Raw genomic sequence first — 115,343 nt, 5'->3', positions numbered from 1 at the left:
GTATAGAAAGACCAAACACCAGTGACAGCTTTGATCAGTCCTGAAACCCAATAAATGGGGTGCCAAAGTGTCACTATTTCCATCAGGTGCGTCGTGCCACATAAGGCAAAGATAAAAAAGAAACCCACCAGCAGCATCACCGTGTGGGCAGGCAGATCCTTACGCTCATTTGTAAAGTAAACAATGGCAACCGCCACCGAGTAATAAGCCAGGGTAGTCAAGGCATCTGACGTTAAGTGCAGCCAGACTAACCCCGGTTTCCAGAGGTAACAATGCCCGTGAGGAATGAAATTACTAGAAAAGAAGGTGCTTAAGAGGTCAGGCATATTAGTTTACGGCACTGTCAAGTTAATTTAGGGGGTGTCATCAATTCAACCAGATGACCGCAGCAGCCAGAATAATCGCACGCCGGAAAGTTCACCGCGCTAGGGTGATAGCGCGTCGCGATTGCCTGATACTGCTTGAGCTTGGGGAAAAAGTTCTCAATCAAATGACGGGCTTTGTACAATTGAGCATCGTAAGTTTCCAGGGTCTTGCAATTGTGGCGAGGTGAAATCACGGTGGTCTTCCCCCGGCATTGAGGCGGTCAATCACACGCTGATCTGGATCATAGCCCTTGTTTGGCAGCAGTGTATCCGCCACCACTAACGGCTGCAGTTGGTCGCATCCTGCTCGCATCACCAGCTTGTCCGGGGGCGAGGTGAAACCCCAACGGATTGCCCAACGCATCCACGCGCTCCCATGAATCTTGTTACTCAATCCCCTTTTGCTGCGTCCAATTGCTTCATTCCTAGGCTCCTCAAAAAGCTCAGCAGGAAGATGTTTCTTTCAAATGGGAAAATGCCCGAATTAAAACTAAGTGTACCGCCGGGGTAATAGAGGTTCAGTTGACAGTTGACAGTTGACAGTTGACAGCGACCTCTACCTGGAAGGAAGAGGATGGGAGTAATGAATAGTCTTCTTTTAATTTCTCCCGATACGGCTTGGGGCTTTAAACCAATTCTTTCTGTAAATCTGCTTTAATATATGTAAAAATTCGCTCCTAAAAACGAAAAACAAAAATGTTAGACTTCGATCGCCTGTTCCAAACAATCGAAGAATTAGTAATGCTGCACTCACCCAGCGGTGCGGAGTCGGAAATTAACCAGCGGTTGATGGAAAAATTCGCCGCCCTGGGAGTGAATGCTTGGCTCGATCGGGCGGACAATGCGATCGCCCTAATTAAGGGCCGCAATCCCGAAAAGTCGATCGCCATTACCGCCCACAAAGACGAAATTGGCGCCCTAGTTAAAACAATAGGCGAGAGTGGCCGCGTGGAAGTCCGCAGATTGGGCGGCGCATTTCCTTGGGTTTACGGCGAAGGCGTGGTCGATTTGCTCGGAGACAAGCAAACCATTAGCGGCATTCTCAGCTTCGGTTCCCGCCATGTTTCTCACGAATCTCCTCAGAAAGCTCAGCAGGAAGATGTTTCTTTAAAGTGGGAAAATGCCTGGATTGAAACTAAGTGTACCGCCGAGGAATTAGCCGAGGCCGGAATTCGACCGGGCACGCGGATGGTGGTGGGAAAGCACCGCAAGCGCCCGCTGCGGTTGAAGGACTGGATCGGGAGCTACACTTTGGACAACAAAGCTTCAGTGGCGATTTTGCTGGCTCTGGCGGAATGTTTGAAAGAGCCTGCGGTGAATGTTTATTTGGTAGCGTCGGCGAAGGAGGAGGTTGGGGCGATCGGAGCTTTGTATTTCACGCAGCGCCAGCCGTTGGATGCGCTGATCGCTTTGGAAATTTGCCCTCTGGCACCGGAATACCCGATTCTTGACAGCGAAAACCCAGTTTTGCTGGTTCAGGACGGCTACGGAGTCTACGATGAAGGATTGAACGCCCAATTGCGCGCAGCAGCCACAGCAGCCGATGTAGAGGTGCAGTTGGCGGTAATTAGCGGTTTTGGGAGCGATGCTTCGATCGCCATGAAGTTCGGCCACGTAGCCCGCGCCGCTTGTTTGGCTTTCCCCACCCAGAACACCCACGGCTTTGAAATTGCTCATCTCGGGGCGATCGGCAATTGCGCGGCCATCCTCAAAGCCTACTGTGACAAGCTTTGGGACGAGTAGAAAAAAAAGTTTCGCAAAGTAGTTGACAGATTGGGAAAGATTAGTTAAGGTAATAAAGGTGCGGAACACAAGCAAACGCAACGACGCGCCCCCATCGTCTAGAGGCCTAGGACACATCCCTTTCACGGATGCGACGGGGATTCGAATTCCCCTGGGGGTATTGAAAATTTAACTCTGATATCCAAGTGATATCTAGTATATGGGGTGGGCATTTTGCCCGCCCTTATTGCTATTAGGACTTACGCACGGATAGCCAGAAACCAGGTTTTTACCCAGAAGACCCGTCACAGCCTGCAGCAACCGCAAAAACCGGCCCGGCTTTATTTAGTTTGGTTCCTGGTGCATCGTTGAGCGATTTACCCCGGATTATTGAGCGGATACATAGGCTCAATATAGTTGAACACTTAGACAGCTAATAGCAGCAAAGGGAGTGCGATGTACATACCTGTTACTTTCGACCACAGCGGCATCCAAAGGAACGAAGCAATAGAAATAAAAGTTAGAAACTTTAAAGACTTAAACTTACAGGAAAGACATATTGAAGAGTTCTTACGCAAAAACATTAATTTGCTCTTTGGGGATGACCAAACTCTTCTAGTTGTAGGTCAACAAGTTCGTAATGCAAGTAATGGGATTAGCGACTTAACTGCCATTGATGCAGATGGCAATATTGTTCTAATCGAGATTAAACGCGACGTACAAGACATCAAAGCCAGAAAAGAACCTTTTGAATTTCAAGCTATCAGGTATGCCGCGAGTTACGCCAAAATTTCTACACCTGAATCCCTTGTAGAGTTGGTCTATAGTTCGTATATCGAGATCCACAAATATGAGTATGAATTAGGTGATTTGACTCCTAGTGAAAAAGCGAGACGAGAGTTGAATAAATTCTTGTCCAGCAATGACGCACTCAAAACTTTTAACAAAAAACAACGAATAATACTTATAGCCTCATCCTTTGATGAGCAAACCCTTTCTGCTGTTGCTTGGTTGATTGCAAATGGGGTAGACGCCATCTGTCTTAATATCACTCCTGTTTTTATAGGAGACCAAGGTTTTTTGAGTATTGAGAAAATTTTGCCTCCGGCACAACTGGATGATTTTTACGTGGGTTTAGCCGGAGAATCTTCTACAATCAAGGAAGAAATTATATCCACTGCTTCTGCCTTTAATAGAACTTGGCTACCTCGAATGGATCAGTTGTTTGAGTGGGAATTAATCAAAGCTGGGGATAGCCTTGAAATTAAAAATTTTAAAAGCTCTGAAGCTATCATAATTGATGATACATTTGTCAGATTTAATGGGGAAGAAATCTCCTATAATAATTGGGGAAAGAAAGTTACTGGTTGGTCTTCTATAAATATTTATGAATGGGCAATGCTTAGTTCGATTAAGAAGACATTACATGAACTAAGGATGGAAAAAATGGCAGAGTTGGAAGCAAAAGCCAGGCAAAGTGAAAAAGTTTAAAACGAAGATGTGGGATAGATTACATACAAAATTGTGATACGGGATCTTAGATCGTGTCCGCTCGATCGAAATTTCTGTAGTAGGTTGGGTTGAACTTAGTGAAACCCAACAACAGTTGATGTTGGGTTTCATGATTATATAGCAATCATCAATCTCGCAACTTCAGCAACGGTTCAATCTGCTCCCTTTGAAACTGCAATTCATCCGCCAAAGGCTGATAAATTTCTCGATCGCCCGATTCATTGCAATAATCCCACAAACCATTGTAACAGTGCCTGTCGTCGTCCCAACCCGGATGGTTAACAATCGGATACAAGCAGATTCCCTCTATCGGAACTCCTGCTTTCATCGCCGCTATTACCTCAGTGCAAACATAATTAAACCAGACAGGTCTAAAATCGTCTTCAGTGCCTGTTTCGGCTATGAATAAGGGGCGACGATAGCGCTCAAACACTTCTTGCAGCAATTCACGAAACGGGCGGTACAGCGGATCGGTGTATTTCATTGGGTCTTCATTGTGAATCCACTGATTGCGATCGTAATAATTCACCCCAATAATATCGAGATATTTTTCCTTACCGCCGAGTTCTGGGCGAAAACGTCCAGCCAACATATCCCAAGCTTGATATTGAGATAAGCGATAACCTTCCGCCGCGTCCCGATCCTCCGGTTTGTCAGGATCGGCAATAATGTTAATTGTGGGATCGATTTGAACGATGCGAGTGCGGGGATTGACTTCCCAAACTGATTCTATTGCTGCGATCGCAGCTTTGACTAGCTGGATTTTGAGCTCGTCTCCCCGCCCTTTTGCAAACGGATTGATGTACGCGACATCGCCGCCGGCCCAAGCAATAAATGAAATTTCATTAACAGGTGTTACGAAAGGTGTTTGGTCTGTTTCCTCAGTTAGCACTTCCATAAAAGCGCGCACCATGCTTGCAAACCTGGACACAAATTCGGGACTGAAAATATCAATATCGTCTGGCCAGCCGTAGTGAAACAAATCCCAAATTACCTGCATTTTCATGTCGCGGGCGGCGCGGATGATTGGCAGGGAACTGGAAAAATCGTATTTTCCGGGTGTCTGTTCGATTAAGTGCCAGCGCAGGCCTTCGCGGACTGTGTAAATGCCTTGCTGCTGCAAGCGTTGGTAGTCGGCTGCTGCAAATTTATCGTGACCGGTGGCGGCTGTGACATCGAGGCGTTTTCCAGATTGCACTCTGTGGGTGGAACATTCAAATCCGCCCATGAAAAAACTTTGAAACATCAATCCAATGGGTAATGGGTCATTAAGGTTTGTAGTCAGGACTTGAGTCCTTAAATCTTAATCAGAAAGGATTAAAGCCCTTACTACAAAAGGTGTTTTTGTAAGAACTATATCGATCGGCAAAAAGTCAAAATGAAATGAGAAAAAAATCTCAGATTTTTACTTTTTCCTTGACAAATCACCAATTAGCACTGAGTAATAGCTTGCGGCTGTGAACTTTCTTCGGGAATATCCCAGCCGAGAGTTGCCGCGGCGATCACCTCTACGGGAAACTTGGGAGTGCGATCGGCATACAGCAAACCGTTAGCTTCTTGGTAAGTATCGGTTAACTGCGTGTAACAAAATCCGCTGAACATTTCCACTTGGTTTACCACCTTCAACAGCGCGCTGTAGCGCCTTTGGAGTTCCAACGTGTCCGACGCGCGCACATAGCCCCAAACCCTGTAAAAATCAGGGTTTTCGCGACCGGCGCAGGCAATGCCACCGAATTCTGTCAGCATCATCGGCTGTCCTTGGTGCGGGTGGCCGTCGAGGGTGAGGACTCGCCCGCCGGGACGCCCGCGATCAAACAAATCGGCTAGCTGGACTTCGGGCCCGTAGCGCTTGGCTAGGGTTTGCGGATTGTTGTCGTAGTCGTGAATCGCCAGGATGTCGGTATCGATGCTTTCCCAGCCGTCGTTACCGATGACGGGGCGAGTCGGATCGAGGGTTTTTGTCAAGAAATACAGCGCTTGCACGTAGTTGCGGTGGGCTGCGGCTTCGACTAAATTCGGAACTCCCCAAGATTCGTTGAACGGCACCCAGACTACGATACAGGGGTGGCTGCCGTCGCGCTCGATGACTTCCGTCCACTCCCGCGTCAGCCGTTGTACGGCTTTGGGAGTGAAGCGGTAGGCGCTGGGCATTTCTTCCCAAACTAGGAGCCCCAGCACGTCAGCCCAGTACAAAAATCGGGGGTCTTCGATTTTTTGGTGCTTGCGGACGCCGTTGAAACCCATTGCTTTGACTAATTCGACATCGTGCCGCAAAGCTTCGTCGGAAGGGGCAGTCATCATGGTGTCGGGCCAGTAACCTTGGTCGAGCACCAGTCGCAAATAGTAGGGGCGGCCGTTGAGCATGAAGCGATCGCGCTGGATGCTGACCGTCCTCATGGCGGTATAAGATTTAACCTCGTCGAGTAGTTTGCCGTCCGCCCACAACTGCACTTGAGCGTTGATTAATGTCGGTTTTTCGGGACTCCACAGCAATTCGTTGCGGTAGTCGTCGATACCAGGGTCGGAGAGGGCGATGCGGCGGTGGATTTCGCCGTTGATGACTTCGTAGGTGTCGTTGACCAGAAGCATACAGCCGATCGACAGTTTAACTTTAATCTGGATTCCCGACTGGCGATCGCCCGCGACAAACGCTTCAAAACCAATTTCCCAGCGTTCAAACTGCGGAGTCCAGCGGATGCGCTCGATATAAGTGTGAGGCACCAATTCTACCCACACCGTCTGCCAAATACCGGTCGTGCGCGGATACCAAATACTGTGCGGCTCTATTTGCCAGTCTTGCTTGCCACGGGGTTGTTCCAAATCTTGCGGGTCGTCGTGGGCCCAGACTGTAACCCGCTGCATCCCGTTGAGATTCACAACTGCTGTAATGTCTGCGGTGAAAGGAGTGTGTCCGCCTTCGTGTTCGATGACAAACTGACCGTTCACCCAGACGCGGGCGCGGTAGTCTACGGCCCCAAAGTGGAGGAGAACTCTGCCTTCTGTGTGGGGTATGTCAAATTCGCGTTCATACCAGCAGTTGGCGTGAAAATTCGTGTCGCCGATCCCGCTTTTTGCCGATTCTGGAGCAAACGGCACTTCTATAGTGTGAGTCCACTCAGAAATATCGATCGGCTGCACGCAGTGGCCCGCGTCATCGTAAGCAAACCTCCACTGACCATTGAGACAAATCCAGTTGCTCCGGCGCAGTTGGGGGCGCGGATAACCTGTTTTCCGTCCTTGAACTGTCACCTTACTATCAAGAGTTGCAGACTCTTCTATCTCGCAATTTTCTAGTTCTCTACCTAACCAACTCATCGGCACATCTACCCAAAGTTATATTTATAGGTTAGCTACAATTACCCCGACTTTGACAAGTTTTTTGCTGATTAATTTGCAAAAGTTCTGCACCTTAAAACAGCCTCATCAGAAGGCTCTCTTGTGCTGAAGTCATTAGTCAGAAGAAAGAAGTATAAACCAGGAAGAAAAAATAAGGAAGATTTTTTCTATCCCCCACTCTCCCCCTCTCTCATTCTCCCTCTAGCTAGCCAGACTTTGCAAGCCTCCTAACGGTTCAGTTAGCTCACTTTTGAGAGAAAATTCTTCGGCCAACGGCAAACACTGAAATATTTGCTGTAGTCCCGTGAGTTCAAATAGAATTCTAACTTGTTCGCTCATGGCAGAGATCAAAAGTATACATTCGCTGTCTCTAACTAATTTCACGATCGCCACTACAGCCATTAACTCGGAATTTTTTAGGAAATTTATTTTTGAGAAATCCAGCATAAGAATTTTGCCCCCGCTTTCTATTAGACGCTGTATTTCTTTCTGAAACTGAGCAAATTGAGAATTTTCCAAAACCTCATGAGACAAAACAATTTTAACTAGAACGTTCATTTTTACCTCAATGTTTGTTTGAATTATTAAATAACTTTTGATGAATACCGAGTAAGGTGCTCTGTGAGCACCTTACATTTTTACCCGTAACTCGCAGCTTCCAGCTACTTGCTATTTGCCGTTGCCATTGCCGTTGCTGTTGCCGTGGTTGACAGCAGCGACTTCTAAAGCAGTTGTGGCTGGGCGATTGGCGACTCCATTGGATGAGCTGACATTAGAGGCTGAAGCGTTAACATTTTCTACCAATTCAATCACCGGCTTGGTAGTAATTTGTGTGTAAGTTGTCAGAGCTTGAGCGACCACTTGATCCATGTTGTAATACCTGTAAGTCGCCAGCCTTCCCACGAAAGAAACTCCCGGAGTTGCATCAGCCAAAGCCTTATATTTCTTGTAAATTTCGGCATTTTCTGGACGTGGAACCGGGTAGTAAGGGTCTCCCTCAGCTTGGGGATATTCGTAGACAATGCTAGTTTTTAGATGCTCTTGTCCCGTGAGGTATTTAAACTCCGTGCAGCGAGTATATAAATGCTCGTTCGGGTAATTTACCACCGGTGCTTCTTGGTGTACAGGTACGTTCAGCGTTTCGTGCTTAAATTCCAAGGAACGGTAAGGCAGTTTGCCGTAGCAATAATTGAAATAGGAATCGACTGGCCCGGTGTAAATCATTTCCCCGTAAGGGATAAAGCCCTCAATCTCCCGGTAGTCGGTATTCAGCATCACCTTGATGTTTGGGTGAGAAAGCATCTTTTCAAACATCCGAGTGTAGCCGTGCAGGGGCATTGCTTGATAGGTATCGGTAAAATAGCGATCGTCCCGGTTAATGCGAGTAGGAACGCGGGCAATCACTGATTTGTCTAGTTCCGACGGGTCCATTCCCCACTGTTTGCGGGTGTAGTTGCGGAAGAATTTCTCGTAAAGTTCGCGACCGACTTTGCTGACAACGACATCTTCGGAAGTGCGAATGTAATCTTTTGGTTCGGCTACTTTCGCGAAGAAATCTTCTACTTCAAATGACGTGAGATTCAGCCCGTAAAGTTTGTTTACGGTGTTGAGATTGATTGGAATTGGCAACAGTTGACCGTCAACGCTGGCGAGGACGCGGTGTTCGTAAGGCCGCCACTCGGTGAACCGAGAAAGATACTCGAAAACTTGGCGCGAATTGGTGTGAAAAATGTGGGGACCGTATTTGTGTACGAGGATGCCGTGGTTGTCGTAGTGATCGTATGCGTTGCCGCCGATGTGGTTGCGGGTATCAATTATCAGGACTGTTTTTCCAGCCTCATTTGCTAGTCTTTCGGCAATGACGCTACCTGCAAATCCGGCTCCGACGATTAAATAGTCAAACATTGAAACACCTCTAATTGTGGGTAAGGGTAAGGAATAATTGGTAATTGGACATACAGCGAGGAGTGTTGAGTGTTAGTTTTTGAATCCGTAAAGTGTAACTCTTTAACTTCAACCTCAACATTCCTAACTTAAAACTTTCATCCGGCCTTCTGCTTTCTGCCGTTTGTCGTCCATCGCACTTTCGATCAACCCCAGCATTTCGCCCCAGGTATTGTCCCAAGAATTGTCTGCTAAAAAGGCGTCTACTTCGCTCAGCCACTTCGTGCGAACGTCCGAACTTTCGCTGAGGATTTCTTCGGCACAAGCAACGAATTCTGAAGAATTGCTAGCAATCCGAACCAAGCCGTTTTCTCCGTAGGGTCGCACCACGTCGCGGATAGGAGTAGAAATCACCGGTTTGCCGGCAGCGAGGTATTCTGGAGTTTTTGTGGGACTAATAAACTTAGTCGATTCGTTAATCGCAAAAGGCAGCATGGCTATATCCCATCCGCCAAGATACGCTGGCAGTTCTTGATAAGATTTGCCGCCGAGATAGTGGATATTTGGGTGAGTTGGCAGAGTTTCCGGGTCGATTTTCACCACCGGGCCAATGATGACTAAATGCCAGTCCGGTCTTGCTTGGGCCATGCCCGCTAGCAGTTCGATATCCATGCGTTCGTCTATAACGCCATAAAATCCCAAACGCGGGTGAGGAATGTCTTTTTGATCGGCCGGTTCTTCTGAAAGATTCCTGGCTGTCCCAAAGTGTTCTTTTTCGATGCTGCTGGGGAAGGGGTGAATGTTTGGGTGCTGGTGCTGTTTGGCTTCGTAAAGGTTGTGTCCCCCGGTAAATACTACGCTAGCGCGCTTTAATAATTGGTTTTCATTGGCTTTTAAATCCGGGTGCGCGCCTTGGAATGCTGACAGTTCATCCATGCAATCGTAGACTACAGCTAGTGGCTGTAAGTGGCTTGTGAAACTGACAGCCATTGGTGTGTAATACCAGAGGATGTACTGGCTAATTTCTGCCGCTCGAAACAAATCATCTAGCATAGCTTGCTGAGCAGTTTGTGCTGTTGCTTCGCTGGTTCCTTCGCTCAGGTGCGGTACTATTACCCAGACTCCGCTTTCGTGGATGCTCACATCAAGCCACCAATCTGTAGCCGCGCTAAACACAGGTTCTTCTACAAAGAATACGCGACGAGTTTTGGCACAGCGACTCAAGAGATGTTGCGGACGTTGATAGACAAAATTCCACCGCAAATGGGACAGGCAAACTAAATCTGGTGCATCTACAGCCTCAGTTTTTGATAAGTTGGCGCGCAATGCGGGCGAGGGTGCGAATTGAGATGGAGATTTGGCTGGATCTATAGAGGTAAATCGGATCTCCCATGCTCGCTCTTTATTGCTATAATTATTGTTTACTGAGTTTTCTGGGGGCGACATATTAGCCTCTGGAATTTGTCAATGAAAATTTGTCCGTTAAAAGTTGTCAATAGGATATATTTCTCAGCAGTGTCTTACTGAAAGTCGCAAGCATAAATCTGAGAACTTTTATTGACGAGCAAGCGCCGCATTCAGTGAGCCAAACAAAGAAACTGTTTAGCTGCGGAAAAAACAGGCTTATCTGCTTTTTTCAGAATTGAAACTTGGAGATAAGTTAATATTGTTAGACTTGCTATTGTTGTTAAATGTAACCCAGTTTTTCTGCCCTAACTTCTATCTGAAGGATGACTTTTATCTCAGGAGACACCTAGCTTGTATGCGGGGTTCCAAAGCCGTTAAGATGCCGATCGACCTTGTAAAATGACTTTTAACTGGCAGGTATGGGGTGAAAAAAGAGCGAGTTTTATTGCTTTATTTGAAGATGAGAGAAAATTTGCCATCAAGTTTATGTTGCTTTTTGATTTGACAAACCTTGCTTTTTTTAACTCATCCTAGCGCTAATTGGGTAAATTTGTATCCTAATATACCAAGTAGTCTCCGAGATTTATGACTTCCGATAGATTAACAATTGACAGTTTATGCACTGAGGTTAAACTTACCGAACCGCACCTGTCTCAACAATATCACAGAAACCAGGCAACCGCAACGATAAACCTAAGATTTTGCGCGAGTCTGTGGGAAGAAACCAAGATGATGACATTGGCGCTGTGGGCGTCAGTTTAACCTTGCGCCCACAGCACAAATGTCAATCATCCCTCTAAGGGCGGGTTCGCCGCTATCTGCAATCAAAGGCAAAATAGCCATCTCAATCCGCAACTAGAAAATAGCAGCAACTTTACAATCGGCGTCTGTCAATCTTGGCGATTCCACCTCCAAAGGCAAAATCTTGCACCGTCGAACTCTTTAAGAAATCGTGAGGAAAACCCAATTCAATTGCACTTACTTTGTCTAACTGTTGCATTTGTTCCGGGGTTAATTCAAACTCTAAACAAGCGAGATTTTCCTGAAGTTGCGAGAGTTTGCGCGAACCCACAATCGGAATAACTTCGACTGGCTGTTGTCGCAGCCAATTTAGGGCTACTTGAGAAGCAGGTTTGCCAATTTCGGCTGCTATTTTGCTAACTTCGTCAGCAATTTTGAGGTCTCGTTCGTTAATTTTCCCAGATTCAGGTGAATTCAGCCGTTTAGCTTCGCTGGCTGTTTCTGAAGTGTTGTATTTTCCTGTCAGCAAACCGGCGGCTAGGGGACTCCAAGCTGTGACGCCAATATCAAAGGCTTTTGCCATAGGGATCAAGTCCCGTTCAGGAGTTCGCTCTTTTAAAGAATACTCGATTTGCAAGCCGATAAATGGTGTCCAACCGCGCAGATTAGCGATGGTGTTTGCTTGAGAAATAATCCACGCCGGCGTATCGGAAATGCCTATGTAAAGAACTTTACCGACGCGCACCAAATCGTCAAAAGCGCGCATCACTTCTTCGACTGGTGTGGTAAAATCCCAAGCGTGCAGCCACAGCAAATCTATGTATTCAACTTGCAATCGCTTCAAACTGGCCTCTACTGCTTGTACCATATTTTTGCGGTGGTTGCCGAAACCGTTGATTTCGCCATTCTTCATGTTGAGGCTATACTTAGTGGCAACTACCCATTTTTCGCGATCGCCTGCGATTAACTCACCGACATATTTTTCGCTAGTACCGTTGGTGTAGAGATTCGCGGTATCAATGAAATTGCCGCCCGCTTCTGCAAAGGCGTCGAACATTTTCCGGCTTTCGTCGTAGGAGCTCCCCCAACCCCACTCTTCCCCAAAAGTCATGGTTCCGAGGCAGATTTCGGAAACGCGAAGCCCGCTGTGACCTAGTAGTTTGTATCTCATGTCACCCTTCCCCTAGTTAATGGTTGTTAACAGTGTAGATCGGGATTTCCCCAACTGTTGCCATCAGTCGGGGTGGCGGGCTTTTGTAATGTGTTAACGCTGCGCTGAGGGTTGAATGTTTTGCCAAGTTAATCAAAATGTCGTAGCAGGGGCGATGCAGTCTCCCCCCTGCGTTTAGTTTAAAAAGCGCGCAGGGGCGATCGTCTTACTAATGTATTTAGGATTACATAAATACATTAAAATACAGTAAAACGGCAAAATAAATATCTATCTTTAGATAGTTTTTGTAGAAAAGGAGTTAAATAAAAAATGCAATCTTAAATAATCCGAAAACCAGACAGAACTAGAGAAAAAATTAATGTAGCTAAATTAACTTTTTAGCGTTATATTGATTTATAGATTACAAAAACTAGGTGACTCACTTGGCTGATATCGTTGATACCGCCGTTTCGGCTGGATCTTTTACAACCCTAGTTGCTGCTGTCAAAGCTGCTGGTTTAGTAGAGACTCTCAAAGGCGCTGGCCCCTTCACAGTTTTTGCGCCTACTGACGAAGCTTTTGCTAAGCTTCCCGCAGGTACTGTAGAAGCACTGCTTAAGGACATTCCTAAGCTCACAAAAATCTTGACTTATCATGTCGTTTCTGGCAAAGTTATGGCTGCTGATGTAGTCAACCTGACATCTGCCAAGACAGTTGAAGGTTCAGAAGTTAAAATTGATGCTTCCAATGGCGTAAAAATCAATGATTCTACCGTTACAACAGCCGATGTGGCTGCTGATAATGGTGTCATCCACATTATTGATTCAGTCTTGCTTCCTGCGTAAGCACAGATTTAGATAGCGCAATACTATCTTGAGGGCGGTGGCTAACAACAGCCACCGCCCTGTTTTAATTGATAGTTGAGATTGAAATATTTTACGCAGCTCGATAATTAAAACTATCGCTCTTTTATGTGTCTAGGCGGAAGAAAAGTGGAAATCAGGATCATCTTCAATTACAGGAATGGCTCCCTCGGCGCTATCATAATCAGGGACGAGGTTTCACTCAGCGATTTTCCTTGATTATAGTCTTCCCAGAGTGACCAAAGAGCGATATAGCGCTGCTTTGGTTCCTGAGTAAACGCCATAAGTCGGCAAAATCCAACGTGTAACAGACTAAGAAAAATTGATTACCCGTCCATTATGATGAAGCTGAGTTGCACCCTCTTTTAAATCCAGAAAAACGCCTTTGAGTTGATTTGAAAAAGCGGAACGTTATAGTGGAACGCGAGCGAATTGGTCAAGAGTTAAAAGTTACCACTAGAGTATATTAAATGAGGTTTTTTCGATCCAAAATAGTCATTAATCCCGGTCTTAACCTAACGTTAATTACCTGGAGTTCCAATATTTTAAAGGCTATTTTTATAATTTTAATAAATTACTTTTACACATTCCTCAAGCCAACAATTCACTCACAGCTACGCTAAAACCTGTAAGTACCCTTTGAGTGTTAACAACTTCATCCGAATTCAACAACAGCCAGCGTTGCCCTGCATTCACAAATATTAATCTCGCTTCAGGAAACAGCAACCAAACTTCTAAACATCCCGATTCCAAATATTCTTGAGCTTTCGCAAATAACTCTTCGCCGATATCTTCTGGGGAAGTAACTTCCGCTATCAAAGGAAAACTTTGGGAAAATGCTGTAAAATTGCCTGAGTCGGGCAGCAGTTCTGGAGTGATGTAAGGAATGAAAAATCAATAACTTGCACAATTAAACCCCAGAAGCCTTGATCCAAGGTAAACTATTTATCTATTAGTCACCTTATTTATTTTTCATTCCTAAGCAACATCGGGACGACGACCCTGCTTGCCAGTGCGGCAAAGTATTTCGGTGAGAACTTCTCCTCCCTGTCCGCTGGAGTCTTTGTAATTGCCTCAGTAACGGACTAATTTAGATTGAGCTAGACTGTGCTTGAATGTTATTCCTGTTTTCTCCACTAAGTTGCCGTCAACCCATTGCATTCTATCCGGAGGCTTGACTAAAAACTCATCTAGAAATATGACTTTTTTTTGCTGAGATTCTGGGAAAATTTTGGGTATATTTTCTAATTGTGAAGGTGATTTTGGCTCTAAATTTGGGTCGGCATTTTTGGATATAATTATAGTAGCTGTCATGCTAGAAACCTCTTATTAACGCTTATACTTGTACAAACGAGCGCTCTCGATCGCATTTGATGACATGATTGAAATGGGTAGATTTTGTATTTTCAACTTAGCCCGACAATTTATATATCATAGCAATTCAGAAAGGTGACTTTCATGATTCTCTCAAACCGTTTTTCTGAAGCCCTCACCTATGCTGCCGAATTGCACGCTACCCAAGTTCGCAAAGGTTCCGGGGTTCCCTACATTGCCCATTTGTTGGGCACTGCTAGTATAGCTTTAGAATATGGGGCAAATGAAGATGAGGCGATCGCAGCTTTGCTTCACGATGCGATCGAAGATCAAGGCGGCGCCACCACCCGCGAAGCCATCCGCCGCCGCTTTGGGAATACTGTCACAGCGATTGTAGACTGCTGTACTGACAGTGACGAGACGCCGAAACCCCCTTGGCGACAGCGAAAACAAGCTTATATAGATCGCATTTCTACAGCTTCTGGCTCGGTCAGATTAGTCTCGGCTGCTGATAAACTTTATAATGTTCGATCAATCCTGAAAGATTCCCGTCAATTGGGTGACGTTGTTTGGGAACGCTTCAAAGGTGGCAAAGAGGGTTCTCTCTGGTATTATCGTTCTTTAGTAGAAGCATTCCGCAAAGCTGAGTTAACGCCTATAGTTGAAGAATTAGACCGCACAGTTTTAGAATTAGAACAGTTTTCTGAAGGCTGAAGACTGAAGGTAAAAATCACTAATTATCAATTACCAATTACAGTCACAAAATGGCAAATGTTCGCTTAGAAAATATTACCCGACGCTACCAAAACGTCACCGCGATCGAAAACATCAGCTTCAAAATCCCGGACGGGGAATTTTGGGTATTAGTCGGGCCATCCGGCTGCGGGAAATCCACAATTATGCGGACAATTGCAGGTTTAGAAACTGCAACTTCCGGCAATCTTTACATCGGAGATAATTTAGTGAACAACATTCCGGCGAGACAGCGGGATGTAGCAATGGTGTTTCAAAATTACGCGCTTTATCCGCACATGACTGTCGCCGAAAACTTGGCTTTTGGATTGCGGATGCGGAATGTTGACCCGACTCAAATTCAAGAACGAGTCGAAACAGTAGCCCGATCGCTCTCGATCGACCATCTCCTCAAGCGTAAGCCCAAACAGCTATCAGGCGGACAGCAGCAGCGGGTAGCACTCGGAAGGGCGATCGCCCGCGAACCGAAAGTATTTCTTTTAGATGAACCGCTTTCTAACCTCGATGCTCAACTGCGAGACGACACTAGAGCCGAACTCAAACAACTGCATCAACGGTTGGGAATTACCACAATTTACGTCACCCACGACCAAGTGGAAGCGATGACTTTAGCTGATAAGATTGTCGTCTTAAATGGAGGAAAAATTCAACAAATTGGAGATCCGCAAAGCATTTATGCCAAACCAGCTAACCGCATGGTTGCCACATTTTTAGGCAATCCCGCCATGAACATTTTGCCTGCAATTTATACTAACGAATCCTTTCAAGTGGGAAATCAACATTTAGCCTGTCCGCCCTCGATTCAGAAAAAATTGCAGGCGAGAGAAGGACAAGGATTTGATTTGGGCATCCGTCCAGAAAATATAGAAATCTTTACCCCACAAACAGTAGAAGATGAGGATTTGAAAACCGATGTTTGGGCTTTAGAAAAAGTCCCTCTTGATGTAGAGGTAAAAGTAGTGGAACCTCTGGGGCGAGAAACTTTAATTCGGGCGAGTTTGCCTTTGTTGAGTGCTGAAACTACTGTACAGTTACAAATACCTGCGAGTGTTCGCTTGCGATCGGGCGATCTGCTGAAGGTACAGCTTGACTTCGATCGACTATTTATATTTGACCCCTCCACCGGCGAGGCGCTGTATCCTTAACTTGATTGAACAGGACTTACGCAGGGGTAATTAGCCACCGGTTTTTTAGTCGCAGTGCGTAAGTCCTGTTCAATCTCAAATCTCAAATCTCAAATCTCAAATCTCAAATCTCAAATAGACTGAGCTTTCCAGTGGGAAAGTCTCGATTCGTAGTTACAAAAGTTTACACTTGACATTTATTAATTTAGGAAGTAATGATATGATTACTATTGGCACAACGGCAAAACCTCCTCCCAAAAGCTGATATTTCCTGACTCGGGGCGATCTCGACCCACAACGCCAGCACCTTAGCGCTAAAAAGCGGCTTTGCGCCCCGACTTGGGAGCAACTAGCGAACCAAAAACTCAGAAAAACGTTCTAGCGGCATTTTTAGATGAATCCCGACAACCTGCCTCAAATGCTGCAAACAGGATTTCACCTAACTTTAGGTGCAACTTCCTTTTTAATTGAGACATTGCAAGATCCTCTGAAGCGAGAAGAAAATCTTGACAAACTGAAGTCAGATTTTGGCCAGCTAGCCGATGAGCTGCTGGAAAAGGGAGAAATGACTGAGCGAGAAGCCCGCAATTTTGTAGATACTATTTTCTCTCAACCGGGCGGTCGGGAGAATGCAGACAGCGAATCTGTCTCGCCCAAGCAATCAGATGCAGCGACTGATGCTCCTCCCGAGTCGGTTGTACAGCCTAACGTAAAGCTAGAGATTCAAGAATTAACTGCACACATGGCAGCGCTGAGGGCCGAGTTGGAAAATTTGCGCGCCGAAAATTCCCAGCATTAAAGAATCAAGAGTCTCTAACACAGCCGGAGTTTACTTGCCAACTTAATTTAACAGAACCAAACTTTAGTCATTGTCCCATTTTTCAGAACCGATCAGGTCGGCGATCCGATCGCGCAGCAAGAAGTCGCATTTTTCTAATTCGCACTCTACACAGGCCCATTCCCGAGGCGGAATGAATTGGCAAAGCGTGTAGATAGGCTGTTGGCGGCTCAGCACGCCCTCGTGGACAAGGTGACGCGCTTCATCTTGGATCACATCTAAAGAGTATTGGATTTGGGGAATAGTGGAGTGAATCATAATGCGCCCTCAATGTTTTACTAAAAAATTTTATGGCCCTGGTAATAATATAGTGCAAACTTACGAATATGGAAGTTAAATTTTGTCCGTATCCAGCTATACAATTCACTGCCGTAAATAAAAATAAATTATACGAATCATCAGTAAGTGATGAGATCTGTCTTAGGATATTGATAAAAAGCACATTTTCCTGACTAGCAAGCGGATCTGCTGGAAAGCTCAATTCAGAACTTAGGAACCCGCATCAGATTCCCGGTTTCTGGATGCTTTGCCACCAAAGGCAAGATTTATTGCGAGAAACCGGGTTGATGAATTTAAGTCTTGACGGAAACAGCAAAGGAATGATTTACGAGTCCGGCAACTCAAGCATTAGCAGTTCCCTCAATGCCGAATAGCACTTCTAGAGCTAGAGATTGCGCTGCCGGCATTTGCCCAAAACAAAATACATAAGGAATACTCGGAGGTAAGTGTGGCAAAAATTGCTCTAAAACGTAGGGACTGCCGTAAATTAACACAGCTTGCAGTTCTCCCGTTTTTAATAATTTCTTAAACCAATCTTGAGCTGCTTGGGTCAAACCAGCACTGCCTCGGAAGCAATTGCCGCGAATGAAAATTTGCAGCAGTGTCGGAGAAAAATGCTCTGGACTTGTATTTTCAGCGATCGCAACTGTGCGATCGTCAATTAGTTGCAATTCGTAACCAAACTGTTCGGGAAGGGCGATCGCCGGAGTGTGGTTGCCCAAAAACTCACACCCCAAAACATCATCTACAACAATCAAATTCCGCAAAAGCTGGTTTTCTGCGGGTTTGGCAACCTGCAAAGGTAGATTGCCGCCAAATTTCAAAGAATCTCGCAAAATATCGGCAGCAGTTGCCCTGGCATCAGGAGTTGCCAGCAAACTTAAGTCGATCGACTGGATGGATGTTGAATCTACTGCTTTTTCCTTTTCCTTTACTAATAAACCGACTTTAGCTTTAGCCGACCAAATCCGCTTGACAGATTCCTTGATTTGTGATAGTTGAAGTCGCCCTTGAGTGACAGCTTCGCAGACAGCCAGAATCGCCCCTTCCGGGTCAAGCGGCATCAGCAAAACATCAGCACCAGCCTCAGCCGCTAAAACAGCAGCTTCATTAGCGCCGTACTTATTGGCGATCGCACCCATCACCAAAGCATCCGTCACAATCAAACCTTCAAATCCCAACTCTTCTCGCAGCTTCCCAATCAAAATTTTGCGAGAAAGAGTAGCAGGAAACTCCGCATCCCAAGCCGGAATCAGCAAGTGAGCACTCATCACAGCATCGACCCCAGCAGCCATCGCCTCAACAAAAGGAGGCAACTCAACCTGGGCCAATCTCGCTGGTGAATGCGGTAAAACCGGCAATTCCAAGTGAGAATCAACCGCCGTGTCGCCGTGGCCGGGAAAATGCTTAGCTGTGGTCAAAACCGGGTGCTCACCTGCGCCTCGAATAAAAGCAGCAGCTAATTTCCCGACAATTTCCGGTGTCTCGCCAAAAGCGCGGACGTTAATCACAGGATTGTCGGGATTGTTGTTAACATCAACCACCGGTGCGAGAATCCAATTTAGACCGATCGCCCTAGCTTCGATCGCAGTGACAGCGCCCATTTGTTCAGCATATCGATCGGCTTTACCTGCATCGTGCCGCGCCACTTCAGCAATTGCCATCGGCGGCCCGAACCAAGTCGCCCCCGCGAACCGCTGACCGACACCTTCCTCAATATCGGCCGCCAGCAGTAGCGGAAACTTGGCCCAAGACTGCAATTGGTGCGATCGAAGTGCCAACTCCGCAGCACTTCCCCCGACCAAAATCACCCCACCGACGCCCAAATTTTCCAGATAATAGCGGAGTTTGCTGGCAGTTGGTTCCCATTCGGGATAGCGAATTTGGTGGTCGAACAAGCAGCCAGAAGCGCGCACCACGAACATCTGTGCCACCAGTTCTGGTAAGGAAAGATTGTCAATCATGGGAAATTGTTGACTGTTGACTGTTGACTGTTGACTGTTGACTGGCTTCACAAACTAATTCTCATCTGTTTCGGGACTTTCATCCTCACCGAATTCTTCATCGGGATCTAAAATATCCGGTTTGCGATCGGCAGAAAGCTGATTCAGCAGTATCAACATTTTATCGCCCCGTTCCAAAGAACGGTCTTCCAGAAAAATCACTTCCGGCGTCCGGCGCAGTTGCAATCGTTGGCCCAACTGACTGCGGACGTAGCTAGTAGCAGATTTCAAACCCTCCATAGTCTCCGCCTTCGCCTCATCAGTACCGTAGATGCTGACAAAAATTTTTGTATGCTGAAGGTCTCCCGAAACAATTACATCGGTAACGCTAACCATACCGGCACCTACCCGGTCGTCCTTGATTCCATTCAGCAACATCAGGCTGACTTCCCGTTTAACCATTGAAGCTACACGCTCAATGCGACGATTTGTAGCCATAACACCTACTCCTCTAATTTCCTAATCAGCCATTTTCATCCCGATTGACAATTGTAGCGCGATCGGTCATGGGTGTTACGGGCGATCGTCCGAGTTAGGGGTGAGATACAGCTTAGAGGAAAAAAATGTTTGATTGCCATAGGTGAATATATAGCTAATATAGAGAGGTAGAGTGAGATACAGCTTAGAGGAAAAAAAATGTTTGATTGGATTGTCAAAACCGTAGCCGATGCTTCAGGGGTAACTAACCAGCTAAAGATAGCTGAATGGGCCAGATTGAACATGACTAACCCTTTCGATATGGGAGCCAAAAACTACCAAAGATGTCTTCATGACTTAGGGTTAGGGGGAAAATATAATGAACTTGAAGATAACGAAGATGGAAGCCTAAAATATCAATAATTTTGCCGTAATTCCCTTGATTATGATTCATAATTACCCATTTTATTATCCATCTCTAATCAATCAAACAGAAACATTTTTTGTCAAAATTCCTTTATCGCTGTGTTTTTTTAGGAAATAAAACTCATGGAAAAAGAATTTACAATCGGTCAAAAAGTCCGAGTTGTGGCGATGCCACCTTACGTCAAAACTGCCGAACCGATGCCGATGCTGCGGCCTGCGAATTTAATTGCGATCGGCGCTGAAGGCGTTGTGATCGATCGGCGTCCAGGCAATTATTGGGGAATTCGCTTTGAAAAAGGTGCTTTTCTGTTAGACAGTCAGTACATTGAAGCTATCAGTTGACAGTTGACAGTTGACAGTTGACAGTTTTCATGGGGAATTGGGAATTGGGCAATTCTCCCTCTTCCCTCTTCCCTCTTCCCTCTTCCTTCTTCCTTCTGTCAACTGTCAACTGTCAACTCTTCAACAAGCCAGCTTAGCCTCAAAAGCCAAAGAATTAACAGGAAACTCCCCCAAAACTTCCTCTAAAATCGGAGATGTGAAGTTACAAGGTTGAGGCTTGCCCAAATGATAACCTTGAGCGTAATCTACCCCAAGTTCATGGAGTTTATCCATAATTTTTTGATTTTCAACATACTCGGCAATAGTTTTAATTCCCATGACGTGAGCGATTTTGGTAATAGCTTCCACCATTGCGATATCAATAGGATTATCGACAATATGCTTAATAAAATTGCCGTCTATTTTGAGATAATCCACCGGCAAGCTTTTCAGGTAAGCAAAGGAAGACATCCCGCTGCCGAAGTCGTCTAAGGCAAACTGGCAGCCTAGTTCCTTGAGTTGCCAAATCAAGCTGGCTGCCTTACTGAGATTACCGATCGCCACGGTTTCGGTAATTTCAAAACAAATTATTTGTGGCGGTATTTGATGGATGGAAAACTGTTCCTGAATAAACTCGATAAACTTTTCTTCGTTGAGGCTGTCCCCAGAAAGGTTGATTGAATAAAGGTTGGGATATTTGCCAAAGGAGGATTGCAGATTAGACAAAAGAGAGCAAGCAGGGAAGGTAACTATTTTATCGCTGTCTACCCCGGGGTTTTGGACTAATAAATTTGCCGTGAAAATTTTAGATAAATTGCGAAATAAAGTGCGAATTACCCAGCGGTCGATCGCGTGCATCAAGTTGTAGCGTTCTGCAGCCGGAATAAACGCCATCGGCGACACCAACTCACCAGTTTCCAACTGGAGGCGCAAGAGGATTTCGCAGTGGGTTCCGGTGGTTGGAGAATTAAGCAAAGGTACGATCGGCTGAGAGTACAAGCAAAAGCGATTCTCTTCTAAAGCTTGATGAATTTGCACCACCCACTCGGTTTCGCCGTGCTGTTTGATTAATTCTTGATCGCCTGCTTGATAAACCTGTACCCGGTTGCGACCTTTATTTTTAGCAGCATAGCAGGCCATATCGGCCGCGCTCAAAATCGCAGATGTTGATGCTGTTTTGGGATTGATTGCTACTAAACCGATACTGACGCCGATCGAAAAAGTTTTGTCCTGCCACGCAAAGCGGAATCCCTGAATGCTTCGCAGCAGCGTTTCAGCAACATTCAATCCTCGTTCGACGGGACGATGATACAGGAGTACGGCAAATTCATCGCCGCCCAGACGCGCCAAAATATCGGTTTTGTGGATATTGCTTTTAAATAGCTGGCTGACTTGGCGCAGCAGTTCGTCCCCTGCAGCATGACCGCAGGTGTCGTTAACTATTTTGAAGCGATCAAGATCCAGGTAAAGCATCACGTGTTCTTGCCCGTAACCTTGAGCGCCGTGTAGGGCGTGCTCTAGCTGGTACTCAAATTCCCGGCGGTTGACTAATTGCGTCAGGGGGTCATGAGTTGCCTGCCAGGTGAGTTGCCGCGCTTGAGTTCGCACTTGGGTGACATCTCGGAACACAACGACGGCCCCGACAATTTCGCCGCTGCTAGCGTGGATGGGGGCGACGCAGTGGTCGATCGCAAATTCGGTGTTGTTGTGGGCAATCAGCAAATTGTTGCGCCCTTGGTCAACAATCCGACCTTCGCACAAAGCGATTTCGGCGATATTTTCGATCGGCAGCCTGGTAGTTTCGTCAACTATTCTCAGCACGCTGGCGAGGGGCAAACCTTTAGCTTCCAATCTAGACCAACCCGTGAGTGTTTCGGCAACTGGATTCAGGGTGGAAATGCAGCCGTCGGCGTCAGTAGTGATGACGGCATCGCCGATCGATTGTAGAGTAACCTGAGCGAGTTCTTTTTCTTCAAAAAATGCTTGTTCCATGCGCTTGCGATCGGTAATATCTCGCTGCACCGACACCCAGTGGGTAACGTTCCCGGAGTTGTCGGCAATCGGTACGCTGTTGAGTTCCACCCAATATGTTGAACCGTCTTTGCGGTAGTTAATCAATTCTAGGCGTAGGGGTTCTCGGCGAGAGAAAGTACGGCGAATTTTATCGACTTGGGTGGGGTCGCTTTCTGGGCCGCGCAAGCAACTGGGGGTTTGTCCGATGATTTCTTCGGGTAGGTAGCCCGTCATTTGGGTAAAAGCTTCGTTGGCATAGATGATGGTGGGGTCGGAGATATCGCTGTCTCCCGCATCCATAATCACGATTGCGTCGTTAGCGTTCACTACAGCAGATTCTAAAAGGTGGAGTCTGGCCTCGGCCCTAACGCGGGTAGCAATTTCGCTTTCTAGTCTGGCGTTAGTCAAGCTGAGGGATGCGATCGCTTTTTCCAATTCCCTCGTCCTTTCTGCCACTGAATCGTGCAGAACATCGATCGCCCCGGACATTTCCATCGGGTCAAGTACGCGCAGTATGTTGGTTTGAGTAACTATTCCCAGAAGTTCTCCGCGTTCCCCCGTTACTACCAATCGGCGGACTAAACGCTGGTGCATTTCCTGATGAGCTACCCACAGCGAGTCTTCTTGCTTGAGGCTAAATAAGGGGGTACTCATCACAGTTTCGGCGATCGTTTTCGACAAATCTATATCTAAAGCTTGAAATTCGACAATATCCCGTTCTGTGACGATACCTACTGGAATGGGGAACGGTAAATCCATCGATAATTCTGTTGATTCGGTAATTACTACGCAGCTAACGCGGTGCTGCGCCATCAACTCAGCTAAACTCCTAACTGACGCGGAGCGAGGTGCTTGAATGACTTGTGCGGTCATTACTTCTTTCACGCGGCGCATTTTTAAGATATTTGCCGGTTTCAGCATGGCTTGGCGAATGCTTTCCGGGGTAATTACTCCTAAGAGTTGACCTTCACTATCCAATATTGGCAAATGCTTAATTCTTCGTTGCCCCAGCAGGATTAGGGCGCTGAAAATGTCTTGAGTCTCGGATTTTGTCAGAGTTGCTGCAGGCTGCCTCATTACTTCTGCGATGGTGACACCTTTTAAGTTTTTGCCCGAGGCAATCAAATCGACAAGATCCCTTTCGGTGAAGATTCCTTGCAATTGAGAAGGTTGAGCAGAGTGCGGAGATAATTTTTCTAGGGATTTTTCCACGACAAAGACGCAGATACCTGTCGCGTCTCTGAATGCACTTGAGGTGGGGGGATTTGCTATTTGTGTTAGTGGCTGATAGATATCGGTTGGTGGAATGTCTGGGTTTAGAAAGCAAGTTCCGCGCCGTTGGCCCATCAGGGTAATTACTTCTGCTAGTGGGGTATCGGGCGCAACTGTCAAGGGGTAGCGGTCAATTACTTGAGCTAAGGTTGGCAGATACTTGGAGGAATCGTTTTTGAGCATATTTAATTGAGTTTTGCGATCGCGTGGACTCTGCGACATTCCAAAAAAGTGCTGCTTTCCAAGCACTAGGTGGATTTTTACGGCGCTGCTGAGACCTAATTAAAATTTATTGTTAAAAATGCAGCCGAGCTTGGGCTGGGGATCAGGCCTGTGACTGCTTTTCCTCTACCTATAAAGTTATAAGCTTATCTTTATTTTAAATTAAATTTTCTGTCTCGTGACACTTTTACTAAAAACAAGGTATTTTTTGTAAGCTTTTTGCGATAATATCGCAGCTAAAATCATCCATAGCATTGCGAATCATCTCCATCTTCAGAAAGACACATCTGTTGCCTATCCGGGCTAACCTAGAAAAGGTTACTACAAAAAGGCACTGTATTAAGTTCGGCAGTGTTAAGTTTTGCGAAATTATATTTTGCGAGCTGGTCGAGACCATGTATGGGTTTTTAAGGGGAATCGATATCACACCTAAGCTGTGAATTAGATCGCAACTTGCGAAAACAACCATGGTACGATTGTAGATATCAAGACAAGAACTTGAATACAGAGTCTGTGAGGAAAAGGGATTATGAAACGCAATCTATTAGCCGCTACTTTTTTAATTACTCCCCTAGTGTTGGCAGCCCCGGCTCGCGCTGAAAATCCCGTTCACGTCAAACAGTTATTGTCAACCGGGCAATGTTTTAAGTGCGACTTGTCGGGAGCAGATTTAACGGGAGCACATTTAATTGGTGCTGATTTGAGAGAAGCAAATTTACGAGGAGCAAACCTATATAAGGCCAACCTCGAAGGTGCTGACCTAACGGGTGCTAACTTGACTGGTGCTAACTTAACCGCAGTTTTCCTGACTAATGCCAGTTTAAATGACGCAGACCTCGATCGGGCAAATCTGACTGCAGCTATCATTAACACCGCTGACGTATCCGGCGCATCAATGGAAGATATGACCATCACTGATGCAAAAATCTACAATACCCAAATTGGCGTCGGCGGCAGCTACGACCAGTAAACTCGTTAAAAGAATGGAAAACACCAATTTTGAGGTTAAAAACCCGGTTTCTCCCCAGAAACCGGGTTTTTAGTCTTTTTGTAGACTGCCCCGGGACCTCACATTTTCTCTCGTATTTCAAGCGAACAATCTGACGCACCCTACCATTACCACTAAAAACCCAAATCAACCGCTATTCGGTGCGCGCAAGCAAACCCAGAAAACGCTACCGCATTTAAACCCTGTCCGGGAAACGTACTGTCACCCACACAATACAAACCAGGCATAGAAGTTCGATTAAACGGCATTCCCAGCAAACCCATTAGCTTCTGTCGCGGAATCGGCCCGTAAGTTCCATCTTCGCGCCCCAAAAAGCGGCGGTGAGAACGCGCTGTCCCCACTTCCATATAATCCAAACCGGCATCTAAACCGGGAAAAATATTTTCTAATCTTTCAATAATTCTCCCTGCGGCCTCTTCCTTTTTCTCCTCATATTCCTGCGGTGAAAGTCCTTCCCACTCTTCCATCCAACTCGAAGTAAAAGCGTGAACGATGTGATATCCTGCGGGAGCTAAATCCGGGTCGAGCACGGTTGGAATTGACACCAAAACAGTTCCCTCCGGCGCTTCCATTTGGTTCCAATCTTCTAACAAAATGTGGTGGCAGGCACTACCCGCAGGGATTACGCTTGCTTCAACTCCCAAATGCAAACTCAAGAAACTGGGGGCTTTTTGATAGCGCTGCTGCCATTTCTTCTCGCTAGCGGGCATATCTTCTGGGGGGAGCAATTTTTCAAAAGTATCCCACCGCGTGGCGTTAGAAACTATGCGCTTGGCGCGGTAAACTTCGCCGGTTGCTAGCTCGACTCCGACAGCGCGGCCGTTTTCTGTGATAATTTTTTTCGCTTTAGCTTTGTATTGAATTTTCCCGCCGCATTTTTCTAAACCTTCTACTAATTTTTGGGCAATTTGACCGACTCCGCCTTTGGGATAATTGATGCCACCGTAATGTCTGTCGGAAAATACCATTCCGGCATTAATCATCGGCGTCAAGTCGGCAGGTACTACAGACCAGTAGTAGCATTCCATGTCGATAAATTTCAGCAAAGTAGGGTCTTTTATGTAGCGCCGCGCAATGTCGCCAGTATTTTGAGGCAGATATTTTACTAATCCCAAACAGGCTAAAGGATTCTGAAAAAAGACTCGGACGAGATATCCGGGTTCTTCTAGAGATAGCAATTCCATGCCGTTGAGGCAGTTGAAGACGCTCCAGCATTCGCCGTAAAATTTGTGGATTCCTTCGCGTTCGTGAGGGAACCTGTCAGTTAATTCTTGCAAGTATTTATCATAAGCCTGGGGAACTTCAAGTTCCAAGCCGCTGGGTAAGTGATAGTGAAGCTGTACAGGGTCGGGAATGGTTTCTAAGGTGACGTTGACTGCTTTCAGGGCGCGGGTGAGGAGGTTGGTGGTGCCACGCTGTCCGAAACCAAAAATCATGGAGGCGCCGACATCGAATCTGTAGCCTTCTCGATCGAAATATCCAGCGCTACCCCCCGGAATTGTATAGCTTTCGAGCACTAAAACTTTGGCTTTCTTAGCCGCTAGCTGGGTGGCTGTCACGAGTCCGCCAATGCCGGAACCGATGACAATCACATCAAACTCTTGCTCTGTTGGGCGGGAGTTGGGAGAAAATAACTGGGATTGGGTAGGAGCTGACATTCGGTTAAAAATCTTAATAATTTCCATAATATTACAGTCGATCGCTCTAGAAGAAAGAAGCCACGACACGGATTTTGACACCCATACACGGATTAATTATTGATCGTCAGGCATTGGTCAGATATTGAAGGCAGATGTTGAACGAATATTAATTGCCCTATTCCCTATCTCTCATTCCAACGCCCGATGCCCCAGCTTCAAAAAAAATGCGGGAACAGTCTACCATTGCCGACTGCCCCCGTCTGTCGATCCTTTGAGAGGAGAACACTAAAAATCACTATAGCCTTGTTGCTAATTAATGTCAATACTATTGGAAAAATATTTCAATAAGCTGATGGAGGTCGATCGGCGAATGGGTTCTAACTCAATCTCTGGCTTGTATGCGCCATCAAGGATGTGATAAGTTGCACAGAGCGATCGATCGCCCGTTGGGGAAGCCCTCGAAGAAGATCGATCGCACCGCATAAAATTTCTCCAACCTAGCACTCTCCCCAATTTCCTAATGTCCCTGCAACTGCGCGTTTACGTTCCCCCGCATCCGTTAATTAAACACTGGCTGGCTGTTGCCCGCGACGCCGCCACCCCCTCGGTACTTTTTCGTTCTGCGATGACAGAATTGGGAAGGTGGCTGGCTTACGAGGCGATTCGAGAATGGCTGCCGATAGTGGAAACCACGGTGCAGACCCCTTTGGGCGAATGTCCGGCGACTTTTATCAACCCGGAAGCTCCGTTAGTTGTGGTACCGATTTTGCGGGCCGGTTTGGCACTGCTCGAAGGAATTCAGACGGTTGTACCGCTGGCTTCGGTTTACCACCTCGGCATGGCAAGAAATGAGGAGACGCTGCAACCGACTTGTTATTTGAACAAATTGCCGGCGCAGTTTAACCCGGCAACGCGGGTGATAATTAGCGAACCGATGCTGGCGACTGGCGGGACGATTATAGCGACAATGCAGGAATTGACTGCGCGGGGAATTGACCCGAGCTTGATTCGGATTATCTCTGTGGTGGCTGCTCCTCCGGCTTTGAAGAGGCTGAGTGCAGAGTACCCGAGTTTGATGATTTACACGGCCACGATCGACGAAATAGTCAACGAACAGGGCTTTATTGTACCTGGTTTGGGAGATGCGGGCGATCGAACTTACGGCACATAAACCAGTCAGTCAGTCAATTTTAGATTTTAGATTTTAGATTTTAGATTGACTCGACAGATAAATCTGGGGGCTTGTATCCCTTTTTGGGTGCGGTGAGTGGTTCCAAGAATCAGTTGCTGAAATATTGGGGGAAAAAGATGACCCTGGTTTGGTAAAAGCAGGCACAGAGAGAGTTAGAATCAAAAGTACAAGTCAAAAATAAATAGCTTTTAGCACTCATTGCCCGTGAAACTTGATTCTGTTCCGCCAAGCTTGTCTGCTTCTGACTCAGTAAACCTCAATTATGATTTGCCACAACAGGTACAACTACAAATAAAAGAGGTTACTGAGATTTGTGCTGCTTTAACGCCGGAGCCCGTTGAACTCTCAGTGACTGTAAATCCCGATATTTGTCAGGAACAAAAGAAACTGAAGCCCAAGCACTGGGCAATTTTTGCTTCGACTTTTGCAACTATTTTTTTAGCTGAAATTGGAGACAAAACTCAGCTCGCAATTTTGCTGATGACGGCTGAATCTCGAAATCCTTGGATCGTTTTTGCGGGTGCGGGTTCGGCTTTGATAGCAACCAGTTTGCTGGGGGTGTTGCTGGGAAGGTGGCTGGCTAGTCGGATTGCTCCGAGAACTTTGGAGAGAGCAGCCGGAGTGATTTTGCTGGCAATTTCGGCGGTTCTGCTGTGGGAAGTGCTGGGTTAATTGTGTCCCTGTCGGTAAGTCGTAGATTTCTACAACACCTAACTAAGAAGTGAAAAAAATATGGACTGGCAACTTTTGGGAATCAGTTTCATTACAGTGTTTTTGTCAGAATTGGGAGACAAAAGTCAATTAGCTGCGATCGCCCTTGGCAGTAGTTGTAACTCCCCGCGGGCTGTATTTTTTGGTACGGCGTCGGCGCTGCTGCTGGCGAGTTTAATCGGCGTGGCGATCGGCTTCAGCACCGCAGAGGTGTTGCCAGAAAGACTGGTAAAGGGGCTCGCGGCGATCGGATTTGCGGTGATGGGCTTGCGCTTGCTGTGGCCAAAAGCAGATTTACCGGAAGCATCCGAGTAGGGCGTGCCGTCAGTCGATTTTAGATTTTAGATTTTAGATTTACTCGACAGATGAATCTAGGAGTTTGAACAAGAGTCTAAAATTGTAAGTTCTCAACCACTGGAGTTGGGGGCTTGTATCCGTTTTTGGGCTGGTCAGGAAACTTGAAAATATAGTTATATCCAATCTGTTAGCATTGGAGATTATTCATGTCTCTATTCTCTTCATCTGCGTGAATTAGCGTCAATCCATTGTCATCTGCGGTTAGTGAATATATTACATTCTCTTTTTTTAACCGCAGATGAGGGCAGATAAACACAGATTAACGCCGATGAATACAGAATGGCTGCAATTCAAGCCTCGTTTTCGATCGCTAAAATTTAAAAAATTAGCGGGGGGCGTGAATTCACGCCCCCCGCAACAGGTTGAGCTTTTCTCAACTCAACCTCTGAGTATGGTGTCGATTAAACTTGGTTTTGGTAGCACCACCCCAGCAGCGTACCGGCGACAGCCAACTTCAGCGCTTCCAATGCAAAATAGCCTTGGTGCAGTAGATTCATCCCGGCGGGCACTTCTGCTGCGGCATCGAACAGATTTAGCTGCATCCCCAAGGCGCTCATTTGGGGTGTCAGGGCGTAGGTGTCAATCAGGGCGATCGCCAGAAGTACCAATGATAATAAAATTGCTGTGCGGCTGCGCTTGCCGAAGTCACCGACTAAATTGCTTAAAACCATCAAACCCGTTGCCACCAGCCCCGAACAGATTAACTCAACGCGGTTGAATCCCCAGAACATTAAATTTCCGGCCGTTGCAAACTCGGGAGATGTCGTCATGCCAGATACGTAGAGACTCGGCATAATTACTAGATCCAAAATTAGGCTAACGCTGAGCCAGAAAATTAGAGCCACCATGACAATTGCTTGCCAGCGCGGTTTGATTGATTCTACTCTTGATGTTGTAATAGCTGTCATATAATTAGACCCTCTAAAATTTTCTTCTGCCTTTCCTAGAGTTTAACTAACTTTTTTCTCAAATCGTGTTAAGTATTTTTAAATTAATGGTAACTTTTGTGTAACATACTCTGAAGAATTGTTAAGCTCACGTATGTTTGTCATCACCTCCCTTAACTAATACTAATTCGGAAAAAGTACGGAATAAATTAATAATTACTCACAGGACTTATGCACTGCGACCAAAGACATCTGTTTTTGACTCTGATTAAACACGGTAACGTATTTTTTATAAAAAACCCGGTTTCTGCGTCCTGAAATAACTCCTAATTTAACTGTATATGCCTAAATTTCAATTATCCTCTTGGTTGCCTCGTCTCCCCCCTCAAGTCTGGATTCTTGCCGCCGGCAGATTTCTCTCCCAAAGTGGCACCGGTTTTACTTTATTTTACGCGCCGATATTTTTTGTTGATCGCGTCGGTTTATCTGCTACTGCTGTTGGGATTGGTTTGGGTAGTGGTTCCATTTCGGGAATATTCGGCCGCATTTTGGGCGGTTCTTTTTGTGATTCTAAATTTTGGGGAAGGCGGCGAACTTTATTGCTGGCGGCAATTATTTCGGCTGCCGCTTCTTTTGTACTGGCGGCGACTAATGATTTCCCCGGCTTAATTGCGGGGAATTTACTGATGGGTTTTGGTGTGGGTTTGTATTGGCCTCCAACCGAGACGATGGTGGCGGATTTAACTGAGGGCGAACAGCGACAGGAAGCTTTTGCTTTGACGCGACTTGCTGATAATTTGGGTTTGCAAGTTGGGATTATTTTTGGCGGTTTGTTGATTGAGGTAACGGGGAATTATCGATCGCTCTTTATTATTGATGGTATCTCATTTTTAGTGCTGTTTGCCGTGGTGGCGATCGCGATCGCCGAAACCTACAAACCAGCTAAGTCAGCCGATATAAGCAAAAAAAGTCTAAAAAATGGCTGGATAGTGGCGCTGAGCGATCGAAGTCTTCTAGTTTATGCTTTAGTAAATACCCTGTTCACATTATATATTTCCCAAATCCAAACCACAATGCCGCTTTACTTTAGCAAGTTTGTCGCGGTGGGGACATCGGGAAAAGGCTTTTCAACAGGTACAATTACCGTTTTGTTTGCTTTTAGCACGTTTTTAACTGTGGCTTTGCAACTGCCGGTTGTTAAAGCTTTGAGACCATTTTCCCACTCGAAAGCTTTGATGATTTCTGCGCTGCTATGGGGAATGGGATTTATCGCGATCGGCTTGACGGGAATGGCTGCAACTGGCAATCTATTTTTAGCTGTTTTAGGCTTAAGCTTTTTGTCGGTTGCGACTGTTGCTTATACGCCTTTTGCTTCGGCTTTGGTGGTGGATTTAGCACCAGAGTCTTTGCGTGGCGTGTATTTGGCCGTTAATTCTCAGTGTTGGGCGATCGGCTATTTAATCGGACCGCCCCTGGGCGGTTTGGCTTTGGATGGAGGTAAATGGGCGGCGGATAATTTTTGGTTGGGTTTGGCTCTTAGTGTGATTGCGGCTATTTTTATTTTGCAAAAGCTCGCTCGAATGTTGAAAACGAGAATCTAATATTAGAAATCTCCAGAACAGTCAACAGTCAACCGTCAACAGTCAACCGTCAACAGCTAACCGTCAACTAACTAATTTATTTTCGTCGATCGCCCAATTTGCGGTAAACTTCCCTCAAATCAACTTGATGGTGAGCCAAAGCAACCAAAGCGTGATAAAATAAATCCGCAACTTCCCCAGCAATCCCCTCTTTGTCGTCATCTTTGCAAGCCATCACAACTTCCGCCGACTCTTCGCCAATTTTCTTGAGAATCTTGTTGTCGCCGCCCTCGAACAACTTGCAAGTATAAGAACTTTCGTTAGGATGGTCGCGACGATCGCAAATTACCGCAAATAATTGAGATAACATATCCCCTGGCGGCGGTGAAATTTCTCCATCAACTTGGTGAAAACAACTTCTTTCTCCTGTGTGACAAGCAATATCTCCGACTTGTTCGACAGTGATTAGCAAAGCATCGCTATCGCAGTCGTAACGCAGCCCTTTGACATTTTGAACGTGTCCCGAAGTCGCCCCTTTGTTCCAAAATTCGGCGCGCGATCGACTCCAGAACCAAGTTTGCCCGGTAGAGAGCGTTTTTTGCAGCGACTCCCGATTCATCCAGGCCATCATTAACACTGTACCGTCCAAATAATCTTGGACGATCGCAGGCACTAAACCGCGATCGTCGTAACGAATCTTTTCAATTGGGATCGATCGGCTCAAACTCGATAAATCAGTAGTAGACATAATTTTATTTCAACTTGGTAATCTAGATTAACGCTTTCCTGTCGGAGATTGTTTTTTTATTAACCGCAGAGAACGCAGAGGAGGCAGAGGAAGAGAGAAGATTAACCAAGTGATGGCTAAATTGTCAAGAACTATTTTACAAAAAATTACATTTTAGGGCGATTCCCTATGGGATAGCTTCGCTTCACGGTGCGAGTGCGACAAAGCCTAAAAAACCCAAGCTAGTATTGCTACTCATTGGTTTCTACCCTAAAATTTACTAGAATAGTTTCCTTGAATCGACCTAACCTTTATGTTGAACTGGCTATAAAATTATTCTACCAACAACAGACGTTCACTAAGGAGAAAACATTGGTTTCCACAACCTTGAAAACGACCAAATCAGAAGAAATTTTCGCCGCCGCCCAGAAGTTGATGCCAGGTGGCGTCAGTTCCCCCGTGCGCGCCTTCAAATCCGTAGGCGGACAGCCCATCGTCTTTGACAGGGTAAAAGGAGCCTACATTTGGGATGTTGACGAAAACCAATACATTGACTATGTAGGCACTTGGGGCCCGGCTATCTGCGGCCACGCCCACCCGGAAGTCATCAAAGCCTTGCACGAATCTTTAGAAAAAGGTACGAGTTTTGGCGCACCATCGCTGTTGGAAAACGTACTCGCCGAAATGGTCATCGATGCCGTTCCCAGCATTGAAATGGTGCGATTTGTCAACTCCGGCACCGAAGCCTGTATGGCCGTTTTGCGGCTGATGCGAGCTTTCACCGGACGGGATAAACTGATTAAATTTGAAGGTTGCTATCACGGGCACGCCGATATGTTCTTGGTAAAAGCCGGTTCCGGCGTTGCAACTCTGGGCCTTCCCGACTCTCCGGGCGTCCCGAAATCCACTACTGCCAATACCCTTAACGCTCCCTACAATGACTTAGAAGCAGTCAAAGCTTTATTTGCCGAAAATCCCGGCGAGATAGCAGGCGTAATTCTCGAACCAGTGGTGGGGAATGCCGGTTTTATTACCCCGGATGCAGGTTTTCTCGAAGGTTTGCGGGAAATTACTAAAGATAACGGTGCTTTGTTAGTTTTTGATGAAGTAATGACCGGTTTCCGCATCGCCTACGGCGGAGCTCAGGAAAGATTCGGTGTCACCCCGGATTTGACTACTTTGGGTAAAGTTATCGGTGGCGGTTTGCCAGTGGGAGCTTACGGGGGAAGGCGGGATATTATGGGGATGGTGGCTCCTGCAGGCCCGATGTATCAAGCGGGTACGCTTTCGGGAAATCCTTTGGCGATGACTGCGGGGATTAAGACTTTGGAATTGCTGCAAAAACCCGGCACTTACGAACAGTTAGATAAGATTACCAAAAAACTGTCCGATGGATTGCTAAAAATTGCTAAGGAAGCCGGACACGCGGTTTGGGGCGGGCAAATTAGCGGGATGTTTGGCTTGTTTTTTGCCGCTGGTCCGGTTCACAATTACGAGGATGCGAAAAAGTCGGATTTGACGAAGTTCAGCCGCTTTCACCGGGGAATGTTGGAGCACGGAATTTATCTGGCTCCTTCGCAGTTTGAGGCTGGATTTACTTCTTTGGCTCATACTGAGGAAGATGTCGATCGAACTTTGGCTGCAGCGCGTGAAGTGATGGCAAGTATTTAACGTGTGTAGTAAGGATGTTCGTCCTTAAAACTCAGGAATAAATAATTAAAGTCCTTGCTGTTTGTTAGCAGTAAGGACTTTAATTTTTAACGGCTTTATCAAATAAAGTCCTGAATCATACAGATTCTTCAGGACTACCTTTTAATCTGGCTTACAGGATTTTTTTAGTAACTTTTCACGGGGTAATTCCTGTTTAATGATGTGAGCTAATTACAAATTAGTAATTATAGGAACTCTCTACTTTGCCGTAGCAATCCCTAACTTAGCTCCCTTAATTCGGCGTAATCGATCCATAACTTCCACAACATTTCCGTGATTGACGCTTTTATCCGCATTCAGCACAATTAATGAGTTCGGATTTGACCCCATTACCTGTCGCACTGTACTCTCAATCTGCTCTAAGTTGACTGACTTTCTATCAACCAATAATTTTCCCTGAGCATCAATGGTGACGGTAATTTTAGCAGGCGAGTCCTGAACTTGAGATGTTGATGCTTTCGGTAAATTTACGGGCAGACCTTCGGATTTGGATAAAGACAAAGAGGAAACAATGAAAAAAGTCAATATGGCGAAGGTTACATCAATCAGTGGCACGATGTTAATCTGGGCAATACTCTCAGGTTCATCGGGTAGGCGCATAATTAGATTCTCTGGGTAGTTTTTCGTAGTGGTGACGATACAATAGCTCTAGCTGGCCTGCGGCTTCCTGAATAAAAGCAATCTGCTGTAAGTAAAACCCGCGAAACATATTGGCAAATAAGAGTGTAAAGATTGCCACCACTAACCCCATTGCCGTAGAAACGAGGGCTTCGCTAATCCCCCCGGTAACGCCCGCGGCATTGGTGCCTGCTGCATCTCCCAGTTTGAGGGAGTCAAAGGTGGTAATTAAGCCCAAAACTGTTCCGAGCAACCCAAATAGCGGGGAGAGGGTGATAATGGTGTCAAATATTGTATTGAATCGCTTCAAAACGGGGATTTCTGCCTGAGCTGCACTCTCTAAGACCAAACGAAATTCTTCGATGTTGGGCGAGTCTAATTCTAAAGCTTCTAAAAAAATTCTGGCTAACGGCAAATCAGCGTTTACTTGTAACTTTTTGATGGCGGAATCCGGGTCTTGAGTGTAAAGTCTTAGCACTTCCCGGACGACCCGCCGCTGTCGCTGATTCACTTTAAACCAAAAGAAAAGACGCTCTAAAATCAGTGCGACTGCTGCGATTGACGAGGCAAGCAGCGGCCAAGAAACAATGCCCCCAGCGCGAAAAATGTAAATGAAATTATCCATTAGTTTGTATTCTCGTTAGCTGTGTTGAGTGATCGCAAGCTGCCTAATGGTGCAATTAGCCCGATCGAAGGCTGGTAGAGTTTCTGCGTCAAGTCGGCACAAGTGATTCAGACTGCGAATTGTTGCACTCAAGGGCGATCGCGATCGCACAAACGCATTACCTGTATGTGACTATCTTCGTCTTTACCCAAAATGCTTCTACTGCGATCTCGACCGATTTTTCTCCCAGTGCTTGCTAAAGATTTCCGTTAGGACTTGACAATAATCTTCAATAATTTAAAAGATTCTCAACTAGGTTTCCACAAAATTCTGTGTTTGTCAAGCCATCATCCAAAATTTAAAATAATATTTGCTTATTTAATTTATTTAAACTTATTTAAAATAATTATATAAAATATTCTCTGAAAAGCTTGAGAATATTGAAATTTATTGGTAGATTACGGGCTAAAGTATTGTATTTAAGGCATTGTGGAACCTTGCCCTGCCAGAATCAGAACATTGACAGCACCCACGAAAGCGACGTAGGCGCACCCAAAGGAAATGCTGATTGGTAGTATCTACTCGCTCTATCAAAATAAAATAATGAAAATTAATTGCAAGAGTCTTGAACAGGGTGACAGTCTTCTTATAGGATGGGTAGGTTCATCAGTGATAGCAAGCTCAACCCGCAGTTGGTAGCTTGTTTCGGGTTATGTGGGGGAGCCAGCGAGGACGTTGCCAACCCATCCATCAAGGAGATTCATAAGGCATGAGTTTTTCAAATATTTCGGCGACGCAAAGAGAACAACAAGAAGAATCTCTCAAAAAAGTTCTGGCGATCAGTATGTTAACCTCAACCTTCCTGCACGGTGTCGCGCTGCCGTTGAGCCTCAACTTGGTCAAACCTGCTGAATTTGCAGAGGAACCCATTGAAGTTGTTATGCTTGATGAGCCCAAAGTAGAGGAAACCCAGCCAGAGCCGACTATTCCAGAAAAGGTATCTCCCCCACCAGAGACGTTAAAACCAGAACCGCCAGCAGAGCCAACTCCCCCAGAGGAGTCACCCGTAGCGGTAACGCCACCGCCGATTCCAGAGGAGTCACCCGTAGCCGCAACGCCACCGCCGATTCCAAAGGAGCCACCAGTAGCGGTAACGCCACCGCCGATTCCAGAAGAGCCACCCGTAGCGGTAACGCCACCGCCGATTCCAGAAGAGCCACCCGTAGCGGTAACGCCACCGCCGATTCCAAAGGAGCCACCAGTAGCGGTAACGCCACCGCCAATTCCAGAAGAGCCACCCGTAGCGGTAACGCCACCGCCGATTCCAGAAGAGCCACCCGTAGCGGTAACGCCACCACCAGAGATTAAGCAAGAGCAGCCCTTAACGGAAACTCCGCCACCAACTCCTATCCAGCCTTCCCCCCCACCTCAACAGGATTTCAATTCCCCAGAAACTCCTAAAACCCCGATCGCCAAGGAACCCGAAACCCCTTCGCCCGATCCTCCAAAAAGCGAACCACCCGTTACCGCCTCCCGCCCCAAGAGTGCTGGAAGTTCCACAGACTTTACAAAAGATGCTGGAAATCCCAACTCCTCCGACAGCCCCGAAAAAAATAACCCGCTCTCACCATCTGCTTCGGCGGGTAGCGGGGAACCTTCCTCAGAGCCATTAAATCCTTCTTCCGGGCCCATACAGCGATCGCCCGGGGCTGGGTCGCCAGTCACAGCTACTAGGCCAGGAGGCGGCGGCAATTCTCGAAATGCGATCGGAGGTTTAGGAAACCTTGCCTCTGGTGGCCCCGGAGGCGGAAGCCCTGGAGGTGGAAGCCCTGGAGGAAGTGGGTCGAACTCACCATCTGGCGCCAGCGAAAATGGCGACCTACCTTCCTCAGAGCCATTTGGGGATGGTTCGGGGCGATTGGGAAGATCGACGACGGCTGGCTTACCAGGCTCTGGAGGCGGAGGCTCTGGAAGCGGAGGCCCTGGAGGCGGAGGCCCTGGAGGCGGAGGTTCTGGAGGCGGAGGTCGTGGAGGCGGAGGCTCTGGAAGCGGTTCGGGGTCAGGGCAAAAACCGACAAATCCAGGAAGAGGGGGGAGTCCTTCGCGCGCTCCCGGCACGCCTGGAGGCACTTGCATTAGTGGCTGCGGTAAACCTAACTATCCGAGCGCAGCCAGAGAAGAAGGGCGCCAAGGCCAAGTGGAACTCATTTGTGACATTGACCCCAACGGTAAGACAGTCAACATTAAGATATTGACTCCTAGCAAATACAACGACTTGAATCGCGCAGCGATGAAAACAGTAGAAGAAAGGAAATATGCCCCATCAGAGAGTGGCATTCAAGGAGAAAGAATAACCATTACCTTCCTGCTCACTGACTAGGGATTTTTTTGAGACTCTAGCAATTTGGCTGGAAATTATATAGCACCGTCCCAGGAATAGCAAAGTTAAAAGTTGAATTTTTTGTGAATTATGAATTTGGGAATGTCGTCACCAATATTAAGTAAACTCCAGCGATTTGGACTCGTTCTATTACTTGGTTCCAACTTGGGAATTGCTTTGTTATTTGCCAACCCTCACAGCGCAATGGCAGGAGTAATTACTTTACCCGATGGCGGACGTTGCGAGGGAGAATTGAGTGAGGGAAAACTCAGCGGCCCGGGCATTTGTCAATATGCCAACGGCGATCGCTACGAAGGCCAATTTCTCACTGGCAAACCTCACGGTAAAGGCATCTATACCTTTAAAGAAGAAGGTCGATACCAAGGAGAATTTGCCGATGGTGAATTCAACGGTCAAGGTGTCCGCGAATTTGCTAACGGCAACCGCTACGAAGGAACTTTCAAAAACGGTGAGTTCGACGGTACAGGAACTTTTACCTCAACTAACGGCATTCGTTACGAAGGCTCTTTTACCAATGGTTCTCCCAGCGGTCGCGGGGCTTTTACGTTCAGTAACGGCACTCGTTGCGAAGGAGATATTAAAGAAGGAAAAGTTAACGGAAAAGGCGTCTGTCAATATGCTAATAAGAACCGCTACGAAGGAGAGTTGCTGAATAATGTGCCTCACGGGCAGGGAATTTATACCTTTGCGGAAGGAGGCCGTTATGAGGGACAATTTAGTGAAGGGCAGTTTCACGGTAAAGGGGTTCGCGAATATCCGAACGGCAACCGCTATGAAGGAGAGTTTGTCAAGGGCAACACTCAAGGTCAGGGGTTGTTTAATTTTAAAGAAGGGGGACGTTATCAAGGGCCGTTTGACAATGGAGAATTTAGTGGTGAAGGTGTCCGTGAGTTCGCCAATGGAGATAGTTATAAAGGCACTTTTGTCAAGGGTAAAATGAGCGGGAAAGGAGTTTACATTTTTAAGAATGGCGATCGCTGCGAAGGCGAATTTAGCGATGGTCAGTTCAACGGCAAAGGTACCTGCATTTACGCCAATGGCGATCGCTATCAAGGTGAATTCCTCAACGGCCAGAAACACGGGCAAGGTTCTTATTTATATGTAGATGGAACGAAAGTAGAGGGAACGTGGCAACAGGGGCAGCTTAAAAAATAATCCTATAACCTATATCGCCCTACTTGTTTCCTCCCCTTCTCACCAATGACATTAATGCGCTTTACAGCCGGCACACCGGCTTTTATAGCGCTTTTCAATTTGGTGAGCGTAGGTGAGGCTTTTCAATACCAAATCCGATTTACATAGGGTCTTTTTTCGGATTTTCTGGATTTCTCGAAGAAGTGTTATTTTTTTAACCGCAGATGGACGCAGATAGACGTAGATAGGTTACGTTTTTGGGCATCGGATTTGGTATAAATTTCTCCCTTGTTTTCTATAAAAGGGCTTTAAATTCTCGGCGTTTTGTTGCTGTAGCTTGTTGAAAAGGCTGCAATGTCTCAGTTTAACCCTAGCAAATTAATTTTCAGTGTTTATACAACTAAAAAAGCAAGGGCGGCGGATTGTCTCGTTATTGATGAGTTTTATTTTAGTTTTGCTCCTGAATAATGGGACTCAATCCGCGCCTCAAACCGGCACTCAAATTCTTTGGGATACCTATGGAATTCCACACATTTACGGAGATAATAGTAAAAGCCTTTTCTACGCTTTCGGCTGGGCGCAGATGCAAAGTCACGGTAATCTGATTTTGCGTCTTTACGGGCAAGCTCGCGGGCAAGCTGCCGAGTTTTGGGGCGAAGATTATCTGGAATCCGATCGCTGGGTGCAAACTATGGGAATTCCTAATCGCGCCCATGCGTGGTATGAGGCACAAACTCCCATTTTCCGCAACTATATCGATGCTTTTGTTGGCGGAATGAATGCCTATGCAAAAGAACACCCAGAGGCGCTCACGGAAGAATTAAAGGTAGCATTGCCCCTCAAACCAGTAGATGTATTAGCACACGCGCAACGCGTCATCAATTTTACTTTTGTAGTCGATCCAGAGGACCTTGAAGATATCGCTGAAAATGATACCCCCAAAGGCTCTAATGGTTGGGCGATCGCTCCTTCGCGCTCTGAAAACGGCAATGCCATGCTATTGGCAAATCCTCACCTTCCTTGGTCGGATTTATATTTATGGTACGAAGCGCAACTGATTGCCCCAGAAATTAACGCTTACGGAGCGACTCTCGTCGGGTTTCCTGTATTAACGATCGCCTTTAATGACAACTTGGGATGGACTCATACTGTCAACACTCACGATGGCTGGGATGCCTATGAATTGCCCCTCGCTAACGATGGCTATCGCTTGGATGGCGAAGTCCGAAAATTTGACACAGAAGAGAAGGTTGTAAAAGTCAAAGAAAAGAATGGGAATTTGCGCTCGGAATCTCTAGTAGTGCGGCGTTCTGTTCACGGGCCGATTCTCACAGAAAAACAGGGCAAAGCGATCGCCCTGCGCGTTGTCGGACTCGATAAACCAGCAGCCCTTCAGCAGTGGTGGGATATGGCACGATCCAAGAATTTTTCTGAATTTGAAACCGCTTTAAAGCGCTTGGAAATTCCCATGTTTACCGTCATGTATGCCGATCGTGAGGGGCATATCATGCACTTGTTTAACGGTCAAGTCCCTATACGCAAAAACGGAGATTTTAAATACTGGTCAGGCACGATTCCAGGCAATACGTCAGAGACTTTGTGGAGCAAAAATCATCCCTATGCGGATTTGCCGCGCGTGGTCGATCCGCCCAGCGGTTGGTTGCAAAATACCAACGATCCCCCCTGGACGACGACGTTTCCCAGCCCGATCGCACCGGATAAATATCCTGCATACATGGCACCGCGCGGCCCGATGGACTTGCGATCGCAGCGATCGGCAAAAATGCTCTTAGAAGATGAAAAAATCTCTTTCGATGAATTGATGCAATACAAACATTCCACTCAGGTAGAACTCGCCGATCGCCTCCTCGATGATTTAATTCCCGTCGCACGGCAAGGCAGTGAAAAAGCGCGCCGCGCTGCGGAAGTCCTCGCCGCTTGGGATCGGAAAGTCGATGCTGACAGTCGCGGTGCGGTGCTGTTTGCCTTTTGGAAACAAGCGATGGATGCCGATCGGTTATTCGCCAAACCTTGGAGCGAAGATGCACCGCTAACGACGCCAGACGGATTGGCAAATCCTGCGGAGGCGGTGCGGGTGCTGGAAGCGACAGCAACCAAAGTTGAGGTAACTTATGGCGCGTTAGATGTGGCATGGGGGGAAGTCTTCCGATTGCCTGGGGAGGCGAATCTGCCTGCAAATGGAGCTGACGGTGCTTTGGGTGTATTTCGCTCAGTATGGTCCGCTCCTGGGAAAGACGATCGCTTTCAAGCAGTTGCGGGCGATTCTTTTGTCGCTGCGATTGAGTTCTCGAATCCGGTGAAAGCGATGGCGCTAAACAGTTACGGCAACGCCACTCAACCTGGTTCGCCCCACGCAGGCGATCAGTTGCAGCTCTTTGCTCGCAAGGAATTGCGCCCTGTATGGCGATCGCGATCGGAAATTGAAGCTCACCTGAGTTCGCGCCAGAAACTATAGCAGAAGGAAGTTCGGCAACGGACTCTGTAACGGATGTAACGGATGTAATATCAATTCCGGTTGCACCGTCCGTGATTGTTGACTGTTGACTGTTGATTGTTGACGGGCGGGTCGAAAAACTGAATGGTTGAGTGTTAACTGTTGACTCGATTTTATGATTTCGATGCAACCGGAAACGATATAACGGATGTCAGGAAGAAGGAAGAAGACCTCTTTCCGTTTCGCCTTTAGCCATCGCGCAGCAGCCGGCAAGCATACCCACCGACTGCAACGAGGAATAAGCCTAGCGCGGAGATAGCGTATAACAAAGCCATGCCAGCACCGGCACCTGTCCCCAGAATTCCGCCAAAAATAGCTGCTAAAAAACCTCCCGGTTGCATGGCGGGTTCAAAAACGCGATCGGCAAGCGGCCCTGCGATCAATAAACCGATCGCTGACGCCAATTGCACGATAACTGCTCTGGTAGCAAAAACGCGCCCCTGTACTTCTGGTGCGACTTTCGCCAGCCAGATTGCTTCGTTGGAACTGCCGAGGATGGGGAAATTGAAAGACGAACAAAATTGAGCGGGCATCCAGATGGAAAGCGCCTGACCGAAAGCAAAGACTATTTTACTCAAGCCAGCGCCTGCCATGCCCAGCAAAAAGCCCTGGATTCGGCGTTTGGGACCGCCCCAAATACTGACGATCGATGCTCCTAGAACGCCGCCGGCGCCGGCGGCGGAAAGGATAGTACCTAGGATTCTGGCATTGTTGCCTGTGCGTGCCAGAATCATCGGTGAGTAGAGTGCCGCGCCGATGTCGTGAGCGAACCAGAATAGCGAAACGGACATCAGCAAGGCAAGCAGGCTGGGGCGCTCGACGATGTAGCGGAATCCGAAGCTAAGTTCTTGCAATAGTTGAGAGCGAGTCGGCTGGAGATTGGAGGCGATCGCGGGCTGGGGTATTTTGACAGATACTAGGGTGGCGATCGCGATTGTAAAAGTTGCCAGGTCGATCGTAAAAATTCCGCTCAACCCGATCGCAGAATAGAGAATCCCCGCTAACGTCGGAGCAATAATACTCGCACCGTAACTTGCCAGAAAACTTAAACTGCTAGCACGGCTGTAATGCTTTTCTGGCATCATTGTGGCGATGGCTGCTGAGTAAGCTAACTGCTGAATTTGGTCAAAAATTCCGTTAACCGCAGCCGCTACATATATATGCCATATTTGCAGGTTTTGACTGATATAAAGTAATAGGATAGCCAGCGTTAACAGAGCTGAAACTGCATCACCTATCGCCATTAAAAATTTTCGATTACAGCGATCGACGATAATGCCAGCAACCGGAGCGAGCAAGATGCGCGGCAATTGAATAAAAAACATCAACAAAGCCAAAGCCGTCACTTGACTGGTGGACTCCCAAATCCAAATAGTCAGCGCAAACGCGGACATAGCACTGCCAATCATCGAAGCAGCTTGTCCGAGCCAGAGTTGAATAAATTTTTGCATTAAATAAGCGATTGATAGGATTTAAAATTCAGAGGATGGGGGTTTTTAGGCAGAAGAATGACACCCGCATCAAACCGCACGCCGCTCTCCTTAAAACCAAGGCCATTGCTGGCTCAGTGGAGATAATTCTTCATATTGCTGTCTCGCCTCCTTGCGGTAAAATTTCGCCAAATGCCGCTGCCGCCACATCACTACACCCGTCATAAACAGTACAATTGCTGCTAATCCTGCGATCGCGTGTGCCAGCCGCAAGTAAATTCCGCCATAGCTACCAATATGTAGCGGATAAAGCGAGTTGAGAATTCGATTTGCTACAGAAGCTGAATTTACACTGTCAGCCTGCAATATTTTGCCACTGTATTGGTCGAGATAAATGGTGCTAATCCCGTTTGGGTGTGGCTCATTGGGAAATTTTTTCCGTACTTTAAAAATGGCTTCAGGCGTCAAAGGCAGAGAAATAAAAGTGGTTTTAGCTTCCGGCCAAACGGTATTAACTTGGTGTAAGATTTCGTCAAGGTTTTGCCTCGATCTGCTTGAGTGGGGATGAGAAGTCAATGCTGGCTGTGGCTTTTCATTCGTTAGCCAATACAGCGTCGATTGAACCGGCGCGTAAAAAATTATCGCTGTCCCTGTAGCGGAGATGAGTATGAGAAAAGCGACCGATACAATGCCAGAAACGTTATGCAAATCAAATACGGTCCGCTGCCAGTGAGCTTTCCAATTAATAGAAAATCCGCGAGCCAAATTGCGCCAACCCGTCCACAATACCAAGCCAGTAAAAGTTAGTCCTAGCATTACTAGACCGCAAATACCGACAACAAGATGACCGAATTCTCCTCCCGCTAATTCCGCGTGTAACGTAAAAATAAAACCTGTAAAAGTTTCTTTCCAAAGGCGCCCACCCGTAATTTTTCCACTGTAAGGATTGACATAAACGCTAACTATTTCCTCACTCTTAGACAGCATAGAAACTTGGCAAACATCCTTCGCTTCTCGTGGCAGCAAGATACTAAGAGCTTGATTTTGCGGATAAGCTTTTTCGACAATCTGGAGGACATTTTCCAGCGGTATCCGTTCGGCTTGAGGAATTACTTGCAGGAGTTGGGGATTGAAGAACCGCTCGATTTCGGGTCCGAAAATTAGCAAGCTGCCCGTTAAAGCAATTACTGCTAGAAATATTCCTACCACCAACCCCAAATACAAGTGCAGTTTGAATGCGAGTTTGCGGAACTTCATCTCGAAATTTTTCTCAAAGCCGTTAACTGTTCTCATTATCTAACCCAAGTTGCTAGTTATAATTAGACTCCCCCCCATTCCGCAATTTTCCGGGGATTTTAAAGTATTATTCCCAAATTTGCGGAGGGCTTTTAGAGTTACCCCCGAAGCTTGGGGGGTAGATTTGTAACTAGCAATAAGGGTCTCTAGAGGGAGAGGACCCTTGTTATAACTTCCAGAAAAACATCTGATAGCGAGAGTTAGGCTGGCAGCGCTTACGTCACCAATCTCTACTTTTGCCTCAGCATGAAATCCCCAGCGGATAAATAATTACCAGTTAAGGCGGTAATTAACACTGAGAGTCAAACCTCTGCCTGGATAATTAGAGCTGTCCGAGCCAAATCCAGCTAAGTATTGAGAAACCACGGGAAAATATTGATTATTCAATAAATTCTCGACTTTGACTTGTAGCAGCCCTTTTCCCAGTTGAATTGTGCTGACGTAATCCACTGTGAGATAGCTGCTAATTGGGCCACCATCCGAGCCATCTTTGAAGGCTTTATCGCGATTTCCAGAATACAATAACTGTAACCGATTGTTCCATCCCTGCAAAGTTTCGTTTTCGAGATAAGCTGTTAGCTTGAGCGGTGGAATTCGGACGCTATCGAGGGCGATGGAACTGCCATTTTCCTCATATTCGCCTTGAATATAAGTAGCAGTCCCGCCGATCGACCATGCTGGTGCAGGTTGCCAATCCACAGTCCCTTCTAAGCCGTAAATGCGTTCTGGGGCGCGCTTTAGTTCCAGGCGACCGGTGTTGCCAACTGGTTGAAAATTCACTCCTAGATCGGAGGTATTGTAAAAAGCGGAAAGCGACATTTGCACGGATTCCCACGCTCCTCGAATGCCAATTTCGTAGCTGTTGACTTTTTGCGGTTGAGTTACTTCTAACGAAGATTCAATTCCGACAAAATTGTCTGGGGGTTCGCGGAGGATGCGGCCGAAATCGGGAACTGAGAAACCTTGAGCAAAGTTGCCAAATACGTTGAAGTTGTCATTAATTTTATAGACAGCCCCTGTATTAAATAGGGTGGCGTTAAATTTGCGATCGCCTCCTTGGATCTGGCGATCGTTAAAAGTGGTATAATCATTGACTTCTAAGCCGATGCGTTCGTGACGTATCCCGCCACTTAGAATGACGATATCGTCAATATTCCATTCCAATTGACCGAAAAGGCCAAGGCTGTTGTAAGTGTAAGGAGGAACGAAAGGACGCTCGGAAATTTTCCGGTAAACCCGACGACCACTTGTGTCAAATATCTCCGGGTCGTACAAGTCGAAACGCTGTTTGCTATCTTCAGTAACATAGTCAGAACCCCAAGTTAATCGAAGATTTTCGGCACGGGACAAAGGAGTGGTAATCGCCAGTCTACCTCCTATCTGTTCGCTCTCGGCTCGCGAACGAGTAACGCCGACAAACGGACCATAGAACTCGAACGGGCGGTAATCTAAAGGAACGCCTGAATTGGAATTCGTTCGATAGTAGATTTGACTTTGAAGGCTGCTGCCAAAAAGGTTTTGGTTGGTGTAACTTAGGTTGAGCTGTGTACTTTTATTTCCCGGCTCTTCCCCGTCGATATCAAAATCTCCGGTTCGGATGGCGCGGGCTTTTTGCCGTCCTTCCTGGTCGTCAACGCTAGAGTCTCCGATCACATTGGGATCTTGGGTTTCCCGATAGTGATTGACAGTTAGTTGCAGCCGCTGTTCGCTGGTCAAATCTACCCCGACTTTGCCCATCACGTTGAAGAGGGTGCTGCTATCTCCGCCGAGTTCAAAAAAGGGAATGCGATCGCCTTTGGCATCGTAAAAAGATCCACTTCTAGAGAGCGAGACAGTGCCAGTCAGATCGAAATTGCCCGATCGGCCAGAAATCGTCTGCTGAGCGTTAAAGCCTAGAGCATCTTCTGTGTTTGTTAAAGCGCTACTGACGCCTACTTCAGTAACAGCAGTTAGCCTTTCCTCAGTTGGCCGGCGAGTAATAATATTAACCACGCCACCTGTAGCCTGAGCGCCGTAGATTGCTGTAGACCCCCGCACTACTTCAATGCGTTGGATCGCGCTGGGATCGATGTTTCTATAATCTCTGCCAAAAGATTGAAGATTGGTACCTTGTGGGACGCCGTCAATCAGAACGGAAACGTCGCGACCCCGCAAAGTTTGTCCATAAGTGGCCGTACTTTGAGTCGGGGGCGCGAAACCGGGAACCTGATTTGCCAGAGCTTCCCCGATATTTCTCGATGGCCCTGCCTGCTCCTGAATTTCTTGTGAGTCTACCACCGTTATAGAGCGCGGCACGTTCGTCACTCTTTCTGCGGTTCGCGTTGCAGTGACAACGATTTCAATCGGGTCTCTCCCTGCCTGTGGCGTCCCTGGTGGCTGCGCTGTAGGCGGTAAGGGTTCTCCGGGCGTCCCTGGTGGCTGCGCTGTAGGTGGTAAGGGTTCTCCGGGCGTTCCTGGCGGCTGCGCGGTCGGCGGTAAGGTTTCTCCGGGCGTCCCTGGTGGCTGCGCTGTAGGCGGTAAGGGTTCTCCGGGCGTTCCTGGCGGCTGCGCTGTAGGGGGTAAGGGTTCTGCGGGTATCTCTACCTGCTGCCCGGTCGGTGGCAAGGGTGCTGCGGGTGTCCCCGGCTGCTGTGTTGTAGGAGCCGGTGCAGGCGGGCGAGCAGTCATCTGCGAGGTGGGTTTTAAGCTGAGAATCAGACCCGCAGCGTTAGGAATCACCCGTGCCACTGGTTGACCCCTCTCGCCAATGACTCTGATTCGGATGCTGTGGTTATCTAAAGGAGTAACCGTGACAGAAGCAATTCCGGCAGCCGGTTTGTCTTGACGAAACTCATTTCCCCCCGGTAGTCGCAGTTGAGCGGTGATGGCATCAATTTGTAAAGTTTCGCCAAAGGTGGTGGTGAAGACTTGCAGGGGTCTTCCATCTTCAGTGTCTAGGATGATTTCAATGCCTTCTGACGTGGGGTTGAGGCGAACGCCCGTCACCTGCGCGATGTTGGAAGCGCACGCCGACTGAGCTACTACCGCCGACACGACTCCTGCCAGCCCAAGGCTACTTAATAATTTCTGCGATCTGTTCATTAGTCTTGAATCAACAATTGATAGAACTTCGGATATGTGGTTTGCGTTGTTTGCACAACATGATTTGTGGCAGCGTTGCTGCTCTTGTGGGCAGGAGTGAAACTGACCTGCGGAAGATCCGGCCCAGTTGTCGGGCGCAGTTCGATCCGATTCTCCCGTCGGTATCCGCCTTTGTCTGGCAGGAAGCGCGTGAGGGCGAACGCCTCAGTCCGGTGGCGATTAGGACGATCGCGCACGGTGGACAGCTTCCTCGGTTAAAGGAAGTAGTCGCTGGACGCTTAATGAGAAAGTGCCTTAATTAGATAACACAGCAGTTACATCTGTCAAGAGTTAACTAATGAAAACTAATTGCATTTTAAGATAGGGGGTCAGACCCATCTAGCTAGTTGTGCACCACTTGCCTATTATGGTTGCTGTCAGGGCTAGACAAACGATCTCCTAAAATGCTATGGCAAGAGTTAGAAAAGATTGTCATATAGAAAACCATAGAAGTCAACAAATTTGCTAAACGACTCTTGACAATAAATATCATCTAGCCTACTATGCTTAAAGTCGATAGCCGTAAAGCCCCTGAAGCTGATATCGAAGCTGGCTCGGACTGAAATCGCCCCGGAGCCATTGCCAAACAGCCCGATCGACAAAAAAACGTGAAAACAAGCGCTAATACCCGGATTGAAGACTCAAACGCGCTGATGGGAGACTCGTAACGCCCGACAACTGTTCACAGAAAGTCTATGTGGAAAGAATTTGGCGGAACTGGTTGGCGTACTGCAAACAAGATTTATAGGTAAAAAGAATCGATGAGTGACGCAAACATTAAGGGAAACCAACTCACCGAAAGTTGTACGAATTTAGTAGAACTCCTACAAAACAGAGCGCTACACCAACCAGAGCAGAAATATACATTTCTGTTAGACGGAAAAACTGAAACCGCCAGTTTGACTTATCGAGAGTTAGACGCGATCGCCCGATCGCACGCCGTGCGACTTCAGACATTGGGAGTCACTGGCGAACGAGCCTTACTGCTTTTCCCGCCAGGATTGGACTATCTCGCCGCCTTTTTTGGATGCTTGTACGCCAAAGTTATCGCCGTTCCCCTCTATCCGCCCAAGCTGAAACGGAATTTAGCGAAAATTAGCGCGATCGCCAAAGACGCAGGAGCAACAGTTGCGATCGCTCCCGCGCGACACCTGGAAAATTTAGAGCAGCTATGCGAGCAAGCGCCGGAACTCAAAGCGATGCGCTGGCTGAGTGCAGAGGCGCTTTCCGATGACGCCCAAAAGTGGCAGCAGCCACCCATCGATCCCGACTCCGTGGCTTATCTTCAGTACACTTCCGGCTCAACCTCCACCCCCAAAGGCGTAATGGTGAGCCACGCCAACGTTTTGTACAACATCGAATACATTCACCGAGGCTTTGACCACGATGCCGAAAGCGTTGCGGTAACGTGGCTCCCCCCCTTTCACGACATGGGGTTAATTGACGGATTGCTCAAACCTTTGTATCTGGGAATTCCCTCTTACTTCATGCCGCCAGCGGCGTTTATTCAGAACCCGATGTGCTGGTTGGAAGCGATTTCGCGCTACAAAGCTACCCACAGCGGCGGGCCAAATTTTGCTTACGACTTGTGTGCTAGCAAAATCAGCAAAATCTTGGGCGATGGGCAAAAAATGCTCGACTTGAGTAGTTGGCGCGTGGCCTATAACGGCGCAGAACCGATCCACAAAGAAACCCTAGAGCGATTTATTAAAGCTTTTGAACCCTGCGGTTTTCACGCCGATGCCTTTTGTCCTGCTTACGGAATGGCAGAAACTACGCTAAAAATTGCCACGGTTCGCAGCGGGGAAACACCGACTTTCTTACCTGTTGACGCTGGGGCGCTGGAAAATAATCACATTGTAGAAGTTGTCGAAGGCGATCGCGGCGCGAGAACTTTAGTCGGCTGCGGTTTCCCCGAATTTGGCACTCTAGTTGCGATCGTCAATCCCGAATCTCTGACGCAATGCCAGCCGCAGGAAGTCGGAGAAATTTGGGTAGCTGGCGAAACAGTTGCGCGAGGCTATTGGAATCGCCCCGAAGAGACAGAAAAAACCTTCCAAGCATATCTTTCAGATACCAGCGAAGGACCCTTTTTGCGAACAGGAGATTTAGGCTTTTTACGCGATCGCGAACTGTTTGTTACAGGGCGACTCAAAGATTTGATTATCATCCGAGGTCGCAATCTTTACCCCCAAGATATAGAAAGAACGGCAGAGCGCAGCCATCCCAGTTTGCGGCAAGGGGCGATCGCGGCATTCTCGGTGGAAGTCGCAGGCGAAGAACAGCTCGTTATCGTGCAAGAATTACAATCTCGCAAAGCGCCGGATAATGCCGAGGAAATTATCAGCGCCATCCGATACCGCATTGCTCAAGAATATGAAGTGCAAGTTTATGGAGTAGTGCTGATTAAGCCCGGAAGCATTCCGAAAACTACTAGCGGTAAAATTCAACGTCGCGCCGCCTGTGCTGACTTTCTAGCTGACAAGTTGGAAGTTGTTGCGAGTAGCGTTTTAGAGTTAGCTGATTCGGTGGAAATCGACAATCAACTCACGCGAGAAATTCTGCTGAGAGCAGAGTTAGAAGAACGGCAGTCGCTTCTTGAGGCTTACCTTTGGCAGCAGGTAAACCGCCGGGGAATTCATTCCCCGGCTAATAGCCAAAGTCGGCTAAAGGCGACGGAAGAGGAATCTTCAATCCACTTCAGTGCCAGCGGGAAAACACAAAATATTATCGATATTATTGATCGACCGCTCAGCAGCTTTGGACTAGATTCTTTAAGAATTTTTGAGTTAAAAAATAAAATAGAGAGTGACTTGGGCGTTACTGTATCGATTGCCGATTTGTTTGAGGATAGGAGCATTGCTCAACTGGCAGTGCAAATTCTAGAGCAACTAACAGAAAATACCAAAGCAGCCGTCATTGGATCAGTTTCTCGCTCGCGCCATCTTCCCCTGTCTTTTGCCCAAGAGCGCTTGTGGTTCTTCGACCAATTGGAACCGGGAAACCCCTTCTACAACCTCTGCGGTGCGGTTCGGATGACGGGGCAACTTAATGCAGAAGCACTCAGGCAAAGTATTGAAAAAATTATCGATCGGCACGAGGTTTTGAGAACTGCATTTGCCGCTGTGGAAGGGCAACCGATACAGGTTGTCGCTGCTGCGGGCGATTGGACGCTGCCGCTGATTGATTTGAGCGATCGCTCCCCAGACGATCGCCAGATCCAGGTGCAAAGGCTGTCGGCCCTCCAAGCGCGAGAGCCCTTTGATTTGGGGCAAAGCTCTCTGCTGCGCGCCAAACTGCTGCGCCTCGACGAAAGTGAGCACGTCTTACTTCTAACCGTGCATCATATTGTTTTTGATGGTTGGTCCCTGGGCGTATTTCTCCGGGAGTTGGGAGAATTTTATCAAGCTTTTTCTAGCAATGATTTACCCTTGCTTTCCCCGCTGCCAATTCAATACGCCGATTTTGCCGCATGGCAGCGCCAGCAGTTGCAAGGAGAAATATTAGAGACGCAACTGGCTTACTGGAAGCAGCAGTTAAGCGGCAGCTTGCCGATTCTAAATTTACCAACCGACTTTCCTCGCCCCGCCGTTCAAACGTTTCAGGGTGCGAGACAAACTTGGGAGTTGCCCAAGGATTTGAGCTTGGCCCTGGTCCAATTTCAGCAAGAAAAAGCCACCCTATTTATGACGTTGCTGGCAGCCTTCAAGACGCTGCTTTATCGCTACACGGGGCAGACAGATATTTTAGTTGGCTCTCCGATCGCCAACCGCAATCGCAGCGAGATAGAGTCATTAATTGGATTTTTTGTCAATACTTTAGTCCTGCGGTCTGACCTAAATGGAAATCCGACTTTTCGAGAGTTGCTAAGGAGCGTGCGAGAAGTGGCATTAGCCGCTTACGCGCATCAAGATATACCGATTGAGAAGCTTGTCGAGGAGTTGCAGCCAGAGCGAGATTTGAGCTACTCGCCGCTGTTTCAAGTGGCGTTTGCCTTGCAAAACGGCTTGACGCAGACTCTAGAATTGCCAGGGCTGACATTAAATTCCCATGAAATTGATACCGGAACGGCTAATTTCGACTTGATGCTATTTTTGGAAGAAACTGAGGGGGGGTTGACGGCGACGTGGGAGTACAGCACGAACCTGCTCCAACCCAGCACGATCGCGCGGATGCACGGGCATTTTCAGATTTTGCTGGAAGGAATTATCGCCAATGCCGATCGGCGCCTGGACGAGTTGCCATTGCTGAGCGATCGCGAACGGCATCAACTCCTAATCGAGTGGAATAATACGCAAGTCGATTATCCAAAAGATTCCACCATTCACCAATTATTTGAAGCGCAGGTCGATAGAACTCCCGATGCCATTGCAGTCGTATTTGAAGACCAAAAACTTACCTACGGCGAACTGAATGAACGAGCGAATCAAGTCGCGCACTACCTGCAAAAACTCGGTGTAAAACCTGAAGTCCGCGTCGGAATTTATGTCGATCGCTCCCTAGAAATGGTGGTGGGATTGCTGGGAATTATTAAGGCTGGCGGCGCTTATGTTCCGCTCGACCCGGCGTATTCAAGTGAACGCTTGAGCTTCATGCTGGAGGATGCCAAGGTTCAAGTGCTTCTGGCGCAGTCGCATATATATGAGAAGATTCGCGATCGGGCGCTGAGTGCAGTTTTCCTTGATTCAGACTGGGAAAACATCGCGCGAGAAAGCAAAGAAAATTGTTTGAGCGATGTAAAGGCAGATTGTCTCGCTTATGTAATCTATACGTCAGGTTCGACAGGGAAACCCAAGGGCGTTCAAGTCAACCATCGCAGCGCAGTTCATCTTTTTGCAGCCACTTACCCCCTATTTAATTTTAGCGATCGCGACGCTTGGACTGTTTTTCACTCCTACGCTTTCGACTTCTCCGTATGGGAAATTTGGGGAGCGCTTCTTCACGGCTGCAAGCTGGTTATAGTCCCTCTCGAAGTGACTCAATCGCCCTCAGCTTTTTACCAATTGCTGTGCACAGAGCGAGTTACCATTCTCAATCAAACTCCTTCAGCAATTCGCCAACTGATTGACGCTCAAAAAAATGCAGATCGCGAGCCAAAATGGAGCCTCCGCCTAATTATTTGCGGCGGAGAAGCTTTGCCCGCAGAACTCGCTTCTGAGTTGCTTGAGTGGAACCTCCCCCTTTGGAACTTTTACGGCCCCACAGAAGCCACTGTCTGGACAGCCATCCATCCGATAAAATCCGTTGAATCAAAGCGCGGTTCGATCCCGATCGGTCGCCCTCTTCCCAACACCCAGCTCTACATTCTGGACGAAAATTTGCAGCCGGTTCCTGTAGGAGTTTTGGGCCAACTGTATATCGGCGGCGCTGGCTTATCCAGAGGCTATTTGAACCAACCCGAACTAACTGCCCAAAAGTTTATTCCCAATCCCTTCTCTCAGGAAATCGGGGCGCGGTTGTACAAAACTGGAGATATTGCCCGCTACCTGCCAGATGGAACGATTGAATTTTTAGGCCGCAGCGACAATCAAGTCAAAATTCGCGGTTTCCGAATTGAACTGGGCGAGATTGAAGCGGTACTGAGCCAGCATCCGGCAGTGCGGGAAAGTGTAGTGCTGCTTGGGGAGGATAATTCAGGGGAAAACCGCTTGGTGGCTTATATCGTTTCTAGCTCAGAATTCACCACTGGGCAGCCATCTTTAATTAGCAAACTGCGTGACTTTCTCAAAGAAAAGCTGCCACAATACATGATCCCTTCAGCCTTCGTGCTGCTAGAGGCTCTGCCTTTAACATCTAATGGAAAAATCGATCGGCGATCACTCAGAGCGCTCGATGTAGAAAGATCGGAATTAAACGCAGCTTTTGCACCCCGCACTCGGGAAGAACAGTTACTCGCTGAAATTTGGAGTCAGGTTCTCGGCGTCAAACAAATAGGAATTGGCGACAATTTCTTCGAGTTGGGAGGACATTCCCTGCTGGCCACGCAACTGATTGCTAAAGTTCGAGAAGCGTTTCAGGTAGAGTTGCCGCTGCGCAGTTTGTTTCAATCCCCGACGGTGGAAAGTTTGGCTGTAGCGATCGCCATTGCTAAAGCGCACCAGGCGATCGAAGCCCGCGCCCTTGTGCAACTGCCGGAAATCGTCCCCGAGCCTCAAAATCGCTACAAACCATTTCCCCTCAACGAAATGCAGCAGGCGTACTGGATCGGGAGAAATAGCTTTTTTGAAATGGGGAATGTCGCCATTCACGGCTATGTAGAAATTGAAGGCGACGATATAGATTTAGAGCGGTTTAGCCTCGCGTGGCAGCGAGTGGTGGAACGCCATGATATGCTGCGCGCGATCGTCCATCCAGACGGGCAACAGCAAATTTTAGAAACAGTGCCAGCTTATGCAATTCCAGTATTAGATTTGCGCGGACAAAGCCCAGAGGCGGTGAACTCCCAACTCGAAGCAATTCGCGAATCCCTGTCTCACCAAGTGCTGCCGCTCGATCGCTGGCCGCTTTTCGAGATTCGCGCCTCGCTTCTGAGCGATCGCCGCATCCGCTTGCACGTCAGCATTGACGCCTTGTGCATTGACGGTTGGAGCTATCAAATTCTCTTTGGAGATTTGGTGAGGTTTTACCGCAATCCCAACGCGGCGATCGCGCCTTTGCAACTGTCATTCCGCGACTACGTTATAGCTGCGATCGCGCTCCAAGATGCCCCATTTTTCCAGCAATCTTTAGAGTATTGGAAAAATCGCCTCGCCACTCTGCCGCCAGCGCCCGAACTCCCCTTGGCCAAGCATCCGAGTTCCCTGACACAGCCTCGCTTCAAGCGCTGGAGCGCTCAGCTAGAGCCGGAAACCTGGAAAAAACTCAAAGCCAGAGCCGCGCGATCGGCGCTTTCTCCGACAGGCGTTTTGCTGGCTGCTTATGCCGAAGTTCTGGCCCTGTGGAGCAAAAGCCCCCGGTTTACCCTCAACGTGCCGCGCTTCAATCGCCTTTCGCTGCACCCGCAAGTCAACGACATTATCGGCGAGTTTGCCTCGTTTACTTTGCTGGAGGTAGACAACTCGCGCCGAGAAAGTTTTGAAGTTCGGGCGAAACGCCTGACTCAGCAGCTTTGGCATGATTTAGAGCACCAGTACGTCAGCGGCGTCCGCGTTTTGCGAGAATTGACGCAACTGCTGGGAAGAACATCGGCGGCACCGATGCCAGTGGTATTCACGACTAATCCGCAGAATAACCCCGGACAAAGCGATTCTTCCATACTGGGCGCGATCGCAGAAATCGGAGAGGTTGTTTACGTCGTCGGTCAAACTCCCCAAGTTTGGATAGACAATCAGTACAGCGAAGCTGGCGGCACTCTATTCTTAAACTGGGATGTGGTGGAAGAACTCTTCCCCCAAGGGCTAATCGACGATATGTTTGACGCCTACTGTCACCTGTTGCAGCGCCTCGCAAGCTCGGAGTCAGCTTGGCAAGAAGAGGCACAGTTGCAGCAGCAAGCCGTCGCTAACGGCATCGAAGCACCCATTCCCGATGTATTGCTGCACGAGTTGTTTGCTCAGAAAGTCGCCTCGCGATCGCAGCAAGCAGCCGTGATCGCGCGCGATCGCACCCTCACCTACGAGGAACTATATCTGCGATCGAATCAAGTCGCTCACCGATTGCGGAAGCTGGGAGCTCGCCCTAACCAGTTGGTTGCCGTGGTTATGGAAAAAGGATGGGAGCAAATCGTCGCTGTGCTGGGCATTCTCGCATCCGGGGCAGCTTATTTGCCCGTAGATGCCGCGCTACCAAAAGAACGGCTGCTGTATTTGCTGGAAAATGGCGAAGTTGAGATTGTTTTGACGCAATCTCAGTTAAATCAGCGATGGGAATGGCCGGAAAATGTGCGGCGAATTTGTCTCGATACCGACGAATTGGCGGCCGAAAGCAGCGAAGCTTTGGAGTCGGTGCAGGAACCGGAAGATTTAGCGTATGTGATTTATACTTCCGGCTCAACTGGCTTGCCGAAAGGCGTGGCGATCGCGCACCGAGGTGCAGTCAATGCGATCGCTCAGACCAATCAAGTGTTTAATGTGGCCGAGTGCGATCGCGCGATCGCACTCACCGCCCTGCACCACGATATGTCGGTTTACGATATCTTCGGCATCCTAGCAGCCGGGGGAGCGATCGTCATTCCCGATGCCGCACAACGGCTAGACCCCGCTCACTGGGCTCAATTGATGGTAAAAGAGCGCGTCACGATTTGGAACTCGGTTCCCCCGATGATGGAAATGCTGCTCGATTACGCTGCTGGACGTTCTGAGGTGTTGCCGGAGTGCTTGCGCTGGGCGTTTCTCGGCGGAGATTGGATACCGATAACGCTCCCTGAGAGGTTAAGGGCGATCGTCAAAGAATGTCGCGTTGTCAGCGTCGGCGGACCAACCGAAACTACCCTTTGGAATATTTGGTATCCGGTAGAAACTGTTGACCCTTCTTGGAAAAGCATTCCCTACGGATCGCCGATCGCCAATACACGCTATTACATTTTGAATGAAAGGCTCGAAGACTGTCCCGTCTGGGTTGCCGGCGAGATGTGCTGTGCCGGAGTTGGACTGACAAAAGGATACTGGCGGAATGAAGAAAAAACTCGCGCCAGCTTCCTCACGCACCCCGTCACGGGCGATCGCTTGTACCGAACGGGAGATTTAGGGCGCTTCCTCCCTGACGGCAACATCGAATTTTTAGGCCGAGAAGATTTCCGCCTTAAAATTCGAGGATTCCGCATCGAAGCAGGAGAAATTGAAGCTGCTTTGAACGAGCACCCAGCAGTCAAAGCATCCATTGTCACCGCCTTCGGAGAAAAGCACAGTCAAAAGCGCTTAGTAGCATATATCGTTCCACAACAAAACCCTGCCCCTGCGGTTGAAGAATTGCGCCAATTCCTGAGCGAAAAACTGCCCGATTATATGGTGCCTTCTGCATTTATAATTTTGGACGCGCTGCCGCTTTCGGAGAACGGCAAAGTTAACCGCAAGGCACTGCCTGAAACGGAGGCAGCGATTCAACAAGAAAAGATTTTTGTCGCACCGCGCACCTCTATTGAGGCAATGTTAGCGAGAATTTGCTGTGAGGTTCTCGCAATCGAACAGTTAAGCATTGCCGATAACTTTTTTGAACTAGGAGGAAATTCGCTGCTGGCAATTCAATTAGCAGCAAAGGTACGAGAATCTTGTCAGATAGAATTGCCTTTGTGCGATATTTTTGCAGGACAATCGCTCGCCGTACTTGCAGAAAAGATTTCTGAAGCCAAAAACAAAAACGCGACAGTTGAAGAACCCGCGATCGCGCCCGTTTCGCGATCGGCGTACCGCATGAAACTGTCATCTTTGCGCTAAGCACAAATCAGTGATGAGTCATGGGCGAGCAGCCAATAATATCATGTCCGTTCGATTGACCGTTATTCCTGTAGGGGCGGGTTCGCCAATATCTTTAGTAAAAACGATAAATCTCGTAAACCCGCCCCGCCGAAGATATTACCTCATAACAAATCCCCAAATATCGGCTGCAATCCCAATTACCAATTACCAGTTACTAATCCAATGACGGTGCATATTTCCGAAAAACCTCCCACAGATACTCGCGACTCGGCGAATGCTTCCGAAGAAGAAGTATTTGCATTTCCCACCTCTTTTGCCCAGCAAAGACTGTGGTTTATTGCTCAATTTGAACCGGGAAACCCTTTTTACAACCTGCCGGCGGCTGTGTTACTCAAAGGCAGGCTAAATGTAGTAGTGCTAGAGCTAAGTTTCAAGGAAATTGTGCGCCGTCACGAAGCTTTGCGGACGACATTTGCCACTGTAGACGGTCAACCCGTGCAGGTGGTGGGTCAGAAATTTAATTTCGGGCTGCAAGTTTTAGACCTGCAACAATTGGCGGAAACTGAGCGAGAAAAAAAAGTAAAACAACTGGCTGCCGAAGAAGCTAGCAAACCTTTTGACCTCACCAAAGGGCCGCTGTTGCGAGCTAGTTTGCTACAGTTAAATGCTGAGGAATATGTCTTGCTGCTGACGCTGCATCACATTATTTTTGATGGCTGGTCAATCGGAGTCTTTCTGCAAGAATTAGCAGCACTTTACGAAGCGTTTTTGATCGCCAAACCATCCCCACTTCCCGAACTTTCCATCCAGTACGCCGATTTTGCTATTTGGCAGCGGGAATGGCTTACGGGCGATCGCTTGCAAACTCAACTTAACTACTGGAAAAAGCAGCTAAGTGGCGCTCCCCCCTTGCTGGAATTGCCCGCCGATCGCCCCCGTCCCCCCGCCCAAACCTATCGGGGCGCGAAAGAATCATTTCTCATCCCGAAAACGCTAACAGAAGCCCTCAAAAAGCTCAGCCGCCAGGAAAATGTCACCCTGTTTATGATGCTGCTAGCAGCCTTTAAAACGTTGCTCTATCGCTATACAGGACAGGCTGATATTCCCGTCGGCTCTCCCATCGCCAACCGCAACCGAGCGGAAATTCAAGGGCTAATTGGGTTTTTTGTCAATACTTTGGTATTGCGAACTGATTTGTCAGGTACTCCCACTTTTCGGCAGTTGCTTGCCCGCATTCGGGAGGTGAGTTTAGAAGCTTACGCTCACCAGGATTTGCCGTTTGAGAAACTGGTTGAAGAGTTGCAACCCGATCGAAATTTGAGCTACAATCCGCTGTTCCAAGTTGTTTTTGTTTTGCAAGCTGCACCTGTTGCTGCGGAATCAATAGCCGGACTCAATCTCACTCTTCTAGATGTTGAGAATCAGACAGCAAAAGTAGACTTAACGCTGTATTTAGAAGAAAAGCAGGAAGAAATTAGCTGTCAGTTTGAATACAGCACAGATTTATTTGATGCAGCCACAATCAAGCGGATGGTGGGGCATTTTCTTACGTTGCTGGAGGGCATAGCTGCCAACCCAGAGCAACGCATTGAAGACTTGCCTTTGCTGGGGGAAAAAGAGCGGCATCAGTTGTTGATAGAGTGGAATGACACCCGCGCTGATTATTCGAGCGATAGCTGCATTCATCAATTATTTGAAACGCAGGTCGAGCGAACTCCCGATGCAATTGCAGTCGTATTTGAAGACCAAAAACTCACCTACCGCGAGCTGAATGAACGAGCGAATCAACTCGCGCATTACCTGCAAAGACTCGGCGTCAAGCCAGAAGTTTTGGTGGGAATTTGTGTCGAGCGATCGCTCGAAATGCTGGTAGCCATTTTGGGCATTTTAAAAGTCGGTGCCGCTTACGTTCCTCTCGATCCTGCTTATCCCCAAGAACGCCGATACTTCATGCTGGCGGACGCAAAATTTCCGGTGATTTTGACTCAAAAAAAGCTCCTAGAAACCCTCCCCGAACACAGCGCTAAAGTCGTCTGTATCGACGCCGAATGGAAGGAAATTTCCCGCCAGAGCGATCGCAACCCCGCTGTTAAAGTGGAAGCCGATCGCCTCGCTTACGTCCTCTACACTTCGGGCTCGACAGGTACTCCCAAAGGCGTACTCGGCACCCACCGAGGTACAGTCAATCGCTGTTTTTGGAACCCCTACCCTTTTATCGAAGAAGATATTTGCTGTCAAAAAACGTCCTTAAATTTTGTCGATTCGGTTTGGGAAATTTTTGCTCCTTTGCTGCATGGGTTGCCAACTGTGATTATTCCCGATCGAGCCGTCAAAGATATTAACCAATTCCTTCAAACCTTATCAAAACAAAATGTAACGCGACTGGTGCTGGTGCCTTCTTTGTTGCGCCCTATCTTAGAATCCTTTCCTGATTTAGACAGGCGTTTGCCTCAATTAAAGTATTGGATTTGCAGTGGAGAAACTCTGCCGATGGAACTTTGCCAGCAATTTCGAGAGCAGATGCCCCAACGAGTATTAATCAATCTTTATGGCTCTTCTGAAGTAGCTGCAGACGTGACGTGGTACGATGCAAGTCACTGTGTCGAGAAAGTTCCAATCGGTCGCCCCATAGCCAACACGCAGCTTTACATCTTAGATAGTTATTTGCAACCTGTGCCAATTGGAGTGCCAGGGGAACTGCATATCGGTGGCGCAGGATTAGCCAGAGGCTATCTGAATCGTCCCGAATTAACGGCCCAGAAATTTATTCCAAATCCTTTTAGCAACTCACCCGACGCCCGCCTTTACAAAACTGGCGACAGGGCGCGTTATTTGCCAGATGGAAATATCGAATACCTGGGGCGAATTGATAGCCAAGTGAAAATCCGGGGCTATCGCATCGAATTGGGAGAAATTGAAGAAACCCTGCGACAGCACCCCGCCGTGCGTGATGCAGCAGCGATCGCGCGCGATGACGGTTCGGGCAACAAGCGCTTAGTCGCTTATGTAGTGCCTAACCAAGACAAACTTCCCAGCATCAGCAACCTGCGCGGCTACCTGCAAGAAAAGCTGCCGGAATACATGGTGCCTGCTGCCTTCGTGACGCTGGAATCGCTGCCTCTAACTCCCAACGGCAAAGTCGATCGCAAGGCGCTTCCCGCACCAGATTGCGATCGCCCAGAACTCGAAGAGGCATTCGTCGCGCCTCGCACGGCTATTGAGAAAATTCTAGCGGAAATTTGGGCGCAAGTATTGGGGTTAGAACAAGTGGGAATTGACGACAATTTCTTTGAATTGGGCGGCGATTCTATCCTCAGCATTCAAGTAATTTCTCAAGCCAATCAAGCGGGGTTGCTGCTCACTCCAAAACAACTGTTTCAACACCAAACCATTGCACAGTTAGCAGCCGTAGCCAATACAGCTCAAGCCCAACAATCGGAACAGGGATTAATCGTTGGCGAAGTTCCTCTGACACCGATTCAGCACGGGTTTTTTGAGCAAAATCTCTCCGATCCGCACCACTGGAATCAGGCGGTGCTTTTAGAGTTGCGGCAACCTCTCGAACCTGCATTAATTGAGTCAGTTTTGCAGGAATTGCTGAAACACCACGACGCGCTGCGCCTGCGTTTTGCGCGAGGAGAATCTGGCTGGCTGCAGGAGCTCGCCAATCCCGACGAGGTTGCTCCGTTTACCTGCATTGATTTGTCGTCGCTACCTCCAGAGGAACGAGAAGCCGCTTTCCAAACCGCCGCCACTCAGTTGCAAGCCAGTTTGAATTTGTCAGAGGGGCCATTACTTCGCGCTGCCCTATTTGACTTGGGCAAACATCAGCCAAACCGCTTGTTATTGGCCATTCATCACTTAGCGGTTGATGGGGTTTCGTGGCGAATTTTAATTGAGGATTTCCAGGCAGCTTATGGGCAGATTAGTTGCGGCGAAACAGTCGCGCTCCCGCCCAAAACAACCTCATTTAAGCAGTGGGCAGAACGCTTGTATGAGTGGGCGCGATCGCCCGAATTGCAGGGAGAGTTCGATTACTGGCTCGCCCTTTCTCACCAACCAACTTCTCGCTTGCCAATAGATTTCCCCACAGCAGCCAATTTAGTCGCATCTGAAAAGACAGTCTCCGTTGCTTTGAGTGTTGAAGAAACACAGATGCTCCTGCAAGAAGTACCTGCCGCTTACCGTACTCAAATTAATGATGTATTGCTAACTGCTTTAGGTCAAGCATTTGAACGCTGGACTGGCAATAACTCACTTTTACTTGACTTAGAAGGTTCTGGGCGCGAAGATATATTTGAAGGAGTCGATTTTTCGCGCACAATCGGCTGGTTCACAACAGTTTTTTCCGTTATGTTAAATTTAGAAAAAGCTGGCGATCTAGGGGCAGCCATTAAATCAGTGAAAGAGCAATTACGCGCAGTACCAAAGGGTGGTATTGGCTGCGGTGTACTCGGATATTTAAACCCAGAAATTGCTAAAAAAATGCACAAATTGCCGCAAGCTGAGGTAAGGTTTAACTATCTCGGACAGTTAGACCAAGTGCTGCCGAAATCTTCTTTGTGGATGCTGTCCTCCGAGCCTAGTGGTCCCATTCACAGCCCGCGCGGAAATCGGCGTTACCTGCTGGAAATTAACGGATTTATTGCCAGCAGCAAGCTGCAATTAGATTGGACGTACAGCGAAAACATTCACCGACGAGAAAGCATTGAAAATTTGGCAACGGGCTTTATAGAATCGCTGCGATCGCTAATTCAATACTGTCAGTCCCCCGACACCGGCGGCTGCACTCCTTCTGACTTTGCAGAGTTTAAGTGGAGCCAGTGGAACCAGGACGATTTAGACAACATTACTGCAATTTTGGGAGATATGTAAGATGAGCAAAGGCAATATAGAAGATTTTTATCCCCTCTCCCCAGCGCAGCAGGGCATTCTCTTTCATTCCCTTTACCAGCCTGAATCGGGTCTATATTTCGGGCAATTGCTGTGCGTATTGCGCGGCGATCTCAAGGTTTCTGCGTTTAGAAATAGTTGGCAAAAAGTTGTAGACAGGCATCCCATTTTGCGGACTTGTTTCGTGTGGGAGAACGTAAAAGAACCCGTGCAAGTTGTGCGCAAGCAGGCTCCCTTATCCTGGCAGCAAATGGACTGGCGATCACTCTCCACTTCTGCACAAGCACAGCAGCTAGAAAATTTCCTAAAAGCCGATAGAGAACAGGGCTTTGACTTGACATCAGCTCCCTTGATTCGCATTGCGCTAGGGCAGTTACAGGAAGATGCTTTCCAGTTCATTTTGAGCTATCACCACTTAGTTTTAGATGGGTGGTCGCTGGCGAGCGTCTTTAAGGAAGTTTTGGCCTTTTACCGAGCAGAATGCCAGGGGGCGGAATTGGAACTCAAGCGCCCTCGCTCTTATCGAGATTACATCGCCTGGTTGCAGCAGCAAGATTTAGCTGAGGCAGAGTCATTTTGGCGGCAAACGCTCCAAGGATTTACGGCACCCACGTCGCTTGTTGTCGGTGGAAAATTGAGCTGCAAAAGCGGTGAAGGGAGCCGGGGCGAAGCAGAAATCAAACTTCCCGATCTAGCGCCTCTACAAGAATTAGCGCGACAGTACAAGCTGACTATAAATACTCTCGTACAGGGAGCTTGGGCGCTACTTTTGAGCCGATATAGCGGTGAAGAAGACATAGTTTTTGGCGTAACGGTTTCGGGGCGATCGCCTGAATTAATCGGGGCGGAATCGATGGTTGGGATGCTGATTAATACTCTGCCTGTCAGAGTATCAGTGTCCGCTGAAGACTCAATAATTTCGTGGTTACAGCAATTGCAAAGCCACAGCATGGAAGTGCGCCAGTACGAATACTCGCCTCTGGTAGAAATTCAGCAGCGGTGGAGCCAAATTCCTCTCAATACGCCACTATTTGAAAGTATCGTCGTATTTGAAAATTACCCCGTCGATCCTTCATTGCAGGGCGGAAAAAATGACCTAGAGATTGGCGACGTGCGATCGGTTGACAGCACGAATTACCCCATCGCATTGATGGCGATCGCGCAATCGGAGTTAGCGCTCAAAATTATGTACGATCGCAGCCGCTTTGACGACAGCGCGATCGAGCGGATGCTGGGACACTTGCAGGTCTTGCTAGAAGGGATGGCGGCAAACCCTCACCAGCCTTTGAAAAATTTACCGCTGCTAACGCCAGCCGAAAAGCAGCAAATTCTTTTTGAATGGAACGACACCAAAGCTGACTATCCCCAAGATCGCTGCATTCATCAATTATTTGAACGGCAGGCCCAGCGAACTCCTGATGCGGTTGCCGTAATATTTGAAGACCAAAAACTCACCTACCGCGATTTGAATGAACGAGCCAACAAACTCGCGCATTACCTGCAACAACTCGGCGTCAAGCCAGAAGTTTTGGTGGGAATTTGTGTCGAGCGATCGTTTGAGATGATCGTCGGTATGCTCGGAATTTTAAAAGCCGGGGGCGCTTACGTTCCGCTCGATCCAGCCTACCCGCGCGAGCGCTTAGCTTTCACGTTAGAAGACGCTCAAATTTCGGTGCTGCTAACCCAGCAAAAATTGTTAAAAATTCTGCCAGAATGCAGCGCAAAAGTCATCGGATTCGATCAGTGGGAAGAGGAACAGAATTTTTCGGAAAAGTCAGGTTCGGATTTTAAATTTAATCAGCAAAACCCCTCTAAGTTAGCGTATGTAATTTATACGTCAGGTTCCACGGGCAGGCCCAAAGGGGTTGCAATCGAACACCGCAGCACCGTTGCCTTTTTGCACTGGGCAAAAGAGCTTTTTTCGCCCGAAGAACTGGGAGGAGTTCTCGCCTCGACATCTATTTGCTTTGATTTGTCAGTTTTCGAGCTATTCGCGCCTCTAAGCTGCGGCGGCACAGCCATCCTGGCAGAAAATGCCTTGCACCTGCCCACTTTAAAAACAGCGGAAAAAGTAACGCTGATTAATACCGTTCCCAGCGCGATCGCAGAACTGCTGCGAATCAACGGCATTCCCGAAACAGTCCGCACCGTCAATTTAGCTGGCGAACCGCTGCCGAATACTTTAGCGCAGCAGCTTTACCAGCTTCCTCACATTCAGAAAGTCTTCAATCTTTACGGACCCTCAGAAGATACCACCTATTCAACCTTTGCTTTAATTGAAAAAGGTGCCGAGAGAATGCCACCCATTGGCAGCCCGATTGCGAATACGCAGATTTATTTATTAGATCGAACTCTCAATCCCGTGCCAATTGGAGTGCCAGGGGAACTGCATATCGGTGGCGCAGGATTGGCCAGAGGCTATCTGAATCGTCCCGAATTAACGGCCCAGAAATTTATTCCAAATCCTTTTAGCAACTCACCCGACGCCCGCCTTTACAAAACAGGCGACAGGGCGCGTTATTTACCAGATGGAAATATCGAATACCTGGGGCGAATTGATAGCCAAGTGAAAATCCGGGGCTATCGCATCGAATTGGGAGAAATTGAAGCGCAGCTAAACCGCCATCCAGCCGTGCGGGAGAGCGCAGTTTTGCTGCGGGAAGACACGCCGGGAGACAAGCGATTAATAGCCTATATAGTGGCTGCGTCAGAAACGACTCTCACCACTGGAGAATTGCACGTTTTCTTGAAGGAAAAGTTGCCGGACTATATGGTGCCTGCGGCCTTCGTGCTTTTGGAAGCTTTGCCCCTGACCGTTAACGGTAAGCTAGATCGGCGATCGCTGCCAGAACCCGACACAGCCAGACCCGATTTAGCGGAAGCTTTTGTCGCTCCCGGCACTGCCGAAGAAAAAGCGTTGGCAGAAATTTGGGAGAAAATTCTCGGCGTGGAAAAAGTCGGCATCCGTGACAATTTTTTTGCCTTGGGAGGCGATTCTATCCGCAGCATTCACGTGCAGTCTTTAGCTCAAAAACAAGGCTTGCGCTTCTCCTTGCAACAACTGTTCCAGTCTCCAACGATTGAGGCGATCGTTCGGGAGCTGAAAGCAACAGAATTTAAAGACTTAGAACCTTCAAAAACTCAAGCTTTCAGTTTGATTTTGCCAGCAGATAAACAGCAAATACCTGATAATGTAGAGGATGCCTATCCCTTAACTGCCCTTCAGATGGGCATGATTTTTCACAGCGAGTACAGCCCGGAAAGCGCTATCTATCACTATATCTTTAGCTTTCACCTAAAAGCTCCTCTCGAAGTTCAGGTTTTGCAGGCAGCGATAGAGTATTTGGTAAAGCGTCACGCCGTGCTGCGGACTTCATTTCAGTTAACTGGTTTCAGCCAACCCCTGCAATTGGTTCATCAAAAAGTTGAAGTTCCCTTGCAGGTGGAAGATTGGCGCCACCTCTCCAATTCCCAGCGAGAAGCGGCTTTAAATGCTTGGCTTGAAGCAGAAAGAAATAGGCATTTTGATTGGAAAAATCCTCCTTTGATGCGGTTCCAGCTTCACCGATATACTCAGGAGACTTTTCAGCTAACTTTTGTATTTCATCACGCGATTCTCGATGGATGGAGTATGGGGTTGCTGTTGACAGAGTTGTTTGAGCAATATTTTTTCCTGCTGGAGAAAACAAGCGGTTCTGCCGCTGTGCTACCTCAAAGCGCCTTCCGAGATTTTGTGGCGCTGGAGCAAGCGAGCGTTGCATCTGAGGAACACCAGCGCTTTTGGAGGGAAAAGTTAAGCGACTGCACGATCGCGGTGCTGACGCGCTGGCAAAAATTCCCGCGCGAGGCGAGAATCCGGCAAATTTGCACCCACAATGTGGCGATTCCACCGGAAATTTCCGAAGGGCTCAAACAGTTAGCTAATACCGCCGGAGTTCCTCTTAAAAGCGTTTTGTTAGCTGCTCATTTGCGCGTTTTAAGCCTGCTGTGCGGACAGTCAGACGTGCTGACAGGTTTAGTGGCGAACGGACGCCCTGAAGAGACAGATGGAGAGCGAATTTGCGGACTTTTTCTGAATACTCTACCATTTCGCTTGCAACTATCCGGCGGTACTTGGAGAGATTTGGTGCAGCAGGTTTTTGAGGCGGAGCGAGAATTGCTGCCTTATCGGCGTTATCCGCTGGCAGAAATACAGAGAAATTTGGGCGGTCAGCCTTTGTTCGAGACAGCGTTTAACTACGTTAATTTTCACGTTTATCAGGGCGTGCAAACCATAAAAAATCTTGAACTTTTAGGGGAAAAGTTTTTACTAGAAACGAATTTTCCTTTATTTGTTGAATTCAGCCTAGATGCTTTCTCCGCGAAAGTACAGTTGTCTCTGGAATACGACAGGGCCGAGTTTTGCGGCGAACAGGTTGAGGCAATGGGAGGTTATTACGCCCGAACCCTAGAGGCGATCGCGCGCGAGTCATCCGAGCGTTACGAGTTGCGATCGCTTCTTTCCGAGCCAGAGCAACATCAGTTGTTGATAAAGTGGAATGACACCCGAGCCGATTATCCGGGCGATCGCTGCATTCATCAATTATTTGAAGCGCAGGCCCAGCGAGCTCCGGATGCAGTAGCAGTAGTATTTGAAGACCAACAAATCACCTACCGCGAGCTGAATGAACGAGCCGATCGACTCGCGCATTACCTGCAACAACTCGGCGTCAAGCCAGAAGTTTTGGTGGGAATTTGTGTCGAGCGTTCCCTAGAAATGGTGGTCGGACTTCTTGCCATCCTCAAAGCTGGTGGCGCTTACGTTCCCCTCGACCCGGCATATCCGCCAGATCGCCTCGCCTTCATGCTAAAAGATGCGGCAATTCCAATTCTCTTAACTCAAAAACGGCTGTTAGAAACCCTGCCGGAAAACAGCGCCCGCGTCGCCTGCTTGGATGCCGGCTGGGAAGCCATATCGAGCAGTACCGAGCCAGCCGCTGGCTTACAAAATTCTTCCAATTTAGCCTATGTCATCTATACTTCAGGCTCAACAGGAAAACCCAAAGGGGTGCAAATTTCCCACGCTGCTGTCGTCAACTTTTTGACTTCTATGGGCCAGCAGCTCGCGATTGCAGACCGAGATATTTGGCTGGCAGTCACCTCCTTATCTTTTGACATTGCAGCCCTGGAGTTATTCCTGCCTATTACAACAGGTTCTCGCGTCGTTGTCGCCAGCCGAAAAGTGGCATCTGACGGACAAAAACTGTTAGAAACGTTAAATAATTCTGGCGCAACCATTATGCAAGCTACTCCAGCGAGTTGGAAAATGCTTTTAGCAGCGGGATGGCCCAGAAGCGAGGGATTAAAAATACTGTGCGGGGGAGAAGCTTTACCCCAACACCTCGCCAATCAGTTGCAGTTGCGGGGCGGTTTCGTCTGGAATTTATACGGCCCGACAGAAACCACCATCTGGTCTACTCTCTATCAGCTTGACCGCAAAGATGAATCAGTTTCTATCGGTCGCCCGATTGCTAACACTCAAATTTATATCTTAGACCGCTATTTAATGCCGGTTCCCGTTGGCGTTTTTGGCGAACTGCATATCGGGGGGGCTGGCTTATCTAGAGGCTACCTAAACCGACCGGAACTGACCGCACAGAAGTTTATTCCTAACCCCTTTGCAGAGGGTGGAATATATGCTTCATTCATCCTTCATCCTTCATCCTTCATTCTCTCAGAACGCCTCTATAAAACTGGGGACTTGGCTCGCTATCTCCCAGACGGAAATATTGAATTTATGGGGCGCAGCGACCATCAAGTGAAAGTACGGGGTTATCGAATTGAGTTAGGAGAAATTGAGGAAACTCTCAGACAGCACCCCGCTGTGCAAGATGCTGCGGCGATCGCCCGCGATGACGGTTCCGGCAACAAGCGCTTAGTCGCTTATGTGGTGCCTGACCCAGACAAACTGCCCAGCATCAGCAACCTGCGCGGCTATCTGCAAGAAAAGCTGCCGGAATATATGGTGCCTTCTGGGTTCGTAACACTGGAATCGCTGCCACTAACTCCCAACGGCAAACTCGACCGCCGCGCTTTGCCCCAGAAGTGCGATCGCGTCTCTGAGGAAACAGCTTTCACCGAGCCACAAACGCCTACTGAAAAAGAACTCGCGCAGATTTGGATGGCTGTTTTAGAACTAGAAAAAGTAGGAATTAATGAAAGTTTTTTTGACATCGGCGGTCACTCTTTGATGGCGATGCAATTGGTATCGCGAGTGCGAATGCGGTTTGGAGTGGAGTTACCGCTGTACGATTTTTATGCCGCTCCCACCATTCAGAATTTAGCAGAACTGGTCGAGGAAGAAATTCTGGCAAACGCCGATTCTAACCAGATAGATGAATTGCTCGATCTCTTAGAAAAGAGTGATGGAGAGTCAGCACAAACTGTGATGCTGACTGAGTAAATATCGGGTTGACCAAAAAGCACAAAAAGCCCTTTTCTCCTTAAGCTTTCGGTGGGAAAAGGAGAGAAAAAAGCCCATTTAACAGGATTGATGCGGGATGAATAAACTAACAGTAAAAACCAAAGATTCTCAAGATGTAATGCAGCCCTTAACAGCCTCTGTTACCCCCTTTGAAGAAAAGTTAATGGAGCTATTCAGTGCCTCAGAAAAGTCATTTTTGGCAGAAGAAGCAATGGAGGAGCGAATTTCTGCCCTAGTTCAAGACTTTTTGTACGCAAAAACCGCTAGTACAGATCTTGACTTAGAGTTAATTATTCAGGAGTTTAGGGAAAACAAAATTCCCGCCCTTCCTACAGATGTTGGGGATTATATCGAGGATTTGGCGCAAACCCTCGTTGCCCATTCCATTCACACATCTTCCCCCCGATATATCGGTCACATGACGAGCGCACTTCCCTATTTTGTGCGCCCGATCGCGAAGCTGTTAACCGCGATGAATCAAAATTTAGTCAAGATGGAAACAGCCAAAGTTTTAAGCCCCTGCGAGCGCCAGACTTTGGCAATGATACACCGATTAATTTACGATTTTTCTGAGGATTTTTATAACCAGCACATTCAAAAAAGTGACAGCACGCTCGGTATCATGACAACGGGCGGCACTCTAGCTAATATCACAGCTTTGTGGTGCGCTCGCAACGCTTCTTTAGGACCAAAAAATAACTTTAGTGGCATTGAAAAAGAAGGGTTGTACGCAGCTTTAGAGTTTTACGGCTACAAGGGAATGGTGATAATCGGCTCCAATTTGATGCACTATTCTTTTGAAAAGGCTGCCGGTTTATTAGGCATTGGCGATCGCAGTCTCCTAAAAATCCCCACCGATTGCAATCACCGCATGGATTTGGCAGCGCTGCGCCAAACTGTGGCCGAATCCCGCGATCGCAACCTGCACATTCTGGCAATTATCGGTATTGCAGGCAGCACCGATTCGGGAAGTATCGATCCGCTTCCAGAAATAGCCGCGATCGCGCAAGAAGCAAACGCTCACTTTCACGTCGATGCCGCTTGGGGTGGCCCCGTGCTTTTTTCCGAACGTCACCGGCACAAATTCGCAGGCATTGAACTAGCAGATTCCGTCACCATAGATGGACACAAACAAATGTATTTGCCAATGGGAATCGGTCTGGTTTTATTCCGCAATCCCCAAACCGCCAAAGTTATTGAAAAACACGCGCCCTACACGGTGCGAAAAGACTCCATCGATCTAGGCAAGCGCTCTCTCGAAGGCTCTCGACCAGGTGCGAGTTTGTTCTTGCAAGCCGCGTTGAATATCATCGGTCATCAAGGCTATGAGTTTTTGATAGATGCCGGCATCCATAAAACCCAGCACTTGGCCAATTTAATTCGGGAAAATCCAGAATTTGAATTGCTGCTAGAACCAGAAATTAATATTCTTTTATACCGCTACATTCCAGGAACATTCAGCGAAAAAGCAGCCAAAAAACAACTAACCGAAGCAGACAACCACTTCATTAATCAATTTAACGAGCGCCTTCAGGAGGCCCAGCGACGAGCCGGTCACACCTTCGTATCGCGAACAACCGTGCAAAACACCTGTTATGGCAAAACCATTCCCATTGTTGCTTTTCGAGTCGTCCTTGCCAATCCCCTCACCACTGAAGCAGATATCAACGTTGTTTTAAACGACCAGCTAAAAATAGCAGCAAAGCTTTCCTTAATTATCACAAACAGCGACCACTGCGAGGAGGTGAATCATGATGTCTACTAATCGTTCAGAACGACTAAAAAACCTCTCGCCCCAGAAGCGAGCGCTCCTCCTCAAAGCATTGGGCAAAGAGGCAGTACAGGCTGAGCAATCTAAGCGCATTCCCAGGCGATCGCAGCAAAATTATGCTCCCCTTTCTTTTCCTCAGCAACGGCTGTGGTTTCTCGATCGATTGTCTCCCGAAAACCCTGCCTACAACGTTCCTGCTGCTGTGCGGTTGCAAGGGCAATTGAATTTGTCAGCACTGCAACAAACACTCAATGAAATTGTCCGGCGTCACGAAGTTTTACGGACTGCTTTTGCAGAAGTGGATGGGGAACCTGTTCAACGGATTTCTCCTTCCTTGGATTTCGCTTTGTCGGTGGTAAACTTGCGACATTTACCAGAAACTGAGCAGCAAGCTGAAATAGAGCAGCGTACTATTGAAGAAGCCCAACGCCCCTTTGACTTAACGCGATCGCCCTTAATGCGGGGCACTCTGCTGCAACTTAGTCCAGCAGAATATGTGTTGCTGCTGACGATACACCACATTATTTCTGATGGTTGGTCTATGGGGGTATTGGTGCGAGAAGTAGCCGCACTTTATGAAGCTTTTTCTACTGACAAACCCTCTCCGTTGCCAGAACTTCCCGTACAGTATGCCGACTTCGCCAGTTGGCAGCGGCAGCATTTCCAGGGAGAGAAATTAGAAAAACAGCTCGCTTATTGGAAACAGCAATTGGGAGGCGCTTTAGCTGTGCTGTCAACAGATAGGGAGCGCTCTCCCGTGCAAACTTTCCGAGGGTCGCAGCAATCTTTTGTGATTTCTGCTTCTTTAACTGAAAAGCTAAAAACGCTCGCCCAGCAACAAGATGTCACCCTATTTATGACGTTGCTGGCAGCATTTCAATCCTTGCTGTCCTGCCAAATAAACCAGGATAATCTCGCTATTGGTTCTCCCATTGCCAATCGCAACCGCCTTGAATTAGAGGAAATAATTGGATTTTTTGTCAATACTTTAGTGCTGCGAATTGACACCGCAGGCAATCCAACCTTCCGCGAACTACTCAATCGAACACGCGAGGTAGCTGTAGGAGCTTACGCTCACCCCGATGTCCCTTTTGAAAAGCTCGTGGAGGAATTGCAGCCGGAGCGAAATCTCAGCTATAACCCGCTGTTTCAAGTGTGGTTTGTACTCCAGAATGCGCCCATGCCACCCCTGGAGTTAGGAGGTTTGACCTTGAGCATTCTGGAATTCGATGTCGGTATGTCGAGACACGACTTAAGCCTCACTCTCTGGGAAATTTCAGAAGGAATTCAAGGCTTATTTGACTACAAAACAGACTTATTTGAGGCTGCGACCATTGCCCGAATGGTGAGAGGTTTCCCAACCCTCCTCAACCAGATAGTCATCCAGCCAGATATCAGGCTCGATGACTTGGCAGCAATTCTTGCCGCAGCAGAAAGGCAGCACCAAATAGAGCAGGAAAAACAAATTCAGATTTCGGGAATTCAAAAATTAAAAATGGCTAAACGCAAAGTTATGAAAAGTTGAAAATAATGGCTCAATCTCTCAGGTTTTTTCGGGAAAAAGAGATAAAGTTTTAACGAAACCAAAAACAATGACAAATACAGAAACAAAGAATCTCAATTCCCAAAAGTTAGGATCGGTTAGGCGCAAAGCCGTCAGCCTGTCCTCAGAGGAATTAGTCAAAACCGCCTACCTCCAGCCCGAAAACCTTCTACCTCTAGTTGTTCAGCCAACAGTAGAAAAATTAAATCTCGCAGGTTGGGCACAGAACAATCGCTCATCAATTGAAACGCAGTTATGGAAGCATGGAGGAATACTTTTTCGAGGCTTTGAAGTCGGCGGGGTAAATGGTTTCGAGCAGTTTATTCAAACTGTTGCTGGCGACTTGTTGGAATATTCTTTTCGCTCGACTCCGCGCAGTCAGGTGAGCGGAAATATCTACACTTCCACCGAGTATCCTGCTGAGCAATTCATCCCCCTGCACAATGAAATGGCTTATTCTCGCAATTGGCCGCTAAAAATCGCTTTTTTCTGCGTCAAGAAAGCCGAACAGGGAGGAGAAACTCCGATCGCTAACAGCCGCAAAGTGTTTCAAAGCCTGGATTCAAAGATTAGAGAAAAGTTTGCCCAAAAAAAGGTTATGTATGTGCGAAATTACGGCGGTGGCGTAGATTTACCCTGGGAAAATGTCTTCAATACTGATAGCAAAATTGAGGTAGAAGAGTATTGCCAAAAAGCGGGAATTGAGTTAGAATGGAAAAATGGCCAGCGCTTGAGAACTAGGCAAATATGTCAAGCTGTCGCCCAGCACCCAAAAACGCAGGAAATGGTGTGGTTTAATCAAGCTCACCTCTTCCATATTTCCAATCTCGAACCCGTCGTTCGCAAAGAGCTTTTAACTTCTTTTAAACAGGAAGATTTACCCCGCAATGCTTATTACGGCGATGGCTCGCCCATTGAAGATTTTATCTTAGACGAAATTCGTCGCGGCTATCAGCAAGCAACAACTGTTTTCCTTTGGGAAGAAGGAGATGTCTTGCTGCTAGATAATATGCTAACCGCGCACGGACGCACCCCATTTTCTGGTTCGCGTCGAGTTGTTGTCGGGATGGCAGAACCGTTTAGCTGTCAAGACATTTAGACCTATGAAAGGAACAGTAGATATGCAAAAGGAAACAATCGAAGGGTTTAGACTTTCTCCACAGCAACGCCACCTGTGGGGGTTACAGCAAAATAATCCTAAACAGACTTATCGCGTTCGAGGTGCAATTTTAATTACAGGAAACCTCGATCGAGAAATTCTTAAAAGTGCGCTGCAAAATGTCGTGAATCGGCACGAAATCCTGCGGACTAGCTTTCACTGCTTGCCTGGGATGACGCTACCCCTGCAAGCGATCGCCAGCGCTGGTGAAGTTCCTATCTCGGAACACAATCTCAGCGGTTTGTCTCCCGAAGAACAAGAAGCTAAAATCGCAGCGCTTTTTGAGCAACTAAACCTGCGTGCTTTTGATTTTGAGCGCGGCCCACTTTGGCACATCTCTTTAGTCACTCTCGCCCAAGACAAGCACCTATTGCTGGCGAACTTCTCGGCCTTAATTGCAGATAGCGTCACCCTGAAAAATTTTACCCGCGAACTCAGTCTTTCCTACTCAGCCTGTGCGTGCGGGGAAGAGTTATCTGATGAGTCAATGCAATATGCCGATATTGCTGAGTGGCAAAATGAGCTGCTCGAATCAGAAGAAACGGCAATCGGCCAAGAATACTGGCGCAAACTGCATCTTGAATCTTTGGATTTATTAACGTTTCCTTGGGAAAAGAAGAATTCAGAAGCGAAATTTCAGCCACAAGTAGAAAGGGTGGAAATTCGGGGTGATTTGTTCGACAGCCTGGAAGCGATAGCCCAAAAACACCAAAGCGATATGTCTACATTTCTGCTGACTTGCTGGCAAATTCTGATTGCGCGGCTTACCAGACAGCCAAACCCGATCGTCGGCGTAACTGGAAACGCCAGGAAATATGAAGAATTAGAGCGATCGCTGGGGCTGTTGAGTACCTATTTACCACTACAATGCGACTTGCAAGACGAATTCAGTTTTGCCAAAATTTGGCAGCAAGTTGAGCTAAATCTCAAAAATATTCACACTTGGCAAGAATATTTCACCTGGGAAGAAACTCTAGAATCCGATAAAAGTAACGCTTTTTTGCCCATCTGCTTTGGGTATGAAACAAAGCCAGAGAAATATGGCGAGTCTGGCGTTTCATTTTTGCTCGATCGGCAAGATGCCTGCGTAGAACCCTTCAAACTTAAACTTTTGGGCCTTTCACGAGGCAATTGCTTAATCGCCGAGTTTCGCTACGATTCGGCTTTATTTGAAGCTGAAGATGTCAAGCGCTTGTCACAACACTTCCAGGCTGTGTTAGAAAGTGCCTTAAAAAATCCACAAATACCCATCAGTCAATTAAATATACTCAGCGATCGCGATCGTCACCAGCTTCTCGTCGAGTTCAACCAAACCCAGAAAGATTACCCGACAGACAAATGTGTTCATCAGCTTTTTGAAGAACAAGCCCAGCGCACTCCTGATAATATTGCTGTCGTTTTTGACAACCAAACAATTAACTATCGAGAACTTAACAATCGCGCCAATCAACTCGCCCATCACCTGCAAAACTTGGGAGTTGAATCAGAGTCAATTGTTGGAATTTGCGTCGATCGCTCTTTAGAAATAATTGTAGGAATGCTAGGCATTCTCAAAGCAGGTGCCGCGTATTTACCCATAGACCCGGCAACCCCAGCAGATCGCAAGGCACTCATGCTAGAAGATGCCCAGGTGCAGGTGCTACTAACGCAACAGCGACTCGCTGAAAGCTTGCCGAAAACTCAGGTAAATATTGTTTGCATCGATACAGACATTCCCACTAATTCTGCCTCTTACACGCCTCGCGCCTCTTCTGACAATTTAGCTTACGTCATCTATACTTCCGGTTCCACTGGCACGCCCAAGGGAGTCGCGATCGAACACCGGCAACTGCTTAATTACCTGCACAGCATTCAGGAAAGGTTAAACCTGCCATCAGGTGCCAGTTTTGCCACCGTTTCTACCTTCGCCGCAGACTTGGGCAATACAGCGATTTTCCCGGCACTTTGTTCCGGTGGATGCCTGCATATAGTATCCCAAGAACGCGCCACCGATCCAGAAGCACTGGCCCAATATTTCCGCCGCCATTCTATCGATTGCCTCAAGATTGTTCCCTCGCACCTTGCTGCTCTTTTAACTTCTTCTGTCGCCGAGTCTATTTTGCCACGAAGACGGCTAATTTTAGGCGGTGAAGCTGCAAGCTGGGAATTGATTGAAAAGATTCGTAAAATCAATCCAGATTGCCAGATTTTCAATCACTACGGGCCAACAGAAGCGACGGTGGGCGTGCTCACCTATCAAGTGTATGGCGAGGAATTGAAAGGAATTTCCGAGACAGTTCCACTCGGCCGACCTATAGCAAATACCGAGATTTATCTACTGGATTCCCATTTGCAGCCAGTACCAGTAGGCGTACCAGGGGAACTGCACATCGGTGGCAGCAGTCTGGCGCGGGGCTATCTCAACCGCCCAGAATTGACGGCAGAAAAATTTATTCCGAACCCATTCGGTGCGCCGGAAGCGCGACTGTACAAAACTGGGGATTTGGCTCGCTATTTGCCTGACGGAAACATCGAATTCATCGGACGAATTGACAGTCAAGTAAAAATCCGGGGCTACCGCATTGAATTGGGAGAAATTGAGGCAGCATTAGGGCAGCATCCAGATATCGCGCAGGCTGTAGCGGTGGCGCGGGAAGATGCGCCTGGTGAAAAGCGCCTCGTGGCTTATTTTGTTTCTAATCAGAAACAAGCACCAAGCAGCAGCGAACTTCGCCGTTTTTTAGCGACGAAATTGCCTGAGTACATGGTGCCTTGGGCTTTTGTAACGCTCAAAAGTTTGCCTTTAACTCCTAACGGAAAGGTAGACCGGCGATCGCTCCCAGAACCCGACAGTGCCAGAGCGAAATTAGAAGGAACTTTCGCAGAACCTCGCACGCCTGCCGAGGCAACTATCGCCCAGATTTGGGGGCAAATGCTAGAGGTCGAAAAAGTAGGAATTTATGATAACTTTTTCGAGTTAGGCGGAGATTCGATATCAAGCATTCGCATCGTCGCCAAAATCAATCAAGCCGGCTTGCGCGTGACGCCCAAACAACTGTTTGAGTGCCCCACTGTGGCGGAGCTTGCAGCCGTTGCAGACCGAATTGAGACGACTGAAAAACTGCTGCCGCTTCTCCCAATACAGCAGAAAATTTTAGCAGAAAAAAATTCCGGGAAATGCCAGAGCTTTTTATTTAAAACCGACTCGGCAATCCCTCCTCAAGTATGGCAGCAAGCGGTGCAAACATTGCTCGATCGCCACGACATTGTTCGCCTGCGATTTATCCATACAGAATCGGGGTGGGAGCAAATGTATGGCAGTTTAGAGGAAATTAAAACCGAACCTTTCTCATACATCGATTTATCGGCGTTGCCAGCGAGCCAACGAGAAATTACTTTAGAAAAAACGGCAGCCGAGCTAAAAGAAAGTTTGAATCCAGCCGAGGGAATTCTCTGGCGAGTGGCTTTGTTTGACCAGGGAAAGGATCGACACAATAGCCTGCTATTAACGATTCATCAACTGGCGGCAGATAGCGTTTCCTGGCAAATTTTGCTAGAGGAACTTTCGGCGGCGATCGCGCAGATGAGTCAGGGCAAATCCGTAGAATTACCGCCCACAACAGCAACTTTTAAACGGTGGTCAGAATTTCTGCAAGAGTACGGCAAGTCGCCACAAATTCAGCAAGAGCGAGATTACTGGCTCGCTGCGCGTCAAGAAGTCTCGAAACTGCCCGTTGATTCTCCAAGCCATGATGAGGCGAGCATTGTATTAGTTTCGCTCGATGTTGAAGAAACTCGCACTTTACTGCAAAAAGTTCCCGCAGCTTATGGAACCCAAACGAGCGAAGTATTGCTGACTGCATTGGTGCAAACTTTTAATCAGTGGACGAAAGCGGATTCCTTGCTGGTGGATTTGGAGGCTTCGGGGCGAGAAATTTTTGCCAAAGATATCGATTTGTCGCGTACTATTGGCTGCTTTACGGCGATTTTCCCGGTTCAGCTTATTTTGAAGGGAATTTCTGGGCCGGGGGAAGCTTTGAAGGCGATTAAAGAGCAGGTGCGGGGCGTACCCAATCGAGGCGCTAGCTACGGGGTACTGCGCTATTTAGGCGATGACGCAGAAGTAGCGGCGCACCTGCAAGCCTTGGATCGATCTCCGGTTAGATTTAACTACCGCGAGCAATTCGATCCGATTTTGCCTGAATCTTTGGCGTTTGAGTTAGTTGAAAGCGCTCCCAGCATCCTGCCAGGAAATCGGCGCTATCCGATCGAAATTGACTCCGGCGTGCGAGAAAATAGGCTGCAATTAGAGTGGAGGTATAGCGAAGCAGCCTATGGGCGAACCACCATCGAAAAACTAGCTAAAGATTTTGTGGATAATTTGCGATCGCTTGCTGCCCACTGTCAGTCTGCCGAAGCAGGAACCTACACGCCTTCTGACTTCCCAAAAGCAAATTTGAGTCAAAAAGACCTCGATCGCTTCTTAGCGAAAATCAACCAACGCAGGTAAAAATTCATGCAAGTAGAAAACATTGAGGATATTTACGAACTTTCGCCGATTCAGAAAGGCATTCTCTTTCATAGCTTATTCGCTCCGGAATTGGGACTGTATTTTTTCCAAATGCCCTTTTTGTTGCGCGGCAATCTCAACATTGACGCTTTCTCTAGTGCTTGGGAGCAAGTAGCGAACCGGCACGCGAGTTTGCGGACAGGCTTTTTCTGGCAAGATATCAACAAACCGTTACAAGTTGTATATCAGCAAGTAAGAGTTCCCTTAGAGCAATGCGACTGGCGGGGGCTAAATCCTGGGGAACAGGAGGAGCAATTAAATAATTTTCTGGATAGCGATCGCGCTTTAGGGTTCGACCTTTCCCAAGAGTGTTTGATGCGCCTGACTTTGTTTCGCCTCGCTGACAACTGTTACCAATTTATTTGGAGCAGACATTTTATCGTGATGGATGGGTGGTCAATCCCCACGATTCTTGGGGAAGTGCTTCAAATTTACGAGGCAATTTGTGAGGGGAAAAAGGTAGATTTAGGACCCAGCATTCCCTACCGAGAATACATCGAATGGTTGCAAAAACAAGACGTAGCGAAAGCCCAGAGGTACTGGCGGCAGGCGATCGGAGAATTGCGATCGCCTACTTCCCTCACCAATCTAGATGCTAGCAGCGCCTTCAATTCCGAGGAAAAATACGACGAACAGAGAATCTATTTATCGCCAGAAACTACAGCAGCGCTGCAATCTTTTTCGCGGCAGCACCAGCTTACATTGAGTACGATATTTCAGGGAGCGTGGGCGATGCTCCTCAGTTACTACAGCGGCGTGAGCAAAGTAGTCTATGGATGTACGGTGGCGGGACGCCCAGTAGAATTACTACAAGACGAGCCGCTAATTGGGCTATTTGTTAATAGCTTGCCCGTATGGATCGAGGTAGCTTCTGACCAATCTCTGCTAGTTTGGCTGAGGCAGCTTCAAGAACAATTACTGGAAATGCGCCAGTACGAGTGGAGTCCGCTAGTTGATATTCAAGGGTGGAGTCAAGTGCCGCGAAGCAGACCTTTGTTCGAGAGTATCTTGGTGTATGAAAACGCGCCAGTGGATTCACTCTTGCAAAAATGGGAAGGCAATCTAGAAATCTCGAACTCGACGATTTTCTCCAATGCGCCGACTTTTTACAAGACTAACTATCCCCTGACTGTTGCGGTGTATCCGGATCTAAAGTTCTGCATCGGCATCAATTACGATTTCCGCCGCTTCGATCTAGCCACAATTACTCACATTCTGGAGGATTTCGAGAGATTGATTCAGGGCATCTTGGCGCAACCAAACGCGCTCCTGAAGGACTTGATGTTGCCGATCGATCGCGAGTATCCCATGACGTTAAGTCTGGAAAGAGAAGTAACGTTTAGTTTTGAATTGTCCGCCGCGTAACTAACAAATTAACTAGAGTGAGAAAGTTGCCATGCATCGCATCGCCCTACAAAAGCCAAGTCAGCCAGCGAATATTTTTGAAACTCGCGAGTCTAATGTCAGAAGCTATTGCAGAAATTTTCCTGATGTATTCCATCGGGCAAAAGATTCTATCATATATTCCGAAACAGGAGCGGAATATATCGATTTTTTAGCAGGAGCAGGGGCGCTGAATTACGGGCACAACAATGACTATATCAAGCAGAAGGTAATAGCATATCTGGCATCGGACGCGATCGCGCACGGATTAGATCTGCACACCTCAGCCAAAAAAGAATTTTTAGAAAAATTCTTTTCGTCTGTCTTAGAACCGAAAAAGCTGGATTATAAAGTTCAGTTTTGCGGCCCAACGGGAACGAATGCCGTTGAAGCAGCTTTGAAATTAGCCAGAAAAATCAAGAAAAGACCGGGCATTTTCTCATTCATGGGAGCCTATCACGGCATGACGTTAGGCAGTTTAGCTGCTACTGGCAATATCGCAGCGAGAGCGGGGGCAGGCGTAACATCAAATAACGTCACTTTTATGCCCTATCCCTATGGGTTCATGGAAAGTTTTAATACTATCGGTTATATCGAAGCCGTCCTAAATGATGTCAATTCTGGAATCGAAAAACCAGCGGCCATTATTTTTGAAACCGTGCAAGCTGAAGGGGGAGTAATTGTCGCGCCCGTCGAGTGGATACAACAACTCAGAGACTTGTGCGATCGCCACGACATTTTATTAATTTGCGATGACATTCAAGTGGGTTGCGGGCGGACAGGGCCATTCTTCTCATTTGAAAGAGCTAATATCGTTCCCGATATGGTAATCCTCTCCAAATCGATCAGCGGTTACGGATTTCCGATGTCGCTTTTGTTGATTAAACCTGAGTTAGATATTTGGGAACCGGGCGAACATACGGGTACATTTCGTGGAAATCAACTCGCTTTCGTAGGAGCTACCGCTGCTCTAGAGTATCGAGAAAATATCAATCTCGAACGCGAAGTCCAATTGAAAGAGTTCTTTTTACAAAAGTTCCTGGCGGAGGAAATTGCCCCGATCGACGAAAAAATAAATATCCGAGGAATTGGTTTAATTTGGGGCATCGATTTTGAAAAATTTGGCGCTGCTAGTTTTGCTAAAAAAGTAACTTCGCGGTGTTTCGAGTTGGGATTAATCGTGGAAAGAGTTGGGAGAAATGATACGGCTATAAAAATATTGCCTCCCCTGACTATCGAATGGTCAATTTTGCAAAAAGGCTGTGCGATTTTGCAACAAGCCTTGTCCGATTGCTTGAATTCCTAATTGCTCTAATTTTTTCCAATTTTTAAAATGTGAGGAGACGATCGATGATAGCCGTAGCCAATCAAATTAGACCCATTACCCCCATTTCAGATAACTTGTTGTCTCAAAAAATTTATTGGTTAAACAAGCTATCCGGGGAACTGCCGGAGACAACTTTGATAGCCGATTATGTAAGACCTGTGCTAGATAGTGGCAAAGAGCGAGAGGTCGCCTTTGAACTGTCGAGCGAACGGTCTGAAGCGATTTTTAAGTTGGCGAAAAAATCCGATTTGTCAATTTATCTAATTCTCCTCGCTACCGCTAAAATCCTGCTCCACAAATATACGAGCAATAGGGACATTATTGTCGGCTCGCCGGTTTATAACCCAGAAAAAAGCGCTCGCTTAATTAATCGAGTGGTTCCGCTGCGCTCCACTGTAACTCCTCAATTGACTTTTAAAGAGTTTCTGCTCCAAGTCAAAGATACTGCGATCGCCGCCTACAGCCACCAAAATTATCCGTTTGCTGAATTAGTGCGGTTGTTAAAAATTTCCGAAACTCAGAGCCGCTGTCCAATTTTTGACGTAGCCGTCTTATGGGAAAACATTCACTCTGCAAGCGATCTCGCGGAACTGGGCAATGATTTAACAATTGCTTTGAAAGTCGATGGCAATCGGATTGTCGGCAAAATAGAGTACAGCGACTTGCTTTTCAAAGAGGAAACCATCAGAAGACTGACGGCACACTATGTCAATCTTTTGGAAAACGTCACCAACAACATTCACCTCAAAATTGCGGATCTTAGTTTTTTAAGCAAATCTGAAATCCGCCAGCTATTAGAAACTTTTAACGACAATGCTAGAGAGTATCCTGTCGAGCGAACGATTCACGATTTATTTGAAAGCCAGGTCGAAAAAACGCCCGATAGAATAGCTGTTGTTTTTGAAGAAACTCAGTTAACTTATCGCGAACTGAACGAAAAAGCGAATCAACTCGCCAGATTTTTGCATAGTTTAGGAGTCAAAAATCGACAACTGGTGGGAATTCTGCAAAAACGGAGTCCGAATTTTCTCATCGCTATTCTCGCTATTTTAAAGGCGGGGGGAGTCTACGTTCCCATTGAGAGCACTTATCCTCCGGAGAGAATTCGCTATATGCTTTCTCACAGCGAAGTGCGGATTCTCTTAACAGACGCTTCATTTTTAGAGATTTTGGCAAGCCAAATCGAGTATTGCCCTCAGTTAAAATATTTGGCTTGTTTAGATGTCAAGCCGGAGGGCGCGGCGAGATCCGCCGCCGAGGTTCAGGTATGCGATCGCCGCGATTTCGATAAACTGCCTGCAGCCAATCTAGAAACTAGCAATCGCGGCACCGATCCAGCTTACGCGATTTATACCTCCGGTTCCACCGGATTGCCCAAGGCAGCTATTATCCGACACGGCGGCGCGATCAATCACATTTACGCCCAATTTGAGGCGCTGGGATTGACTGAAGAATTTACCTTTTTGCAAAGCGCTCCCGCTTCATCGGATATTTCGGTTTGGCAATTTTTAGCGCCTCTTTTAATTGGCGGAAAAACCGTAATTGCCGACGCGGAAACAATTTGCAATCCAGAAAAATTGTTTGAGGTCATTCAAAAACAAAAATTAACCCTTGTCGAACTCGTTCCCACCGTTGTCCGAGGATTGACAGACTATCTTTCAAAATTATCGCTGCAGCAACGAGCGTTCCCCAATTTAAAATGGATGATGGTAACGGGAGAATCCGTCTCGGTAGAGTTGGCCAATAAGTGGTTGCGCCTGTATTCCTCTATCGGCGTTGTCAATGCTTATGGCCCTACAGAAGCGGCTGACGATATTACGCAGGCAATTATTGAAAAACCTTTGCCGGAAAATCAGCGATCGCTATCCATTGGCCAACCCCTCGCCAATTTAAATCTTTACATCCTCGACTCTCAGATGAAGTTAGTACCCATCGGAGTGCCGGGAGAGATTTGCGTGTCGGGATTTGGCGTCGGCGAGGGTTATTGGAAAGATGGAAAGAATACTCAATTAAGCTTTGTTGAAAATCCCTTTCCCAATACGGCAAAACCGCTGCCAGGAATTGACAAAGATTTAATGTACAAAACCGGAGATTTAGGGCGGTGGCTTCCCGATGGAACGATCGAATTTCTAGGGCGCATCGATCGCCAGGTAAAAATTCGCGGTTTCCGCATCGAACTAGGAGAAATAGAGGCTGTATTGGAGCGACATCCAGCGGTGCGGGAGACGGCAGTTATCGTTAGGGAAGATAGCCCCGGCAACAAGCGCCTAGTGGCCTATATCGCTGAGAACAAGGCAGAAAACAGTGTTTCAGAGTTTCAATCGTCGAGCCTTGCAGATGAGTTATGCGGCGATTTAAAACAAAAATTGCCCGAGTATATGGTGCCTTCAGCCTTCGTGCTGCTGGAGGCGCTGCCGCTTTTGCCGAATGGCAAGGTGGATCGCCGATCGCTGCCTGCACCAGAAAAAAGGGCGATCTCCGCGGTGCGATCGCCTATAGAGGAAATGGTTGCTGGCATCTGGAGCGAAGTGTTAGGCGTCGAGGGAATTGGCAGCGAGGATAACTTCTTTGAATTGGGAGGACATTCCCTATTAGCTACTCAGGCGATCGCGCGCCTGCGAGAAGCGTTTCAAATTGAATTGCCCCTGCGCGTCTTATTTGAATCGCCAACAGTGGCAAGTTTGAGCGAGCGCATTTCCCTTCTCAGCAGCAGCGAGCAAAAACTGGAAGCACCCCCCATCGATCGCGCACCGCGAGGCCCTGAATTGCCCCTTTCTTTCGCACAACAGCGGCTCTGGTTTGTCGATCGATTGCAACCGGGCGATCCAGCTTACAATATCCCCGCCGCCGTGCGCTTAAAAGGTGCGATCGACATAACAGCATTAGAGCGCAGTTGCCAAGCAGTTATTAATCGCCACGAAGCCTTGCGGACAACTTTTGGCGAGGTGGAAGGGCGGCCCATTCAATTGATAATTCCCGAACCTACTTTCGCCCTCTCAGTTATAGATTTGCAGCACTTTCCTCAATCTCAGCGAGAAGCAGAAGCCATGCGACTCGCCGCCGAGGAAGCGCAACAACCTTTTGACTTAGCAAACTGGCCATTAATGCGAGTCACTTTGCTACAGTTAGGCGACACAGAATTTATCTTATTGCTAACCATCCATCACATCGTTGCAGATGGCTGGTCTCTCGGGGTACTCGTGCGGGAAATGGCAACCCTCTACGAAGCTTTTTGCACTGGCAAACCCTCCCCACTTCCCGAACTTTCAATCCAATACGCCGATTATGCCGTGTGGCAGCGAAACTGGCTTTCTGGGGAAGTTTTAGAAGAAAAACTTGCCTATTGGAAGCAACACTTAGGCAATCCCTTACCAGTGCTGCAACTGCCTGCCAAACAACCGCGCGCCGCTGTTTCTACCTATCGCGCTGCCCTTCAACCTTTCCAGCTTTCCCCAAACCTTTCTGCCGCGCTCAACAAGCTGAGCCGCCAACAAAATGTCACCCTATTTATGACGTTGCTAGCTGCTCTGGAAACGCTGCTATATCGATCGACAAATCAGGATGACATGGTGGTCGGCACCGACCTCGCCAACCGCACCCAATTGGAAACAGAGGCTCTGATTGGTTTCTTTGTCAATATCTTGCTTTTGCGCGGCGATCTCAGCGGCAATCCTACTTTCATTGAATTGCTCGATCGCGTGCGCGAAGTCACCTTAAAAGCCTACGCTCACCAGGATTTACCCTTCGACAAATTGGTGGAGGAATTGCGGCCCGATCGCAGCCTGAATCAAACACCGCTCTTTCAAGTCTTATTCGTCATGCAAAATATGCCCATGCCTGCTTTAGAGCTAGGCGGGTTAACTTTGACACCCTTAGAACAAGACAGCGGCATCGCCAAATTTGATTTAGTTCTCTTCGTAGGAGAAACCGAGCAAGGAATTGCAGGCACTTGGAAGTACAACACTGACATTTTCGATGCCGCCGCCATCGAGCAAATGTCCAGCCGTTTTGAAACCTTACTCAACAGCATTGTGGCGGAGCCTGAGACTCGGTTAAATAACTTAGAAATTCTCACAGAAGCGGAAAAAGAACAACAAGCAATGCAAGAAGTCAAGCGCGAAAAGCTTAATTTTAGCAAGTTTAAGAGTGTTAAACCGAAAGTAGTCACTCTGCCAGACGGCGAGTTGATAAAAACCGAATTTCTCCAGCCTGGAGAACTATTCCCGCTAGTCATTAAACCCGCTGCCAGCGATGTCGATCTCATTGATTGGGCAAAAAACAACCGAACTTTGATCGAGACCAAATTGCAGCAACACGGTGCAATTTTGTTTCGAGGCTTCACCGAGCCCTTAGTTTCTACTTTCGAGCAGTTTGCCTTGGGGATTTGTCCGGAATTGTTCAGCGAGTACGGAGATTTGCCGCGCGAAGGAATGGGTGGCAAAGTTTACGGTTCGACCCCTTATCCTGCCGACCAAACCATCTTTTTTCACAACGAAAGTTCGCACCTGCACCGCTGGCCAATGAAAATCTGGTTTTTCTGCGTTCAACCCGCGCAGTCAGGCGGCGAAACCCCGATCGTTGATTGTCGGAAAGTTTACCAGTTGCTCGACCCCAAACTCCGAGAAAAATTCGCCCAAAAGCAACTGATGTACGTCCGCAACTACACCGACGGACTCGATGTAAGCTGGCAAGAATTTTTCAAAACGGCGCATAAAACTGAGGTGGAACAATATTGCCGTCAAGCGGGCATAGAATTTGAGTGGAAAGACGGAAATAAGCTTAGAACTTGCAAGCGGAGACCGGCGATCGCCAAGCACCCCAAAACTGGAGAGATGGTATTTTTTAACCAACTTCCTTTGCACCACATTTCCTGCTTAGATCCCGCCGTCCGCAACTCCTTATTATCTGTTTTTGGAGAAGAGAACCTCCCCCGCAATGTTTATTACGGTGACGGCACTCCTATTGAAGACTCGGTAATGGCAGAAATTCAGGCCGTCTATCAGCAGGCAACCGTTAGTTTCCCTTGGCAAGCTGGCGACATATTAATGTTAGATAATATGTTGGCGGCTCACAGCCGAAATCCATTTTTCGGGCCGCGCAAAATTGTGGTAGCGATGGGCGAAATGATCTGTGAAGCAGAGATTTAAAAGCTGAATTCTATCCCGCAAATTCGGCTTGAGGCGGCTCTGCTACGAAGTTATAATTGTCAGTAGTAGCCACTTCAACGCCTTTCCCATAGTCTGTTTTAACTGAGATGTTGCACCATTTTCAATTAGTTGTTTAGGAACAGGCTTTCCGGCCTGTTCCACAAGAGATGAATTTTATGGTGGAACAGGCCGGAAAGCCTGTTCTTGACAATGGTGTAAGATGTGAGTTTTAACGGACTTGAGCTATAAGCTTTGGACTAAAGTCCCTGGCGAACCTAAAACATAAAGCAATATAACCAATGCAAACAATTAATGGATTTCGGCTTTCTCCTCAACAAAAATATCTGTGGCTGTTGCAACAAGATAGTCCCGCTTATCGCGCGCAATGTGCGATTTCGATCGAGGGCAATCTCCAAGCAAATGCCTTAAAAGAAGCGCTGCAAAAAGTCAGCGATCGCCACGAAATTCTGCGGACGAGCTTTCAGCGACGTTCTGGGATTAAATTTCCGATTCAAGTCATCGCCGATCGCAGCTTAATTTCCTGGCAGATCGTTAATCTCGAATGCTTGACCCCGCCAGAACAAGCGGCTAAAATCCCTGAAATTTTTCAAAGCGAAAAGCGCTCAGCTTTCAACTTTGAGCAAAATCCAATTTGGCGCTTATCCTTAATTTGTCTATCAGCAAACAGGCACATTTTGATAATCGGCCTGCCTTCCCTGTGCGCCGATTCCCGCACCCTCAAAAATCTAATTCGAGAAATTAGCCAGTGTTATGCAGCGTGCTTGCAAGGTGAGGAAATGGCCGACGAAGTGGTGCAATATGTCCAATATTCGGAATGGCAGAATGAATTGATTGAGGATGAAGAGGCGGCAGAGGGCAAACAATATTGGACCGAACGGGATTACTCGGCGCTAGCGAGTTTAAAAGTGCCTTTTGAAAATAAAAATAGCAGCGCGTCCGATGCCTTTGAACCGAAATTTTTTGAGGTGAAAATAGAACTGAGTTTACTAGAAGAAATAGAAGCGATCGCCGGCCGCTACGATACCTCAATATCTGCTTACTTTCTAGCTTGCTGGAAAACGTTGCTCTGGCGGCGGTTGGGAAAGGCAGAAATCATTATTGGCACCGCCTTCGACAATCGCAAATATGAAGAATTAGAGCCAGCACTCGGTCTATTTGCCAAATTTTTACCGCTTCGCAGCCAACTGCAAGAAAATTTTACCTTTCAGGAATTATGGCAGGAAATTCAGCAATCCCAAAGCGATGCTTATAAATGGCAGGAATATTTCAACCGGGAAGATATAAACGGAACGGCTGGATTTCCATTTTGTTTTGAGTTTGAGGAACAACTAGAAAAGTATGCCGCGGCTGGCGTAGATTTTTCAATTTACCAGCAATATGCCTGCGGCGATCGCTTCAAAGTTAAACTCTCCTGCGTGCGCCGAGAGGATGCCCTCATCGCTGAGTTTCACTACGATCCGGCCTTGATAGGGGAACTAGCGCTCCAATGTTTAGCAGAGCAATTCTACACCTTAATAAAAAGTGCAGCTAATCACCCAGAAACCGCTCTCGGCGAGTTGGAAATTCTGAGCGCTCGCGCCCGCTACCAAGTCTTAGTTGAGTTCAACCAAACACAGAAAAATTACCCAAAAGACAAGTGCATTCACCAGCTATTTGAGCAACAAGTGGAGCGCGTACCCGATCGCCTTGCGGTTATCTGTGAAAATCAGCAACTCACCTACCGAGAACTCAACGCCCGCGCCAACCAAATTGCTCATTACCTACAACACTTAGGAGTTAAATCCGAAGGATTAGTGGGAATTTGTGCTGAGCGATCTGTGGATGCGATCGCCGGAATGATCGGCATTCTCAAAGCAGGCGGCGCGTACTTGCCACTCGATCCGGCCATGCCAAAAGAGCGCCTCGCCTTGATGTTGCAGGATGCCGGAGTGGCAGTGCTATTAACGCAACAACAGCTAATCGAAAACTTGCCAAAAACTCAGGCAAAAATCGTTTGCTTAGACGCAGAAATTCCCTCTGTCTCCCCCTCTCCCTCTCCCCCTCTCTCTGGTGAAAATTTAGCTTATGTCATTTACACTTCCGGTTCCACTGGCACCCCAAAGGGAGTGGCAATTGAACACCGATCGCTCGTCAATTACCTCTACAGCATTCAGGAACGGCTAAACCTGCCATCAGGTGCCAGTTTCGCAACCGTTTCTACCTTGGCAGCAGACTTAGGAAATACAGTAATTTTTCCAGCTTTATGTACGGGAGGAACCCTTCACATAATTTCCCAGGAACGCGCCACCGATCCAGAGGCGATCGCTGCTTACTTTCAGCAGCATTCCATTGACTGTCTCAAAATCGTTCCTTCCCATCTAAAAGCTTTATTAACTGCTTCTAATCCGGCGCAGGTTTTGCCGAAAAAGCGATTAATCCTTGGCGGCGAAGCCTTAAGTTGGAATTTGCTCGAAACTATTGAGAAATACGCCCCAGACTGTTCAGTCTTCAACCATTACGGGCCCACAGAAGCAACCGTAGGCGTGCTGGCTTATCCCATCAAAGACCGAGAAAATTGCATTTCTGAGACAGTTCCTCTCGGTCGCCCTATCAATAACGCGCAGATTTATTTACTTGATTCGCACTTGCAGCCAGTTGCCATTGGCGTGTCCGGCGAGTTATACATCGGCGGTGCTTCTTTAGCTCGCGGCTATCTCAACAAACCCCACTTAACAGAAGAAAAATTCATCCTCAACCCCTTCGACGCCGAACCAGGAGCGCGTCTGTATAAAACAGGAGATTTGGCCCGGTATTTGCCGGACGGAAATATTGAGTTTTTAGGGCGGATCGACAGCCAAGTTAAACTGCGAGGGTTCCGCATTGAATTGGGGGAAATAGAAGCATCGCTATCTCAACATTCCGCTGTGCGGGAAGCAGTAGTTTTGCTACTGGAAAATGAACCGGGGAATCAGCGCTTAGTGGCCTATGTTGTACCCGTGAGGGAATCAGCGATCGCTATTAACGAGCTGCGGCCATTTGTAAAAGAAAAACTGCCCGACTACATGGTTCCTTCTGCTTTTGTCGTACTGAAAGCATTGCCCCTCACTGCTAATGGAAAAATAGACCGACGGGCGCTGCCAGCGCCGGAGGCGGCGACAGCCGATTTAGCAGAAACTTTTGTCGCTCCTAGCACTCCCATTGAGAAAATGCTTGCTGAGATTTGGGCTGAGCTGCTAGGGCTGGAAAAAGTGGGAATTTATGACAATTTCTTCGATTTGGGGGGACATTCATTACTGATTACTCAGTTGCTAGCAAAGGTAAGAGATGCTTTCCAAAAGGAATTGCCCTTGCGCCGTTTCTTTGAAGCGCCTACCATCGCTGCTTTAGCAAAGAATATTGAGGTGAAACATGGGGCGGATTCTGCGGGCGCTCGCACTGGAAGTTTCGATATTAACGCTGAAGTTGTTTTAGATCCGGCAATTCGCCCTGCAACTCCATTGAGCGACCCAAACACTGAACCAGCTTGCATTTTCTTAACAGGGGCGACGGGCTTTTTGGGAGCCTTTTTACTCCGCGACCTCTTGCAACAAACTCAAGCAGAAATTTATTGCCTAGTCCGTTCTGCCGATGCAGAATCCGCTAAAAAGCGGATTCAAAGCAGCCTCGAATCCTATTTAATTTGGGATGAAAGCAGCAGCGATCGCATTATCCCAATTGCTGGAGATTTGTCTCAACCACTTTTGGGGCTTTCTGAGGAGCAGTTCCGAGTTTTAGCCAGTAAAATTGATGTCATTTACCACAATGGCGCGTTTGTCAAGTTTACTTATCCCTACTCGGTTCTCAAACCCGCTAACGTTTTGGGGACGCAAGAAGTTCTGAGATTGGCGAGTCAAAGTAAGCTAAAACCAGTCCATTTAATTTCTACGATTTCCGTTTTCTCGACAATGGGAGAATCTGGGATTAAGCTCGTGCGAGAGGAGGATGAACTCACTCCGGGAGAGGGTCTAAAAGGCGCTTACACTCAGACTAAATGGGTGGCAGAAAAGTTAGTAGAGGTGGCGCGCGATCGCGGAATTCCTGTTACCATTTACAGGCCAGGCCGCATTTCTGGGGACAGCCAAACAGGGGCCTGCAATCCCAGTGACTTACTGTACAGGTTAATCGCTGGTTGCGTGCAACTTGGATGTGCGCCCGATGACGATAAGCTGATGAATGTAGCGCCTGTTGACTATGTGAGCCGAGCGATCCTTCATCTTTCGAGCCAAAAAGAATTGCTCGGAAAGACTTTTCATTTAGTCAACCCTCAGTCCTTTCAGATGAGTGAATTGCTGGGCTGGATTTGCTCAATGGGTTATCCAATCAAACGAGTTTCTTCTGAGACTTGGCAAGCAGAAATAATCAATCGCGCTGGATATTCTCCAGAAAATGCGTTGTATCCGCTTGTCGGTCTTTTCTCGGAAAAAGTTTCGGAAGCAGAAATGGCTAAATCTGCCACGCTGCAATTCGATTGTCAGAATGCGTTGAAGGGACTTTCTGGAACGGACATTATCTGCCCGCAAGCGGATGCGAGTTTGTTTCGGACTTATTTTTCCTATCTCGTCGATTGTGGCTTGATAGGTAGCCGTAATTAAAACCTGTAAGGGCGCAATGCTTTGCGCCCTTACCTAGCTCACTCTCTGGAGAATTCAAAATGAAGGAACAATTACAGCAAAGACACATGAAAGCGCTGATAGAGCGCTACACCGATCGCACAAAGACCTCTAAGAATTTCGCGCAAAAATACCGTCCGGTTCTCGCTGACAATCGGGCTTCTGATGGGTTTCGCTTTCCCGTCAAGGAGATGTTTTATCCTATTGTCGCCGAGCGATCGCTTGGCTCTAAAATGTGGGATGTTGATGGCAACGAATACATCGATATCACGATGGGATTTGGCATCAATCTTTTCGGTCATAATCCGCCCTTTATTAAAGAAGCCATATTAGAGCAACTCGATCGCGGCTTGCAAATTGGTGCTCAAGCAGAACTTGCAGGAGAAGTTGCAGAATTAATCTGCGAACTAACGGGAATGGAGCGCGTCGCTTTTTCTAATACCGGCACTGAAGCGGTGATGGCAGCTCTACGATTAGCTAGAGCGGCAACTAAACGCAATAAAATTGCTTTGTTTTCTGGTTCTTATCACGGTCATTTTGACGGAACTCTGGCAGTTCTAAAAAAGATAGATGGCGATTTACGCCTCATTCCAAAAGCACCAGGAATTCCCGCTAATTTTATTGAAGATGTTTTAGTTTTGGATTACGGAAGCCCTCAGGCCCTGGAAATTATCAAAGCTCATCAGCACGAATTAGCGGCGGTTCTCGTGGAGCCGGTGCAAAGCCGCCGTCTCGATTTGCAACCCAAAGAATTTCTCCAGCAACTCAGACAATTAACAAAAGAATCAGAAATTGCCCTGATTTTTGATGAAATGGTTACTGGTTTCCGAATTCATCAAGGTGGCGCGCAGGCGTGGTTTGGCATTGAAGCAGATATTGCAACTTACGGTAAAATTGTCGGGGGCGGTATGCCCATTGGAATTATCGCTGGAAAAGCTGCTTATATGGATAAAATTGACGGCGGTTTGTGGAACTACGGCGATGATTCCTATCCCCTGGTAAAAACAACAATTTTTGCTGGCACTTTTTGCAAGCACCCACTTGCTCTGGCCGCTGCGCGTTCCGTGCTGCGCTATCTTAAAAGTCAAGGCCCAGACCTTCAGCAGCAGTTGAATCAGCGAACTTCGCAGGTAGTTGAAACCCTGAATGCTTATTTCAAAGAAAATGAAGTCTCTGTAGGGCTTGTAAATTTCGGATCGCAATTTCGCGCTGTTGCCTCCGTTCAGATAGATCCACTACTTTTTCACTTAATCGATAAGCGTATTTTTATATGCGAAGGTCGTAGCTGCTTTCTCTCTACCGTTCACACTAATGAAGACACAGATCGCATCATTCAGGCGGTTAAAGAGAGCATTCAAGAAATGCGCGAAGGAGGCTTTTTTCCGATTCAGCAATAAACTTGGTTTTTGATATCGCGCATTTTTAACGGAATCAGATTTAACTCACCTCCGAACATCAATTTTCAGGAATGGAGAACTGGGTGATCGTTAGGGACAGGAATTATAGAATATTTCTACTTACCATTGTCTCGGATGATTCACTTTGATCTACTCAATCCATGTAAGCTGCCCGTTGGGGGTTGCGGAATGTGGGTTTAAATGTCTGTGCGTTGCATCTGCGCTTTCCTCGCTCAAAGATTTAGGCAATAAGTATAATGACTAAGGGCTACTGACTATTGACTAAATCAATCATTAATAAATTCACCTTCACAGATAATCGAGTCTCTGTTCTCCAAATCTTCTTGATTCCAGACCGCGTTTAATGCTGCTGAACTTAAGGAAGTTGACATCGTATTTAATGTGGTGTTGTAGTATTCTACAGCATTATTAAGTTCCACCTGCGGCGCTTCTTTGAAGTACGAATTAATATCAGGCGTGCACCGCTGGGCTTGGTAGTATACATAAGCTTCAGCATTAATGCACATTACGTGGTAAAAATCCTTATTTGCTGCCGTAACATCTCCAAGTTTATACAGCGCTAAACCCCGGTTGAGATAAGCTTTAACATAGTTCGGATCGAGTTCTACGGCTTTGTCAAAGTCTTCAATTGCAAGCTGCATTTGTTTTAATTTATAGCGAACGCAACCTCTGTTATAATAGGCATAAACATTTTGTGGATCGATCGCGAGTGCTGTGTTGTAATCGGCCAGCGCCTGCGTATTGTCTCCTAATTGGTGGTAACAGAGACCGCGATTTATGTAAGCTTTGATATATTTTGGATTCAACCGCAGGGTTTCGTTAAAGTTTTCTGTTGCTGCCTCTTTTTCTCCCAAAAGGTAGTAAGCGCGCCCCCGGTTGTAATAGGTTTTATAATTGTTGGAATTGATAGATAGAGATCGATTGTAGTCTTCTATTGCTTCTTCGTAATTTCCTAAATTAGCAAGTACAAGTCCCCGGTTGTTGTAGATAGCGTGGCTGTTAGGCTTATTTGCTAAAGCACAGTTTAGATCCTCAATGGCTTTTTCGTGTTCTCCGAGATGACGCCAAGCATTGCCTCGATTCAAGTAAGCCTCGAAAAAATTAGGGTTGATATCTAGGGCTTGGCTGAGGTCTGCGATCGCTTTTTGGTAGTCTTTCATGTAATAGTAAACCAAGCCGCGATTGTTATAGGCTTTGGCATCGGCGGGATTAAGTTGCAGTATCTGATCGAAGTCCTCAAGTGCCGCTTCATAGTTTCCTTTCTTGGCGCTGTGCAAACCGCGCTTGTAAAATTGTTTGAGGTTCATAGGTCCACTTTCAGGATTGCTTGATTCTGGGGGTTGATTCCTGTGCAGTCAGTCTGGAGTTCGACAGCCGTTAATCTGTTGAAAGAGCATCCACCTGCGGTCAAAGTAACTCTTAAATGATTCCCGGCAATCTACCGTAAACAGAATTTTGGGTTTATTTTAACAGTAGTTAAATCCTGTTGAAAGGCTCTGCAGCTCGGCTGGATTTACTTATTAGTCAGTTCGATTGTTTACCCGATCGACTTGATCTCAAAAGTCTAGTTTTACTTGGTACTCTGTGTGTCTTGATGCGGGGGCGATCGGCTCGATCGCCAAATTAAGTTGGATACCGCTACTCAGTATAAATTGTTGTCAGTAGTCCTACTGAGTAAACTCTATATTTTTTTGACAAACTTCGTCTCAGTATTTGTGGCAGTACGTCTCTACAAACTTTTGTTGCCTAATTACCAATTACCGATTGATTTCCTCTTCCACATAAACAGTCAATTTCTCCAAATCTGGAAGTTCGATCAATTCTTGTTCCTTTTCCTTAACCGACACAGGCATCATCACAGGTGTACGCTGCTCAATCCAGCAACTCGCCAGCGGTAAAGTTTGTTCCAAATCTTCCAAAGGCCTCGGAATTACCATCACCGCGTTCAACTCGCCAATTCGCTCAGCTTCGTACATCCCGGCCTCTACGGCTACTGCTACATCTGCAACTGCACCGCGAATAATTGCCGTGCACAAACCGGCGCCTATTTTCTCGTAAGCTGCCAAGTGTACGTCTGCGGATTTGAGCATAGCATCGCAAGCACCGACCATTGCCGGAAATCCCCGGGTTTCGAGCAAACCGATCGCCTGGTTGCTAAGCCGAGAATAATTGCCACTTTCGGAAAGTTCAGTCAGCCGAAAGCCGATCGGCAAAACCACTTCCAAATTAGCCAAAGGTCTAGGAATCACCAACTTAGAAACAAACTGTCCGAACTGTTCAGCAGTTTGAGCTCCAGCTTCCACAGCCAAACGCACATCCGAAATTCTGCCCCGGACGATCGCCGTACAGTGACCGGAACCAATTTTTTCGTATCCTACTAAAATCACTCCTGCCGACTTCAGCATCATGTCAGCAGTCCCCACAATCGCCGGAAAACTCTTGGTGGATACCAAACCCAAAGCCGTGTCTTTGAAGTATTCCTGGCGCTGCGATCGCTCTTCGTGACTGTTACGATCTGTTTGTCCGTCCATCTTCTATTACCCTTAGAAACTTCCCAAAATAAAAATTTGTTGATAGTTTATAGTTTCTCAGATGAGAAGACAGACTGCACGAGCTACAAGACACAGATTGCTGCGGCAAGGCCTGACAAATTGCTGAGCTACCAATAATATGAGATTACCTATTTATATTTGATCTTTCTGCCTTCAGCATAGCTGCCTTTTGCCAAAATGACGGCTACCCGGAACCGCCCGATAGAGTTTGGCCGTTTTCCTCCGATCGATTAAAAGCTTGCCGGTGCGGAAACAGCGTCCCCAACAGCCGATTGATGTGAGCTTGACCGTACAGAATAGTTGGCGTTTCCCCTGGTTGGGGCGGCTCTGCGGCAGTGGATTCCGGCGGTTCTGGGGCAGTCTCCGGCGCAGTTTTAGGCGGTGTTTGGGCGGGTTGTGGCGGCTCGATCGGCTCAATCGGTCGATCAATTGGTGGGGTAGTGGCTTCGGGGGTTTCTGGTGATGTTGGCGCTGCTGTTGGCGCTGTTGCGGTTGCTTCTTCTGCGGTGGCTTGGCGGCTGGTATCTCCCATTAGAGAACCTGCTGCCATAATTTGCATTTTCTCGATACAAGGATTGATTAGGGTCGTCCCGGCGCCAATACAGGCATTTTCCCCGATCGTTCCCGCACCTACCACCAGCACTCCTGCACCCAGAATAACGCCCGCCGCGATTTCCAGAGTACCTTCACGGGCGTGAAGGATAACTCCCATACCGATACAGGCACCGGCGGCGATCGAGATCCGGCTGCCCGGCTCTGCTTGCAGGATTGCTCCAGGGGCGATCGCCGCACCCTCATTCACAACTACATCGCCACTCATCAAAATCTGAGAGTTGCTACTTAATTGCAGTGGCGATAAATACATTCGACTTCACCATGAAAGGAGCTATTTTTTTCGATAAAACGACTTTAAATTATGGATTTTCTCGACTGATAAATTTAACCATGTCAATCTAAGAAACGATAATTCACTAATACTGAGAATCTTGATGCTTTAACGTTTTATAGAAACTTTCCGAAGATTCTAGATTTTGACCAACATTTCTCATTCGAGCTTTTTAACTATCTCAAATCCTACTTCAATCCGCTTGGGTTTCTCCCGTTGGCCCCAGTGCGAGGGCTTAACGGAAGAAACAGGCTAATTACCAGGCAAATTAAGGTCGTTGGATAATTTCTTCCAGTACCCGGCGCTTCGCCTTGGAGTCGATGCCGAGCAAGCGGACGTACTCGCCGCTGTGTTCTTTGAGACAGCTTTCGAGGGCAGAAATCACTTCGGATTCGTGGTTGGATGAGATCGGGGCGCAACTGCTCCAAGAACCGGTGCGGAAACGGCGCGCGTCGGCGTGTTCCGTGCCAATTTTGTAGCCTTGGGAAAGCAGGTTGCGGATTTGGTCGATCGTCTTGCCGGTCAAACTTCCGCTGCTGGCAGAACCAGTCGAAGCTGCTTTGTATCCCGAGGTTGCTGCAGGCTTAGCCGATTGAGCAACTGGGCCGTCGGGACGCTGAATAATTTCTTCAACTATGCGTCGCTTAGCTTTCGGGTCAATCCCGATCAAGCGCACGTATTCGCCCGGGTACTCGTTCATCACAGCTTCCAAAGCAGCGATCGCCTCAGATTCGTTTCTGACTTGCAGCGAAGCCCCGCTTTGCCAAGAACTGGTGCGGAAGCGGCGGGCGTCGGCGTGTTCCGTCCCCACCTTGTAGCCTTGAGCTAGCAAGCTGCGAACCTGAGCTACTGTTTCGGCACTCAATTTTCCGCTTGACACGGAACCGCTATTGTGGTGTGAAGCTTGTTGTGCAACTTTACCGTTAGATTGGTGAGTTGTCGCACCGTTTGAACCGTTAGAGCCGTTGTCTCCCGGTCTTTGGACGATTTCTTCTAGTACGCGGCGCTTGGCTTTGGTGTCAATCCCGATCAAGCGGACGTATTCTCCTTGGTGCTCGGCCATGCAAGCTGACAAAGCCGCGATTACTTCAGAGTCGCGCTTTGAGGCAATCGGGCCGCAAGTGCGCCAAGAACCGGTCCGGAAGCGGCGTGCGTCGGCGTGTTCGGCTCCGACGCTGTATCCTTGAGCTAGTAAATTGCGGATGCTATCGGCAAGAGTTGAACTCAATTGGGTGCCGGCATGGGTAGAATATTTGGTTTGAGTCATATTTGGGTTTTTAGTTTGCTCGTTGCGAATTGGTGCTAGACAGGCGATGTTCTCAGCGCAGCGATAACCCGTTCTCAGAGCGTCATTGATGCCGATGACATGGGTCGCAAATTGAATGTCAGAATCTTGAACGTCAGGCAAGCGATCGGCTTGCTTCTGATTAGTGATGATGGCTCCCGAAGGTACGTACTTACCGGGGGGAATCTCCACATCTTTAATTAGTACGTGCATCATGACAATGCAGCCGTTCCCCACTCTGGCATTGAACACCGTAGAGCGAAAGCCGATAAAGCAGTTGTCGCCCACGTAGGCCGGGCCGTGAATTAAACTCATGTGGGTGAGGGAAGTATTTTTCCCCACCCACACAGAATAGGATTTGTCGTCGTCTCCTGTGACTCGGCCTTGTTCTAGGCCGTGAATCACTACTCCGTCTTGAATGTTGCTTCCTTGTCCGATATAAAAAGGAGTGCCTTCATCGGCGCGGATAGATGTCCCGGGGGCAATCATCACATTAGAACCGATATGCACATCGCCAATAATATTAGAAAAGGAATGTACGAAGGCGGTGTCGTGAATTTGGGGCTCAGCCAAGTTTTTCGACCAAGGCGTCGGGGGAGCCGCAACGTTGCGGACTGCCATAAATTAAGTTCTCCTAAGCTGAAAAATTTTTTGTTAGTTGTTAGTTGTTAGTTGTTAGTTGTTAGTTGTTAGTTATTTTTCCACTAACTGCTAACTGCTAACGGTTGCAACTAGCCGTACGGGTCGTCTTTTTTACTGTAAATGAGGCGGTTTTCTACATTGACAGTATCTATAATGCCTACTACTAGAGCATCGATCGGACGGTTTTCGCTTCCGGGCGCGATCCGGGCTGCGCTGCCTCGGGTTACTAAAACCCATTCATCTATACCAGCGCCCACACAGTCAGCGGCTACCTCATAGCCGGGAACTGGCGAACCTTCCTCATCGATGAATTGCAGCAGTAGAAATTTCGATCCTCTCAGTGTCGGCTCTTTTTGGGTACTGACAACTGTGCCGAGAACTTTGGCCATTTGCATTTTAGGTAATAGGTAATAGGTAATTGGTAACTGTCATTTTTACACTGTCACTTGTCTTTTTTTAATTAGCTCTGTCCTCAGTCCGCTGTCCGCTTTTTAGAGCTTCGTCTAGTAACTAATGACTTATGACTCATGACTGATGACTAATAACCAATATCCCATACCCACCTCAATTAAAAATTAAAAATGCTAAATCAAAAACAGCGCGATTTTTAATTTTTAATTTTTAATTACCAAACGCCCCTAACAGCCGATCGCCTATCTTATGATCTGTTGAGGGGGCGAATGCCGCTAACGCCTTCACGGAACTGTTCTACAGCTTCCGTGTAGCGAATGGGCAACACGTACTCTAAGTTTTCGTGAGGGCGGGCGATAATGTGGGTGGACATCACTTGTCCGCCGTTAACGCGCTTCACTGACTCTACTCCGGCTGCGACAGAAGCTTGCACTTCCGAGACATCTCCTCTTACAATGACCGTAACCCGAGCGCTACCGATTTTTTCGTAGCCTACCAAGGTGACGCGGGCTGCTTTGACCATCGCGTCAGCGGCTTCTACCACTGCGGGGAAGCCTAGGGTTTCGATCATGCCAACTGCAATTGCCATTGGTTTTACTCCTGATTGAATATTTGGGGAACTAAACAGTTAATTTTTGACGATCGCACAAATTTTCCTTTAACGAAATTTTTGTGCGCTAAGAACTTAGTAGCCTCGGAACTGTTCTACTGCTTCTGTATATCGAATCGGCAGAACATATTCTAGGTTTTCGTGGGGGCGAGCGATGATGTGGGTAGAGACGACTTCTCCGCCGTTCACACGCTTGACGGATTCCACTCCTGCTGCGACTGAGGCTTGGACTTCCGACACGTTGCCGCGCACAATTACGGTGACGCGGGCGCTGCCGATTTTTTCATAGCCCACGAGGGTAACGCGGGCAGCTTTGACCATAGCATCGGCAGCTTCCACCACAGCGGGAAAACCTTTTGTCTCAATCATTCCCACGGCAATTGACATTTTTGAATCTCCTTTGAGGATGAGCGAAATTACCGTTACAAATCTTTGAGAAATCTAAAAATTTGGACGGGGAGGCCCACATTTTTTAGTAATGCAGTGTAAAGCTTCCTATCCTATAAGAATAGGGGAATCTGTCCACCTTGACAATATAAACTAACATCATAATGTTTAATAACAAAAATTAAATTTTTTTATGTTACTTAAAATAATTTAATATTTATTTAATAATCTTAATATTTAGAGGGGTAGATACCGATAGCGAGAGGGGATTAAAGTAAGTAATAATACTCATAAAGTAGAGTTCGGTATGTGAAGTCGGAGCTAATCACTGCCGGGAAAATTGGGGATTTCAAAAGGGGGATCGCAGGGAAATCGGCAAAAAAGGCAGTCTTGGCCCATCGGCAGGCATTTTTTTCTTTGAGTGCCTCTTCTACTAAGCAAGTAATTTTGTGTTGAGAGAATTCTCAGTTTTGATGCTTTAATGTATAGTGAATCTTGGGTGCAAATTATTTTGCCAGAACTATACGATCGGGTTTAGTCAAAGTTTTAGGGTATCACGCGATCGCCCGCAACTGTTTTTGTATAAAGGCAGCCCGTAATTTCAAGTTTAAGGGATAAATTAAATGACTCAATTTCTCCTCCAAGCCTGTTGGTGGGTACCTTTATATGGCTTAATAGGCGCAATTTTAACTTTGCCGTGGTCTACGGGTACCGTTCGCAAAACAGGCCCGAGACCTGCAGCTTACTTCAATTTGCTGATGACTGTGTTGGCTTTCCTGCACGGGTCAGTTATTTTTACAGCGACTTGGGATCAACCGCCCCAACAGTTGCTAGTGCACTGGGTGCAAGCAGCAGATTTAGATTTGTCTTTTGCAATAGAAATCTCCACGGTCAGCGTCGGAGCAATGGAGTTAGTTAGTGTTCTGAGTTTGCTAGCACAAATTTACGCTCTAGGCTACATGGAAAAAGACTGGGCGCTAGCTCGATTTTTTGGGCTGATGGGTTTTTTTGAAGCGGCAATTAGCGGCATTGCCATTAGCGACTCCCTGCTTCTAACTTACGCTTTGTTGGAAGTGCTAACGCTTTCAACTTACTTGCTAGTCGGGTTTTGGTACGCTCAACCGCTGGTAGTAACAGCCGCTAGAGATGCGTTTTTAACCAAGCGTGTAGGAGACGTGCCACTGCTGATGGGAGTAGTGACGCTTTCAACTTTAGCGGGAAGTTTGAATTTTTCCGATTTGGAAACATGGGCTGAAACTGCAACTTTGTCTCCTGTAGTCGCAACTCTTTTAGGTTTGGCTTTAATCTCCGCGCCTACGGCCAAGTGTGCTCAATTTCCCTTCCATCTATGGCTCGATGAGGCGATGGAAGGGCCCAACCCGGCTTCGATTATGCGGAATACGGTAGTTGTGGGCGCTGGGGCTTATGTTTTGATTAAACTTCAGCCTGTTTTAGCGCTTTCCCCGGTCGCAGATGCGGTACTCGTGGTTTTGGGTGCGGTTACGGCTGTTGGCGCTTCCTTGGTGGCGATCGCTCAAATCGACATCAAAAGAGCACTATCGCATTCTACCAGCGCTTCTATGGGTTTGGTGTTTATCGCCGTGGGACTAAATCAAGTTGACATTGCTTTGCTGTTGCTGTTCGCCCACTCGATCGCCAAAGGCCTATTATTCATGAGCGTAGGGTCAATTATTACTACAACTAACACTCAAGATTTAACAGAAATGGGTGGGTTGTGGTCGAAGATGCCTGCCACGACTACGGCTTATTTAGTAGGCGCTGCGGGGATGGTAGCGCTGTTGCCTCTGGGCAACTTTTGGGCGATGCGACGCTGGCTTAACGGTTTTTGGACTGTGCCTTTGTGGCTGGTAATTGTGCTGCTTTTAGTTAACGGTTTGACAGCGCTAAATTTAACTCGCATATTCGGTTTAGTGTTTGTGGGAAAACCGCAGCCGAAAACTCGCAGAGCTCCAGAAGTTGGTTGGCCGATGGCTTTGCCGATGGTAATTTTGACGGTGATGGGACTATTGGTGCCTTGGATGTTACAGCAGTGGCAACTTTTAATTAGTTGGACTGGTCCTTGGTCGCAAACAGGGGATTTTGATACTTTAAATTTGCTGTTGAAGACTCTGGATATTCCGCTGTTAATGTTATCTGGGTTGATGGGCGTTGCGGTTGGGGTGGCGATTTATTGGTACGGGGTTTTACCTCGACCGGTACGGCTGCCGGTGCCGGCGTTGCAGGATTTGTTTGCTTACGATTTTTATATCGATCGAGTTTACCGCTTGACTGTCGTTTGGGCTGTGGCTTTGATTTCTCAAATCAGCGCTTGGACTGATAGGTATGTGGTAGATGGGGTGGTAAATTTGTTCGGTTTTGCCACAATTTTCAGCGGTGAAGGGTTGAAGTATAGCGGTACCGGTCAGTTGCAGTTTTATGTGTTGACTATTGCAGGGGGGGTTGCTGTGTTGCTGGCGTTGATTATTTGGCAGTTTTAAACCGCAGAGGTTGGCAGATGAATTTTTCGGGGTTTGTCTGCTTTTTGTCTGATGTTATTTAATTTTAAACCGCAGATGAGGGCGGATGAACGCAGATGAACGCAGATGATTTTATTCTGGGTTTGTCTGCTTTTTTATCTAGTTTTATTCAAAATCGATCGGCCATAATTCGGTCACTGGAACTTCCCAACCGGGCAAAAGTTCGGGAATTGAAATCATGTCCCCGTCTCTCAATACCACGGGTTCGGGTGTCGGAGTGTAAATTGTTATTGTGCGCTTGTCTGGGTCGATTAATATTCCTACTTTGGCTCCGAGTTCGATGAATGATAAAATGTTTTCTCGGAGGGGTTTGAGGCGATCGGACTGAGATTTGATTTCTACCACTAAGTCGGGAACAAGTTCGGCAAAATACCTTTTACTTTATTTGAGGCTATCGGCTGTCACAAACGAAACATCGGGGGCTGTAACATTTGAATTGGGGAGAATAAACCCGCCGCTGGACTCAAACACTCGTCCGAGTTTGCGGGGTTTGACCCAGTTAAGCAAAAGTCTGCCAAACTCAAGTCCAATTTCGCTCGATACTATGTCTGATGGGCCCATAACGATAATCTTCCCGTCTACCAGTTCGAGTTGGTAGTCTAGATGTGCTTCGCCGAGTATACCTTGCAGTTCTTCCAAGTCGGCAACGGTGAGGCGGGTGGAAGGAGAACCGGATTTAATTTGCAAATCTTCTCGATCTGTAAGACTTGAGGTCATAGGAGGATTCCAGAGACATTTGAATTTATGTTAACAAGAAAATTAGCCGATCGCTTCTATATGTAGTTGCTATGCGTTAATGTTAAATATAGTTCTAAAAGCTCTCTAATAAAGGAAAGTTTTAATTGATGCTCAGTGCTTTAATCTGGATACCAATGTTGGCTGCTGCCCTGATTGGGCTCTGGCCCGGTTCAGTGAGTTCTAAAATAGTTCGGAATGTCGCGATCGCCATTGCGGGTATAACTTTTATTCTCTCGGTGATTTTGGCATTTCAGTTTGATGCCAGTAGCAGTCAGTTGCAGTTTTCGGAATTCATTCCTTGGATAGATGCTTTGGGATTGAATTACAATCTCGGCGTTGATGGTTTGGCTCTGCCTTTGGTAATTTTAAATACTCTCCTGACAGGAATAGCTATTTATGCTACGGATGAGTCTATCCGCAGACCTCGACTTTATTATTCTTTGATTCTGTTAATTACCGGGGGCGTCACAGGGGCTTTTTTATCTCAAAATTTGCTGCTGTTTTTCCTGTTTTTTGAGGTAGAATTGATTCCGCTTTACCTGTTAATTGCGATTTGGGGAGGCGAGCGTCGGGGTTATGCTGCTACTAAGTTTTTAATCTATACTGCATTTTCGGGAATTGTGCTACTGGCTGCTTTCTTGGGGACTGGTTGGCTTAGCGGTGCTTCTAGTTTCGATATGGTTGGTGCAGCGGGCGCATCGCATTTGCAAGGAGGATTGCCCTTGCCTTTGGTAAGGCAAATTGTTTTGCTGGCGGGGGTGTTGCTGGCTTTTGGTATTAAGATGCCTTTAGTGCCTTTTCATACTTGGCTGCCGGATGCTCACGTAGAAGCTTCGACGCCGGTTTCGGTGCTGCTGGCGGGGGTGCTTTTGAAGCTGGGGACTTATGGGATGCTGCGCTTTGGTTTGGGTTTGTTTCCCGAGGCGTGGGCGGTGGCGGCACCTTGGTTGGCGAGTTGGGCGGTGGTGAGTGTGCTTTACGGGGCAAGTTGCGCGATCGCCCAAAAAGATATGAAAAAAATTGTAGCTTACAGTTCGATCGCTCACATGGGCTACATTTTGTTAGCTAGCGCCGCAGCTACTCCAATTAGTATGTTGGGAACTGTTTTGCAAATGGTTAGCCACGGTTTAATTTCGGGGCTGCTATTTTTGAGTGTCGGCGTTGTTTACAAAAAATCCGGCACTCGGAACATCGATGTGCTCAAAGGTTTATTCAATCCAGATCGCGGTTTGCCCATGATTGGCAGTTTAATGATCCTCGGCGTGATGGCAAGTGCCGGCATTCCGGGTTTGGCTGGATTTATTGCGGAATTTTTGATATTTCGGGGCAGTTTGCCAGTGTTTCCCGTGCAAACTTTCCTCTGCATGATCGGCACTGGTTTAACTTCAGTTTACTTTTTAATTATGGTCAACCGCGCCTTTTTCGGCCGCCTTTCGGATGTGGTGGTAAATTTGCCGCAAGTCCGCTGGCGCGATCGCATTCCTTCGCTGGTTTTAGCAATAATTATCGCCATCATGGGAGTGCAGCCGGGAGTTTTAGTTGGTTTGAGCGAAAAAACTGCGATCGGAATGGTAGCTAATGTGCCACCCCAAGTTAAAGTGATTGCTCAAAACTTGAAATAAAATATGACCTAGGTTCGTCGTGAGGAATGCAAGTCCTCTCTTAACAGCTTTTAGTCCATAGGTTTGTAGTGAGGAGTGCAAGTCCTCTCTTAACAGCTTTTAGCTCATCATTAAAGGAATAAAGTCCTTACTACAAACCTATTTTTTCGTTATTCCTTCTATTCAGGCTTAATTAAAATGACAAGTACCGTATTAAAACCATCTTCCCATCCCCTATCCGCATACATTGACATCTTGGAATCAGGTCAAGCTTTACTGCCTGAATCTATGGAAAATGTGGTTGAAGTTATCGGCGTGCTGAAAAGTTATGGTATTGTTTTAGATGCCTATTCTCGCAATCTCAACTATATTGCCGAAGAACAGTTTTTAGTGCTTTTTCCGTTTTTTAAATATTTCAACGGAGATGTGACTCTGCCAAAATTAATGCGCTATTTGTGGCACGATCGCATAAATTTTGAGTATGCTGAGTATGTTATGAAAACTATGCTGTGGCACGGCGGCGGGGGTTTTGACAGTTATTTGGATTCCCCGGAATTTAGCAGTTTGGTCGAAAAGGCGATCGCTGCTAAATTAAAAGGCAATTTTTTCATGCAGGGACTACACAAAGCCTTTCCCGATTTTTTGCCGGAACAAGTGCGGATGCTGGCTTACTACACCGCTCTCGGTCAGTTTTGGCGGGTAATGAGTGATTTATTTATCGACTTATCTGATTCCTACGAAGCCGGGAAAATTAAGTCGATCGCTGAGGTAGTTGATTTTATCTTAGCAGGTTTGGTTAGCGCCGCGAGTCTGCCAATTACCTACAGCGTCAAGATTCACGGTCAAGTCTACGATATCATTCCGGCATCGGCTAACTTGACATTTTTACCAGATGTAGCAGTGCCTTATGTAGAATCAATTTTCTTTCGGGGAACCGCTTTTTTTGGCACAGTTTCCTACAACGCTCAAGCCCATCAAATCCCGGAAGAACAAAGAGAATTTGCTTACGGGGCTTTGTTTGCTGACCCTTTACCGATTGGAGGTGCAGGGATTCCGCCAACTCAATTGATGCAAGATATGCGGCATTATTTGCCGGAGTATTTGCACGAAGTTTATCGCAGTAGCTGTCGGGGTGAAGACGATGTGCGGGTGCAAATTTGCCAGAGTTTTCAGAAGTCGATGTTTTGCGTGACGACGGCGACTATTTTGGGTCTAGCACCTCATCCCATGAATACCTCCGACCCAGAGGAAAAAAAGGCTAATCGAGCTTATTTGGAAGGTTGGATGGATCGATTTGGGGATTCTCGCTTGGATTGGGCAAATCAGCCAACTAACAGGGCCTGTCAGTTGTTCCCCGAACGGTAGGGCGACGGGTTTTTAGGGCGCAATGTCTCTAGGAGTTGTAAGAATATTACCTGAAGAAAGCAATTGCTTTCTTTTGGATACCTAAGCTCATCCTGGCGATCGCAATGATATCACGTCCCGTCAAATAGCCGTTATAAGGCAAGTAGTGGAAACTTCAGTCCTCAGACTTTTATGAGGACTGAAGTCCTCACTACCAAACAATTTTATAGTAGTCATTTTAGCGGACATAATATGACCTGAGAAACTGTTTGTTTTTGGGTCATTGTGATTGCTTTCATAAGAAATATATCCGCTAACGCTTAGACTGGCAATGACAGGGTAAAGCACTTCTTATTTCCCAAGTATCTAGATTCGGACTAGAAGACTCAGACCGTGAGAGTCCGTGCCACAAGTTCCCAGCAAACCATAAGTTTCTGCTAAATCTTTGACTAAAGCAGTTTGTATGGGACTCGGTTTCCAAGGATTGGGATTACCGTAAGCATAGTAAATCTCTACACCGTCAATGCCGAAACGAGAGGCTTCTGGGATTAGTTTATCTGCAGTCGATCGATACCGGCAAGGATGTGCGAGAACTGCTAAACCTCCTGCTTCATGAATAGCTTCAATTACCCTGGCTGCTGAATAACAATAAGTGCCTTCAGTGCTTTTACCTCGTAGGTATGGTTTGAGACTGGGATGTTGCGGATCGAAGGCGTAACCGAGAATGTGTACCTCATTGTTGAGCAATTCCGCATTAATTTCAGCGCCTATCCAGAGACTAGGTGCTTCGCTATTTTTATCGGGATGGTTTAATTTCCAATTGTCCAGCCAAATTTGAGCTTTAACGTAGCCTTGGGTGCTGTGGTGGTCTGTGATAGCTAAGCCTTTGAGACCTCCGGCTATGGCTTGTTCCATCAATTTCTCTGGCTGCAATCGGCCGTCGGAGTAGACTGTGTGCATATGAAAATTATAGGAACCCGGACAGCTATCGGCATCAATTGTCTGGAAGACTTGTTTGAGTGCTGAGATATTCTGGGCTTCTGGTTTGAGACTAGAAGGGGGGGAGGCAGCGAAATTGACAGCCATAAGCGTTATTATAGAAAAAACTAGCTTTGTTTATTAATATATCTAATAAATTGATATGTTGCACCTGTGGCAATAGTCGGCTGTGGGATTGAAACATCTGGCGGATTGTGGCGTTCGGCACAAGATATCAATTCACTCGCACATCTTGCACAATTCTCTATCCAGCATTTTATCGTCGGGTGGGGGCGGGTTTATGAGATTATTGATTTTAGGCAATTTATAGTTTGTAAAACTCGCCTTTACAGGTTTGTTGAAAATACCACAAGATATCAATTACTCCCACATATTGCATTGCATCAGGATTAACAACAGGCAAGATGCCTGTTCCACAAAGAGTAAATTTTATTGTGGGGTGGGCATCCTGCCCGCCCTTAAAAGGTTTGTGAAAAATGCCACAAGATATCAATTCAATCGCACTTTAAACCTGCCGCTGCGGCTGTGGGAAATTCGTTCGGCACAAAGGTGACGCCAAACACTTCTCTAGAACACGGTACAATATGCGCCACTCGTTTAGGAGGGTTTTTCCGATTTCCAGTCTTCGAGTCAAACTCAATTATACCCGTAGCTCCCTCGGCTTTAAAGTTGGGAGCGGCTAAGGTTTTTTGCATTCCTTCCCGGCTGGGTTCGGGCTGCATTTCTAGGGCTTTAATCAGGGTCCGGGCTGCATCGTAGGTTAAAGCCGATCGAGTATTGACCGGGCCTCCCCACAATTTTTCAGCGTTTTGCGGAAATTTTTTGTCAAAACTTATTAACGGATGCCAAAACACGGATACGCCCAGTTTTTCAACAGACTTTAGCTGTTTGGCTACTTCTAACGTTCTCAACTCGTACAGCGTCCATGGCCCCACAATCCAATTGCGATCGCCATTAGCTTTAATCATTTCGATGGCATTTTCTACGGAATTAGTTACTTGACCGTCTGGAAAGACGGCTATGGCTTTTATTCCGGCTTTCTCAACTTCTTCTATCGCTGCTTCTGCGCTGAAATCATTTTTGGATAAGTTATTATAATTTCTGAGTCTAAAAGTTTTGCCTCCTTTGGCTTCAAATTGCTTGGTAAATTGTTCCCACAAAGAATAGCTGAACGGACTGTCTGGATTGTAAAAAACTGCTACTTTTTTTTTGTTTACGCTCAGCAAGTGATTTACTAAACCTTCAGCTTCTATGCTAGTTGTCGGAGCCGTGCGAAAGAAAAATTTTCTAGGTTTTCGCGTCAGTTCTTCTGTTGTGCTTCCCGGAGAAATGGCGACCAGTTGATTTCGATTATAAATATCTACTGTTTCAACCGTCATGTCGCTAGTATAGTGTCCGATGACTGCTAGAATATCGGGCTGAGCGACCAGATCCTTAGCCCTTTGAACGGCGTAGGATTTGATATTGCCATCATCAGCAATGATGATTTTGAGACCTTTTCCTTTAATAGCTTTTGGTTCTAGAAAGCCTTGACCGGGAAAATCTTTATTGTTCTCATTTGCAGCCAGAAGACCTAAATTAACTTCGGTTTGAGCTTGAGCAATGCCGCGGAGGAGTTCTTCTGCTAAATTTGCGTTGAGGATGCTACCGTCCTGATTGCGGCGGATAGGAACAACAATTGCGATCGTGTAATATTCTGCATTTATTGCCTTTAGCAGAGCATTGTTGATGTAAATTAAAGTTTCTGGATCTCTGCGGTCTTCCCGCCAGGACTGTTTGAGCAATTTTAAAGCTTCGGGATAATTTGAGTCGGCACACTCATTGATTCCCCTTTGTTTTGACCACAGGGCGGAGGTTTGCACTAAGAGTTTTTCGCCGGAACTTACACCATCTGGAGAGGGGGTAGGCAGCGTTGGTTGCGAGGAAATGCTGGGGATTAGCGGGGAAATTCTGGGGATTAAAAGTACGATCGCCAATGCAGCTGCCAGCCCCGCAACTCCGAACAGCAACCAGCGCCAGGGCTGCGGCGGTGGTTGCGGTGGCGGTGGGGATTGAAGCGAATCCAAGGCTTGCAATACCTCAGCAGCAGATTGGTAGCGCTGCTGAAAGTTGAAACACACCATTGTATTTAAAATATTTCTTAGACCATCGCTAACTGGTTCAGATGTTAAATAACCCCAGATAATGTCGCAAGTTTCAGGGTCTTGTGGCAGATTGGTGGGACGCCGCCCGGTGAGGGCTTGAATCGCGATGATTCCTACTGCATAAATATCATTGTAAGGTTGCGGGAACGACCGCGGATCGTGTTGTTCTGCAGGCATATAACCCCTGGTGCCTATCGCCTGCGATGTCAATATTTCACCTGTATTGCTAGAGGTGTAAGTGCTGATTTCCTTTACAGCCCCAAAATCAATTAAAACAATTTGTCGATCGGTTTTGCGCCGAATTAAGTTAGCAGGTTTAATGTCTCGGTGAATAACATTTGCTTGATGAATAGAGTTTAAAATTTCTAATATTTCCCATAAAAAGGCGCTCGCCTGTGCTTCCGTCCACTGCTTACCCTGAGCGATTTCTTGACTTAGGAGAGTTCCTTCAATGAATTCTAGAACTAAGTAAAAATTGCGATTAATCTCAAAATGATCGAACAATTGGGGAATGCGCGAGTTATTGCTGAGAGTCTGCAAAGCCCTAACTTCCGTTTGAAATCGCCTCCTGGCTCTTTCCAATACCTGGGGATTTTCGGATTGAGGAAAAGGAATTTCCTTGATAACGCACGGGGGATTATCTGGGTTTTGTAGATCTTGAGCGGTGTAGGTTCTAGCAAATCCTCCCTGTCCTAATCGAGCAATGATTCTGTAGCGTCCGGCCAGTATCTCTCCGGGATTGAGACACATAAATTTTAGAGTTCCTTGTGGAGGTGCGATCGTTGATGTTGATTATAAGCTTTTTTGTTGCCGGATACAGCTTGGCGACATATCAAAGTCCTCTGTGTCTCTATCAAAAACACTATAACTCTCAGCAATTACCACTTCTATATTAGTTATGACTGATGACTACTTATAAATTATCTTTCCGCTAACTTGCTGAGTACAAAAGCAGCTAAAAACCCGCAGACAGTAATTAGTCCAGCAAAATCGTGAGTTTCCTCGAATGCTTCGGGAATCATAGTATCTGAGATCATTGCTAAAATACCCCCTGCTGCTACGGCGGTAGTTGCAGCTATTACTTCCGCAGAAAAGCCGCTGAAAACCGTATATCCTAACAATGCTGCGATACCGGAAATAACTGCGATCGCGCCCCAAACTCCAAAAACGTAACCCATCGATCTCCCTGCTTTTTTCATACCGGCGGCACTGGAGAGCCCTTCGGGAATGTTGGAAAGAAAAATTGCTGCTACTGTCACCCAACTAACACCGCCTCCAGAAATCATGCTGACACCAACGACGATCGACTCCGGTATCCCATCTAACAGGGCGCCGAGGGCGATGGCTAATCCGCCATCGCCTGACTCTGTTTTACCTGGGTGCAATGCGCCCGATCGCTTGCGGTGTTTTGCTCCCTGTTGACTCAAAAACCAATTGGCGGCTGTATAGACAGTAGCGCCCCCCAAAAAGCCGATCGCTGTAGAGTCGAAACCGCCGCGCTTGTAAGCTTCATCCATCAGTTCAAAGGATAGCGCTGAAATCAGCACACCAGCGCCAAAAGCCATAATTGTCGCGATCGCGCGCTGGGGAATGCTGACAAAGTAACCCACCGCCGCTCCCAGTAGCAATGCCGACCCCCCTAGTAAACCCCAAAATCCTGCCTGCAACCACACTGGAAACATCAGCCGCACCTCAAAGGAAAAAAATTTTTATCCCCGCCTAAAAATTATATATAGGACTTACGGATGGGGGCCAGAAACCGCGTTGTTTACCTAATCAGTTAAGTACATTCATAATAGTTAGAGTCGCTAGTGTTCCAATCAACATTAACTTTTTTACCCCAGGATTCGATGGACTCGAAACCAGCGATAGCCGTAGGGTTCTAAGGGAATAGAGGGCGAGTCGGCACCGAGAGATTCATACAGGCGATCACCAAATAAATCGAACAGAGGGGTGTATTCGTGAGATTTCAGCGTAGCGGTACAAGGTTTGTCGGCTAAATTGTGCACAGCAATCACCGTCCTGCCTTGCCAGTCGCAGCATTGGGCTAACACCGAGGGAGAGTCGGTTTCGAGAATGTGCCACTTGCCCCTACCCCACTCAGGACATTGCTTGCGGATGCTGATGGCACGTTCCATCCAGTTAATTAATGAGGCAGGATCGCGCTGCGCTGCGACGACATTGACTTGTTTGTAACCGTATTCTCCGTGGGCGATCGTAGGTCTGGCAAGGGCATCAGTTGCAGCCGTCGAGAAGCCACCATTCGGTGCATCTGACCATTGCATCACCGTGCGGACGCTGCCTCGACCTTCGAGCGAAAGGTCATCACCCATGCCAATTTCTTCGCCATAGCGCAGCATGGGTGTACCAGGCAGGGTGAAAAGCAAGCTGTAGACCAGTTCAATCCGGCGGCGATCGCCTCCCATCATCGGTGGTAAGCGACGACGAATCCCGCGCCCGAAAATTTGCATAGTTTTCTCAGGGGCAAACGCTGCAAAAATTTCCTCTCGTTCCGATGAAGTAATGCGGTCTAACGTCAGTTCATCATGGTGGCGCACAAAATTAAGCCACTGACAAATAGGGGGAATATCGGGTAAGGTTTTTAGTCCATCGCGCAATGCTGTGGATTCTTGACGCGCCAGTGCCAAAAACAGATGCTGGTTCAGCAAAAAGTTGAACAGGATGTGCATTCTGTCGCCCTCAGCAAAGTAGACAGGAATTTGCTCGCGATCGACATTTGCTTCTGCCAGCAACACAGCATCACCCTGACGCGATGACACAAACTCTCTCATTTCTTCCAAGAAACCTCGCAGGCTTTCGGGGTCTGCACCTTCGATGCCAATTCCTTTAATTAAAAAGGGAACAGCATCAATGCGAAATCCAGACACCCCCAGTTCTAACCAAAAACCCATAATTTTGCAGATTTCTTCTCGTACCGCCGGATTGGCAATATTCAAATCTGGCTGTTCTTTATAGAAGTGATGCAAATAGTAAGCCTTTGCTTGTTCGTCGTACTCCCAAATACTGTCCTCGGCATCGGGAAACACCAGCAACTCTGGATCTGCTTTGGGTGGATTTTCTGACCACACGTAGTAATTGCGATACTTGGAGTTTTTATCGCTTTTGGATGCCACAAACCAAGGATGCTGATTAGACGTATGATTTACTACCAGATCGATCAGCACGCGAATTCCTCGTTCCCTTGCTTGGTGCATGAACTCGACAAAATCTCCCAGGGTTCCCAGTCGCGGGTCAATGTTGTAGTAATCCATCACGTCGTAACCATTGTCCCGGTTAGGGGAAGGATAAAACGGCAGCAACCACAAACAAGTAATTCCTAGGGCGGATAAATAGTCTAGGCGGTTGATAAGTCCCTGAAAGTCGCCCACACCATCGCCGTCCGAGTCCATGAAGGTTTCAACATCAAGGGAGTAGACAATTGCATTTTTATACCAGAGGTCTTTCATTGCAGTAAATTTCTTAATAGAGAAACGGCGTAGCATGGCTGTGTTCAGAAACCCGGTCACAGGGCTATTTAGGAAGCTGAATGCCACGGCTATAGCTCATCTTTCGGAATCTGATTCTTAAGTCATATTTGTCCCAATTAAAAATATATCAATATAAAGTAGATGAAATATTTATCAAGATAATAAATTACGTTTTTTCAATAAATAAAAAAATAACGGTTGAGCAGGCTGACTACCATTACGAGGAGCGATCGCTACCAATTTCCGATTAGATGTTCATCCAAATAGCCAACTTGTTTAGCTTGTAGCTGCACTGTCTTCCCTCTCTTTCGCCAAGACAGTGCCAAACCACCAACCTTAGTTAAATCAGCCAGCCCTTGTCAGTCCTGACGGCATAGGAGGTGTGTTTGCCTTTAGCAAGGGCCCATGCTGCCAACTAATCTTCTACCCAATTGAGTAACCCAAGAGAAGTAACAGCTCCAAAAAAGTGAGCGCCAATCAAATTGACGTTTGCCATCGTCACAAAAATATCTAAGGAACGAATCACATTTTCTGGGGCATAAGCTGCCATCGCTTGGGGCTGACTAAGAGTTTTTGCTAGGACTACAGCAACTGTTTCTTCAGAAGCGACAAACGCGATTAATACCCCCACCAAACTAGAAACTAATCCAATCCGTAAGGTGTGAGTAATATGTTCTTTGCTGGGATATACCTGGGAATTTTCGGCGTGCAAAAGTCGCCCTAAAAGCCTATAGCGAAAATCCCAAAAAATTCTAAAGCACAGCAATAACAGACCAACTACCGCTAAAAATATGCCGAACCCAATACCTGCATTATTATTGGTTTGATCGCTCATGTTGCGACCCAACATAGCAAACAATAAAACTATGCCGGAAACAGCACCAAAGAATAACTGTATCCAAAAGCTAAATCTACTAAACAAGCGAAAAGTGGCGACAAATTCGCTTTGGGTCAGGGGTTGCGACAAGGATTCTGGTTGATTCACTTGAGTCATTATATACACCTTATTGCTGAATTAATCGTCAAAGCAAACGACGTAAGAAATAGGTTCGGCTTGTCTTCCTGTCGCAAGCGATCGCCTTGTGGTTAGCTATTAGAGTTTTCCTGAAAAGTCAGTTAAGGGCAGGACAGGATGCCTGATGTTTGGGAACCGAATTAGGCAATTTCCGGTAAATAAAAGGTTGAACTCAACACAGGCACTGCCATTGTGGTTGATTTCATTTTCCTAAAATCCTCCCGGTTCTGAACAATCAACTTCTTGCGACAATGGGAATTTAGAGTCTTAAAAATCGACTTAGGCAAAACGTCTATTGTCTTTGTTCACCATTTCAAAATCTTGCTTCTATATACCATTTAATCAAACTAGCCCAACCTTGCCATCTGCCTGATGCCATAAGAAAATATCCACCTGGGGGAAGATGATTGAGGAAAAAATTATGATATTGCTTTCAGTTAAGTGCGAGCGCTCGCACTATTGGCGATCGATGCTTGATTCCCAAGTGTGGCACAGGGCCGCATCCTTTCTTGCAACGTCCATAAGCTAGTTAGGGCCACTATTCCAGATTCCCAACTATTCATATGCGAGTTGGGAGCTATTGGTTGCAAGCAAGATTAGCCGGACAATTTTTTTATCACCTTCCCAGTAGTGACGATTTAGCCAAACAAATTTAAACGATTTTTAGGTGAACAAATTCGCCTATTTATCAGTTGTATTCCCACTATCTAAGCCTGATTATCCATAGTGTATTAATTATAGTTTTTACCCTACTTCGGGTAAATCCGATGCCATACCCCAACTATCAGCATTTTTACCGCTTTTTAGCGTCAGCAAGCCGATGAAATTATCTCAAAATGCGAAGAGGGTTTAATCGGTTGGTTGGCAGGCATTGCATAAAGCATAAGTTTTATTGTTATAGCAATCCTTGCAGGAGTCGTAAATCTTTTACCCCACCCCAATCCTCCCCGCGAGTTCGGGGAGGGAGTAAGAAATTCACAAAGGATTTAGGCTTGCTATATTACGAGCATTATTGGTTTGTTTGCTTTGCAAGTGATACTGCCTTTTTTTAACTGGGTTGTGGCATTTATATTAGTTTTGCTTCTCTATATGGGCGAATTTTTAAGCGTAATTTCAGCACCGCTGCCTTTATTATATTCGCCTTGGAAAACAGGCGAGGTGTTGTTGCTCTATTTTCTAATTAAACAAATTCCAGCAGGCAATTTTGTCACCCCGATCCTTATAAAAAAGCAGGTATCTTTGCTTTCCAATTGCACCTTAGCACTCTAGACAGTATTGAGATTTTTATTTGATTTTATGGGATTATTTTTAGCGTCGCCAATTCTAATTGTTATTAAAACTTTGGTTAAAGAAGTTTTCATCAAAGATCTACTAGACTGCTGGCCGACTGCTCCATCATGAAAGCCATCGTTTAGCCTATAAAGCTATATTTGTCAAGGCTAATAAATGTGAAATTTATCAATCAATCAACCGCTGACACTCCCGCTCAAGACAGATGAAAAAAATATCTAAACAAGCTAATAATTAAATTATTATAGATAATAACATAAATTATTTGTTTAAAAACTCAGTTAAGTGGAAAGGAATTCACCATATGCCTATGCCAGTAGTCGTTAACAACTAAAGTATAAAAAACATGAAACCTCACAACTCACCCACCGACAACATTAAACACTCAATTGGACAGGCAGCTTCTCATCCCTGGTTTGAGCGACTCGCAAGATTGGGATATGCTTCCAAAGGCTTAGTTTACTTTATTGTCGGTTTTTTAGCAGCACAAGCAGCCTTTAGTATGGGCGGCAGGACAACCGATACTAGCGGTGCATTATCAGCAATTGTTAACCAACCTTTCGGTAAATTTCTACTATTTCTTGTAACGATTGGCATTATTGGTTATGCCCTTTGGCGTATCGTTCAGACAATTCTAGATCCAGAACACCAAGGACAGAAAATGGATGCCAAGCGAATTGCCCAACGCATTGGCTACGCCTTAAGTGCTTTAGGTTACGCAGGTTTGGCTTTAACGGCTGTAAAACTGATAATGGGTTCGGGCGGTGGTAATAGCAATACAAACGAAGATTTGACCGCCAAAATTTTAGCGCAACCGTTTGGACAATGGCTGGTAGGATTGGCAGGCTCAATTGTTATTGGTGTAGGATTTTCTTATTTTTACGAAGCATATAAAGCTAAATTTCGCCGCCATTTCAAGTTAGATGAAATGAGTCCAACCGAGCAAAAGTGGGCGACACGGTTGGGTCGATTCGGAATTGCTGCCCGTGGAGTTGTTTTCGTTATAATCGGTTTTTTCTTAATTCAAGCAGCAAGGCTATCGGATGCTAGTCAAACGAAGGGATTGGGCGAGGTGTTGGCAATTCTGGCACAACAGCCTTTTAGTCCGGTGATTTTGGCTCTAGTACCTTTGGGTTTAATTGCCTATGGCATCTACTCGGTAATTGAAGCTCGCTATCGGCGAATTTTAGGCTCATAACCTTGGCCGTTATACAGAAAGTTATGAATTTTGAGTACAACATTATTTTTGGCAAATCAAAAATAAATTTAACTCAAAACTCATAACTTTTACTAGGCGTCCTGATTAAATCACCTGCTTTTAAGTCGGGATATTTTAACTCAAAAGTCAGGGCGGGCACGGGGGCACCGCCCCTACTCAACTCAAAACTCCTAAAAACTTATGGCACAAATTGGTTATCACGCTTCCCACGAACAGTTTAAGCCCAGCGAACTGCTGAAATATGTCCAAATGGCAGAACAAGCTGGCTTTACCCATGCCCTTTCTTCCGATCACTTTCATCCTTGGAGTGAAGCGCAAGGACAAAGTGGTTTTGCTTGGTCTTGGTTGGGTGCAGCAATGCAAGCAACGCCGAGGCTTTCCTATCGGGTTGTTTGCGCTCCCGGACAGCGGTATCATCCGGCTATTATTGCCCAAGCTGCGGCAACGTTGGCAGAAATGTTTCCAAATCGTTTTTGGCTCACGGTTGGCAGCGGTCAAGCGTTGAACGAACATATTACTGGGGATAAGTGGCCGACTAAGAGCGATCGCAACGCGCGCCTCAAAGAATGTGTCGATATTATCCGCGCCCTTTGGGCAGGAGAAACCGTCACCCATCGCGGTTTAGTGTGCGTAGAAGATGCAAAACTCTATACCCGCCCGGAAATTCTCCCATTAATTATCGGCGCGGCAGTTACCCCAGAAACCGCAGAATGGGTGGGCCGTTGGGCTGATGGATTAATTACTACTTCTCGCCCACCTGAAAAGTTAAAAAAAGTCGTCGATGCGTTTCGTCGCGGTGGCGGAGAAGGGAAACCAATGATTTTGAAAGTGCAGCTTTCCTATGACAGTAATGCAGAGAAAGCACTACAAGGCGCTCACGATCAATGGCGTAGTAACATCTTCAAAAGCAAAATGTTGACAGAACTGATAACACCCGATCAATTTGATGCGGCCGGGGAGTTTGTGCAACCAGATGAGTTATATCAACACGTCCGCATCTCGGCAGACCAAGAGCAGCATATTGAGTGGTTGCAAAAAGATATTGAATTGGGGTTCGATCAACTAATTTTGCACAACGTTAACCGAGAGCAAGAGCAGTTTATTGAGGTGTTTGGCGAAAAAGTAGTGCCAGCGCTGACAAAAAGTTGATCTTGGCATCTACCTAATTCAAGACTTTGAATTCTGATTCAATAATTGCTGAATCTCAGCCCGCAAGGCAGCAATTTCAGTTTGAAGTGCTGTAATTGATTTCGCTCCTGCTAATTCTGCTTCGTCATCCTCTGCATCGCGACCAATAAAAAATGTGGCGATGGTCGCAGTTACATAACCAAAAACCGCAAACGCATAGAGTGCCAGAACAAGACAAAGTATGCGACCTTCTGGCGTTTTGGGCCAATATTCCGAACCCATTGTCATCATTAGCATAGCCGTCCACCATAAGGCTGTGCCGTAATTATTTAACCCGGAGGAACCATCGGCGAAATCTTTTTCAAAAGCATACATCCCTGCTGCACCTACCAAGGTAATAATTATCGTTAGTCCTACGACATAACCAAATCCGCGACGGCTAATACCAATTTTATGTGAAGTTGCATATAATAGAGAGATAGCTTGTATGGTGCGTTTATGAGTCGTAGTTTAAAAATC

70 protein-coding genes, 1 tRNA gene and 3 pseudogenes (1 of these 74 running past the window's edge) are annotated in these 115,343 nt (G+C 47.1%); 38 read left to right on the top strand and 36 right to left on the bottom strand.

What is annotated here, in order from left to right; all coding sequences use genetic code 11:
- Positions 1-326, bottom strand: partial view of an ATP-binding protein gene (locus QUA42_RS12045; RefSeq protein ID WP_333137498.1) — the beginning only. Its footprint begins 1,393 nt before the window's first position; the window shows 326 of its 1,719 coding nt (coding positions 1-326); its start codon is at positions 324-326; its stop codon lies off the left edge, out of view.
- 735 nt (positions 327-1,061) lie between these two features.
- Between QUA42_RS12045 and QUA42_RS12040 the strand changes: the two genes are divergently transcribed.
- The 3 genes from QUA42_RS12040 (at position 1,062) to QUA42_RS12030 (ending at position 3,578) form a co-directional block, all read left to right on the top strand.
- Positions 1,062-2,108: a M42 family peptidase gene (locus QUA42_RS12040; RefSeq protein ID WP_333137497.1), complete on the top strand. Its 1,047-nt coding sequence runs from the start codon at positions 1,062-1,064 to the stop codon at positions 2,106-2,108.
- 87 nt (positions 2,109-2,195) lie between these two features.
- A tRNA-Glu gene (locus QUA42_RS12035) sits at positions 2,196-2,268 on the top strand.
- A 275-nt stretch (positions 2,269-2,543) separates the two neighbouring features.
- Positions 2,544-3,578, top strand: a complete 1,035-nt coding sequence (locus tag QUA42_RS12030) for a hypothetical protein (RefSeq protein ID WP_333137496.1) — start codon at positions 2,544-2,546, stop codon at positions 3,576-3,578.
- A gap of 148 nt (positions 3,579-3,726) precedes the next feature.
- Here QUA42_RS12030 and QUA42_RS12025 read toward each other — a convergent pair whose 3' ends face one another.
- From QUA42_RS12025 to QUA42_RS12000, 6 genes are all read right to left on the bottom strand, one after another.
- A complete protein-coding gene (locus QUA42_RS12025; protein WP_333137495.1) occupies positions 3,727-4,845 on the bottom strand; it encodes a beta-glucosidase in 1,119 nt (372 codons plus the stop codon).
- Positions 4,846-5,030: 185 nt separating this feature from the next.
- The gene (locus QUA42_RS12020) at positions 5,031-6,914 is read right to left on the bottom strand and encodes a glycoside hydrolase family 2 TIM barrel-domain containing protein (RefSeq protein WP_333137502.1); all 1,884 of its coding nucleotides are present in this window, start codon (positions 6,912-6,914) and stop codon (positions 5,031-5,033) included.
- Between the two features lie 222 nt (positions 6,915-7,136).
- Positions 7,137-7,493, bottom strand: coding sequence for an STAS domain-containing protein (locus QUA42_RS12015; RefSeq protein WP_333137494.1), 357 nt, complete (start codon positions 7,491-7,493; stop codon positions 7,137-7,139).
- A 111-nt stretch (positions 7,494-7,604) separates the two neighbouring features.
- A complete protein-coding gene (glf, locus tag QUA42_RS12010) occupies positions 7,605-8,840 on the bottom strand; it encodes a UDP-galactopyranose mutase (protein WP_333137493.1) in 1,236 nt (411 codons plus the stop codon).
- Between the two features lie 123 nt (positions 8,841-8,963).
- Positions 8,964-10,265, bottom strand: a complete 1,302-nt coding sequence (locus tag QUA42_RS12005; RefSeq protein WP_333137492.1) for a glycosyltransferase family 1 protein — start codon at positions 10,263-10,265, stop codon at positions 8,964-8,966.
- A gap of 835 nt (positions 10,266-11,100) precedes the next feature.
- Positions 11,101-12,138 (bottom strand): aldo/keto reductase, encoded by a 1,038-nt coding sequence (locus QUA42_RS12000; protein WP_333137491.1) that lies wholly within the window; start codon positions 12,136-12,138, stop codon positions 11,101-11,103.
- Between the two features lie 422 nt (positions 12,139-12,560).
- Here QUA42_RS12000 and QUA42_RS11995 point away from each other — a divergent pair, with 422 nt between their 5' ends.
- A complete protein-coding gene (locus tag QUA42_RS11995) occupies positions 12,561-12,962 on the top strand; it encodes a fasciclin domain-containing protein (protein ID WP_333137490.1) in 402 nt (133 codons plus the stop codon).
- Between the two features lie 609 nt (positions 12,963-13,571).
- Here QUA42_RS11995 and QUA42_RS27740 read toward each other — a convergent pair.
- Together QUA42_RS27740 and QUA42_RS27735 are read right to left on the bottom strand one after the other, a co-directional pair.
- Positions 13,572-13,844 (bottom strand): Uma2 family endonuclease, encoded by a 273-nt coding sequence (locus tag QUA42_RS27740; protein ID WP_445301310.1) that lies wholly within the window; start codon positions 13,842-13,844, stop codon positions 13,572-13,574.
- A gap of 210 nt (positions 13,845-14,054) precedes the next feature.
- Positions 14,055-14,294, bottom strand: coding sequence for a hypothetical protein (locus QUA42_RS27735; RefSeq protein WP_445301308.1), 240 nt, complete (start codon positions 14,292-14,294; stop codon positions 14,055-14,057).
- A gap of 144 nt (positions 14,295-14,438) precedes the next feature.
- On the opposite strand from QUA42_RS27735, the gene QUA42_RS11985 reads away from it, so the two are divergent.
- The 3 genes from QUA42_RS11985 to QUA42_RS11975 all read left to right on the top strand — a co-directional run bounded on the left by QUA42_RS11985 (position 14,439) and on the right by QUA42_RS11975 (position 16,970).
- Positions 14,439-15,008 (top strand): HD domain-containing protein, encoded by a 570-nt coding sequence (locus tag QUA42_RS11985; RefSeq protein WP_333137489.1) that lies wholly within the window; start codon positions 14,439-14,441, stop codon positions 15,006-15,008.
- A gap of 50 nt (positions 15,009-15,058) precedes the next feature.
- Positions 15,059-16,192, top strand: coding sequence for an ABC transporter ATP-binding protein (locus tag QUA42_RS11980; protein WP_333137488.1), 1,134 nt, complete (start codon positions 15,059-15,061; stop codon positions 16,190-16,192).
- A gap of 373 nt (positions 16,193-16,565) precedes the next feature.
- Complete coding sequence (locus QUA42_RS11975) at positions 16,566-16,970, top strand: hypothetical protein (protein WP_333137487.1); 405 nt, start codon at positions 16,566-16,568, stop codon at positions 16,968-16,970.
- Positions 16,971-17,033: 63 nt separating this feature from the next.
- On the opposite strand, the gene QUA42_RS11970 is transcribed toward QUA42_RS11975, so the two are convergent.
- The 3 genes from QUA42_RS11970 to rbfA form a co-directional block, all read right to left on the bottom strand.
- Entirely contained in the window at positions 17,034-17,267 is a 234-nt protein-coding gene (locus tag QUA42_RS11970) for a DUF4327 family protein (protein ID WP_333057778.1), read from the bottom strand.
- 362 nt (positions 17,268-17,629) lie between these two features.
- A complete protein-coding gene (locus QUA42_RS11965; protein ID WP_333137501.1) occupies positions 17,630-19,252 on the bottom strand; it encodes a glycoside hydrolase family 3 N-terminal domain-containing protein in 1,623 nt (540 codons plus the stop codon).
- A gap of 54 nt (positions 19,253-19,306) precedes the next feature.
- Positions 19,307-19,729, bottom strand: coding sequence for a 30S ribosome-binding factor RbfA (gene rbfA / locus QUA42_RS11960; protein WP_333137486.1), 423 nt, complete (start codon positions 19,727-19,729; stop codon positions 19,307-19,309).
- A 198-nt stretch (positions 19,730-19,927) separates the two neighbouring features.
- On the opposite strand from rbfA, the gene QUA42_RS11955 reads away from it, so the two are divergent.
- A complete protein-coding gene (locus tag QUA42_RS11955) occupies positions 19,928-20,131 on the top strand; it encodes a hypothetical protein (protein ID WP_333137485.1) in 204 nt (67 codons plus the stop codon).
- Positions 20,132-20,257: 126 nt separating this feature from the next.
- A complete protein-coding gene (sipA, locus tag QUA42_RS11950; protein WP_333137484.1) occupies positions 20,258-20,476 on the top strand; it encodes a regulatory protein SipA in 219 nt (72 codons plus the stop codon).
- Positions 20,477-20,596: 120 nt separating this feature from the next.
- Here sipA and QUA42_RS11945 read toward each other — a convergent pair whose 3' ends face one another.
- Complete coding sequence (locus tag QUA42_RS11945) at positions 20,597-23,962, bottom strand: EAL domain-containing protein (protein WP_333137483.1); 3,366 nt, start codon at positions 23,960-23,962, stop codon at positions 20,597-20,599.
- 529 nt (positions 23,963-24,491) lie between these two features.
- On the opposite strand from QUA42_RS11945, the gene QUA42_RS11940 reads away from it, so the two are divergent.
- Positions 24,492-24,932, top strand: a complete 441-nt coding sequence (locus QUA42_RS11940) for a pentapeptide repeat-containing protein (protein ID WP_333137482.1) — start codon at positions 24,492-24,494, stop codon at positions 24,930-24,932.
- Between the two features lie 152 nt (positions 24,933-25,084).
- On the opposite strand, the gene crtH is transcribed toward QUA42_RS11940, so the two are convergent.
- Together crtH and QUA42_RS11930 are read right to left on the bottom strand one after the other, a co-directional pair.
- Positions 25,085-26,629 (bottom strand): carotenoid isomerase, encoded by a 1,545-nt coding sequence (crtH, locus tag QUA42_RS11935; protein ID WP_333137481.1) that lies wholly within the window; start codon positions 26,627-26,629, stop codon positions 25,085-25,087.
- Between the two features lie 291 nt (positions 26,630-26,920).
- Entirely contained in the window at positions 26,921-27,094 is a 174-nt protein-coding gene (locus QUA42_RS11930; RefSeq protein ID WP_333137480.1) for a hypothetical protein, read from the bottom strand.
- Between the two features lie 37 nt (positions 27,095-27,131).
- Between QUA42_RS11930 and upp the strand changes: the two genes are divergently transcribed.
- The 3 genes from upp (at position 27,132) to QUA42_RS11915 (ending at position 28,829) form a co-directional block, all read left to right on the top strand.
- Complete coding sequence (upp, locus tag QUA42_RS11925; protein ID WP_333137479.1) at positions 27,132-27,782, top strand: uracil phosphoribosyltransferase; 651 nt, start codon at positions 27,132-27,134, stop codon at positions 27,780-27,782.
- A gap of 225 nt (positions 27,783-28,007) precedes the next feature.
- Complete coding sequence (locus tag QUA42_RS11920) at positions 28,008-28,475, top strand: TMEM165/GDT1 family protein (RefSeq protein ID WP_333137478.1); 468 nt, start codon at positions 28,008-28,010, stop codon at positions 28,473-28,475.
- A 60-nt stretch (positions 28,476-28,535) separates the two neighbouring features.
- The gene (locus tag QUA42_RS11915; protein WP_190658036.1) at positions 28,536-28,829 is read left to right on the top strand and encodes a TMEM165/GDT1 family protein; all 294 of its coding nucleotides are present in this window, start codon (positions 28,536-28,538) and stop codon (positions 28,827-28,829) included.
- 443 nt (positions 28,830-29,272) lie between these two features.
- On the opposite strand, the gene QUA42_RS11910 is transcribed toward QUA42_RS11915, so the two are convergent.
- On the bottom strand, positions 29,273-29,779 hold the full coding sequence (locus tag QUA42_RS11910) for a hypothetical protein (RefSeq protein ID WP_333137477.1): 507 nt from the start codon (positions 29,777-29,779) through the stop codon (positions 29,273-29,275).
- A 320-nt stretch (positions 29,780-30,099) separates the two neighbouring features.
- Between QUA42_RS11910 and QUA42_RS11905 the strand changes: the two genes are divergently transcribed.
- Positions 30,100-31,359, top strand: a complete 1,260-nt coding sequence (locus QUA42_RS11905) for an MFS transporter (RefSeq protein WP_333137476.1) — start codon at positions 30,100-30,102, stop codon at positions 31,357-31,359.
- A 76-nt stretch (positions 31,360-31,435) separates the two neighbouring features.
- Here the strand turns inward: QUA42_RS11905 and hisIE are convergent, their stop codons facing one another.
- Positions 31,436-32,086, bottom strand: coding sequence for a bifunctional phosphoribosyl-AMP cyclohydrolase/phosphoribosyl-ATP diphosphatase HisIE (gene hisIE, locus QUA42_RS11900; RefSeq protein ID WP_333059734.1), 651 nt, complete (start codon positions 32,084-32,086; stop codon positions 31,436-31,438).
- A 351-nt stretch (positions 32,087-32,437) separates the two neighbouring features.
- Between hisIE and hemL the strand changes: the two genes are divergently transcribed.
- The gene (hemL, locus tag QUA42_RS11895; protein WP_333137475.1) at positions 32,438-33,736 is read left to right on the top strand and encodes a glutamate-1-semialdehyde 2,1-aminomutase; all 1,299 of its coding nucleotides are present in this window, start codon (positions 32,438-32,440) and stop codon (positions 33,734-33,736) included.
- Positions 33,737-33,973: 237 nt separating this feature from the next.
- On the opposite strand, the gene QUA42_RS11890 is transcribed toward hemL, so the two are convergent.
- Together QUA42_RS11890 and QUA42_RS11885 are read right to left on the bottom strand one after the other, a co-directional pair.
- Positions 33,974-34,375 (bottom strand): biopolymer transporter ExbD, encoded by a 402-nt coding sequence (locus QUA42_RS11890; protein ID WP_333137474.1) that lies wholly within the window; start codon positions 34,373-34,375, stop codon positions 33,974-33,976.
- The gene (locus QUA42_RS11885) at positions 34,359-35,018 is read right to left on the bottom strand and encodes a MotA/TolQ/ExbB proton channel family protein (RefSeq protein WP_333137473.1); all 660 of its coding nucleotides are present in this window, start codon (positions 35,016-35,018) and stop codon (positions 34,359-34,361) included. Before QUA42_RS11885 ends, QUA42_RS11890 begins: the two co-directional genes overlap by 17 nt.
- 748 nt (positions 35,019-35,766) lie before the next feature.
- Here QUA42_RS11885 and QUA42_RS11880 point away from each other — a divergent pair.
- The 3 genes from QUA42_RS11880 to QUA42_RS11870 all read left to right on the top strand — a co-directional run bounded on the left by QUA42_RS11880 (position 35,767) and on the right by QUA42_RS11870 (position 41,008).
- On the top strand, positions 35,767-37,377 hold the full coding sequence (locus QUA42_RS11880; RefSeq protein ID WP_333137472.1) for a TonB family protein: 1,611 nt from the start codon (positions 35,767-35,769) through the stop codon (positions 37,375-37,377).
- 102 nt (positions 37,378-37,479) lie between these two features.
- Positions 37,480-38,553, top strand: coding sequence for a hypothetical protein (locus QUA42_RS11875; protein WP_333137471.1), 1,074 nt, complete (start codon positions 37,480-37,482; stop codon positions 38,551-38,553).
- A 367-nt stretch (positions 38,554-38,920) separates the two neighbouring features.
- The gene (locus QUA42_RS11870) at positions 38,921-41,008 is read left to right on the top strand and encodes an acylase (protein WP_333137470.1); all 2,088 of its coding nucleotides are present in this window, start codon (positions 38,921-38,923) and stop codon (positions 41,006-41,008) included.
- 227 nt (positions 41,009-41,235) lie between these two features.
- On the opposite strand, the gene QUA42_RS11865 is transcribed toward QUA42_RS11870, so the two are convergent.
- The 3 genes from QUA42_RS11865 to QUA42_RS11855 all read right to left on the bottom strand — a co-directional run bounded on the left by QUA42_RS11865 (position 41,236) and on the right by QUA42_RS11855 (position 46,854).
- Positions 41,236-42,498: an MFS transporter gene (locus QUA42_RS11865; protein WP_333137469.1), complete on the bottom strand. Its 1,263-nt coding sequence runs from the start codon at positions 42,496-42,498 to the stop codon at positions 41,236-41,238.
- 90 nt (positions 42,499-42,588) lie between these two features.
- Positions 42,589-43,770, bottom strand: a complete 1,182-nt coding sequence (locus QUA42_RS11860) for a PepSY-associated TM helix domain-containing protein (protein ID WP_333137468.1) — start codon at positions 43,768-43,770, stop codon at positions 42,589-42,591.
- A 273-nt stretch (positions 43,771-44,043) separates the two neighbouring features.
- Positions 44,044-46,854, bottom strand: coding sequence for a TonB-dependent receptor domain-containing protein (locus tag QUA42_RS11855; RefSeq protein ID WP_333137467.1), 2,811 nt, complete (start codon positions 46,852-46,854; stop codon positions 44,044-44,046).
- Positions 46,855-46,904: 50 nt separating this feature from the next.
- Between QUA42_RS11855 and QUA42_RS11850 the strand changes: the two genes are divergently transcribed.
- From QUA42_RS11850 to QUA42_RS11790, 15 genes and pseudogenes are all read left to right on the top strand, one after another.
- Complete coding sequence (locus QUA42_RS11850) at positions 46,905-47,156, top strand: hypothetical protein (protein ID WP_333137466.1); 252 nt, start codon at positions 46,905-46,907, stop codon at positions 47,154-47,156.
- Between the two features lie 498 nt (positions 47,157-47,654).
- Positions 47,655-56,264: an amino acid adenylation domain-containing protein gene (locus QUA42_RS11845; RefSeq protein WP_333137465.1), complete on the top strand. Its 8,610-nt coding sequence runs from the start codon at positions 47,655-47,657 to the stop codon at positions 56,262-56,264.
- Between the two features lie 204 nt (positions 56,265-56,468).
- Positions 56,469-61,121 (top strand): amino acid adenylation domain-containing protein, encoded by a 4,653-nt coding sequence (locus tag QUA42_RS11840; protein WP_333137464.1) that lies wholly within the window; start codon positions 56,469-56,471, stop codon positions 61,119-61,121.
- Between the two features lies 1 nt (position 61,122).
- Positions 61,123-62,460: pseudogene (locus tag QUA42_RS27730) on the top strand (condensation domain-containing protein); the annotation flags it as partial.
- Positions 62,440-63,954: pseudogene (locus QUA42_RS27725) on the top strand (non-ribosomal peptide synthetase); the annotation flags it as partial. The pseudogenes QUA42_RS27730 and QUA42_RS27725, both read left to right, overlap by 21 nt.
- Complete coding sequence (locus tag QUA42_RS27720) at positions 63,928-67,581, top strand: amino acid adenylation domain-containing protein (RefSeq protein ID WP_445301309.1); 3,654 nt, start codon at positions 63,928-63,930, stop codon at positions 67,579-67,581. The pseudogene QUA42_RS27725 and the gene QUA42_RS27720, both read left to right, overlap by 27 nt.
- A gap of 97 nt (positions 67,582-67,678) precedes the next feature.
- A complete protein-coding gene (gene panP / locus QUA42_RS11830) occupies positions 67,679-69,367 on the top strand; it encodes a pyridoxal-dependent aspartate 1-decarboxylase PanP (RefSeq protein WP_333137462.1) in 1,689 nt (562 codons plus the stop codon).
- Positions 69,354-70,898, top strand: a complete 1,545-nt coding sequence (locus QUA42_RS11825; protein ID WP_333137461.1) for a condensation domain-containing protein — start codon at positions 69,354-69,356, stop codon at positions 70,896-70,898. The genes panP and QUA42_RS11825 overlap by 14 nt, the downstream gene beginning before the upstream one ends.
- A gap of 67 nt (positions 70,899-70,965) precedes the next feature.
- Positions 70,966-72,015: a TauD/TfdA family dioxygenase gene (locus QUA42_RS11820; RefSeq protein WP_333137460.1), complete on the top strand. Its 1,050-nt coding sequence runs from the start codon at positions 70,966-70,968 to the stop codon at positions 72,013-72,015.
- Between the two features lie 22 nt (positions 72,016-72,037).
- Positions 72,038-76,564 (top strand): amino acid adenylation domain-containing protein, encoded by a 4,527-nt coding sequence (locus tag QUA42_RS11815; RefSeq protein ID WP_333137459.1) that lies wholly within the window; start codon positions 72,038-72,040, stop codon positions 76,562-76,564.
- A 6-nt stretch (positions 76,565-76,570) separates the two neighbouring features.
- Complete coding sequence (locus QUA42_RS11810) at positions 76,571-77,989, top strand: condensation domain-containing protein (protein ID WP_333137458.1); 1,419 nt, start codon at positions 76,571-76,573, stop codon at positions 77,987-77,989.
- A 31-nt stretch (positions 77,990-78,020) separates the two neighbouring features.
- Entirely contained in the window at positions 78,021-79,313 is a 1,293-nt protein-coding gene (ectB, locus tag QUA42_RS11805) for a diaminobutyrate--2-oxoglutarate transaminase (protein WP_333137457.1), read from the top strand.
- 44 nt (positions 79,314-79,357) lie between these two features.
- The gene (locus QUA42_RS11800; RefSeq protein ID WP_333137456.1) at positions 79,358-84,481 is read left to right on the top strand and encodes an amino acid adenylation domain-containing protein; all 5,124 of its coding nucleotides are present in this window, start codon (positions 79,358-79,360) and stop codon (positions 84,479-84,481) included.
- A gap of 299 nt (positions 84,482-84,780) precedes the next feature.
- Complete coding sequence (locus QUA42_RS11795; RefSeq protein ID WP_333137455.1) at positions 84,781-89,112, top strand: amino acid adenylation domain-containing protein; 4,332 nt, start codon at positions 84,781-84,783, stop codon at positions 89,110-89,112.
- Between the two features lie 59 nt (positions 89,113-89,171).
- Positions 89,172-90,527, top strand: a complete 1,356-nt coding sequence (locus tag QUA42_RS11790; RefSeq protein WP_333137454.1) for an aspartate aminotransferase family protein — start codon at positions 89,172-89,174, stop codon at positions 90,525-90,527.
- Positions 90,528-90,814: 287 nt separating this feature from the next.
- On the opposite strand, the gene QUA42_RS11785 is transcribed toward QUA42_RS11790, so the two are convergent.
- From QUA42_RS11785 to QUA42_RS11755, 7 genes are all read right to left on the bottom strand, one after another.
- Positions 90,815-91,855, bottom strand: a complete 1,041-nt coding sequence (locus QUA42_RS11785) for a tetratricopeptide repeat protein (RefSeq protein WP_333137453.1) — start codon at positions 91,853-91,855, stop codon at positions 90,815-90,817.
- Between the two features lie 450 nt (positions 91,856-92,305).
- The gene (locus tag QUA42_RS11780) at positions 92,306-93,079 is read right to left on the bottom strand and encodes a BMC domain-containing protein (RefSeq protein WP_333137452.1); all 774 of its coding nucleotides are present in this window, start codon (positions 93,077-93,079) and stop codon (positions 92,306-92,308) included.
- A gap of 205 nt (positions 93,080-93,284) precedes the next feature.
- Positions 93,285-93,965: a carbon dioxide concentrating mechanism protein gene (locus QUA42_RS11775; RefSeq protein WP_333137451.1), complete on the bottom strand. Its 681-nt coding sequence runs from the start codon at positions 93,963-93,965 to the stop codon at positions 93,285-93,287.
- Positions 93,966-94,254: 289 nt separating this feature from the next.
- On the bottom strand, positions 94,255-95,892 hold the full coding sequence (locus QUA42_RS11770) for a ribulose bisphosphate carboxylase small subunit (RefSeq protein ID WP_333137450.1): 1,638 nt from the start codon (positions 95,890-95,892) through the stop codon (positions 94,255-94,257).
- 110 nt (positions 95,893-96,002) lie between these two features.
- Positions 96,003-96,308 (bottom strand): EutN/CcmL family microcompartment protein, encoded by a 306-nt coding sequence (locus QUA42_RS11765; RefSeq protein WP_006635057.1) that lies wholly within the window; start codon positions 96,306-96,308, stop codon positions 96,003-96,005.
- A 263-nt stretch (positions 96,309-96,571) separates the two neighbouring features.
- Positions 96,572-96,913: a carbon dioxide-concentrating mechanism protein CcmK gene (locus QUA42_RS11760; protein ID WP_006635058.1), complete on the bottom strand. Its 342-nt coding sequence runs from the start codon at positions 96,911-96,913 to the stop codon at positions 96,572-96,574.
- Positions 96,914-97,009: 96 nt separating this feature from the next.
- Complete coding sequence (locus QUA42_RS11755) at positions 97,010-97,321, bottom strand: carbon dioxide-concentrating mechanism protein CcmK (protein ID WP_006635059.1); 312 nt, start codon at positions 97,319-97,321, stop codon at positions 97,010-97,012.
- Between the two features lie 623 nt (positions 97,322-97,944).
- Here QUA42_RS11755 and QUA42_RS11750 point away from each other — a divergent pair.
- Complete coding sequence (locus QUA42_RS11750; protein ID WP_333137449.1) at positions 97,945-99,819, top strand: NAD(P)H-quinone oxidoreductase subunit F; 1,875 nt, start codon at positions 97,945-97,947, stop codon at positions 99,817-99,819.
- 144 nt (positions 99,820-99,963) lie between these two features.
- Here QUA42_RS11750 and QUA42_RS11745 read toward each other — a convergent pair.
- Positions 99,964-100,575: pseudogene (locus QUA42_RS11745) on the bottom strand (Uma2 family endonuclease).
- Between the two features lie 128 nt (positions 100,576-100,703).
- On the opposite strand from QUA42_RS11745, the gene QUA42_RS11740 reads away from it, so the two are divergent.
- A complete protein-coding gene (locus tag QUA42_RS11740; protein ID WP_333137448.1) occupies positions 100,704-102,218 on the top strand; it encodes an NADH-quinone oxidoreductase subunit M in 1,515 nt (504 codons plus the stop codon).
- 177 nt (positions 102,219-102,395) lie between these two features.
- A complete protein-coding gene (locus QUA42_RS11735) occupies positions 102,396-103,562 on the top strand; it encodes a CO2 hydration protein (protein ID WP_333137447.1) in 1,167 nt (388 codons plus the stop codon).
- A 345-nt stretch (positions 103,563-103,907) separates the two neighbouring features.
- On the opposite strand, the gene QUA42_RS11730 is transcribed toward QUA42_RS11735, so the two are convergent.
- The 5 genes from QUA42_RS11730 to QUA42_RS11710 all read right to left on the bottom strand — a co-directional run bounded on the left by QUA42_RS11730 (position 103,908) and on the right by QUA42_RS11710 (position 111,166).
- Positions 103,908-104,627 carry a PHP domain-containing protein gene (locus QUA42_RS11730; protein WP_333137446.1) on the bottom strand — a complete coding sequence of 240 codons (720 nt, stop codon included), beginning with the start codon at positions 104,625-104,627 and terminating at the stop codon, positions 103,908-103,910.
- A gap of 407 nt (positions 104,628-105,034) precedes the next feature.
- On the bottom strand, positions 105,035-107,434 hold the full coding sequence (locus QUA42_RS11725; RefSeq protein ID WP_333137445.1) for a bifunctional serine/threonine-protein kinase/ABC transporter substrate-binding protein: 2,400 nt from the start codon (positions 107,432-107,434) through the stop codon (positions 105,035-105,037).
- Between the two features lie 170 nt (positions 107,435-107,604).
- On the bottom strand, positions 107,605-108,366 hold the full coding sequence (locus QUA42_RS11720; RefSeq protein ID WP_333137444.1) for a ZIP family zinc transporter: 762 nt from the start codon (positions 108,364-108,366) through the stop codon (positions 107,605-107,607).
- A gap of 153 nt (positions 108,367-108,519) precedes the next feature.
- Positions 108,520-110,151 (bottom strand): alpha-amylase family protein, encoded by a 1,632-nt coding sequence (locus QUA42_RS11715; RefSeq protein ID WP_333137443.1) that lies wholly within the window; start codon positions 110,149-110,151, stop codon positions 108,520-108,522.
- Positions 110,152-110,587: 436 nt separating this feature from the next.
- Positions 110,588-111,166, bottom strand: a complete 579-nt coding sequence (locus QUA42_RS11710; RefSeq protein WP_333137442.1) for a DUF3611 family protein — start codon at positions 111,164-111,166, stop codon at positions 110,588-110,590.
- A 1,657-nt stretch (positions 111,167-112,823) separates the two neighbouring features.
- Here QUA42_RS11710 and QUA42_RS11705 point away from each other — a divergent pair.
- Together QUA42_RS11705 and QUA42_RS11700 are read left to right on the top strand one after the other, a co-directional pair.
- Complete coding sequence (locus QUA42_RS11705; RefSeq protein WP_333137441.1) at positions 112,824-113,675, top strand: DUF1206 domain-containing protein; 852 nt, start codon at positions 112,824-112,826, stop codon at positions 113,673-113,675.
- A 201-nt stretch (positions 113,676-113,876) separates the two neighbouring features.
- Positions 113,877-114,845 (top strand): TIGR03885 family FMN-dependent LLM class oxidoreductase, encoded by a 969-nt coding sequence (locus QUA42_RS11700; RefSeq protein ID WP_333137440.1) that lies wholly within the window; start codon positions 113,877-113,879, stop codon positions 114,843-114,845.
- A gap of 18 nt (positions 114,846-114,863) precedes the next feature.
- Here QUA42_RS11700 and QUA42_RS11695 read toward each other — a convergent pair whose 3' ends face one another.
- Positions 114,864-115,223 carry a potassium channel family protein gene (locus tag QUA42_RS11695; RefSeq protein WP_333137500.1) on the bottom strand — a complete coding sequence of 120 codons (360 nt, stop codon included), beginning with the start codon at positions 115,221-115,223 and terminating at the stop codon, positions 114,864-114,866.
- Positions 115,224-115,343: the final 120 nt, after the last annotated feature.

The organism is Microcoleus sp. Pol11C2 (assembly GCF_036701505.1).
Lineage (GTDB): Bacteria > Cyanobacteriota > Cyanobacteriia > Cyanobacteriales > Microcoleaceae > Microcoleus.
The sequence above is the reverse complement of the archived record's forward strand: the minus strand, read 5'-3'. Positions and strand labels throughout refer to the sequence as shown.

Excerpts from the sequence above, each read along its gene's own strand:
- QUA42_RS12040 (WP_333137497.1), top strand. The coding sequence starts at position 1,062 with ATGTTAGACTTCGATCGCCTGTTCCAAACAATCGAAGAATTAGTAATG.
- QUA42_RS12030 (WP_333137496.1), top strand. The coding sequence starts at position 2,544 with ATGTACATACCTGTTACTTTCGACCACAGCGGCATCCAAAGGAACGAA.
- QUA42_RS12025 (WP_333137495.1), bottom strand. The coding sequence starts at position 4,845 with ATGTTTCAAAGTTTTTTCATGGGCGGATTTGAATGTTCCACCCACAGA.
- QUA42_RS12020 (WP_333137502.1), bottom strand. The coding sequence starts at position 6,914 with ATGAGTTGGTTAGGTAGAGAACTAGAAAATTGCGAGATAGAAGAGTCT.
- QUA42_RS12015 (WP_333137494.1), bottom strand. The coding sequence starts at position 7,493 with ATGAACGTTCTAGTTAAAATTGTTTTGTCTCATGAGGTTTTGGAAAAT.
- glf (WP_333137493.1), bottom strand. The coding sequence starts at position 8,840 with ATGTTTGACTATTTAATCGTCGGAGCCGGATTTGCAGGTAGCGTCATT.
- QUA42_RS12005 (WP_333137492.1), bottom strand. The coding sequence starts at position 10,265 with ATGTCGCCCCCAGAAAACTCAGTAAACAATAATTATAGCAATAAAGAG.
- QUA42_RS12000 (WP_333137491.1), bottom strand. The coding sequence starts at position 12,138 with ATGAGATACAAACTACTAGGTCACAGCGGGCTTCGCGTTTCCGAAATC.
- QUA42_RS27735 (WP_445301308.1), bottom strand. The coding sequence starts at position 14,294 with ATGACAGCTACTATAATTATATCCAAAAATGCCGACCCAAATTTAGAG.
- QUA42_RS11985 (WP_333137489.1), top strand. The coding sequence starts at position 14,439 with ATGATTCTCTCAAACCGTTTTTCTGAAGCCCTCACCTATGCTGCCGAA.
- QUA42_RS11980 (WP_333137488.1), top strand. The coding sequence starts at position 15,059 with ATGGCAAATGTTCGCTTAGAAAATATTACCCGACGCTACCAAAACGTC.
- QUA42_RS11975 (WP_333137487.1), top strand. The coding sequence starts at position 16,566 with ATGAATCCCGACAACCTGCCTCAAATGCTGCAAACAGGATTTCACCTA.
- QUA42_RS11970 (WP_333057778.1), bottom strand. The coding sequence starts at position 17,267 with ATGATTCACTCCACTATTCCCCAAATCCAATACTCTTTAGATGTGATC.
- QUA42_RS11965 (WP_333137501.1), bottom strand. The coding sequence starts at position 19,252 with ATGATTGACAATCTTTCCTTACCAGAACTGGTGGCACAGATGTTCGTG.
- rbfA (WP_333137486.1), bottom strand. The coding sequence starts at position 19,729 with ATGGCTACAAATCGTCGCATTGAGCGTGTAGCTTCAATGGTTAAACGG.
- QUA42_RS11955 (WP_333137485.1), top strand. The coding sequence starts at position 19,928 with ATGTTTGATTGGATTGTCAAAACCGTAGCCGATGCTTCAGGGGTAACT.
- sipA (WP_333137484.1), top strand. The coding sequence starts at position 20,258 with ATGGAAAAAGAATTTACAATCGGTCAAAAAGTCCGAGTTGTGGCGATG.
- QUA42_RS11945 (WP_333137483.1), bottom strand. The coding sequence starts at position 23,962 with ATGTCGCAGAGTCCACGCGATCGCAAAACTCAATTAAATATGCTCAAA.
- QUA42_RS11940 (WP_333137482.1), top strand. The coding sequence starts at position 24,492 with ATGAAACGCAATCTATTAGCCGCTACTTTTTTAATTACTCCCCTAGTG.
- crtH (WP_333137481.1), bottom strand. The coding sequence starts at position 26,629 with ATGTCAGCTCCTACCCAATCCCAGTTATTTTCTCCCAACTCCCGCCCA.
- QUA42_RS11930 (WP_333137480.1), bottom strand. The coding sequence starts at position 27,094 with ATGCGGTGCGATCGATCTTCTTCGAGGGCTTCCCCAACGGGCGATCGA.
- upp (WP_333137479.1), top strand. The coding sequence starts at position 27,132 with ATGTCCCTGCAACTGCGCGTTTACGTTCCCCCGCATCCGTTAATTAAA.
- QUA42_RS11915 (WP_190658036.1), top strand. The coding sequence starts at position 28,536 with ATGGACTGGCAACTTTTGGGAATCAGTTTCATTACAGTGTTTTTGTCA.
- QUA42_RS11910 (WP_333137477.1), bottom strand. The coding sequence starts at position 29,779 with ATGACAGCTATTACAACATCAAGAGTAGAATCAATCAAACCGCGCTGG.
- QUA42_RS11905 (WP_333137476.1), top strand. The coding sequence starts at position 30,100 with ATGCCTAAATTTCAATTATCCTCTTGGTTGCCTCGTCTCCCCCCTCAA.
- hisIE (WP_333059734.1), bottom strand. The coding sequence starts at position 32,086 with ATGTCTACTACTGATTTATCGAGTTTGAGCCGATCGATCCCAATTGAA.
- QUA42_RS11890 (WP_333137474.1), bottom strand. The coding sequence starts at position 34,375 with ATGCGCCTACCCGATGAACCTGAGAGTATTGCCCAGATTAACATCGTG.
- QUA42_RS11885 (WP_333137473.1), bottom strand. The coding sequence starts at position 35,018 with ATGGATAATTTCATTTACATTTTTCGCGCTGGGGGCATTGTTTCTTGG.
- QUA42_RS11880 (WP_333137472.1), top strand. The coding sequence starts at position 35,767 with ATGAGTTTTTCAAATATTTCGGCGACGCAAAGAGAACAACAAGAAGAA.
- QUA42_RS11875 (WP_333137471.1), top strand. The coding sequence starts at position 37,480 with ATGTCGTCACCAATATTAAGTAAACTCCAGCGATTTGGACTCGTTCTA.
- QUA42_RS11865 (WP_333137469.1), bottom strand. The coding sequence starts at position 42,498 with ATGCAAAAATTTATTCAACTCTGGCTCGGACAAGCTGCTTCGATGATT.
- QUA42_RS11860 (WP_333137468.1), bottom strand. The coding sequence starts at position 43,770 with ATGAGAACAGTTAACGGCTTTGAGAAAAATTTCGAGATGAAGTTCCGC.
- QUA42_RS11855 (WP_333137467.1), bottom strand. The coding sequence starts at position 46,854 with ATGAACAGATCGCAGAAATTATTAAGTAGCCTTGGGCTGGCAGGAGTC.
- QUA42_RS11845 (WP_333137465.1), top strand. The coding sequence starts at position 47,655 with ATGAGTGACGCAAACATTAAGGGAAACCAACTCACCGAAAGTTGTACG.
- QUA42_RS11840 (WP_333137464.1), top strand. The coding sequence starts at position 56,469 with ATGACGGTGCATATTTCCGAAAAACCTCCCACAGATACTCGCGACTCG.
- panP (WP_333137462.1), top strand. The coding sequence starts at position 67,679 with ATGAATAAACTAACAGTAAAAACCAAAGATTCTCAAGATGTAATGCAG.
- QUA42_RS11825 (WP_333137461.1), top strand. The coding sequence starts at position 69,354 with ATGATGTCTACTAATCGTTCAGAACGACTAAAAAACCTCTCGCCCCAG.
- QUA42_RS11820 (WP_333137460.1), top strand. The coding sequence starts at position 70,966 with ATGACAAATACAGAAACAAAGAATCTCAATTCCCAAAAGTTAGGATCG.
- QUA42_RS11815 (WP_333137459.1), top strand. The coding sequence starts at position 72,038 with ATGCAAAAGGAAACAATCGAAGGGTTTAGACTTTCTCCACAGCAACGC.
- QUA42_RS11810 (WP_333137458.1), top strand. The coding sequence starts at position 76,571 with ATGCAAGTAGAAAACATTGAGGATATTTACGAACTTTCGCCGATTCAG.
- ectB (WP_333137457.1), top strand. The coding sequence starts at position 78,021 with ATGCATCGCATCGCCCTACAAAAGCCAAGTCAGCCAGCGAATATTTTT.
- QUA42_RS11800 (WP_333137456.1), top strand. The coding sequence starts at position 79,358 with ATGATAGCCGTAGCCAATCAAATTAGACCCATTACCCCCATTTCAGAT.
- QUA42_RS11795 (WP_333137455.1), top strand. The coding sequence starts at position 84,781 with ATGCAAACAATTAATGGATTTCGGCTTTCTCCTCAACAAAAATATCTG.
- QUA42_RS11790 (WP_333137454.1), top strand. The coding sequence starts at position 89,172 with ATGAAGGAACAATTACAGCAAAGACACATGAAAGCGCTGATAGAGCGC.
- QUA42_RS11785 (WP_333137453.1), bottom strand. The coding sequence starts at position 91,855 with ATGAACCTCAAACAATTTTACAAGCGCGGTTTGCACAGCGCCAAGAAA.
- QUA42_RS11780 (WP_333137452.1), bottom strand. The coding sequence starts at position 93,079 with ATGGACGGACAAACAGATCGTAACAGTCACGAAGAGCGATCGCAGCGC.
- QUA42_RS11775 (WP_333137451.1), bottom strand. The coding sequence starts at position 93,965 with ATGTATTTATCGCCACTGCAATTAAGTAGCAACTCTCAGATTTTGATG.
- QUA42_RS11770 (WP_333137450.1), bottom strand. The coding sequence starts at position 95,892 with ATGGCAGTCCGCAACGTTGCGGCTCCCCCGACGCCTTGGTCGAAAAAC.
- QUA42_RS11765 (WP_006635057.1), bottom strand. The coding sequence starts at position 96,308 with ATGCAAATGGCCAAAGTTCTCGGCACAGTTGTCAGTACCCAAAAAGAG.
- QUA42_RS11760 (WP_006635058.1), bottom strand. The coding sequence starts at position 96,913 with ATGGCAATTGCAGTTGGCATGATCGAAACCCTAGGCTTCCCCGCAGTG.
- QUA42_RS11755 (WP_006635059.1), bottom strand. The coding sequence starts at position 97,321 with ATGTCAATTGCCGTGGGAATGATTGAGACAAAAGGTTTTCCCGCTGTG.
- QUA42_RS11750 (WP_333137449.1), top strand. The coding sequence starts at position 97,945 with ATGACTCAATTTCTCCTCCAAGCCTGTTGGTGGGTACCTTTATATGGC.
- QUA42_RS11740 (WP_333137448.1), top strand. The coding sequence starts at position 100,704 with ATGCTCAGTGCTTTAATCTGGATACCAATGTTGGCTGCTGCCCTGATT.
- QUA42_RS11735 (WP_333137447.1), top strand. The coding sequence starts at position 102,396 with ATGACAAGTACCGTATTAAAACCATCTTCCCATCCCCTATCCGCATAC.
- QUA42_RS11730 (WP_333137446.1), bottom strand. The coding sequence starts at position 104,627 with ATGGCTGTCAATTTCGCTGCCTCCCCCCCTTCTAGTCTCAAACCAGAA.
- QUA42_RS11725 (WP_333137445.1), bottom strand. The coding sequence starts at position 107,434 with ATGTGTCTCAATCCCGGAGAGATACTGGCCGGACGCTACAGAATCATT.
- QUA42_RS11720 (WP_333137444.1), bottom strand. The coding sequence starts at position 108,366 with ATGTTTCCAGTGTGGTTGCAGGCAGGATTTTGGGGTTTACTAGGGGGG.
- QUA42_RS11715 (WP_333137443.1), bottom strand. The coding sequence starts at position 110,151 with ATGAAAGACCTCTGGTATAAAAATGCAATTGTCTACTCCCTTGATGTT.
- QUA42_RS11710 (WP_333137442.1), bottom strand. The coding sequence starts at position 111,166 with ATGACTCAAGTGAATCAACCAGAATCCTTGTCGCAACCCCTGACCCAA.
- QUA42_RS11705 (WP_333137441.1), top strand. The coding sequence starts at position 112,824 with ATGAAACCTCACAACTCACCCACCGACAACATTAAACACTCAATTGGA.
- QUA42_RS11700 (WP_333137440.1), top strand. The coding sequence starts at position 113,877 with ATGGCACAAATTGGTTATCACGCTTCCCACGAACAGTTTAAGCCCAGC.